The sequence below is a fragment of the Reyranella sp. genome, from assembly GCF_965229815.1.
In the GTDB taxonomy this organism is placed as follows: Bacteria; Pseudomonadota; Alphaproteobacteria; order Reyranellales; family Reyranellaceae; genus Reyranella.
The window spans coordinates 1,901,263-2,012,239 of sequence record NZ_CBDDJN010000002.1; the positions used below are offsets into that span (position 1 = coordinate 1,901,263).

Below are 110,977 nucleotides of genomic sequence, written 5' to 3' on the forward strand. Positions count from 1 at the left end.
TCTACGTGCAGGTCGGCATGGGCTGGCAGCAGGTGCCGTCGACGCCGCTCGGCGCCGGCGGCACGGGAGTCGTGAAGCTGGTCGACAGCCATACCTACGAGGTCCGCTTCACGCCCGACGTGACGGGCTGGGCCGAGCTGATCCCCGGCTACATGCACGTGCGCCTGCAGGCCGACATGCTGGTGAGCCGCAAGGCCGAGCCCGGCACCGCGATCGCCGAGCGCCGCACGCCCTACTATGTCTACCTGAAGCCGCACGGCGCCGACGACGCCGAGATCAAGAGACGATCGAAGATGTCCGGCACGCCGCCGGTGTTCATCCCGATGCCGCCGCATTGAGGGTGTCGACGACTCGTGCGACCCCCTCACCCAGCCTCTCCCCCTAGCGGGGGAGTGGAGGAAGACAGGGTGAGCCGCTTTCATGTTCCTCTCCCCCCCCGCTAGGGGCCCGCTAAGGGGAGAGGGTAGGTGAGGGGGCTTCTAAGGCCGCGCGTCACGCCGCCAGCGCGGCCTCGCTGGCCGGATCGCCGGCGATGCGGCTGTGCCACATGATGCGGCGCTGGGTCATGTCCCAGGGCGTCGCCTGGTGCATCAGGCAGCGATTGTCCCAGACGACGGCGTCGCCCGGCGCCCACTGGTGGTGGTAGAGCCGCGGCGGCTGGCAGGCGAAGTCGACGAGCTCCTTCAGGAGCGTGTCCGATTCCTGCTGCGACAGGCCCGGGACGTTGTGGGCGTGGCGACCGGCCAGCAGCGACTTGCGGCCGGTCTCGGGATGGGTCTTGACCAGCGGCCGCAGCGGCACCGGCCCGTTGTGGAAGCCGTAGCCGTTGTACTCGCCGTCCTGCTTCTTCGCCTCGTGGCCGAGCTTGCCCTGGCTGTAGTGCAGCGAATGGTAGGCGGAGAGGTCCTCGATGCGCGCCTTCGTCGCCGCGTCCAGCGCGTCGTAGGCCGCGCGCATGTCGGCGAAGCCGGTGCGGCCGCCGACGCTCGGCACGACCTCGGCGCAGAACACCGCGCCCTTGGCCTGGACGGGCATGTAGGTGCTGTCATGGTGCCAGCCCATGTTGCCCTTCAGCACCTTGATGACGTCGTCATTGTCCTTCTCGGGACGCACCGTGCCATCGGAGCGGACATTGCTGATCGCCGTCATCTCGAACTCGAGCGGCCCGAAGCGCTTGGCGAAGGCGATCTGCTGCGCGCGCGTCAGGTTCTGGTCGGGAAAGACCAGCAGCGCATATTCAAGCCAGGTGTCGTAGAGCGCGCGGAAGGTCGGCTCGTCGAGGGTCGCGACCTCGAGGCCGCGGACGACCGCGCCGAAGGTGGCATCGAGCGGTTCGACGTCGAAGGAGCGGGCCATGCGGAACCTCCTGTGAGGCCCCGAGTGTAACGGCCCGCCCGCCCCGTCCTCAAGTCACCCGGCCGCGCTTGGCCGGAATGGCGGCGATGAGCGCCTCGCGGATCGGGCCCGCCTCGGCGGCCGGGAGCTGGCGGATGCGCACGGTGCGCTCGGCGAAGCGGGTCTCCGGCCCCTCGACCAGCAGGTCGAGGAAGCGGGTGGTGCCCGGCGTCACGGCGCGGCGGCTGCGGCCCGTGGCGGCATCGGTCTTCTCGCTGAGCAGGGCCTGGATGGTGCGCACGGTGCGCGGCAGCACGTCCTGCGGCGGCTGGTTGTCGACCTGCACCCGGTAGACGCCGTCGGGGTCGACGCCCTCGACGCTGAGCGGCTGCTGGCGGCAGACGCTGAGCAGCAGGCGGGCCTCGCCGGTCTCGGGATCGTGGCGGGCGTCGAGCACCACCAGCCCCTTGTTGGAGGGCTGCCGCAGCAGCACCGCCTCGACCGTCTCCGGCCGGAAGTCGAGCGTGACCGAGGCGCCGGGCTCGAGCGGCGGCACGGTGACGAAGGCGCCGTCGGCCACGTGCACCAGCTCCTCCTCGCCCGCCCAGACGCTGCCGAAGGGCAGGCGCTGCTCGATCGCCATTCCCTGGATGCGCCGGTCGGTCGGATTGGTGACCGTGACGGTGCGGCCGCCGTCGCGCAGGTCGAGCTCGAGCGCCTCGTAGTCGGCCATGCGCTGGTAGAGCTCGGCCTGGGTGGCGATCCAGTAGTTGCTGCGCTCGGCGAGGTTGATGCAGTGGCGAACGTAGTCGAGCGTGCCCTTGCCGTTGTTGACCGACGGGTCGCGCGCCAGCTCGGGATGGTACTGGAAGGAATAGACGCCGTTCTCCAGCCGGTCCTCGACGCCGGTCTTGCGGGCGCTGCGGCCGGCGAAGATCGTCTCCACCAGCTCGTAGGCGGCGTCGTACTCGTGCGTGCGGTCCCAGCCGCGCAGCTTGCGCCATTCCTTCGTGGTGGTGACGACCGGGCGGAAGGGGAACCAGACGCCAGAGGTGGCGATGGTGCGGCGCACGTCGGTGACGTAGGTCAGCGGCTTCTCGCCGATCGTGCCGCCCACCATCACGCTGGGGTCGCGCACGCCGTACTCGATCATGTGATAGTAGCAGAAGGTGCAGAGGCCCAGGATCTCGCTGTCGTGGGCGTAGAGATAGTCCATCGCGTCGATCGTCTCGGGATGCATGTGGCCGCCGGCATGGCGGCCGCAGGTGCAGACGCGGATGCCGAGGTTGCGCGCCGCGCTCGACACGTGCTCGTACAGGCCCTTGCCGAAGATCGCGGTCGGCGGATCGCCGATCGAACTGTCGTTGTGCAGCGCCGGCTCGATGAAGCTGTGCTGCGTGGTGCGCGCCACCCAGTCGCGCGCCATCGGCTCGTCGATGTTGGTCGAGAAGGTCGGATCCTCGATGTCGTAGCTGGCCGGGATCAGGTTCTGGATCTGGTAGTCGAGGAACGTGTAGTCGCGCCAGCCGTGCACGTCGTGGCGGAACGACAGCACGCCGTCGTAGGTGCCGAACGAGCGCAGGCGGGTCTGCCACAGCGGCTCCAGCCCGATCTCCAGCATCATCCGCCGCAGGAAGAGCAGCAGCGTGTCGCCCCAGTGCGTGGGATTGGCCCAGTGGCGCACCGCCTCGACGTTGAGATGGGCCTGCAGCATGCCGCCGATCAGCTCCAGCACCTGGTTGGCGACGTAGACCGTCTTCCCGGTGAGGACGATGGCGGGGCCGAGGTCGGTCACGGTCGCGGTCGTGGCGTCGGTGAGGTCGCCCGAGAGCCCGACGAGGTCGGCCAGCACGCGGCTGCCGGTGGCGGGCACGATCCGGCAGGCGGGGTGGCCCTTGTAGCCGCTGACATAGAGCGGCTCCCAGGCCTCGCCGGCAAACGGCGCATCGGCGCGCCAGCGCCAGCCGGTATAGCTCTCGACCGGGAGCGGCTCGATCGATTCCAGGCCCAGCAGGGCCGGCGGCAGGTTCGTCTTTCCGGTGACGAACAGCCGGCTCGCGGGTGCGCGCAGCCAGCGCGCGATGCGCTCGATCGTGGCCGGCTGGAGATGGCCCGCATTGGCGACGAAGAGGGCGCGACAACGGGCGAGGCGCTCCTCGTCGAGCGCCTGCTCCTCGATCACCCTGTGCTTGACGTTGCAGCGGCCGAGCAGCACCACGGCGGCATTCGGCGCGAGGTAGGCGTACTCGCCCTTGACCCAGGTGCGCGGCAGGCCCCAGGCGTCGGTGAAGGTGTAGGTCTCGCCGCGGGCGGTCGCCTCGGCGGCGTAGGCGTCGCGGCTCGCGCCGCTGAACAGGACGATGACGTCGGTGCACTCGGAATCGGGCATGGCGGCGACTGTGCCCGCGCGGTCCGCTCGGATGCAAAGGAAAACGGCCGGGCGCTGGCCCGGCCGTTTCCTTGTCTCGGCGAGAGAGACGGATCGCTTACTGGATGACGATCTCGACGCGGCGGTTCTGCGGCTCGCGCACGCCGTCGCCGGTCTGGACCAGCAGGCCCTTCTCGCCCATGCCGACCACGCTGATCGCCTGGGCCGGGACGCCGTCGCGGACCAGGGCGTCCTTGACCGCGTTGGCGCGGCGCAGCGACAGCGCCATGTTGTAGGACTCCGGGCCCGACGTATCGGTGTGGCCGGTCGCCGTGATGCGGGCGCTGCCCTTGGTCTTGTAGGCGTTGGCGGCCTGCTGGATGGTCTGCAGCGCCTGCTGCGACAGGTTCGAGCGATCCCAGTCGAAGAACACCATGAACGACGGCGGCGTCACGGCCGGGGCCGGCGGCGGCGGCGGGGCGACCATCTCGGGCTGGCCGAACTTGTAGCTCAGGCTCAGCATGGTCATGATGTTGTTGTTGGTGAAGGCGCCGGGATTGGTGGTGCCGTAGTAGCGGCCGTCGAGGCTGACGCGGAAGGCGTCGGTGACGTTCCAGCCCACGCCGACGATGCCCTGATAGGCGAACTGCGTGCTGCACATGTTGCAGCCCTGGATCGTCGAATCGACGAAAGCGACGCCCGCACCCGCACCGATGAACGGCGTGATCGTCGCACCCGGCATGAAGTCGTACAGCAGGTTGGCCATCACCGAGACCTGCTGGATCTGGCCGTTGACCCGGGCGAAGCCGCCCGGGAAGGCGACGACGCCGCTGCCGTAGTTGGAATGGTAGAGGCCTTCCAGTTCGACGCGCGGACCGACGAAGTCATAGCCGACCTTGCCGCCGGCGGCCCAGCCGGTGTCCATCTGGTAGCTGTTGTTGTTCAGCAGCCAGTTCAGGCCGCCCTCGGCGCCGACGTAGAAGCCGGGATTGGCCGTCCCGGACTGCGCCTGGGCGGCCACCGGCAGGGCGAGGATGGCGGCGGCCAGCAGTGACTTCTTGATCATGAAAGGGTTCCCTCGTTTGGATGCGAGCACCCACCCAACGGAACCCTTTGCCCCGGAGTTGCCGCCGAACGTCCCAATGGCCGCCAGCGTTGCAAACCCGCAACAGTCCTGCGTGACTACTGCATGAACCAGCCGTGGCTGACGACCAGCGACTGGCCGGTCAGGCCCGTGCTGGGGGCGCTGGCGAAGTAGAGCACGGCGTCTGCGACTTCGTCTGTGGTCGTGAACTGGCCGTCGACCGTGTCCTTCAGCATGACCTTCTTGATGACATCGTCCTCGCTGATCTTCAGTTCCTCGGCCTGCTCGGGAATCTGCTTGTCGACCAGCGGCGTGCGCACGAAGCCCGGGCACACCACGTTGGCCGAGACGTTGTACTCGGCGCCCTCCTTGGCCAGCACCTTCGCCAGGCCGATCAGTCCGTGCTTGGCGGTGACGTAGGGCGCCTTCAGCTTCGACGCTTCCTTGGAATGGACCGAGCCCATGTAGACCACGCGGCCATACCTGGCGGCGTACATGTGCTTGAGGCAGGCCTTGGTGGTGAGGAAGGCGCCGTCGAGATGGATGGCGAGCAGCTTCTTCCAGTCGGCGAACGGGAACTCGACGATCGGCTTCACGATCTGGATGCCGGCGTTGCTCACCAGGATGTCGATCCTGCCGTACTTGGCCATGGTGTCGGCGACACCCTTCTCGACCTGCGCCTCGTCGACCACGTTCATGGCGACGGCGAAGGCCTCGCCGCCCGTGCCCTTGATCTCCTTCGCCGTGGCCTCGGCCGCGTCGAGGTTGAGGTCGGCGATCACCGGGATACCGCCCTCGGCGGCCAGCCGCAACGCGATCTGCTTGCCGATGCCGCTGGCGGCGCCGGTGACGATGGCGACTCTTCCTTTGAAACGGGACATGGAACGATCCTTTCCTGTTGAGTCTTTCTCCCCAGCGAGGCTGCGGAGGTGGCCCGGAGGGCCGGAGGGGTCATGAGCGTCGGTCATGTCGCCTATGACCCCTCCGCCCGCTGCGCGGGCACCTCCCCATCGCCTCGCGATGGGGAGGGGATTACGCGGCGAGGTAGTCGAACACGACCTCGCCCAGCCCGAGGGTCAGGTCGGTGACGAAATGGGTGGCCGAGACGACCTCGCGCACGGGCAGGCGGGCGACGTCGCACAGCGCATGGTCGAAGAGCTGGATCGCCGCCGGCCCGGTCCAGGCGCCCTTCACGGTGACGTCTTCGGTGTAGTAGCGGACCAGCTCGCAGATGCGCGGCGTGCAGTCGACGTGGGGCACGATCTTGATCATGAAGTTCGGCCGGGCGAGGCTCTTCAGCAGCGGCGCCTGGTCGATCTCGTGATGCTTGTAGCCCATCGTGGCATTGACGCAGAGCACCGAGCCGTAGTGCAGCGTGCAGACCAGCGTCTCGCTCTCGTGGGCGACGCGCGGCGTCGCGAGCTTCTTGGGGAAGCCCCAGATCTCGCGACCGCCGGCGATCGGCGAGTTGTCGTCGAGATACATGGCGTGGACGTAGCCGCCCTCCTGGACCGAGCCGTCCTTGGCCTTGAAGCGCACCGGGATCACCTGGCCGGTCTCGGTATAGTCGCCGAAGCCCGTCGAATCGGGCATGCGGATGAACTCGTAGTTCACCGTGTCGCCGATGACTTCGAGTGGCTCCGGCACCATGGCGCGAAGGGTCTCCGGGTCGCTGCGGTAGCTGATGACCACGAATTCGCGATTGTAGAACTTGTACGGTCCCCGCGGGTAGGCGGGGTTGTTGAGCGGCATCGCGAAGGCGTTCTTGCGGACGTCGGCCAGCTTCATGTCGGTGCTCCTGCTACTCGCGACCCTGCTCGCGCAGGTCGAAGGTGAAGACGCCATCCGGACTGTCCGGCCGCTGCAGGACCTCGGGGTGCCGCAGCGTGCGGGCCATGTCGTCGTAGCCCGACGCCCAGTGCTCCTCCATCGTGCGCCGCGAGAACTCGTAGTCCTTCGAGGCGCCCTCGTAGGAACGGGCGCGATAGATCAGGTGGATGATGTTGTAGACCTTGCTGTCGGCCTCCTGCGCCATCAGCTCGGCCTCTTCGGTCTGCCGCAGCGCGTCCGGCATGTCGCGCAGCAGCTTGGCGGCGGCGCGCCGCATCGACTGCATGCGCCGGAACTGGTCGGTGCTGGCGCGCGTGCGGCTCGAGTAGCGGATGTCCTTCTGGCGCACGTCGACCTCGATCATGTCGCGCGGCAGCTCGCCGCGCGCGCTCCACAGGTCGACCTGGAAGGCGAGCGTGTCGACGCGCGGCCGGCTGTCGAGCACCCATTGCAGCGGCGTGTTGGAGACGATGCCGCCGTCCCAGTAGAACTCGCCGTCGATCTCGGTCGCGGGAAAGCCCGGCGGCAGGGCGCCGCTCGCCATGATGTGCTCGGGACGCACCGTGTGGGTGAGATTGTCGAAGTAGATGAAGTTTCCGGTCTTGATGTTGACCGCGCCGACGCCGAAGCGGAGCTCCTTGGCGTTGATGCGGTCGAAGTCGACCAGCGTCTCGAGCAGGGTCCTGAGCGGGCTCGTGTCGTAGAAGCCGAGGACCGTCGGGTTGCCGGCCGGCGTGAAGATCGGCGGCGGCACGCGGGGCTGGAAGAAATTGGGCGCGCCGAACATCAGGATGCCGAGCGCGCGCCACTGGTTCACGAGCTGATGGTTGAGGTCGTTGGCGAGCTGGAGGTTCGGGAGGTGCGGGAGGCCGAGCGGCGGCCGGCTGACCGTCTCCCAGAAGGCCCTCAGCTTCTCGACGCGCTTCTCCGGCGGGTTGCCGGCGATCAGCGCGCTGTTGATCGCGCCGATCGAGATGCCCGCGACGCAGTCGGGGTGAAGGCCGGCCTCGGCCAGCGCCTGGTAGACGCCCGCCTGGTAGGAGCCGAGGGCACCGCCACCCTGCAGCAGAAGCGCGATACGCTCGAATTCCGGCCGGACGACGGCCGCAATGCCACTCATGACGGGTCTCTCCTCGCGGCGGCTCTCTAGCACGATGCGGGCCGCCGTGGACCAGCCTTCTCAAGGGCGGGTCGATGTCGGGATGCCGGCCGGTGGGGAGGGCCTATCGCGCGCGCACGGCGTTGGCGAAGGTGTCGAGCGACCAGCCGCCGACCACCTCGATCCGCGGCAACTGCAGGCAGTCATGGTCGGGTCCGGCCGGCCCGGGCTCGGTGCCGAATCCCACGCTGTAACCGCACTGTCGCACGATGCGCCGGAATCGCGCGTCGGTTTCGCCGAAGGGTGCCGCGATGGCGTCACAGGACCGGCCCAGCGCGCGTTCCAGCGCGCTGCGGGAGCGCGCCGCCTCGAGCACGATGTCCCGGCTGGAGAGGTCCGCCATGTGGGCATGGCTGGCCATGTGGCTGCCGAATCCCACTCCCTGGGCGGCGAGCTCCTGGATGTGCGGCCAGTCCATCAGCGGCGCCGGCGGTCCCAGGGCGGCATCCCAGGCGGCGTCTCTGCCGACGCGATCGGTCACGACGAACACCTCGGCAGTGAAGTCGTTGGCCCGCAGGATCGGCCACGCGTCGACATGGAAGTCGAGATAGCCGTCGTCGAAGGTGATGAGCACCGGCCGGCCCGGGAAGGGGCGGCCGTCGGCCAGGTGGCGGCGCGCCGTGTCGGAGCTCACGGCATGGTAGCCATTGCGGCGCAGCCATCGCATCTGGGCGGTGAAGTCTTCGGGAGTTTGCCGCCAGCGCGCCAGCGCCGCCGGCCCGTCCTCGGCGATCCGGTGGTAGAGCAGCACGGGAAGCTGCGGGGTCGATTCGCGTGCCTGGGCGTCGGCGCGCAGCACGACCGCGCCGTCCCACACGACGTGGCGTGCGTAGTCGGGCTCGGGCGAGGGGCCGAGCGCGATGGTCTCGAGCCGCGGCGTCGGCGCGGACTCCAACCCGTCGATGCGCCGGAAGAGATCGATGCGATAGAGTTCCGTCCGTAGCGAACGTTCGAGGGCGAGGCCCGGCGTCGCGCCCAGCACCGTGGCGATCGTCTCGGCCCCGAAGGCGCAGTCCCAGTCGTAACCCGTGGCGTGAGGATCGTCCTTCAGCACGAAGGCATGGGCGGCGAGCAGCCGGCCGCCCGGCACCAGCATGCCGGCGAGACGCGCCGCCACGCGCTGCAGCTCGTCGCGATCGGCAAGGTCGTACAGGACCTCGGAGCAGACGACGAGGTCCATGTCGGCAGGCAGGTTGTCGTCGAACAGATCGAGGCGGCGGTAGTCGATGTTGCCGTGGTCGCGGCAGCGCGTCCGGGCGCGGTCGAGCGCGGTCTGCGAGATGTCGGAGGCGACGAGATGCCCGACGCGCGGCGCCAGCATCGCCGTGAACCGCCCTTCGGAGCAGGCGAGCTCGATGGCGCGGCCGACCGGTCCCGGCGGCACGAGATCGAGCGTGCGGCGGTACTTCAGCTGCTCGTAGGCCGAGCCATAGGCCCAGGGGTCCTCGGTGCGATAGACCGCCTCCCAGTAGGCCCGGCGGTCGTCGCTCCACGCCGGCGGCGCCTCCAACGTGCGCGGCCGCGTCGTCGGCGCCGCCTGCCTCGCCATGGCCTCGCCTTCGGCGATGAGACGGTCGATCTCGGCGGCTGTCGTGTCCGGCCCGCCCGTCGCGCCGAGCGCGGCCTCGCCCAAACTGCGCTTCAGCAGGGCGCGCAGGCTGCGCACGGCGACGGCGCGGTGCCGGGCCTTGTCGAGCACGACGCCGCCCCCCAGTCGCGCGGCGGCCCAGCCGGCGCGCAGCCAGAAATCGGGACGCCACACCAGCCTGCTCGCCTTGAGGAGGTCGGCCAGCCCCACCGTGTCCAGCGCGACGCGCAGCAGGTCGCGGGGCGAGAGGTCGCCCAGGGCCGGGGTCTCGCCGGCGCCGAGCAGCCGGCCGTCCTGGCGGAACTCGACATAGGCCCGGTCGATACCGGCGGCGGCTTCGAGCGGCGCCAGCCGGGTGAGGTCCCGGCGTGCGAGCAGTGTATCGCCCGCGACCATGCGCTGGGACGGCGCCTCGGGCTTCAGGATCTCCGGCTCGAGCGCGAAGGCAAGCCGGCCGGCGAGGCCCGGCCGCCGGGCGGCCGCCTCGACCTCGGCCAGCAGCCGGTGAAGGCGGTCGGCGACAGTGGCCCCGCAGTCCCGCAGCTCGTCAGTCAGCCGCTGGGCGCCGAACGCCAGCCCTTCGACGATGGCGTGGCGGCAGGACTCGGCCAGGGCAGGGCCACGATCGGGCAGCGGCCGCACGAAGCCCCGGCCCTCGCCGCCACGACCGATGTCGAGGGCCGCGCACCAGAGCGCGTTGAGGCCGATTGCCATCTCGAGGCTGCCGGCACCGGGATCGGCTCCATCGGCATGGCGCGCGGCGGGCCGGGCGACGCGGGGATCGCGACCGAAGGCGCGGGCGATCACCCGCGCCGTGTCGTCGAGCATGGCGCGCGGGTCGGTCGACAGAGATCCGGCGCGCATGCGGTAGAGCGCCATCGCCTCGGGCACCAGCAGGAAGGGCGTGCCGGTCCGCGCGACGCGCTGGAAGAAGTCCATGTCCTCGGCGGTGCGCAGGGCGGTGTCGAACCCGCCCAGCTCCACCGCCAGGCTGCGCTCGAGGACCACCCCGTGCATCACCAGCGGGAAGTCGCGCGCCAGGGTCTCGAAAGGCTCGCGCGCGACGGCGGTGGAGATCCACGCCGGGCCGCGGCGGCCGGCCGCCGTGATGCGACGCGAGCCGCAATAGGCGACGCGCGCGCCCTCGGTGCCTTCCAGCCGCTCCAGCATGCGCTCGACGAAGGACGGCTCGATCGTGTCGTCGGCGTCGAGGAAGAGCAGCCATCGGCCGCCCGCGGCGACGATGCCGCGGTTGCGGGCCGCCGAGACGCCCTGCGCCGGCCCGTCGCTGGCGACCAGACAGAAGCGGCGGTCGCGGCTGCGGTAGTCCTCGACGATCCGGGGCGTTGCGTCGACGGATCCGTCGTCGACGACGATAGCCTGCCAGTCGCGCCTCGTCTGGGCGAGCAGGCTGTCGAGCGTCGCGGCCAGCGTGGCGGCCGCGTCGCGGGCCGGCACCACGACTGAAAGGGTCATCGCGGCCGCCGCGTCACGCCCGCTCCGCGATCATCGAGCGGACCCGCCGTACGGCGGCGCGCAGCCCGCGGCCGAGGAGCCGCGTGCGCACGTCGTCGATCAGCGGCTGCGCGTCCTCCGCCAGCCACGCCGCGCAGCCTGTCCTGTCGAGCTGGCGATGCCGGACCGCGGCGCCCGAGGAGCCGAGGCAATAGTCGCAGGCGGCCAGCGGCGCGGGATCGTCGAGATAGGCTTCGAGATCGTGGCGCAGGCCGGGATTGCCGTGCAGCGCCACGCCGTCGCCGGGCGGGCTTTCGTAGGGAATGCCGTGTAGGGCCAGCCACGGCCTCATGAGGGCCGCCATCGGGCACTTGTAGAAGCGGCCATCGTGGATCGTGTGGCAGATGCGGGCGGTATTGCAGGCGCGATAGATCGCCTTCACCAGCGGCCGATCGTCGATGCGGCGGCCGAGCAGGGTTTGCTCGAAGGTCGGGAAGGGCTTGATCGTGAGCTCGACGCCGTTGTCGCGGCAGAGCCGGGCGCAGGCCTCGTCGTCGAGCCGCCGTCGGATGCCGGGATAGGCGCTGATGCGCAGCCCGTCGATCGACTGCCAGAAGGCGGCCGGCATCTGATGCAGCAGGACGCCGTTGGTGTAGACGATGACGCGGTCGGCGATGCCGACGCGGCGGCCTTCGGCGATGAAGGCCGGCAGGTCGGGATGCAGCAGCGGCTCGCCGCCGACCAGCCTCAGCTCGCTGGCATGGAACGCCGCCGACAGGGCCTCGATGTCGCGCACGAACCCGTCCAGGCCAGTGAACTTCTCGGGCAGCAGCGGCGAGGCGTGGGCGCAGGCGTGGCACTTGATGTTGCAGTGCTCCGTCAGGCCGACCTCGACGCTGAGGCGGGTGAGCTTGGGAATCGGGGCGCTGGTCACGCTGCTTCTTGTGCGGTGCGTCAATGTTCAGTCGCGGTGCAGGATTGTCGACTGACTAGCACCGCGAGAACGGTCCTGTCGACTCATGGGGGCCGGGCCTGGGGGCAGGTCTCACGGCTTGGGCGACACCCAGCCGAGAGCGGCCAGCCGGGCAGCGATGGCGTCGGCGATGACTGCGTTGCCGCGCGCATTGTAGTGCCCCTCCGGACCGAACAGGGCGGCCGTGCCCTGCGGACCCGCGGCCCGGGTCACGACGTCGAACGTGTCGAGGGTCGCGAGGCCCGCGCGCGCCGCGCATTCCAGGACGACCGCCGTCATACGGCGCTGGGCCTGCTCGCCCTCGGCGCTCTCCCACGCCGACGGGTCGTACTGGGCGATGACAAGGACCGGCCGGGAGAGTTCGGCCAGGCGCGCCATGAGTGGGCAGGCCATGCGCTCGCCGGTGCCCGGCGGAAGGACGCGCACCGAATCGTACGGCCAGTCCTCGGCGGCATCGAGCCGGCGCGCGACCGTGTCGAACAGGACCGACCATCCCAGCAGGCGTTCCCAGAAGGACAGCGAATCACGGGCGGACGGGGCGCTTGGGACCGGGACATTGGCGGCCGCCAGTCGGTCGCCCGACGGGACCAGGTAAGGCTTCTCGAAGCCGAGGAAGCGGCTGAGCTCGGCACGCCGCAGATCGTCGGCGATGAAGCTGAGCAGGATCGCCTCGGGCTGGAGCGCTTGTGTCAGCGCCTCGGCGCGCAGCACGGCCTGGTCGAGCCCGTAGGCAGCGACGCCGCCATTGGCGACGCGCGTGCGGACGGCATCCTGCAGGCGGCTGGGCCAGGTCCCGGCATCGCCGACTTCGGCGCCGTAGGCGAAGGAGTCTCCCACGGCCAGCAGCAGCGGGCGTGGACCGATGCCGGCTTCGGCGGGTGTTCGCCGCAGCCCGTCACTGTCGTGCGAGAAGGTGGGACCCTCATGGCCCGGTCTCGGCACGAAGCCCAGCCGGGCGTCGGGGCTCATCACGGTCCGGTAGTAGCGTTCCGCCGCTTCACGCTGGTCGAGCACCAGGTTGGGCCAGTGCAGCACGTAGTAGCGGCCGCGGACCAGCCGACAGCCGGCCTCGAGCACGGCGAGCGTCGCCACGACGGAGGCCGCCAGCAGAGCCAGCCGCCCGGCAGCCGCCTTCACCAGATCGCCTCGGTGTAGAGCGGGAGGGGCGGGGTCGCGCCGAAGCGGCGCTGCATGCGCCCGCGGGCGATGCCCAGGGCCAGGCCGCCGAGGTGCCGGGTGGAGGCCAGAGGATGGGTGCGCAGCGCCTCGCCCAGCAGGACACGCGCATCGCCGTAGCGGCCGCTGGCGAGCGCGCGATAGATGAACCAGTGGCGCGCGTCCCGCTGGTGGTGGGCGAGGGCGGCGGCGTGGGCCGGGTACTTGGTCCGGAACTCGGCGAGCACGATCTCGGTCGACCGGAACATCTTGAGCGAATTGCTCGACATGTTGCCGGGTGTGGTGCGGTAGCCCACGAGGTATCGCGGCACCACGGCGAAGCCGGCATGCTCGGCGACGCGCAGGCACAGCAGCAGGTCTTCCGCGCCCTGGGCCTCGCGCTCGCGCAGGCCGAGCTCGTAGCCGCCGGCCTTCTCGAAGGCGTCGCGACGGACCAGCACCGAGGACCCGTTGCCGATCCAGTTGCCGCTGCACAGGCTCGGGATGGCATCGCCCTCGATGAGGGGCTGCGGACCGAAGGAGACGACCCGGTCGGCGGCGTCGATGGTGGCGAACCAGCAATAGGCGAGGCCGGCGCCGCTGCCGCCGCGCGCCAGGGCGGCGAGCTGGCTCGCGATCTTGGTCGGCGCCCACAGGTCGTCGGCGTCGATGAAGGCGAGGAAGGGGGCGTCCGTCGCCGCCGCACCGAGGTTGCGCGCCGCGGCGACGCCGGCATTCTGCTGGCCGATCAGCCTGATGCGCGGGTCGCTCCTCGCCTTGTCGCGGACGATCGCCGGCGATCCGTCGCGCGAACCGTCGTCGACCACGACGATGTCGAGCGTGGCGTGGGTCTGCCGGCAGATGCTGTCCAGGGTGGCCGCGATCGTGCCCTCGGCATTGAACATGGGCACGACGACGCCGACCTTCTCTTCTTCTTGTGGGCGGCTCACGACCGCGCAGCCTAAAGCATGACAAGGGCGGCTGGAAGCAGCCGGCCCTCTAGGCGGCAGCGGCCGGGAAGCGCAGGTCGGGCAGGGGCTGCGACCGGTCGATCGCGGCGCCGGCGTCGAATCGCTTCAGCGCCGGCATCACGCTGTCCGCGAACAGGCGCATGTTGCGGGCCGCTTCCTCGTGCGGCATGCCGGCATAGGAGAAGACGCCGACGAAGCCGGCGTTCCGTGTCTGGCGATGGATCGCCATGATCTTCTCGTGGACCTGCTCGGGCGTGCCGTAGACCTGCAGCTCGGCGAAGAACTCGATGGCCTTCTGGTCGCCGTAGACCGCGAGCTTCTCGTTCATCTTGGCGTAGTACTCGTAGCCGCGCTGGTTCTTCATGTGCGCGCCGGCGAACTGGTAGTGGTCCAGCACGGTCCGGTAGTAGCCGCCGATGTAGCGGACCGCCATCTCGCGGGCACGCTCGGCGCTGGGATCGACGAACACCCAGCCGGCCGAGATGGGCTGCGGCGCGGCGGTGCCGTTGATCTCGCGATAGAGCGCATTGTACTCGGCCAGTTCCTTCTCGACCTCGCGCCACGGTTTCTGCGGGATGATGAGCAGGCCGACACCCAGCCGCGCCATGATGCGCGCGCTCTCGGGGCTGACCGCGGCGGCGTAGGTGCGGCCGCGGAAGCTCTTGAACGGGGCCGGACGGATCGCGGTCGGCGGCTGGCGGTAGTGCTTGCCCTGGTAGGCCATCACGCCGGTCTCCAGCCCGTTCAGCAGCGCCTCGCCATATTCGACGAAGAGTTCCCGGCTGTCGCCCATGTCGAGCCGGAAGCCGTCGAACTCGACCTTCCCGGCGCCGCGTCCGAGGCCGAGGATCATGCGGCCGCCGGACAGGTGGTCGAGCATCGAGATCTGCTCGGCGACCCGCATGGGATCGTGCCAGGGCAGCACGACCACCATGGAGCCCAGCCGCGCATGGCGCGTGCGGCCGGCCATGTAGGACAGGAACTGCACCACGTCGGGGCACATCGTGTAGTCGGTGAAGTGGTGCTCGACCGACCAGATCGAATCGAAGCCCAGCGGCTCGGCCATGTCGGCCAGTGCCAGCTCGTTGAGGTAGATCTGGCGATCGCTGAGCGCGCGGCCGGTGTTCTGGAAGACGGCGGCCATTCCGACGTGCATGCACGTTCCTCCCTCGATTTCGGCCATGGTAAACGGCCGTTCACCGGGTTGGGAAGCTTGATTCCGCCGTATTCGAGGGTCATATCGCGCCGATGCGACGTTTGCTTGCCTTCTTCCCCGCCGCCGTCCTGGTCCTTCTCGCCGCGTTGCCGGCGAGCGCCCAGCAGGTCGGAATCCCCGAGATCGAGCAGTACTTCAACTCGATCCGAACGATGAAGGCGCGCTTCGTGCAGAACAATCCCAACGGCTCGGTCGTCCAGGGCACGCTCTACGTGCGCCGGCCCGGACGCATGCGGTTCGAGTACGATGCCCCCTCGCAGCTGAAGATCGTCGCCGACGGCAGCCAGGTCACGATGTGGGACCCGGCGACCCGCGACTTCGGCCAGTGGCCGATCGGCTGGACGGCGGCCTCGTTCCTGGTGCGAGATCCTATGTCGCTGTCGGGCGACCTGCAGGTCGAGAAGATCGATCGCAACAACGGCATGCTCGACGTCACCCTCAGCCAGTCGAAGAAGCCGCAGGAGGGCAAGGTCATCGTGCGGCTTTCGGAGCGGCCGCTGGCCCTGCGCGGCTGGACCATCGTCGACAGCCGCGGCAATGCCGTGGCCGTCGCCCTGTCCGACCTGCAGACCGGCATCCAGCTCGCTGATTCGCTGTTCAAGAACGACAGCCCCGACCCGGCGTCGATGCGGCGCCAGCCCTGACACGCTATAAGTCCCTCGAGAGCGTGGGGGACGAGACAGCGTGAGTGAGTTGATCGTACGGGCCTCGACCGAGGCCGACGTGGCGCGTTGCGCCGAGATTTACGGACATCATGTTCTGCACGGGACGGCCTCCTTCGAGGTCGATCCGCCGGACATCGCCGAGATGACCCGCCGCCGGGCTGCCGTGCTGGAGATCGGCCTGCCGCACCTCGTGGCCGAACGCGACGGCCGCGTCATGGGCTACGCCTATGCCTCCAACTGGCGGCCGCGTCCGGCCTACCGCTTCTCGGTCGAGGATTCGATCTACATCGACAAGGACGCGGTCGGGCAGGGCGTCGGCCGCGCGCTCCTGCCCGTGCTGATCGACCAGTGCACCGCGCTCGGCAAGCGCCAGATGGTGGCGGTGATCGGCGATTCGGCGCAGACGCCGTCGATCCGCCTCCATGCCGCCTGCGGCTTCGAGATGGTGGGCACCTTGAAGAACATCGGCTTCAAGTTCGGCCGCTGGCTCGACAGCGTGCTGATGCAGCGCGAGCTCGGCGTGGGAGCGACGACACTGCCGCCGTGAGAGAGCTTGGAAACCCAATCGTATGGGTTTAAGGTCGAGCGATGCCGACTGTCATGCGTGTCGCCGGCTGGAGGATCGTCGTCTATTCCGCCGATCACCGGCCGGCGCATGTTCATGTCGTCGCCGGGGGAGGCGAGGCGGTTTTCGATCTGAACTGCCCGAAAGGACCGCCGGCGTTGCGTGAGGTCTACGGCTTGTCTCGCGCCGAGGTCGGGCGGATCCGCCGGATCATCGCGGGAAAGCTGGCCGGTCTTTGTGCCGCGTGGGAGGCTGTTCATGGCAAAGCGTGACGAATTCGATCGCGCCCGGGTGCGCGGCCAGCGCCGACGGGCCCACGAGCCCTACGCCATCAGCGCGCGCTTCGACCGGCGTCAGCAGCGCATCGTGGTCGAGCTGAGCAGCGGCCTGCAGGTCGTGTTCGGTCCGCAGATGATCGAGGACCTCCAGGATGCAAAGCCGCGCGACCTGCAGGAGATAGAGATCACGCCCTCGGGGTTCGGCATCCATTTCCCGAGGCTCGATGCCGACGTCTACCTGCCGGGCTTGCTGACGGGTCAGTTCGGCTCGCGGCAGTGGATGGCGGCGCAGCTGGGCCAGCGTGGCGGCAGCGCCCGCACGGCGGCCAAGGCCGCTGCGGCGCGTGCCAACGGCAAGCTCGGGGGCAGGCCCCGCAAGCATGAGGCGGCCTGATGAGACTGATCGACTTTTTCGACCGCGGCGCCGATCTCTTTCCCGACCGGCACTGCCTGCACGACGGCACGCGCGGCTGGACCTACCGCGAGGTGCGGGCGCAGACCCATCGCGTGGCCAACGGGATACTCGCGGCCGGCCTCGGGCCCGGCGCCAAGGCCGCGGTCTACAGCCCCAACCATGCCGCGGCCTATGCCTGCCTGCTCGGCATCGTGCGCGCCGGCGTCACCTGGGCGCCGGTCAATGCCCGTAACGCGCTCGAGGAGAACCTCTACATCCTCGCCAACACCGACGTCGAGCTGCTATTCTACCATTCGAGCTTCGCCATGGCGTTGCCGCGCATCCGCGAGGCCTGCCCGAAGATCCGCGAGGTCATCTGCCTCGACGCGCCGTCGTTCGACGACTGGCTGGCGCGGCAGGCCGCCGAGGCGCCCGACTTGCCGGACGATCCGGACGCCGTGGCCTTCCTCGCCAGCTCGGGCGGCACGACCGGGCGGCCCAAGGGCGTGCAGATCACCAACCGGAACATCGAGACCATGAACTCGATCTTCTGGGCCTGCATGCCGGTCACCGCGCCTCCGGTCCATCTCATGGTGGCACCGATGACCCATGCGGCGGGCGTCTGCTCGTTCCCGCTGCTGCCCTACGGCGGCACCAACATCTTCATGGGCACCGCCGATCCGGGCGCCATCCTGGCGGCGATCGAGACGCACAAGGTCACGCACATCTACATGCCGCCGACCCTGATCTACATGCTCCTCGCCCATCCCGACATCGGCAAGTACGACTACGGCTCGCTGCAGCACCTGGTCTATGCCTCGGCGCCCATGTCGGTCGACAAGCTGGTCGAGGCGATCGAGGTGTTCGGCCCCGTCCTGACCCAGACCTACGGCCAGGCCGAGGCCTGCATGATCTGCACCTTCTTCTCTCCCGAGGAGCACCTGACGGCGCTGCAGGGCAACAACCGGCACCGGCTGGCGAGCTGCGGCCGCACCACGCCGCTGATGCGCCTGGAGGTGATGGACGACGAGGGCCGGCTGCTGCCGCGCGGCGAGCGCGGCGAGATCGTGGTGCGCGGCGGCCTCGTGATGGCCGGCTACTACAACAATCCGGAAGCGACGCGCGAGGCCTCGGCCTTCGGCTGGCACCATACCGGCGACATCGGCGTGGTCGACGAGGACGGCTTCGTCTACATCGTGGATCGCAAGAAGGACATGATCATCTCCGGCGGCTTCAACGTCTTCCCCAGCGAGGTCGAGCAGGTCCTGTGGGGTCATCCTTCGGTGCAGGACTGCGCCGTGATCGGCGTGCCCGACGACAAGTGGGGCGAGGCGGTGAAGGCCGTGGTCGAGCTCAAGCCCGGCGCGGCCGCCACCGCCGAGGAGCTGATCGGTCTCGCCAAGGACAAGCTGGGCGGCGTGAAGGCGCCGAAGTCGGTGGATTTCGTCGCGACCCTGCCGCGCAGCCCCGTCGGGAAGGTCCTGAAGAAGTCCCTGCGCGAGCCCTACTGGGCGGGCCGCGAGCGCAAGATCTAGGGAAGGCCGGCGGGTGCAAGACTGGCTGCGTCGCCTCGGGCCCAACGTCCAGGGCGCCCTCTGGCTGGTGGCCGGCGGCTTCATCTTCACCTCGACCAGCGCGATGATCCGCCTGCTGTCGACGCAGATCGAGAGCGTGCAGACGGCGTTCTTCCGCGCCGTCATCTCGCTGATACTGCTGCTTCCCGTGATCGCCGCCGGACGGGTCAAGCCGTGGGAGTCCAAGCGCATCGCGGGCCATTTCTGGCGCACGACGATGGGTACCGTCTCGATGGTGCTGGGCTTCTACGCCGTGTCGCTGCTGCCGCTGGCCGACGCCACGGCAATCGCCTTCTCGCAGCCGCTGTTCTCGGTCGTGGTCGCCGCGCTGATCGCCGGCGAGAAGGTGCGCTGGCGGCGTTGGAGCGCCACCATCGTCGGCTTCGCCGGCGTGCTGGTGATGGTCCAGCCGGGCCAGGGCAGCCTGCAGCTCGGCGCGCTGGTCGCCGTGGCCAACGCCGCCACGGTCGCCGTGTCGATCCTGCTGGTGAAGCGCCTGTCGGGGACCGAGACCCCGCTCATGATCCTGACGCAGTTCGCGATCTTCTCGACGCTGCTGCTGGCGCTGCCCGCGATCTGGGTGTGGCGCTGGCCCGACCTGTTCGGCTGGATGCTGGCGGTCGGCGTGGCGCTCACGGCCACGGTCGGCCAGTACTTCTGGGTCCAGGCCTTCAAGGCCGGGGAGATGTCGGCGGTGGCGCCCTTCGAGTATCTGCGCCTGCCCTTCGCCGTGTTCGTCGGCTGGCTGATCTGGAGCGAGGTGCCGGGAATCTGGACCTATGTCGGTGCGGCGATCGTGATCGCCTCGGCGCTCTACATCGCCCAGCGCGAGGCCCAGCTGGCCCGCGAGCGGCGGCGGGCCGCCGTGGCGGCGGGCGAAGGCGTCAAGCCGCCGGAGTCCCCCGCTCCTTGAGCAGCCAGGCGCGGGCCCGGGCACGATGGGCATCCGTGATGTGCGCGCGGGCGGTGGCGAAGGCGGCGACCATCAGGGCGGCATCGTCGGTGTAGCCCAGCCCGAGCAGGATGTCGGGAATGGCGTCGAACGGCATGATGAAATAGGCAAGCGTCCCGAACAGCGTGGCGCGGACGGCGAACGGCGTCGCCGAATCGGTGGCGCAGTAGAAGGCGGCCACGGCATCCTCGGTGAACGGCACCTTGCCCAGCGTGCGGCGCGCCTTCTGCCAGAAGTCGCGGCGCACGCGCGACTCGTCGTCGAAGACTGGACCGGTCGTGCTCATGCCATGAAAATTGGCAGCAATGGGCGTCTTGGCAAGGGGGGTGGACCTGCTAAATAACGCCCCGAGCCAAGGGCAGGAGGACAGGAATGGACGTCAAGGGGCAGGCCGCGATCGTCACGGGCGGGGCATCGGGACTGGGCGGCGCCACCGCGTCGGCCCTGGCGGCCGCCGGCGCCAAGGTCGCGCTGTTCGACCTGCAGGACGAGCTCGGCCAGAAGAAGGCCCAGGAGATCGGCGGCCTTTACGTCAAGACCAACGTCGCCGATGCCGCCAACACCGAGGCGTCGGTCAAGACGGTGGTCGAGAAGCTCGGCGCGCCGCGCGTCGTGGTGAACTGCGCCGGCATCGGCCGGGCCGCCCGCACCATCTCGAAGTCGGGACCGCACGACCTCGCCATGTTCGCCCAGGTCATCCAGGTCAACCTGATCGGCACCTTCAACGTCATCCGGCTGGCCTCGTGGGCGATGAGCCAGGCGGAGCCGATGGCCGACGGCGAGCGCGGCGTCATCATCAACACCGCGTCGGTGGCGGCGTTCGACGGCCAGATCGGCCAGGCCGCCTACTCGGCGTCGAAGGGCGGAGTCGTCGGCATGACCCTCCCCATCGCGCGCGACCTGTCCGGCGTCGGCATCCGGGTCTGCACCATCGCACCCGGCCTGTTCCTGACGCCGATGATGATGGGCCTGTCGGAAGAGGCGCAGAAGAGCCTGGGCGCGCAGGTGCCGTTCCCGCCGCGGCTGGGCGATCCCAGGGAATACGCCCAGCTCGCCATGCAGATCGTCGAGAATCACATGCTGAACGGCGAGACCATCCGCCTGGATGGCGCCATCCGCATGGCGCCGAGGTAGACATGGTGCGGCTGCCCGGCGCCCTGGTCGTCACCGCCGCGCTGATGGCGCTGGCGGGACCGGCGCTGGCCGAGCCGCGCTGGCTCGCCTGCAAGTTCACGGATTCCGTCGGCGGCACGCAGGCCTTCCACATGGTGTTCGACGACATCCGCAACACCGCGGCCCTGTTCGATGCCGGCCAGCTGATCGAAGGCACCAACACCGGCATCACCTTCCAGGCGCTGCGCAGCCGCTTCCCGCAATTCATGCTGACCTACAACCGCAACAACGGCGCGCTGTCGATCACGCCGCTCCAGGGCGCCGGCGGCCTGCGCCAGGGCGAATGCCGGCGCAGCCTCCCGCCGCCGGGGGCGCCGTCGCCCTGACCGGCGACCCCCTGCCGTCTAGTAGCCGAGATCGGCCAGGCGCTCGCAGCGCAGGTCCGCGACGCTGTTCTCCAGCGCCTGCTGGCCGGGCGTCGTCTGGCCGTTGCAGGTGAAGCGCACGCGCAGCATCTTGGCGTTGCGGTCGGGCATGCCGAAGATGTAGGCCATCGCCGGCACCTGGCAGCGCGTCGAATCGGCGCCGCAGATGTCGCGCACCTGCTGCGTGACGTCGATCGTGGAGCTGGCGCTGCCCGAACCCCAGGTCGCATCGATGATCTCGATGGTGCGGGGCACGACCGGCGGTCCGCCGATGCAGTCCATCCGCACCTTGAGCCCGCTCACCACGACCTCGGACAACACGAAGCGCTGCGGCTGGCAGGTCCAGATGACGGTCAGGCGCTTGTTCAGGTCGGGCTTGTTGTCGCCGTAGTTCGCGGGATTGGCGAAGGCATCGCAGGGATAGCCGTGCGGGCAGGTGACCCGTCCCGTGACGTCGGCGCCGAGACCGTCCGCCGGCAGCCCCCAGTAGGCGCGCTTCAGCGTCGCCTCGGACTTCACCTGCTTGGGACCGTTCCACCAGTCGCACGCGGCGACCGTGGTGATGCAGAAAAACGCAAGGCAGAGAAATCGGGCCAGGTTCATGGCTTCCCCAAGTTGAGCCGCGAGCCCAGGACAGGTTGTCGCGCCGATGATGCAATTGCTAGGTCAAAACCGACCGGCGAGCAACCGAGCGGTCGGCCAACGATGGCGATTTGTGCCGTTCCTGCAGCGACGGGTCTGTCTCAGGCGACAACCGTGTAGAGCGCCGCGCGATGGGTCCGGGGCAGGAAGGATATGACGCTGTCCCCGCTCCGCGGGAGGGCGGTCGTGTGCGCGCCCTTCTCGGTCGTGACCGTGCCGAGGGTCATCATTGTCCTGGTATCGAAGACATCGATCACCCCCGGATCGCCGACCGCGACGTAGAGCTGGCGGCGTGCGGGGTTGAACCAGACGACGTCCGGCACGCCCGAGAGCTTGCATTGGTTCAGCATCTTGCCGGTTCCGGCGTCCAGCGTGACCAATACGCCCGCGTCGCAGGCGCAGAACAGGCGCCGCGTCGCCGGGTCGAAGTCGAGGCCGTGGGCGCCGTCGGCCGGCATCGCGATGGTGCGCGCGACGCGGTCCGGGTGGCGGGCATCGACGACGACGATCTGCGACGGCGCCATGATGTTGACGTAGAAGACCTCGGCCTCGGCATCGAACACCGTCCAGCGCGTGCGGCCCGGCACCACGATCGACGCGCGCATCGTCTGCCCGTCGATATCGACCATGGACAGCGTGCAGGAACGCGGCACCGCCGGGTCGCCGACATTGGCTGCCAGCACCAGGCGTCTCCTGGCGTCGTAGGCGAGGCCGTTGGGCCGAACGCCGACGGCGATCCTGGTGACCTCGGGAGCGGAGCCCGGCGAGAAGACGCCGATCGTGTTCTCGCCGCGGTTCGAGGTGAAGACGAGCTGACTCTCGTCGCTCACCAGCGCGCCCGCCACCGCGGTGAGGCCGGGAATCGAATGCAGGTACCGGCGCGCTGCCGGGTCGAACACGTCGATCGTGCTGTTGGCCGTGTGGGCGACATAGACGTGGCCGGTGGCGGCGTGGACGGCGGCGTGGTCGAAGCCGCCGGCACCCGCGTGCGCCGGCAGGGGGACATGGCCTGTGAGTGCGAGCGGCTGGGTCATGTGGCCTCCGCCGGTCCGAGCCTGGCGTAGGGGGAGGCGAGGTGTCGGGCGAGGGAGGTGGCGGCCATGGCGTCATCCCATCTTGGGCGGCCAGTTGTGCGTCTCGCCGACCAGATCGCGGCACCAGGCGTAGAGCGCGTCGTACATCACCATGCCGTGGCGCAGCATCTCGTGATCGTCCGGATAGACGTGGCTCAGGCCCAGCGAGATCGCGAACAGGCCGGGGCTCTGCGGCGTCAGGTCGAGCCGCGACGTGTCGGCACCGCGTACGATGTCGGCCAGCTTGTCGAGGCCGGGCTCGGTCAGCCCGTATTCGGCGATGAAGGCGTCGAAGCTGCATTTGTCTCCGACATGGCTGAACTTCACGCCCGGGATGTCGTAGGGGGTGGCGCCGGTCCTCTCGGCCGTCGCGAGCACCTGGTCCGCCGGTACGTAGAGGAACTCCGGCTGCTTCTCGATGAAGCGCCGGATCAGCCACGGGCAGGCGATGCGGTCGATCTTCGGCCGCTCTCGAGTGACCCATTTCATGGACGATCTCCTTCCTTGAGAGATTCGGTGGGATGCCCGTCGGCGCGCCAGCTGCCGAGTCCGCCGGCGACCGCCACCGCGTCGATGCCGCGCTCGCGCAACCTTGCCGCGCAGTCGCCGCCGATCTCGAAGCCCCAGGCGCAGTAGACGATGGCCTTGGCACCCTTCGGCAGCGCAGCCGCGACGGCGTCGACCTGGTCGGGCGGCGCCCGCCGCGCGCCCGGCAGGCCGACCGGGATCAGCGCGGCGTCGTCGGCGAGGCGGGCGTCGATCACCAGGAGGTCGGGTTCGCTCTCGAGGCGCTGCCGGGCCGCTTCGGGCGAGATCATCGCGTCCGCGCGCCACGGGCTCTGCGACCCGGCAAATCGCTCGGCGATCCTCGGCCAATGCAGGTTGTTCATGAAGGCGTCGACATAGGCCGCGACGTCGGCGCCGAAGTCGAGGTGATAGGCGTGCTCGTACAGGTCGAGCGCCAGGATCGGCATTCCGCCGGCCAGGCCGTGCGTATGGTCTGCCTGCCAGACGTTGCTGAGCGCGCAGGCCCCGTTCTCGGGGCGCGGCGAGCGGGTCAGCACCACCCAGCCCGAGCCGCCGCCCAGCGCCCGGCCCATCGCCATGAACTCCGCGCGCCAACGCTCGATGGAGCCGAAGTCGCGCGCGATCGCTTCGGCCAGCGCGCCATCCGGCGCACCGCCGCTGCCGCCAAGCGCGTCGAAGTAGAGCTCGTGCAGCAGCATGGAGTTGGTGGCGACCAGCTCCTCCCGCTTCAGCCCGTTCAGGAGGAAGCCGGGCGCCGATCCGGCAGGGACCCTGGCGAGCTCGGCCCTGATGGCATTCAGCCGGCGCACCGCGCCGCCGTAGTTGTTCTCGTAGTGGCTGGCGATCAGGCGGACGCTGAGCCCGTCGAGGCGCCCCGGCTTGAAGGCGATCGGTTTGGCACGGAAAGGCATGACGATCATTCCTTGATACAGATGTGTCACGGACTATTCGCCGATAAGCGGGCATTATCAAGAGAAAAGATACATATGTAGCAAGATGATGGGTGATTGTGGTACAGGTGAACCATGAACGGTGGCGAGATATTCACCAAAGCGCCGTGGCTCCTGCTGATCCACCAGCTTCCGGCCAAGCCGGCCTATGCGCGGGTCAAGGTCTGGCGGCGCCTGCAGGCGCTGGGCGCGGTGATCGTCAAGAACGCGGTCTATGCGCTGCCCTCCCGCGAGGAGACGCAGGAGGATTTCGCCTGGCTGGCGCGGGAGATCGTCGAGCTGGGCGGGGAGGCCTTCGTTTGCGAGGCCCATCTGGTCGAAGGGCTCGGCGACGAAGACTTGCGCGCCATGTTCGTGGCGGCCCGCAACGCCGACTATGCGCGCCTGGCCGACGAGGGCGGCGCGCTGGTGGCGCGGCTGGACGCGGCCGGCGGCGACGGCGAGCCGGCCGAGATCGCGAGCCAGGCCGGCCGACTGCGCAGGCAGCTGGGCGACATCGCCGCCATCGACTTCTTCGGCGCCGACGGGCGCGCCGCCGCCGAGCGGCCGATCGTCCGCCTCGAGCAACGTCTCAGTCAGGGGAGCGAAGCCATGACGCCATCACAGGGCACGCCGGGCACGCCCTCGGCCGACAGCAGGGTCTGGGTGACCCGCGAGCACGTCCAGGTCGATCGCATCGCCTCGGCCTGGCTGGTGCGCCGCTTCATCGATCCGGCGGCGCGCTTCAAGTTCGTCGCCGGCCGCAGCTACGCGCCGCGGGCCAACGAGGTGCGCTTCGACATGTTCGAGGGCGAGTACACGCACGAGGGCGACCGCTGCACCTTCGAGGTGCTTGTGCAGCGCGCCGGCCTCGACGATCCGGCCCTCGCCGCCATCGCCGAGATCATCCACGACATCGACCTGAAGGACGGGAAGTTCGGGCGCGAGGAGACTGCCGGCATCCGCATCCTGATGTCGGGTATCGCCACTGCCCATCGCGACGACGAAGACCGGCTCGGCCGTGGCGCCGCCGTGCTCGACGATCTCTACGAGCACTTCCGGGCGGCCGGCACGGGGAGGGCGCGATGAGCGACGTCGCTGCCGCGCGGAGCCCCGGCGTTCCCGCTCACGGCGTGCCGTTCGGCGAGGCCATGAAGGTGTGGGCGCGCGTGGCCGCGCTCTCCTTCGGCGGCCCGGCCGGACAGATCGCGGTGATGCACCGCATCGTCGTCGAGGAGAAGCGGTGGATCGGCGAGAACCGGTTCCTGCAGGCGCTGAACTACTGCACCCTCCTGCCGGGCCCCGAGGCGCAGCAGCTCGCCACGTACATCGGCTGGCTGATGCATGGCACCCGCGGCGGGCTGCTGGCCGGCACGCTGTTCGTGCTGCCCGGCCTGCTCGCCATCATGGCGCTGAGCTGGATCTACGTGCTGCTGGGCAAGGTGCCGGCGATCGAGGGCCTGTTCTTCGGGCTCAAGGCCGCGGTCCTGGTCATCGTCATCGAGGCCGTGCTGCGGGTCGGCCGGCGGGCGTTGCGCAACAACGTCATGGTCGCGCTGGCGGCGGCGTCCTTCATCGCGATCTTCCTCTACGACGTGCCGTTCCCGGTGATCGTCTTCGGCGCCGGCGCCATCGGCTTCGTCGCCGGCCGGGCCGGCCTGCAGCCCTTCCTGAGCGCGGGCGGCCACGGCAAGGTCGGTGCGCGGCAGGTGGCCGACCGCGAGTCGCTGCTCGGCGAAGAGACACCGGCGCACGCACGGCCGAACCTGCGCTGGTCGCTATCGCTCGCGGCGGTGTTCCTGCTGCTGTGGCTGGTTCCGACCGCCGTCCTCTATGCCGCGCTGGGCGGCGGCAACGTCTTCACCCAGATCGCGGTCTTCTTCAGCAAGATGGCCGTCGTCACCTTCGGCGGCGCCTACGCCGTGCTGGCCTATGTCGCCCAGCAGGCGGTCGACCACTATCAGTGGGTGAAGCCGGGCGAGATGCTGGACGGGCTCGGCCTCGCCGAGACGACGCCCGGCCCGCTCATCATGGTCACGCAGTTCGTCGGCTTCCTCGCCGCGTGGCGCGCGCCCGGCGCGCTGTCGCCCCTGATGGCGGCGACGCTGGGTGGCCTGCTCACCACCTGGGTGACCTTCGTGCCCTGCTTCCTCTGGATCTTCGTCGGCGCTCCCTTCGTCGAGAGCCTGCGCTCGAACCGCGCGCTCGCCGCGGCGCTGGGCGCCATCACCGCCGCCGTTGTCGGCGTCATCCTGAACCTCGCCGTCTGGTTCGCGCTGAACGTGCTGTTCGCGACGCTGGTCCCGATGAGGGTGATGGGCGCGACGCTCGGCGTGCCCGACCTCGCCTCGGCCAACCTTCCGGCCATGGTCCTGGCGCTCGCCGCCGCGATTGCGGTCTTCTGGTTCAGGCTCGGCATGATCCCGGTGCTGCTGGGCTGCGCAGTCGCCGGCATGATCTTCACCCTGGCCCTGGGCGCCGCCTGAGTCACAGGAGCTGGAAGGCGTCGGCCAGGATCCAGGCGCCGATCGCCAGGAACAGAAGCGCGGCGATCCGGCGGATCGTGTCGAGGGGAATCACGCGCGTGAGCGCCTCGCCGAGCAGCACGGCCGGCACGTTGGCCAGCATCATGCCGGCGGTCGTGCCGAGGGTGACGAATCCGACATCGGCGAACTGGGCGGCCAGCAGGGACGTGGCGATCTGCGTCTTGTCGCCGATCTCGACAAGGAAGAACGCGACGAGCGTCGTCAGGAAGACGCCGTGCGCCGGCCGGCGCGCGGCCGCATCGTCTTCCTTGTCGGGAATCAGCGCCCAGCCCGCCATCGCCACGAAGGCGACGCCGACAACGGTCTGGAAGGTCGGGCCGGCCAGCCAGCGGGACAGGGCATAGCCGATGCCCGCCGCGGCGGCGTGGTTGAGCAGGGTCGCGGCGAGGATGCCCAGGATGATCGGGACGGGCTTGCGGAACCGGGCGGCCAGGATGATGGCCAGGAGCTGGGTCTTGTCACCGATCTCGGCGATGGCGACGACGGCCGTCGAGGTCAGGAGGGCTTCCACGGGACGATCCCAGGCCGGCGCTGCACGACGGCACGCGCACCCTGCCGGCCGCAGGGACGGTGCCGTCGGTCTCGCCAGTACAGGCTGTCGAGCCTGCCGCCCGCACCATGGCCGAAGCCAAGTTTGTTGATGCGGGCTCCGCGGACTGCGGACGGTTACTCCCCGAAGGACGCGCTCTTCTAGCAGCGTCGCGCGGCCCGTGTCTGCGCCGTGCTGTCGCGGTCCCGAAATGAGAAGCAGGCGCAAAATATGCCGTGCGGGGCGGTGCAACGCTCCTGTGATCGCTATACTGATCCCATGACCGAAACATCCTCCGCTCCGGGCCTGCCCGACCGCCTTTCCACCAATCCCAAGAGCCCGTTCTACGACGAGGCCCTGCTGTCGCGCGGCGTCGGCATCAAGTTCGACGGCCAGGAGAAGACCAACGTCGAGGAGTATTGCATCAGCGAGGGCTGGATCCGCGTCGCGGTCGGCAAGACCGTCGATCGCAAGGGCAACCCGCTGACCATCAAGCTGACGGGCAAGGTCGAGCCCTACCTCGAGAAGTAGGAAGGCAGGCCGCGCGATGCACAGCCATACGCTCGACGATTGGCGCCACGAGCATGTCTTCCTCGGCGCCGCCCACGACCGCAACGAGCGCCGGACCTGGCTGGTCGTCGGCCTGACGGCGACGATGATGGTCGTGGAGATTGTCGGCGGCACGGTGTTCGGTTCGATGGCGCTGCTGGCCGATGGCTGGCACATGTCGACCCACGCCGGCGCGCTCGCGATCGCGGCCTTCGCCTATCGCTTCGCGCGCCGCCACGCGCGCAACCCGCGCTTCGCGTTCGGGACCGGCAAGCTCGGCGACCTCGCGGGCTTCGCCAGCGCCGTCCTGCTGGCGCTGGTTGCGCTGATGATCGGCGCCGAATCGGCCCTGCGCCTGATGCAACCGGTGCCCATCCACTACCCCGAGGCCACGGTCATCGCCGTCGTCGGTCTGGTCGTGAACCTGGCGAGCGCCTGGTTGCTGGGCGGAAGCCACGATCATGGCCATCACGATCCTGGCCACCACGCGCATCACGATCATGGCGGGCATGACCATCGCGAGCATGGGCATCATCACGGTCACCACGCGCACGACCACGATCACAATCTGCGCGCCGCGTTCTGGCACGTGATGGCCGATGCGCTGACCTCGGTAATGGCAATCGCCGGCCTGCTGGCCGCCTGGGCCTATGGCTGGACCTGGGCCGATCCCGCGATCGGCATCGTCGGCGCCCTGGTGATCGCCCACTGGTCGTGGCGGCTGATGCGCGACGCCGGTTCCGTCCTGCTCGACGCCACGCCCGACGCCGCACTGGCGGCGGCGATCCGCGGCCGGCTGGAGCGCGACGACGACCGCATCGCCGATCTGCACGTCTGGCGCGTCGGCCCGGGTCACCATGCCGCCATCGTGTCGCTGGTGTCCGACGCGCCGCAGCCGGTCGACGTCTACAAGGGACGGCTCGCCGGCCTGTCCCGCCTCAGCCATCTCACGGTCGAGGTCCATCGCTGCCCGGACGCTCATTGACGGGACTTCCGGTCTCTTGCTGGACAATGCGGGCGCTCCCGCATGTAACCTTCGACCGCCGGGCACGTTGCTGGTGCAGAAATCAGCAACCCAAGGAGCGTGCCATGGACGACAAGACGAGCCGGGTCGAGGGCGAGGGCAGCTACAGCGGCACCAAGGCCTACAACGATTCCACCGCCGAATTCCTGAAGAAGGGCAAGGTTGAGAAGGCCGCCAAGGAAGCCGAGAAGGCCCTGGACTCGAAGGAGGGCGCGGAGCTCAAGGCTGCCGAGGCCAAGGGCAAGGAAGGCGATCCGCGGCACATGGGCAAGGCCGTCCCGGACGCCAAGAAGTAGGACCAACCGCTTCCCCAGAATCTTCGGGACCCCGCGCTGGCGGGGCGGGTCTGCTTTCCCTATAGGAGCGGGCCACACCCTGGGGGAGAATCGATGTCCTTCGACAACCGTTTTTGGAGCGCCGCCGCCCTGGCGACGGCGCTCCTTTTTCATGCGCACGACGCCGCGGCGGCCGATCCGGCCGCGGTCGCGCGTGGCAAGTACCTGGTCAACCTGGGCGGGTGCCACGACTGCCATACGCCGGGATATTTCCTCGGCAAGCCCGACATGGCCCGCTTCCTTGGCGGCTCCGAGGTCGGCTTCGAGCTGCCCGGCCTCGGCGTGTTCCATGGGCCAAACCTGACGTCCGACAGGGCGACGGGCCTGGGCGGATGGACCGACGCCCAGGTCATCGCGGCCATCCAGAAGGGCGAGCGGCCCGACGGCCGAATGCTGGCGCCCATCATGCCCTGGCATGCCTTCGCCGCCCTGACACCCCAGGACGTCCAGGCCATCGTCGCCTTCCTGAGGAGCCTGCCGCCGGTCAGCAACAAGGTGCCGGGACCGTTCGGGTCCAGCGAGACGCCGACCTCCTTCGTCATGAAGGTGGTGCCGCCGGCCGCGAAATAGGCGGCATCGCGGCGCCGCGGGGAGCCTTTCAGGGCAGCCTGCGTTGGCAGCACATGCGCCCGCTGCCGACGACCGCCGATCCGATGGGGGACAATGACCGGATCCGCTGGATCCAGCGGATCGGGAAGTACCGCTTCGTGCAGGTCCTGCGACTGACCGGCGAGGGGTTCGCCGCCGACGAGGCCTGGAGCCGCGGCGCGTCCATTGCCTATTTCACGATGTTCTCGATGGCCCCGACGCTGCTGGTGGTGATCGGCGTCGCGGGCCTGATGTTCGGCCGCGAAGCCGCGCAGGGCGCCATCGTCGAGCAGCTGAGCGGCATGATGGGTCGCGACACGGCGCAGTCGCTGCAGGTCATGATCCGCAGCGCCTCGGACCGCATGGACGGCGTCATGGCGACGCTGATCGGCATCGCCACGATTCTTGTCGCCACCAGCGGCGTGTTCGGCGAGGTGCAGTCGGCGCTCAATGCCGTCTGGAAGGCCGCGCCCAAGACCTCGGTCGTGTCGCGGCTGGTGCGGGCGCGGCTGGCGAGCCTCGGCCTGGTCGTGGCGTTCGGCTTCGTCCTGATGGTGTCGCTGGCGGTCAGTGCGGCCCTGACCGTGGTCACGACCTACCTGCACGGCATTTTCCCGGCGACCGAGATGGCGCTGGTGGCCGTCGACTTCACGATCTCGCTCGGCCTGACATGGGCTCTGTTCGCGGCCATGTACAAGGTGCTGCCCGACACGCCGATCGCCTGGCACGACGTCGCCATCGGCTCCCTGGTCGCGACCTGCCTGTTCGCCGGCGGCAAGTACCTGATCGCCCTCTATATCGGCCAGAGCAACATCGCTTCGACCTTCGGGGCCGCCGGAGGGCTGATCGTCCTGCTGCTGTGGATTTTCTATTCCGCCCAGATCTTCATCCTCGGCGCCGAGTTCACCCGGGCCTGGGCCCGCGTCTACGGCAGCCATGGTCCCGGCCGGGTCCCCGGTGCTCCGCGCCAGGCGCAGTCCCGGCACCCTGTCGCAGGAACGGCCGCGGGAACGAAGGATGGCCTGTCTCGTTAGGGAGAAAATGGGATGTGGGAAGGGCGGCATCATGAAGCGCAATCTGGTTCTGACGGCGATGGCAGTGGCGGTGGCCGGCGCAGGCAGCGTGGCAGCGTTCAGCATGGTCTCCCCCGGGGTCGCCTCCCAGCAGACGGTTCCGGCGCCCCAGGCGGCAGTCGCCGTGCCGGCTCCGGTGGCCCAGCCCGTGGTCGTCGTGACGCCGGGCCCGGCGCCCGCCACGGTGCCCGCCCCGACGGCTTCCGTGCAGAAGGCCTCGCTCGAGGTTCACCAGGCTCCTGTTCCCCTGCTGATGAAGGCCCGCCCGGCGGTCGACCTCGCCGCCGTGCAGGATGCGACCGAGGCCGCAGACGAGAAGACCGACGGCTTCGACCAGAAGGCGGCGCAGGCCTTCATCGAGGCCGATGGCTATCGTGGCGTGCAGGTGCTCGACAAGAGCCCGAGCGGATCGTGGCGTGCCAAGGCGCTGCGCGGCAAGACGGTCGTCATGCTGACCGTCGATGCCAGCGGCTCGGTGTCGGCCGACTGAGGGAGGGCTTCGGCCTCCGCCTCACGCTAGGGAATCGATGACCTTGGCCAGGGCAATATCCTTGTCGCTCAGGCCGCCGGCGTCGTGGGTCGACAGGACGACCTCCACCTTGTTGTAGACGTTCGACCATTCGGGATGGTGGTCGGCCTTCTCGGCCGCCAGCGCGACGCGGGCCATGAAGCCCCAGGCGGCGCTGAAGTCGGCAAACTCCAGCTTGCGCGTGATCGCATCGCGTCCCGAAACCTCCTTCCACTGCGGAAGGCCGTGGAGCGCCTGGGTGCGGGCGGTGCCTGTCAGTTTGGCCGTCATGCGATTCCTCCGCAAAATCTCCGATGATGGCGCGAAGCTTGCCTCATGCGACGGCTCCGGCCTAGGGTCTGTCATCGACAGGAGAATTTAGTGAAACTATTCCGCCGAACCGCTCTCGCCGCAGCCGCCGTCCTTGCCGTCTCCCCGCCTGCCTTCGCGCAGAAAAGCGCCGACACGTTGCGCATCCTGTTCACCGACGCCGTGCCGAACGTCGACATGTACTTCAACAGCCAGCGCACGGGCCTCATCCTGGCGCATCAGGCCTGGGACATGCTGGTCCATCGCGATCCGGCGACGTTCGAGATCAAGCCGGCGCTCGCGACCGACTGGAAGTTCACCGACGACCTGACGCTCGATCTCACGATTCGGCAGGGCGTGAAGTTCCAGGACGGCAGCACGCTGTCGCCCGACGACGTTGTCTACACGCTGAACATGGCGGCCAATCCCGAGTCCAAGGTCGCGACGCCCTCGAACTACGCCTGGATCGACAAGGCCGAGAAGACCGGCGACTGGACCGTCCGCGTCAAGATGAAGAAGCCGACGCCGGCGGCGCTCGAATATCTCGCCATGGTGACGCCGATCCATCCCAAGGCCTATCGCGAGAAGGTGGGCCCCGAGGGCTTCGCCAAGGCGCCGATCGGAGCCGGGCCGTACAAGATCGTCAAGAACGAGCAGGGCAAGGAAGTCGTCTTCGAGCGCTTCGACGACTACTGGGCCGGATCGCCCAAGGGCAAGCCGGGGATCAAGACCCTGCACGTCCGCTTCGTGCCCGACATCACCACGGCGATGACCGAGCTGCTGGCCAAGCGCGCCGACTGGATCTGGAACATCAATCCCGACCAGGCGAAGGACGTGAACCGCATGCCGCATCTCGAGGCGGTCCGCCAGGAATCGATGCGCGTCGGCTACCTGTCGATCGACGCCGCCGGTCGCACCGGTGCCGACAATCCGCTGACCAAGCTCAAGGTACGCCAGGCGATCTGGCACGCCGTCAACCGCCAGGAGATCGCCGACAAGCTGGTGCAGGGCGGCAGCCGCGTGCCGATCGCGCCCTGCTTCCCGACCCAGTTCGGGTGCGACGCCGATGCCGCGGTGAAGTACGCGTACGACCCGGCCAAGGCCAAGGCGCTGCTGGCCGAGGCGGGCTATCCCAACGGATTCGACGTCGACCTCGTGACCTACGTGCAGCCGACCTCGTGGACGGCCGCGATCCAGAACTACCTGCAGGCGGTCGGGATCAAGCCGAAGATCCAGCAGCTTCAGGTCGCCGCCGCCATCCAGAAGGCCTGGAAGAGCGAGGCGCCGCTCTACCACGGCAGCTGGGGCAGCTACTCGATCAACGACGTCTCGGCGATCTTCCCCGTGATGTACGGCAAGGACGCCAAGGACAACTACTCGCAGGATCCCGAGCTCGAGAAGCTGGTGGCCGAGGGTGGGTCCACCGCCGATCCGGCCAAGCGCAAAGCCGCCTACTCGGCGGCCATCAAGCGCATGACGGAGAACGCCTACTGGCTGCCGCTGTTCACCTACGTGAACACCTACGCCTTCTCCAAGGAGCTCGCGTTCAAGACCTATCCGGACGAGCTGCCGCGCTTCTACCTCGCGAAGTGGAAGTAGGCGGGGGTGCGTCCGACCGCGCGCGGCCGGACGCAGCCTCCAGGCGTCGTCAGTCGGCGAGCGGCGCCGTCCAGGCGTCGTATCCGTAGACCCAGTCGGTGTCGGTGACGCCCTTGCCCCAGGCGTTGGCCCGCGAGGTGAGCTGCATGCGGGCCGTCCGCGGCTGGCGGCTCCTCTCGTAGCGGGCCAGCGCGGCGGTCACGCCGTCTCGTTCGACGCCGTCCAGGCAGCGCGACAGGATCGCGGCATCCTCGATCGCCATGGCGGCACCCTGCGCCATGTACGGCGTCATGGGATGGCAGGCGTCGCCCAGCAGGGCGATCGGCCCCTCGGCCCAGCGCGGCAGGGGATCGCGGTCGACCAGCGGCCGCTTGTGGACGTCGGGGCATGCGGCCAGCACGCGCTGCACGTCGGGATGGAAGCCGGCGAAGGCGTCGCGCAGCGTGGCGACATCGCCGCGGGCCGACCAGGATTCGAGGTCGAAGCCCGGCTCCGGCTGGCTGGTGACGAAGTAGACCTCGCTGCGGTCGGGCTTCACCGGATACATCACGATGTGGCGGTCCTCGCCCCACCACTTGGTGCAGTCTCCCATGTCGAAGCCGTCGAGCCGCGCCGCCGGATAGACGGTGCGGTAGGCGATGCGGCCGGTGAAGCGCGGCGCGTCGGCGCCGAACAGCGCGGCGCGCACCACCGAGTTGACGCCGTCGGCGCCGACCACGAGGTCGGCCTCGACCGTGCGGCCGTTGGCGAAGTGCAGCCGGGTCCCGTCCCGCCGCGGCTCGAGCCCCTCGAGCCGGTGGTCGAGATGCACGATGTCGGGCGGAACGGTGCTCGCCAGGGCGGCGTGCAGGTCGCCACGATGGGCGAGGAGATAGGGCGCGCCGTACTTCGCCTCGGCCTGCGGCCCGAAGACCATGTCGAACAGGACCTCGCCGGTGCGGGCGTCGCGGTTGTTCCAGGAGCGCGGATAGAAGGTCTCGGCGCGCAGCAGCGCCTCGAGGCCGAGCCCGCGCAGCACGTGCATGGCGTTGCAGCCGATCTGGATGCCGGCGCCCAGCCGGGTGAACTGCCGCGCCTGCTCGTAGACCGCGACCTCGAGGCCGATCCGGCGCAGGGAAGCGGCGGCGGCGAGGCCGCCCATGCCGGCGCCGACGATGGCGATGGTTGGCGGCTTCAATTTGTCTTCAGGGGCCATCTTCGCGCCGGTGCGGATTTGGAGCGATCGGTTCCGCTAGTGAAGAGGGCTAGAAGGTGTCCGGGCGACGTTTGCCGACGAGGACGAGAGCGTCGCAGTAGTCTTCCTGTATTTCAGGGTTGGCATTTGCAATTCTAACTCGTTTTATCGGTTCGACATCATATGTCGCGGCGACTTCCCCCATCTCATTGGGAACGATCCGCAATACTGACCTTCCGAATGGTACCCGTGGCTTGCTGGAGCCATTGGCTACATTGAACAAGCTCGGATCGCCAAGGTAGTTCTCGCGCCAAAGCGGAACCGCAAAGTTGCTCGGCCGAACTGGGAGGTCAAAGAGGCGATATAGAACAAGGATTCGAAGGGCATCCGGGAGGCTAGCCGACGTGGAAACTCCGCCGGATACTCGATCTATCGTAGCTGCCAAGTGTGCTGCCGCGACGTGCCAGGTAACAAGGAATTGCGACCCGCGGCGAGTTAGGGTTGGACTACCACCTGCGAGAGGCGAGCTGCGACTCCGCGGAGCTTCCTGGTTCATTCGAAAGAAGGCCTCGACGGTCTCGTTAAATTCGATTCCCGCACCGGCGTCCTTTGTATGCTCGCTCGTGTAGTTTCTGCGAGACGCTTCGCCAAAGCGGCCTTTAGCTTCAGGTGTCGGGGCATAGTCGAGAATGCCGAACGAAGCGACCGTCGCCGCCGGGTTATCGAGCGCAATAACGACGACAACTGAGGAATCACCACTCTTCGCTCCCCCGATCTCCTGGAAGAAGGGGTAAAGTTGCCAGTAGCGTCGAAGAAGCGCGAACGATTCTTCCCGTTCGACGCCGTGTAGTTGCTTGAAGCGTTCCTCATCTTGATCCGGCAATTTCTCGAGCTTTTCCTCCGTGGCTTCGAATGACTTCTGGAGGCTGTCGCTGACATCGCTGAACTGCCATTCAATCGCGAAGCTCGTAATGGTCTGGCCGGCGACGATGAGGCGTTTGAGGCGCTGAGCATCTCTCTGCTGCGCAACCCTTGCATCCTCGATTCGTCGGCGACTTTCCAAGTCAAACGAGAGCACGCTCGTAAGAGCGCCGACGATCACGAATGTCAGCGCGACCCAACCGGCTCTAGTTAGCCGCTTTCGACCTGAGGCATCGTCTTCGGATAGTTTTTGAGTGAGAGCCCAAAGGGTTGACGCTGCGGTAACAACAAAACCCGCAACCTTGAGAATGGCCAAGATATCGAGATAGTCCATTCCACTTTCCCACCCGTGCATTTCAATGGTAGCAAAGAGGAGTCGATGTTCAATCAGATTCGCTGCGGAACCAGCAGGCACTCCACGCCGCCGCCCGGCCGCGGCTTGAACGGCGGCGTCTCGACGGAGCAGCGCGGCTCGGCGACCGGGCAGCGCGGATGGAAGCGACAGCCGGGCGGGATGTTGGCCGGATCGGGCAGGGTGTCGCCCAGCCCGACATCCGGCACGCCGAGGCCCGGCTCGGGCGTCAGGACCGATGCCAGGAGGGCTCGCGTATAGGGATGCTCGGGCCGGCGGAACAGCGACTCTGTCGGGGCACGCTCGACCAGGCGGCCGAGATACATCACCGCCACCTCGCTCGCGACATGCTCCACGACGGCGAGGTTGTGGCTGATGAAGAGGTAGGTGAGGCCGAGGTCCCGGCGCAGCTCGCTCAGCAGGTTCAGGATCTGCGCCTGCACCGAGACGTCGAGCGCGCTGGTCGGCTCGTCGCACACCACGATGCGCGGCCGCAGCACCAGGGCGCGGGCGATCGCCACGCGCTGGCGCTGGCCGCCCGAGAGCTCGGCCGGCAGGCGGCGGCCCATCTCGGTCGTGAGGCCGACGCGGGCCAGCATCTCGTCGACCCGGCGGGCCGTCTCGCCGCGGTCGATGTCGCCCTGCGCCCTGAGCGGCATGGCGACGATGTCGCGCACGCGCGTCAGCGGGTTCAGCGAGGCGAAGGGATCCTGGAACACCGGCTGGATCAGGCGGGCGCGGGCGCGGCGATCCATCTTGGTCACCTGCTGGCCCTCGACGGCGATGTCGCCGGCCGTCGGTTCGAGCAGCCCCAGGATCAGGCGGGCGAGCGTGGACTTGCCGCAGCCCGATTCGCCCACGACGCCCAGCACGCCGCCGGTCGGCACGGAGAAGGAGATGTCGTCGACGGCCACGACGTGGCGGTCGCTGCCCAGCAGGCCGCCCTTGACCCTGAAGGTCTTGCGGACGCCCCTGACCTCGATGGCGGGAGGAAGCGCGCTCATGCCGGCAGCCGGCAGAGGAAGTCGTGGCCCGCGCCGGCGGCATGGCGCGGCACCGCGTGGGTGCAGGTCGCGTCGGCGAAGTCGCAGCGGTCGCGGAAGGCGCAGCCCTCGAAGCCCGGCCCGATGCGCGGGACCGTGCCCGGGATCGAGCCCAGCGGCTCGTCGGGGCGGATTCGGCCCGGCACCGGCACGCAGCGCAGCAGGCCCTGCGTGTAGGGATGCCGCGGATTGGCGAACAGCTCGGCCGTCGGCGCGCTCTCGACGACCTCGCCCGCGTACATCACCGACACGCGGTGGGCGACGCGCGCCACGATGCCGAGATCGTGGGTGATCAACAGCATGCCGAGCCCGAGGTCGCGCTGCAGGCCGGCCAGCAGGCGCAGGATCTGCGCCTGCACGGTGACGTCGAGCGCCGTGGTCGGCTCGTCGGCGATCAGCAGCCGGGGGTCGCACATCAGCGCCATGGCGATCATCACGCGCTGGCGCAGGCCGCCGGAGAGCTGGTGCGGGAACTGGCCGAGCCGCAGCCCCGGCGCGGTGATGCCGACGCGGGCCAGCAGGTCGGCGGCGCGGTCGGTGGCGGCGCGCTGCGTCGTCTTGCGGTGGCGCCGCAGCACCTCGGTCATCTGCGAGCCCACCGTGTAGGCGGGGTTGAGGCTGGTCATCGGCTCCTGGAAGATCATGGCCATGGCGTCGCCGCGCAGGGCGGCCATGCCCCCCTCGTTCAGACCCTGCAGGTCGCGGCCCTCGAAGGCCAGCCGCCGGGCCGACCGCCGCGCACCGCGCGCCAGCAGGTTCATCACCGACAGCGCGGTCACCGACTTGCCGCAGCCCGATTCGCCGACCAGGCAATGGGTCTCGCCGCGCTCGACCGTGAAGGAGACGCCGCGGACCGCCGACACGCGCCCGCCGAAGCTGACCTCGAGGCCCTCGACCTCCAGCAGGGCGCTCACGGGTCGGTCCTCGCGCCGAACGTGTCGCGCAGCCCGTCGCCCAGCAGGTTGATGCCCAGCACCAGCACGAACAGCGCCACGCCCGGGATCACGATCACCCAGGGACTGAAGAACATGTAGTCCTTGGCCTCGGCGATCATCAGGCCCCAGGACGGCAGGGGCGGCGGCACGCCGAGCCCAAGGAAGGACAGCGCCGCCTCGAGCAGGATGGCGAGCGCGATCTCGAGCGTCGCCACCACCACGAGGTGGCTCGCGATGTTCGGCAGGACCTCGCCCGCCAGGATGCGGAACCGCGAGCAGCCGGCGCACCAGGCCGCGGCGACGAAGTCGAGGTTGCGCACCTGCATGGTGGTCGAGCGGGCGACGACCGCGAAACGGTCCCACAGCAGCAGCCCGAGCGTGAGCACCAGCAGGGTCATCGAGCTGCCCAGCAGGCCGACCACCGCCAGCGCCACCAGGACCACCGGGATGCTGAGGCGCGTCGTGATGGCGAACAGCACCGCGTCGTCGGTCCGGCCGCCCAGGAAGCCGCCCAGCACGCCGAGCGCGATGCCGATCACGCCCGACACGATGGTCACGGTGACGCCGATCAGCATGGAGATGCGGCAGCCCCAGATCAGGCGGGAGAGGTAGTCGCGGCCGAGCTGGTCGGTGCCGAAAATGTGCTCGGTGCTGCCGCCTTCCATCCAGAAGGGTGGGACCAGGCGCTTGGAAAGGTCCTGCAGGAAGGGGTCGTAGGGCACCAGCAGCGGCGCGAACACCGCGCAGACGGTCGCGATGCCGACGATTGCGGCGCCGATCCAGGTGCTGACGCTGCGCCAGCCGCGACGCGGCCCGGCGACGACGGTGGCGACGCTCATTGGCCGCGCAGCCGCGGGTCGAGCACGGCGTTCATCAGGTCGGCGAACATCGTCAGCCCGACATAGATCACGGCCAGCACCAGAACAACGGCCTGCACGACCGGGAAGTCGTTCTTGCCGATGCTCTCCCAGGCGAGGAAGCCGACGCCATGCAGGGCGAAGACCTGCTCGATCACGATCGAGCCGCCGAGCATGAAGCCGAGCTGCACGGCGGCGATGGCGACGACCGGGATGGCGGCATTGCGCAGGGCATGCTTCAGCAGGATCGAGGCGCGCGACAGGCCCTTGGCCCGCGCCGTGCGGATATAGTCGGAACCCAGCGCCTGGATCATGCCGGCCCGGGTCAGGCGCGTCAGCGCCGGGATGGCGGAGAAGGCGAGCACGATGCCCGGCATGACGTAGTGCTGCCACGAGCCGGTCCCCGAGATCGGCAGCCAGCCGAGCTGCAGGCCCAGCACGATCATCAGGATCAGGCCGAGCCAGAAGGAGGGCATGGCCTGGCCGAACAGGGCGACGACCTGCACGACGCGGTCGAGGCCGGTGTTCTCGCGCACGGCCGCCAGGATGCCGAGCGGAAGCGAGACGACCAGCGCGATCAGCAGCCCGGTGATGCCGAGCGTCAGGGTCACCGGCATGCGCTCGGCGATCAGGGACGACACGCGCGTCTTGAAGAAGTAGCTCTCGCCGAGGTCGCCGGTGACGGCGCGGCCGACCCAGTCGAAGAACTGGGTGGTGACCGGGCGATCGAGGCCGTAGGCCTTGCGGATGGCCTCGACGTCGGCCTGGGTGGCGTTGGGCCCGGCGATGGAGATCGCGAGGTCGCCCGAGAGGCGGGTCAGGAGGAAGGCCAGCGTCATCACCGTGGCGGCAACGAGGAGGCCCACGATCAGACGGCGGACAATGAACTGAAGCATGCGCGTGTCGAGCTTAGAGCGGTTTGACGAAAAACGCGACCATGCGAATCCTGCGCCAAACCCGCGGCGCGTCGTCGATGATTCGTCCACCCCGGCCCCCTTGGCGGGCGCGCCGCGGTCCTATATGGGGGAGGCATGCCGGTCTTCAACAATCCGCGGCGCACGCCCTGCTTCGGCATGGCGCCCAGCCTGGAGGACTTCGAGGCCATCGCCGCCGAAGCGTTGGCGACGATTCCCGAGGAGTTCCGCCGGCATGTCGGAAACGTGCGCATCCAGGTCGACGACTTTCCGTCCGACGAGATCGAGAAGGCCATGGACCTCGAGACGCCGTTCGACCTTCTCGGCCTCTATCAGGGCGTGTCGATGATGGAGCGCGGCGCAGGCCACGTCGCCAACGACATCGACCGTATCTTCCTCTACCGGCGCCCCATCCTCGACTACTGGTGCGAATCGGGCGAGGACCTTCCGCATATCGTCCGCCACGTGCTGATCCACGAGATCGGCCACCATTTCGGCCTGAGCGACGACGACATGGAAGCGATCGAGGCCAAGGCCGAGGAAGAATCCCAGCGCGCCCAGCCGGGCTGAACTCACGCCGGCGCGACGCGCTGCAGCGCGGGCAACCGGTAGCTTCCGTCGATCATCGTCTGCCTGGGTTCGTAGGCGCGCAGCACCAGGCGCATCGCGCCGGCCGGGGCGGGCAGCCAGTTGGCGGCGCGGGCGCCGTCCGGCGGCTCGTGCTGGATGTAGAGGGTGAGCGAACCGTCCTCGCCGCGCACGAGGCCGCGCGTGCGGTCGCCGATCGAATGACGCCCGATCGGATTGTCGACCAGGAACGCGCGACCGTCCGCCATCACCTCGTAGGCCGCAAGCGACCAGAAGGCGCGCGCCGGCGGCAGGGCACCGGCCGGAAAGGCGAGCCGATAGGCCCAGGCGCCCGAGAGCGGCTGCCCGGCCGAATCGGCGTGGCCGGTCACATAGACGGCTTCCGCCGGCTCGAGGGCGCCCAGGCCCGAGAGCGCGACCCGGGCGCGATAGAGATGGTCGTCGCCGAAGCGGCCGAGATGGCGCTCGCTGTAGCTCCAGCCGTCGATCGTGCGGCCGCCGCGGGCGGCGGCGGCGCGGATCTCGGCGCGGCCCTGGGCGATGCCGGCCGCGATGGTCTCGCGCTCGACCCCGGAGAAGGCACGCTGGTCGAAGCGCCGGCCGGGGCGCAGCTTCAGCGCCGAGAAGGTTTCGAACGTGGCGCGGTCGCGCTCGCCGAGCGGGCTCTCGCTCAACGCCCGCAGCGCGGCGTCGAACAGGTCGAACGGGTCCTCCGGATGCGGGGCCGGCCAGTCGGCGACCGGCTCGACCGGCGCGACCGTGCGGTAGCGCATCAGCTCGCGCGTCTCAAGGATTCGCCGCTCGTTGCGCATGTCGGGCGTCTCGAGGAGCGTGCGCGTCTGCAGGACGTGCACGCGCTCGACCTCTTCGGGCCCGTCGACCAGCAGCCGCCCGATCAGCCACACCGAGTTGGTCGGCGACCGCAGCAGCGTGACCTCGGACGGGGCATCGCCGGTCCAGCGCGGTCCGACGATCATGTGGGTCGACGGACTGCCGCCGAGCCGCCGGTGGCTGACGGTGGCGATGGTGTCGGTGAACAGGTCGAGGAAGGCGTAGCTGTAGTAGAGGTCGCCGACCGGCGGCACGGTGAGGAACATCGGCTCGATCGACAGGTCGAGCCAGGCCCAGGAATAGAGCGTGTCGTTGTTGGGCGTCGTCACGGCGCGCGACCGGTGGTCGGCGAGCGTGCCGACGTGGCGGAAGCGGTTCAGGCGCTGGCGCAGCGGATTGGCCTCGTCGACCGTGGCCTGCCAGCGCGTGCGGTACATCTCGTAGACGGGGAAGAGGTAGATCGTGGCGCGCCGCGCGAGGTCCTGCAGCGTCGCGCTCGGCGCGATCTGTGCTCGCGCGAGCGCCGGCGCGGCGAGCGCCAGCCCGCCGGCCAGCAGATGGCGGCGCCTCATGCCGCGCGCTCCCGTTGCCGGCGCCGCGCCGCCACGAAGGCGGCCGCCTCGCGCCAGGGGGCCAGGGTCCAGAACGAGCGGGCGCGACCCGAGGGCGAGGCCAGCACGAAGGCGACCGCGCCCTCGAGCGGCTCGGCCTGCCGGCCGTAGGCGGGCGATTTCACGCCGAGCGCCAGCGAGGCGGCATGCTTGCTGGTGAAGGCGATCGCGGCGGGCCGGAAGCGCCGCAGCTTGGCGTGCAGGGCGGCAGCGTCCATGGCGTGGGCGCTGAGCTCGTGGTCGGAGCCGTACTCCGTCTTGTTGAGATCGGTCAGGCCCAGCCCGACCGTCAGCAGCTCGGGATAGCGCTGCGGCGCCAGCCGCTCCGGCGTCAGGCCGACCGCGTGCAGGGTCGGCCAGAAGGCGTTGCCGGGATTGGCGTAATATGCGCGGGCCTTGAAGGAGGCGGGGCTGGGCGCGGTGCCGCAGAACACCAGGTCGAGGCCCGGCGCCAGCAGGTCGGGGACGAGATGTCTATTGCGGCTTGATTCCCGCGGCACGAATGACCTCACCCCAGCGCTTGTGTTCCGCCTGGACGAAGGCGTCGATCTCGGGCAGCGACAGGTTGCCCGGCTCGAAGCCGCCCTGGCGCATGCTGGCGATCACCTCGGCATCCTGCAACGCCCGTTCGGTGGCGACGCGCAGCTTCTCCTTGGCCCTGGCCGGCGTGCCGGCGGGGACCGCCCACATCGACCACGAGGTCACGACGAGGTCGGGATAGCCCGCCTCGACCAGCGTCGGCACGTCCGGCGCGGCCGGCGACCGCCCGGCGCCGGTCGAGGCGAGGGGCTTCAGCTTGCCCGCGCTCACCTGGCCCATCAGGGAGTCGATGTTGGCGATGCAGAGCGGCACGTGCCCGGCCAGCACGTCGGCCGCCGCCGCGGCCGCGCCCCGGTAGCTGATGAAGGTGAGGTCCACGCCCGTCTTCTGCTTGAAGAGCTCCATGGTGAGCGAGGGCGAGGTACCGACGCCGGACGAGCCGTACTGGTACTTGCCGGGCTCGGCCCGGGCGGCGGCAATCAGCTTGGGCACCGTGTCGTGCGGGAACGACGGATGGCAGCAGAGAAGGTTGGGCTGCGTGCCGATCCACGCCGCCGTCTCGAGGTCGGTGAACGGGTTGTACGGCAGCCTGGCGTACATGTTGGGCGCGACGGCGTGGCTGGCGATGCCGCCCAGCAGCACCGAATAGCCGTCGGGCGGCGACTTGGCGACGTTGTCGGCGGCGATCGATCCGCCGGCCCCGGTGCGGTTGTCGATGACGAACGACTGGCCGAGATAGTCGGTGAGCTTGGCGCCCAGCCGGCGTGCGATGTTGTCCTGCGAGCCGCCCGCCGTGAACGGGCAGACGATGCGCACCGTGCGCGTCGGCCAGTCGTCGGCCTGCGCCAGCGCACGGCGGGCCTTCGCCGCCGCGACAAGGGGAACCGCGGCCAGCGCGGCGACGACGTCTCGGCGTTTCATGTCCTGTGCCTTCGTGCTTTGGAGGACTTTCCCCGCGGCGATCATGCATGGGGGCCCCGGTGCGGGCCAGCGGGCGCCGCCCGCAGGTTTCGCCGGACGGCGTTTCGACCTCCGGCCTCACGGCCTTGTCACCGGACGGGACGGGGAAGGATGATGCGCGCGGGAGGACGGCATGAACACGATGGACAAGGCCGACGAGGCGCAGCTTCTGGCGACGATCGACCGCTGGATCGAGCGCGAGGTGGCGCCACGGGTCAAGGAATTCGACCATGCCGACCGCTGGCCGGCCGAGATCGTCGAGCAGATGAAGGAGCTCGGCCTGTTCGGCGCCACGGTGAGCCCGGACTATGGCGGGCTCGGCCTGCCGGCCCGCACCTATGCCGAGATCGTCATGAAGGTATCCGCGGTCTGGATGGCGATCACCGGAATCTTCAACTCCCACCTGATGCTGGCGCTCGCCATCGAGAAGTTCGGCACCGAGCCGCAGAAGCGCCACTGGCTGCCCAAGCTGGCCTCGGGCGAGATACGCGGCGGGCTGGCGCTGACCGAGCCCGACGCCGGCACCGACCTGCAGGCGATCCGGCTGACAGCACGGCGCGAGGGCGACCACTACGTGCTGAACGGCACGAAGACCTGGATCTCCAACGGCATCGAGGGCTCGTGCTTCGCGCTCCTGGTCAAGACCAACCCCGAGGCGCAGCCGCGCCATTCGGGCATGAGCCTTTTCATCGCGCCCAAGGGGCCGGGCTTCCGGGTCGGCCGCAAGCTCGAGAAGCTCGGCTACCATTCGATCGATTCCGGCGAACTGATCTTCGAGGATTACCGCGTGCCGGCCGATCACCTGATCGGCGAGGTCGAGGGCCGCGGCTTCACCCAGGTGGCGGGCGGGCTGGAGCTCGGACGCATCAACGTGGCGGCCCGCGGCGTCGGCATCGCCGAGGGCGCGCTGAAGCTCGCGACCAGCTACTCGCAGATCCGCAAGACCTTCGGCAAGCCGATCTGCGAGCACCAGGCGATCCAGCTCAAGCTCGGCGAGATGGCGACCCGCGCCCGCGCCGCCCGCCTGCTGACGCTCGACGCCGCCGATGCCTTCGATCGCGGCGAGCGCTGCGACCTGCAGGCCGGCATGGCCAAGTACTTCTCCTCGGAGGCGGCGCTGGAGAACAGCATCGAATCGATGCGCATCCACGGCGCCTACGGCTATTCCAAGGAATACGACATCGAGCGGCTCTACCGCGACGCGCCGCTCACCTGCATCGGCGAGGGCACCAACGAGATGCAGCGCATCATCATCGCCCGCCAGTGGATCAAGCGGCACGCCGAACTATGAGCGCCCGCAGCCCCTCGAAGCCTCTCGAGGGCATCCGCGTGCTCACGCTGGAGCAGTTCGGCGCCGGGCCCTACGGCACCATGTTCCTGGCCGAGCTCGGCGCCGAAGTGATCAAGGTCGAGGCGCCCGAGGGCGATCCCTCGCGCCAGGTCGGCCCGCACAGGCTCGGGTCAGACGACAGCCAGTACTTCCAGGCCTGGAACCTCGGCAAGAAGAGCGTGACGCTGGACATCAAGTCGGCCGAGGGCCGGCGGCAGTTCGAGGTGCTGGTGAAGAGCGCCGACTGTGTCGTCAACAACCTGCGCGGCACGCAGCCCGCCCGCCTCGGCATCGACTATGCGAGCCTGAAGTCGATCAAGCCCTCGATCGTCTGCCTGCATATCTCGGCCTACGGGCGCGCCGGCGAGCGCGCCGACTGGCCGGGCTACGATTTCCTGATGCAGGCCGAGGCCGGGCTGATGGAGCTGACCGGCGACCCCGAGGGCGCGCCGACGCGGGTCGGCGTGTCGCTGATCGACAGCATGAGCGGCCTCACCGGCGCCGTGGGCCTGCTGGCCTGCCTGCTGCGGGCGAAGACCACGGGGCAGGGCTGCGACGTCGAGACCTGCCTGTACGACGTCGCCATGCACCAGCTCACCTATCCCGGCGTCTGGTACCTCAACGAGGGCGACGTCTCGCCGCGCGTGCCAAGAAGCGCTCACCTGTCGCTGGCGCCCGTCCAGACCTTCCCGACCCGGGACGGCTGGATCTTCATCATGTGCATGACCCAGAAGTTCTGGCTGTCGCTCGTGAAGGCGATGGACCGCGAGGATCTCCTGGCCGATCCGCGCTTCCCCGATCCCAACACGCGGGCCGTCAACCGGGCGGAACTCACGGACGCGCTCGACCCGACCTTCCGCCGGCTCACCACGGCCGAGTGGCTGCAGCGGTTCAACGGCGTGCTGCCGGCGGCGCCCGTCCATCGCCTCGACCAGGCGCTCGATAGCGGCTTCGCGCGCGGGACCGGCATGGTCTCGGCCGTGCCGCATCCGGTGAAGGGCAGCCTGCGGGTCATCGCCAATCCGCTGCGCATCGACGGCGAGCGGCCGGCCCAGGCCGCCTGCTCGGCACTCGGGGCCGACAACGACGCTCTGCTGGAAAAGGACACATGAAGCTCGAAGGTCTGAAGGTCGTCGACCTCTCCTGGTTCCTGCCGGGGCCGTACCTCACGACGGCGCTGGCCGATCATGGCGCCGAGGTGATCAAGGTCGAGCCGCCCGACGGCGATCCGGGCCGTCACATCCTGCCGCCGGACGAGCGCACCTCGGTGTTCTTCCGCAACATGGGTCGCGGCAAGAAGAGCGTCGTGCTCGACCTCAAGAGCGAGCAGGGGCGGGCCGACCTGTTCCGGCTGGCCTGCGAGGCCGACGTCCTGGTCGAGTCGTTCCGTCCCGGCGTCGCGGCGCGCTTCGGCGTCGGCTACGAGGCGGTCCGGGAGAAGAACCCCGGCATCGTCTACTGCTCGATCAGCGCCTTCGGCCAGGACGGCGCCTATCCCGGCCGCGCCGCGCACGACCTTGCGCTCGAGGCGATGACCGGCGTGCTGTCGCTGACCCTGGGCGACGACGGCAGGCCGGCGATCCCCGGCATTCCCGTGGCCGACCTGGTGAGCGGCCTGCACGGCCTCTCCGGCGTGCTGATGGCGCTGTTGCGGCGCACGACCACGGGCAAGGGCGACTACATCGACGTCTCGATGCACGAGGCGCTGATGGCCTCCTGCGCCAACGTGGTCGGCACCGCCTTCAAGGAGAACCGCCATCCCGACGTGAAGAACCAGCGCACGACCGGCGGCTCGGCCTTCTATCGCGTCTACGACACGGCGGACGGCCGCCAGCTCGTGGTGGCCGGGCAGGAGATGAAGTTCATCCGCGCGCTGCTCGGGGCGCTCGGACGGCCGGAGCTCGTGGAGCTCTGCGAATGGCCGGGCGCGCACCAGAAGCCGGTGATGGACTTCCTCGCCGCGACCTTCCGCGGGAAGCCGCTGGCGCACTGGATGCAGTGGCTCGACACGCTCGACATCTGCTGGGGGCCGGTCAACACGCTGCCCGAGGCGATCGCCGATCCCAACCTGGCAAAGCGCGGCGCCATCGTCGTGGCCGAGGACGGCCGCAAGCACTTTGCGCCGGTCGTGCGATTTCACGACGAGCCGTCGCGACCGCTCTATCGCGAGCCGCTGCTGGGCGAGCATACGGCGGAGGTTCTCGCCAAGCGGTAGCAACCCGCGTCAGATGGGGCGCGTTGCGGCCGCATGGTGCGATTCCTCACCGGCCCGGCGCTCGTGCTTGCCGCCCTCGTCCCGGCGATTGGAGTGGCGGCGGACGTCAAGATCGTGGGCCAGAGCCATGCGACGCCGCAGCTCAAGCGCGACGTGCTCACCGTCATCCTCGGCTATGCCAGGGGCCGGCACTCCTGCGGCACGCTGACGTCGGCCGAGACGGCGCCGCTGGCCAAGGACTACGAGCCCAAAAGCGCGATGTTCAGGACCTCGGCGCCGGGCCATGTCTACGAACGCTGGGTTGTCGACCTGTGCGGCACCAAGCGGGCCTTCCTGGTCGCCCTGTGGCCGTCGCCCAAGGGCGGCGCCGACTACAAGGTTGTCGAGGTCCCGCCCGGCGGCGAGTCCTGATTCCACCCTTTTCAAAGCAAGGAGTTTCCGATGAAGCGCAGCGTCATGGTGTGCCTCGCCGTCGCCCTCGGCGCGACCGGCACCGCCTTTGCCGCCGGCCCGTGGGACGGCACCTACGTCTACGAGCAGGGGCTGGGCAGGAATCCCGGCGGAATCGCGCTGTTCGTGACGCACACGCTCACCGTCGACGGAGCGACCTGCCGCGTCGACGCCGAAGGCGTGCAGACCAACGAGCATATCGTCTGCAAGGCGACGCCCAGCGGCGACAAGCTCGAGGTGACGTTCGTCAGCTTCAAGAACGGCTCGATGCTCGACCAGTTCGGCAACAAGAAGTATGCGCCCGGCCAGAAGCTGTTCTCCCTGGCGCGCCAGGGCAACGGCATCGCCACGACCTGGCAGGGCTACAGCAAGGAAGCCGTCGATACCGCCGGCCCGCCGACCTTCCAGAAGAAGAAGTGAAGCGAAGTTAGTCCAGGGCGGCCGTGATCTGGCCGGCCGTCATGCCTTCCTTCTCCTCGCGCAGCAGCACGTAGAAGATCGCCGGCAGCGGCTGCACGACGATCGCCGCGACGGCGCCATAGACGGCGAGGAGGAGGCGGGCGAGCGCGCCGTGGCCGAACAGGGCCAGGATCAGCCAGCCGCCGACGAGGAAGAAGACGAACCACAGCAGGAAGGCGCCGAGGATCGGCAGGCGCCGGCCGCGGGTGAGATCGGCGCTGCGGCTGAAGGCGCCGCCGATGTCGAGCCGCTCGACCATCATGGCGGGAACCGTCACCGCCCAGAGCGGCAGCAGGAAGAACGGCGGGATGACGAGGATCGTCGACAGCGCGATGACGAGGTACTGGATGACGCCCAGGAGGAGCAGGCGGCCGAACAGCGGTCCCTGCAGCTGCCGCAGGATGGGTTCCCAGTCCGGCCTGTTTCCGGCCAGCGCCTGCAACGTGGCCCAGGTCAGGCAGATCGCCGTGGCGACGCCGGCCAGGAGATGGACCAGACCGCCGAGCAGGCCGAGGCTCAGCACGTCGACCACGGCTGTGACGGCAGCGAAGATCAACGTCACCGTGACGAAGGCCGGGAAGTTGTCGCGCGCCATCTGGTAGGAGCGCTGGAGCACCGACGTCGCGGTCCAGGGCGGCGGGGAGAGCGGGGCTGTCATGGCCCTATCCTACCAGAGACGCGGCCCGCGCGAGAGGCACCGGCGCGTCCTGCAACAGCAGATCCATCGCCTCCTGTTCCCAGGTCGAATCCGACAGCGCCAGCGGGTCCTGCGGCGCCAGCCGGTGCTCGATCACAAGGCGCGACAGGAGCAGCCGGCGGGCATCGCCGCCGCGGGCGCCGAGCGTCGCTCCCTCCCAGGCCAGCAGTGCCGCCGTCGTCGCGTGGTAGAGCGCGCCGGCGGCCAGACGGCAGCGCTTTTCCTGCGCGGGATCGGCGGCGATGGCCTCGACGAAGCGCTCGACCCGGTCGAGCGTCGCGCCCAGCAGTCCCTTGTACTGGCCGGGCAGGGCATCGGAGCGCTCGAACCGGTCCTTCAGGGAAGCGGTCAGGGCCTTGTGGCCGCCGCTCTTGCCGACGGCACGCTGGACCACGTCGAGGGCGTTGATGTTGGAGGTGCCCTCCCACAGCGTGCCGATCTGGGCATCGCGCACCAGGCGGGCCGTCACCCACTCCTCGATGTAGCCCAGGCCGCCGCGCACCTCGAGCGCCTGGCTGGCGACCGGGATATTGTCGCGGCAGGCGCGGAACTTGTAGACCGGCGTCAGGATGCGCAGCAGGTTGGCCGCGTCGCGGTCGCCCTCGTTGGCCCGCCCCATCGCGTCGGCGGAGAAGGCGTACATCGACAGCGCCTGCTCGGTCGGCAGCATGATCTTCATGAGCTGGCGGCGCAGCAGCGGGTACTCGCCGATCGGCTTGCCGAAGGCGCGGCGGCTGCGGGCGACCACCATCGCCTCGTTGAGGCAGCGCCGCATCATCGCGGCGGCGCGCACGCCGTGGCTCAGCCGCGACAGGTTCACCTGCTCCATCATCTGCTTGAAGCCCTTGTCGACGTCGCCCACCAGGTAGGCGACCGCGCCGTCGAGGATGATCTCGCCCGACGCCATGGAGCGCGTGCCGAGCTTGTCCTTCAGGCGCACGATCCGGTAGCTGTTGCGCCGCCCGTCCTCGAGCCGCCGCGGCAGGGCGAACATGCCGAGCCCGCGCGTGCCGGGCGCCGCGCCGCGCGGCCGCGCCAGCAGGACGGCGACGTCGGCGTCGGCATGGCTGCAGAACCATTTCTGGCCATGGAGCTTCCAGCGCTCGACGCCGTCGGGCCTGAACTCGGGATCGTTGGTCCCGATCCGCTCGGCCTCGGTCTCCAGCGCGCCGACGTCGGAGCCGCCTGCCTTCTCGGTCATGAACTGCGTGCCCTTGAGCATCGTCGCCGGGTCCTGGCTCAGCAGCCGGTCGAGCAGCAACGCCTTCAGCGCCGGCGAACCGAAGCGCTTGATGATGAAGTTCGACGTGTCGGACACCGAGACCGGGCACATCAGGCCGAACTCGGCCTGCACGAAGAGATAGGTGATCGCGTATTTCACCAGCGGATGCGCCGTCTCCGCGAGGCCCAGCACGCCGGCGCGATGGCTCATCGCGTGCATGCCGAATTCCTCGAACGCGATCTTCTCCATCTCGCGGTAGGACGGGTGGTAGTCGATCCAGTCCTCGTCGCGACCGAACCGGTCGCGCGGCTGCAGCACGGGCGGATGCTTGTCGGCCGTCATCGCGAGGTCGTCGAGGCGGCCGCCGGCCAGCTCGCCCAGCCGCTCGAAATGCGGCGTCATGTGCCGCAGCAGGGCGGGGTCCATGTAGAGCGACAACAGGTCCTGGAACTGCCGGTCGACGGCATAGAAGTTCCTTCCGTGCGCGTCGGGCGCGATGTGCTCCGCGCCGTGCGGCCGGACGATGGCGGTCGAGGCGGCGGTCGAGGCGGCGGTCGTGGTGTCGGGCATGGCGTCCTCCCTCGGTTACAGCCAGCCTTTGGCCAGGATGCGCTCGACATAGGCCGGCACGGTCTGGGTGGCGGGGCCGTAGATGTGCTCGTGGAACAGTGGCTGGTTGCCGGTCGGCTCGAGGTTGAGCTCGACGGTGCGGGCGCGGCGCTGGGTCCGGCGCACGTGCAGGACGAAGCCGGCGGCGGGATAGACCTCCCCGGACGTGCCGACCGAGAGGAAGAGGCCGCAGCGTTCCAGCGCCGCGTGGATCTCGTCCATCTGGTGCGGCATCTCGCCGAACCAGACGATGTTGGGCCGGAGCTCGCCGACCGTCCGGCAGTGGGGGCAGACGGATTGCGGGTCGAGGTCGATTTCCGAGTCGAAGACGTGGCCGCAGGCCATGCAGCGGATCTCGCCGTCGCGGCCGTGCATGTGGATCACGTTCTTCGAGCCCGCCATCTCGTGCAGCGGGTCGATGTTCTGCGTGACGATGGTGACCTCGCCGTCATAGGCGCTTTCGAGATGGGCCAGGGCGCGATGGGCGGCGTTGGGCGCGACATGGGCGGCGCGGAACATGCGGCGCGTGTCGTTGTAGAAGTCGAGCACCTTCCTCCTGTCGCGGTGCCAGGCCTCCAGGGTCGCGACCTCCTCGAGGTCGACGCGGCTCCACAGCCCGTCCTTGTCGCGGAACGTTTCGATGCCGCTTTCCTTGGAGATGCCGGCGCCGGTCAGGACCACGATCCTCGGAGACATGAAATCCTGGTGCATGGCGTCACTCTAACCTTGTGCTAGGGTCGCGGACCATGACCATCGGGGTCCTCTTCGTCTGCACCGCCAATATCTGCCGCTCGCCCATGGCCGAGGGCGTGTTCCGCGCGCTGGCCGACAAGGCCGGGCTGGGCGCAGCCTTCTCGATTGCCTCGGCCGGAACCACCGGCATCCATGCCGGCGAGCCGCCGACGTCGGCCGCGATCGAGGCGGCGGCCCGGCGCGGCTACGACATTGCGGCCCAGCGTTCCCATCCCGTCAGCAAGGAAGACATTGGGGCCGCCGACCATGTCCTGGCGATGGACCGCGGCCATGTCGCGGACCTGCGCTGGATGGCGCCGCGCGACAAGATCGACCGCATCCAGCTCCTGACGCGCTTCGGGCCGATGCCGTCGATCACCGACATCCAGGATCCGTACGGCGGCACGCCGCAGGACTACGAGCGTGCGCTCGATCTCATCGAGGCCAGCTGCAAGGGGCTGCTGGCGGCCCTCGCCGACGAGGCGACGGCCAAGGCGCGATCGCTCAGAACGGCCACTTGAGGCCGAGCTCGCCGAACCGGTTGACCACGTTGAAGGTGAGCCGCGACACGTCGTTGTCGTACTTGTTGTGCGGCAGGCTGCCGCAATAGGTGATCGAGCCGGTCGAGAACACCGCGCCGCCCTGCGGCTTCTCGATGTAGGTCATGTCGGCGCGGATCAGCTCCTCGAGGGTCTGCCCCGGCACGGTCGTGTTGAAGCCGAGCCGCTCCTCGTGGACCACCACGAACTCCTTGCGGTCGTGGCCTTCCGAGGAGGCCAGCACCACCGCGTTGAGCGGGCTGCCGAGGCGATGGTCCAGCCGGTCGAGCTCGAAGCCCGCCGCGCCGCCGCCCGAGAAGCCGTAGCCGCCGAACAGCTCGTCCTTCACGCCCTCGAAGACCCAGGCATGATGGTTGTCGCGCGCCGCCGCGGTCTGGCGGAAGGCGTCGCCCACGAACAGGCCCTGGCTGGAGAATCCGATGCCGCACAGGAGGTTGGGCGGCCGGTCCGAACGGCGCCACAGGCCGCCATAGGCACCGTCGAAGGAATGGTAGTACTCGCCGGGCTCGGCCGGCCAGGTGCGGATGCCGCCCTCGGTCCGGCGCACCTCGATCGCGCCCGGCACCGCGTCCGACAGCGCCACCCGCCAGTAGAAGCCGTTGCCGCCGAGATACATCAGCCGTCCGCCGGTCTCGGTGTAGGCCTGCAGCGCATCGAGCGTCTGCTGCGTGTGATACTCCGGATGCGTGCCGGTCATCACGACCTTGTAGGACTTCAGGATGTCGACGCCCTTGTCGTGCAGGTCGTGGTCGGTGACGACGTCGAAGGCGATGCCCATGCGGTCGAGCCAGCCCGTGAGATGCGTGTCGGCCGGCAGGTGGCGCAGGCCCGACCCCGCCTCGTCGAAGAAGGTCATGAAGTCGGGCCGCCAGGTCAGCAGCGGCCGCAGGTGCGAGGAATAGGCGACGCCCGAGCCGTCGCGGTGGAAGTTGTAGGTCGACAGGCCGTAATCCTTGTTGTCGTCGGGATTGTTGGCCGCCGCCTTCCACGCCGCGACGCGCTCGCGGAACGGCTCGTTGAACAGGCCGCGCGAGAAGTTGCCGTAGACCTGGTAGGTGAAGGTCGAGGCGATGTAGCAGACCTTGGCCTGCGGCTTGCCGACCTGCGGGCGCACGAAGAAGGGGATGACGTCGCGATGCGGGCCGCAGCGCAGCTGCATGCCGTAGACGCCGCTCTTCATCTCGCGCGGCACGGTGAAGACGAAATCGTCGGCCCAGCCGCAATCGTGCAGATCGTCGTCATGGAAGTGGATGGCGGCGTACTGGTCGGGCGCCTGCTTCCAGTCGCGCTCGGGTCCGGCCCAGGCGGCGCCCTTCATCGCCCGCGTCGGCAGGTTCACCAGCCGGCCGTGCAGGCCGTTGGGGCCCGTGTCCTCGACCTCCAGCGTGCCGATTCGGCGGGCGAAGTCCCAGGCGGCATAGCCTGCGACTCGGGGCGCCTCGATCTTGCCGTTGAAGCAGCGCCCGGCCGGCCGGTCGGTGGCGGCCTCCGCGCCGATCAGCAGCGGCTGGGCGGCCTCGATCGCGAGCCCGTCGGCCCGGGTCGACGCCTCTCCCTCGTCGTCGACCGCATAGGCCCGCTTCAGCGGCTGCTGGCCGACCCGCATCACGCCGCTCTCGGGATCGGCCGAGGCCCAGACCCGATACCAGGCGCGGTTGCGCAGCTTGCGGCCGGTGACGATCCGGGCCCCGCCGCATTCCAGCGCCATGCCGTCGGGCGTCAGCACCAGGGCGAAGCCCGCGCCCGACGCCGGGTCGCGGCGCGAGATCACGGTCTGCGGCCCGTCCTCGGGCAGGGTCGGCCAGATCAGCGCCTCGACGGAGAGCGCTGCCGGCAGGCGGGCCTCGGCGGCGCCCTCGATGCGGGCATAGGAGCCGGGCCAGGCGTGCTGCTGGCGCGAGGCGAAGCGGCCGTCGAACAGGTCCGACATGTCCTCGAGCTTCTGGGCCGGTCCGCCGGGGTTGGGGTCGCCGCGCACGATGCGCACCAGCATGGCGCTGTAGGGGCCGGGGCCGACGCTCGAAACCTTGAAGCCGATCTTGTCTCCGGTCCGGACCGAGACCCGGTCGGCGTAGCCGGTAAGCGGTGATGTCACTGAACTCTCCCCCGGAAATCGCCCGCATAGTCGCCCGAAGCCGGCGGCCTTTCCACGCCCTTGTGATCGCCGCGCGAACCTATTCGAGGCGGGCCGCCTCGCGGGTGCGCTTGCGGATCAGGGAGAGCAGCAGGCGCGCCGCCGGCGGCAATGTCCGGTCGCGCTTGTAGGCGATGCCCATCTTGACCACCGGCCTCGGCGCCAGGCCCGACGTGTCGAGCACCGCCAGGCGACCGGCGGCCACGTCGGCGGCGATCTGGCTCATGTGGCCGACGCTGATCGCGTCGGTCTCGGCGACGAAGTCGCGCGCACTGTGGAAGGGGGAGACGGCGATCGAGGCCAGGATCGAGCCGGCTCCCCGGTCGACCGTCAGGCCGGCATCGAAGCCGCCGATCATGCCGAGATGCTGCTGCGCCACGGCGGGCATCGCGAAAGGGTAGCGGCGCAGGTCGTCGGCCTGCAGCCGCGCCTTCCGCAGCAGGGGATGGCCGGTCCGGCAGAAATGGACGCCGTGCAGCACCGCCAGCGGATCGGTGCGCAGGCTCGGCATGCGGCCGAGCGAGCCGACGTCGAACACGGCGAAGTCGATCTGGTCGGTCATGAGCAGGGCGAGCACCGCCGTCCATTCCCGCTCGAGCAGCTCGAGGCGGATGTCGGGATGGCTGCGGATCAGCTCGATCGCCGCCGGCTGCACGGCGATGTCGTGGATGAAGGCGCCGGCCGCCACGCGCAGCCGGCCGGCCCGGCCGTCGCGCACCTGCTGGAGCTGGCTCGACAGGACGGCGGCGCGCGCCACGAGCTCGTCCGCCATCCTGAGGAAGTCGTCACCCGCGGGCGTCGCCACGACGTCGCGGCGCGAGCGCTCGAACACGCGCAGCCCCAGCCGCTTCTCCAGCGCGGCGATGTTGCGGCTGAGCGTCGGCTGGCTGATGCGCAGGGCGGCGGCGGCGCGTCCGAAATGCCGGTGCTTCGCGAGCACCACCGCGTGCTCGAGAAGCTTGAGATCCATGTCCATGCGCGGACTGTATCGTTCGGTCGATCGTCTTGCCTACCGTCGGCGCACGGCATCGTGCGGTCGGCCACCCTGTCCGGCCCCGGCGCCGAACGGGCCGGGGCGGCTGAGCAGCCGGCATCCGATTTTCCAGTCGCTCGCCGGCATTCGACGGCCTCGCCTGCCGGAATGCGCGCCGCGTTGTGTCGTGGGCAAGGAACGATATAGTCCGGCAAACCTTGGAAGGAGCCCCATGACATCGACGATTACCCGCCGCGTTGCGTTGGCGGGAGCCTTGGCCACGCCGTTCCTCGCCCGCGCCGGGCACGCCCAGGACGCCTATCCCAGCAAGCAGATCCGCCTGGTCGTGCCGTTCGCGCCAGGTGGCACCACCGATCTCCTGGGCCGCATCGTCGCCCAGTACCTGACGGAGGTCTGGGGCCAGCAGGTGATCGTCGACAACAAGGCCGGCGCCGGCGGCAATCTCGGCGCCGAGCTGGTCGCCAAGGCGCCGCCCGACGGCTACACGCTGCTGCTGGGCACGATCGGCACCGCCGTCACGAACCAGTTCCTCTACAAGGCCATGCCCTACGACAGCCTGAAGAATTTCGCGCCGGTCGCCCTGGTCGGCGAGGTGGCGAACGTGCTCGTCGTCCACCCGAGCTTCCCGGCCAAGACGCTCAAGGAGTTCGTCGACTACTGCAAGCAGCAGGGACCCAACAAGGTCAGCTACGGCTCGCCGGCGATCGGCGGCAGCGGCAACCTCGCGATGGAGTATCTGGCGGAGCGGGCCGGCATCAAGCTGGAGCATGTCGTCTATCGCGGCAGCTCGCTGGTCCTGAAGGACCTGCTGGCCGGCCACATCCCGACGGCGATGGACAACCTGCCGCCCTACCTGCAGCACATCCAGTCGGGCGCGCTGCGGGCGCTGGGCGTCAGCACGGCCAAGCGCTGGTTCGCGGCGCCCGACGTGCCGACCATCGCCGAGCAGGGCTATCCCGGCTTCGACGCCGCGCCGTGGTGGTACGTGTCGGCGCCGGCCGGCACGCCGCCCGACATCGTGACCAAGCTGTCGACGGAGATCACCAAGGGCATCCGTTCCGAGGCGGTCATCAAGAAGATCCGCGATGCCGGCGCCGCCGAGCTGGCGGGCGACGCGGCCGCTCTGCTGAAGTTCATGGAGAGCGAGACCGTGAAGTGGAAGAAGGTGGTCACCGCGGCGAAGCTCGAGCCGCAATGAGCGGCAGCGCGCTCAGCGGCAGGATCCAGACGGTGCTCGGGCCGATCGCGCCCGAGCAGCTCGGCCGCACGCTGATGCACGAGCACGTCCTTTGCGACATCCGCCCGCCCGACCTCCGCACCGCCAACGACCTCGGTCCGGAGATCACTCTCGAGAACGTCTGGGAGATGAACTACGGCCGCGGCATGAAGCGGACCGGCCGCAAGTACATGCTCGACCTCGAGGACATCGCCACCCGCGAGGTGGCGATGATGAAGAACGACGGCGGCGACGCCATCGTCGAGCTGACCTGCGGCGGCCTCTCGCCCGATCCCGAGGGCCTGCGCCGCATCGCCGCCGGCACCGGCGTGAACGTGATCATGGGCTGCGGCCACTACGTCGACGACTTCCAGGACCCGCGCAACCACGCGCGGTCGGTCGACGACCTGGCCGACGAGATGATCGGCCAGGTGCTGCACGGCGCCTGGGGCACCGACGTGCGGGCCGGCATGATCGGCGAGATCGGCTGCCAGTCGCCGTGGACCGCGACCGAGAAGAAGGTGATGCAGGCTGCCCTCGTCGCCGCCGAGGAGACCGGGGCGGCGATCAACGTCCATCCCGGCCGCCATCCCGACCAGCCGCAGGAGGTCGCCGACTTCATCCGGGCGGCGGGCAAGCCGACCGAGCGGGTGGTGATCAGCCACATCGACCGCACCATCTTCGACGAGGACCGGCTGGTGCGCCTGGCCGATTCCGGCGTCACCGTCGAGTTCGACCTGTTCGGCCAGGAGCAGAGCTTCTACCGGCTGTCCGACATCGACATGCCGAACGACGCGACGCGGCTGCGCCTGATCCGCACCCTTATCGACCACGGTCATCTCGACCGCGTCGTGATCAGCCACGACATCTGCTACCGCACGCGGCTCAGCGTCTTCGGAGGCCACGGCTACGGCCACATCTTCCGCAACGTCGTCCCGCTGATGCGCGACCGCGGCTACAGCGAGGACGAGATCGACGCCATCCTGGTGCGTAACCCGCGCCGCCTGCTGACGTTTCCTTGAAACTGGCGCCCGCCGCGCTCGACGCGGCGGATCCGGGCGAGGGAGGACGGGCATGATCCGCAAGTTGTCGTCGGGCCAGTATCGGCTCTATTCGCGCAAGATCGACCCGAAGACGCGGCCGCGGTCGAGGAGGCCTGAGCCTCCACGACGCTCGGCCGGTTATGCCGCCTTTTTCTTCCGCTCCTGGAGAGCGGGAGCCAGCTTGTGCTCGAAGAAGTCGAAGAAGAAATCCTGGTCCGGACCGATCTGGTTCAGGATGATGTGATCGCAGCCGGCGTCGACGAACTTGGTGACTGCCTCGAGATGCGCGTCGATCGAGGGACCGCAGCTGATGCTCTCGCCGACCGCCTCGACGGAGACGTGCTGCGTCGCCGCGGCGAACGCCTCGTCGTGCGGCAGCTCGGCGAGCACCGGCCAGCCGGCCAGGGACCAGCGGAAATAGCGATGCGCGGTCTCGCGTGCCTTGCCCTCGTCGGCGCCGCAGCACAACGCGACCTCGGCGAAGCGCGGGCCCTTGCCGCCGCCCTTGCGATAGGCCGAGATCAGCTCCTTCCTGGGTTCGGTCACGATCAGCCCGTCGGCCTTGTCCGCGGCGAGCTGCGCGGCGTCTGGCCCGCCCGCCGCCACGATCACGTCGGGCTTGCGCGTCGGCCGGTCGAACAGGCGGGCATGGTCGAGGCGAAAATGCTCGCCCCGCCAGGTGGTGAGCTTGCCGGCCAGAAGGCCCTGGATGATCTCGAGCGCCTCCGCCAGCCTCTCGTGCCGCTCGGCGACGCCCGGCCAGCCTTCGCCCACGACATGCTCGTTGAGACGTTCCCCGGCGCCGAGGCCGAGCGTGAAGCGACCATCGGCGAGCACGCCCATGGTTGCCGCGGCCTGGGCGATGACGGCCGGATGGTAGCGCATGATGGGGCAGGTCACCGCCGTCATCAGGCCGAGCTGCTCGGTCGCCTGGGCGATCGCACCCAGCACCGACCAGGCGAATGGCGCATGGCCCTGCTCCTCCAGCCAGGGAAAGAAGTGGTCGGAAATGGCGGCGAACGCGAAGCCGGCCCGCTCGGCGCGCCGCGCATTGCGCACCAGGTCTGCGGGCCCGTGTTCTTCCGACATCAGCTTGTAGCCGAGCTTCACCATCTCTGCCTCCGGTCCTGGCGGGAGCCCGGAGAACAGAGGCGAGGGCGAAAGGTTGCCGGACGGCGCGAGCGCCGCGGAATCCTTCCGGCTCAGGAGAAGGTCGCGAAGACCTCCTCGATCGCCTTCATCTGGTTGCCGGCGGCCGACGAGGGCACGACGATCGGGGTGTGCACGCCCGCCGCGCGCCATGCCTCGATCCCCTCGCGCACCTTCGACGCCGGCCCGAACAGCGTGTTGTCCGACAGCCACCGCGTGGTGAGGTATTTCGGCACGTCGTCGCGCCGTCCCTCGGCGATCGCCTTCTCGATCGCCTCCATCTCCTCGACGTAGCCGGCTTCCTTCCAGTAGTTCCGGTAGTTGGGCAGGAAGGCGTAGTTGGTGAGGGTGCGCCGGTTGACCGCCTCGGCGGCGGCGGCATCGTCGCTGATGCAGGTCGGGATCATGTTGCCGATGAAGAAGTCGGCCGACCGCCGCTTGGCCTCCGGCAGCGCCTGCAGCGACTGGCCCATGTGCGACAGGGAGGCGTTGGCGAAGACCACGCCCTCGGCCAGCTCGCCGGCCAGCGCCACCATGCGCTTGCGCAGCGCCGCGACGATAATCGGCGGCAGGGCCCCGAAAGTCTTCTCGGCGCGGAACTTCTCGATGAAGGCGCGGGTGTCGGCCAGCGGCTTGCCGGGCGTCACCCCCATGCGCACGTGCGACGGGCCGTGGGCGATGCCGATGCCCAGCCGGAAGCGGCCCTCCGACACCTCGTGCATCATGGCGGCGCTCTGGGCGAAGTCGACGAGGGTACGCTGGTAGATCGGCGCGATCGCCGTGCCGAAGGTCACCGAGCGCGTGTTCCAGGCCAGCGCCTCGCACATCGACATGTTGCCGAAGGGGCTCGGCACGTAGATGCCGGCATAGCCGCGCCTTTCGGCCTCCTGGCAGAGCTCGATCGTGCGGCGCCGGCGGCCGGGCATGGCGATCAGGCAGAGAGCGGGCAGGGGGTCGACCATCGGGGCTTCCTTTGCGGGGCGGCGATCCTCTCCACTGGCGGCTTTGGCGCGCCAGCACAAGCGCCCTGTGCTTCCGTCCGCGGCGTGGACCGCCGCCGGTGTGCAGCGCACCACGCAGACCAGCCGTGCAGCCGTCCCGCTGTCAATCGCGGCCGGTTTGTCGAATGATCGGCGCCGGAACCAGAAGAAGACAAGACACGGGATGACGACCGTTGTCGCCGACACGGACAAGGGCGGCCTGTTCACGATCAGCGGGCGGCAATGGCTCATCCTGTTGATGGTCCAGGTCGCCAACATGCTGTTCGGCATGACCATCACCATCGCCAACCTCGTGCTGCCGCAGATGCGCGGCAACCTGTCGGCGTCGCCCGAGGAAATCTCCTGGGTGATCACGCTCAACCTGGTCGCCACCGCCGTCGCCACGCCGATGACGGGTTGGCTGGCCAGCCGGCTGGGCTGGCGCAACCTCATGTTCTTCACCGTGCTGGGCTTCACCGTGGCGTCGCTCCTGTGCGGGCTCTCGCGCAGCCTGGAGGCGCTGATCCTGGCCCGCGTCGCCCAGGGGGCATTCGGCGCGCCGATCATGCCGATGGGACAGGCCATTCTGCTCGCCACCTTCCCCAAGCACCTGCAGCCCACGGCGATCGTGATCTGGGGAATCGGCGCGGTGTTCGGCCCGGTGATGGGCCCGATCGTCGGCAGCATCGCCACCGAGGCCTACAACTGGCGCGCCGCCTTCTTCCTGATCGTGCCGCTCGGCATCGCCTCGCTCGTCTGCATTCGCTTCGCGCTGCGCGACCATACCGGGCAGACGCCGGTGAAGTTCGACTGGATCGGCTTCATCGCGCTCTCGGTGGCGATGACCTGCGCGCAGCTCGTCTTCGACCGGGGCCATCGCCTCGACTGGTTCGAATCGCGCGAGATCGTCCTGTTCGTCTTCACCGGCGCGCTCGCGCTCTGGGTCTTCGTCGTGCACTGCCTGACGGTGAAGGAGCCCTTCCTCAACCCGCGCCTGCTGCTCGACCGCAACTTCTCGATCGGCCTCCTGCTGGCGCTGGTGATGGGCATGCTGAACTTCATCACCATCGTCCTTTACCCGACCCTGCTGCACGATCTCAGGGGCTATCCCGACAATGCCGTCGCCTACCTGATCTCGGCACGCGGGCTCGGCAACTGGGCGGCCTTCCTGGTGGTCGTGCAGTTCACCCGCCTGGCGCCCCGGGCGGCCATCGTCACCGGCATGGCCATCCAGGCGGCTGCCGGCTTCTGGATGGCCGGCTTCGACATCAACCTCAGCGACCACGAGGTGTTCTGGAGCAACCTCCTGATGGGCTTCGGCCAGTCGATCGCCTTCACGCCGATGACCGTGCTGGCCTTCTCGACCCTGCCGCCGCGTCAGGTCACCGAGGGCACGTCGGTCTTCACCCTGTTCCGCAACTTCGGATCGAGCCTCTTCATCTCGATCTGCGTCCTGATCATCAGCCGGTCGACCGCGGCCAACTACTCGCGGATGACCGAGAACATCACGCCCTACAACAAGACGCTCGCGGCGCCCGGCCTGCCGGCCCAGTGGAGCCTCGACGGCGTCGGCAGCCTGATGAGCCTGTCGAACGAGATCCTGCGCCAGGCGGCTATGATCGGGTACGTCAACGCCTTCTGGCTGATCGCCCTGGTCGCCGCCGTCGCCGTGCCGCTCGCCGGCCTGATGCACCGCCTGCCGCGCGACGAGTGACGGCCCTCGCGCGCGGGGCGCGAGCCGCCGCCGTCAGCCGGCGACCTCCTTGAAGCGGCGCAGGGTCTCGATCTGATCGCCAAGGTCGGACATGCGGTACATGGGATAGAGCATTACCATCTCCGCGCCGAGCTTCTTCCAGCCTTCGGCCGCCTTGCCCCATTTCTGGGTGTCGGGCTCGTCCATGCGGAGCCAGCCTTCCAGGCCGAACCTGGCGGGATCGCGGCCGAAGGCCTTGAGATGATCGCGCAGCGTGGCGAGCTTCGGCTCGGCCACCTCGGGCGTCATGATCGGCATCCAGCCGTCGCCGATGCGGGCGGCGCGCTTGACGACGGCGTCCGACGAACCGCCGAACCAGATCGGGATCGGCCGCTGGACCGGCACGGGCAGCTGGTTGACGTCGACCAGCGTATGGAATTTGCCCGAGAAGGTGACGAAGTCCTGGGTCCAAAGCCGTCGCATCACCTCGATCTGCTCGGCCTGGCGGGCGCCGCGAGTCTTCCACTCCATGCCGAGCGCTTCGTACTCGACATGGTTCCAACCGACACCGACACCCAGCCTGAGGCGCCCGCCGCTCAGGATGTCGACCTGGGCCGCCTGCTTGGCGACCAGGCCGGTCTGGCGCTGCGGCAGGATCAGGACGCCGCTGCACAGCTGGATGGATTTCGTGACCGCGGCGATGAAGGCCATCGTCGTGAAGGTCTCGTGGAAGGGATCGTGCTCGCTGTAGGTCGGTTTCCAGTCGCCGCGCGGCGCCGCGCCGAAGACATGGTCGGCGACCTCGATGCAGTGATAGCCGAGATCCTCGGCCGCCTGCGCCCAGTCACGAATCTTCGCCGGGTCGGTACCGATGTCGCGGGTCGGGAAGAGGGCGTTCAGCTTCATCGCGGACCTCGTGTTCGTGGTGCGAGCCTATCACAGGGGCGCGCGGGTTGCGCGGGACGGCGCGGCTGGTCCACTCTCCCGGCCCGTTCGACCGACAGGAGGAAACCATGGCGCTCACGCTCGGCAGCAGCAGCTTCAAGGAGGGCGAGACCCTCAAGATGGATCACATCCTGTCGGCGGATTACGGGTTCGGCTGCGGCGGCGGTAACAAGTCGCCGCAGCTCTGCTGGTCGGGCGTGCCCGCTGGCACGAAGAGTTTCGCCGTTACCTGCTTCGATCCCGACGCGCCGACCGGCAGCGGCTTCTGGCACTGGGTGGTCGTCAACATCCCGGCCGGTACGACCGAGCTCAAGCTCGACGCCGGCAATCCCAAGGCCGGGCTGATGCCCAAGGGCGCGCTGCAGACCCGCACCGATTTCGGCGCACCGGGCTACGGCGGTCCCTGCCCGCCGGAGGGCCATGGGCCCCATCGCTACGTCTTCACGGTCTTCGCGGTGAAGGAGGAGACCCTGCCGGTGAATGCCGACACGTCGGCGGCGATCGTGGGCTTCCAGCTCCATTTCAACACGCTCGAGAAGGCGACGCTGACCGGCACCTTCCAGCGCTGAGCCGGCCGGCGCTTCAGGCGCCGAGGGCGGCGGCCAGCGCCACCAGGTCCTCGGCGTAGACGTCGAACCAGTCCTCGGGCCGCGTGTCCGGTTGGCCGCCGGGGCCGAACTCGAGCGGCCTGGCGACGAACGCCGTGCGCATGCCGAAGGCGCGTGCCGCCGCGAGATCGTACTTGTGGCAGGCGACCATCATGATCTCGTCGGGCCGGCAGCCGAGATAGTCGACGGCGAGCTGGTAGACGGCGGGCGCCGGCTTGTAGAGGTGCGCGAGCTCGGCGGTCAGGATGGCGTCGAACGGCAGGCCGGCATGCTTGCAGATCGCCACCATGGTCGACATGGCGGCGTTGGAGAGCGTCGAGGTCGTGAACTTCCGGCGCAGTCGCGCGAGGCCTTCCACGCTGTCGGGCCAGGCCTCGAGGCGGCTCCACACGCCGTTCATCTCGTCGCGTTCGGCGGCCGAGAAGACCGAAGACAGTCCGTGGCGGTCCAGCAGCGCGTCGAGGGTCTCGCGGTAGATCCGGTCGACCCTGATCCAGGGCCGCCCGCCGGCAATGATCGCGTCGAGCACGTCGCGATAGAGGCCGCGCCATTCCGACGACAGCGCGCCCCAGTCGAGATCGAGTCCCTTGGCCCTGCTGACCGCCTCGCCCATGCGCTCGACGGGCCGACAGAAATCCGCACAGGTTCCCTGGACGTCGAAGGTCAGGGCCCGGATCGTCGCCGGGTCCAGCCGCTTCATCTCTGCCATCATCGCTCCCGATCACCCGTCGCGCCGGAGAGGGCCGGGGCTGCCGAACATTGCCGCGAACGCGGGAACGGTCAATCCGTGCGCCCGGGTGGGAAGTCCCTGTTGCAAGATGGCCGCGATCTGGCAGTCTCGATCGGCGAGTCGATCGAGGCCCGGCAGGTGCGCGTCTTTCAGCACGAAGCGATATGCCGGTGATCGGCCAAGGAAAGCCCGACGCAGCCGGGGAGCCGGCGAGCCCGCTCTCCTTCGCCTCGGTGCGCGCCGCGGCGCTCGAGGGCCGCGAGCCGCCGCCCTTGCCGGCCATCGCCCGGCTGCCGTCCTATCGCTGGTTCGTCGTCGGCACGGTCTGCATCGGCTCGTGCATGGGCCAGATCGACGCCAGCATGACCCAGCTCCTGCTGCCCCGGCTCGAACTGGACTTCGCCGCGCCCCTCAGCGCCGTGAGCTGGGTGGCGGTGTCCTACCTTCTCGCCATGGCCTCGTTCACGCCGATCTTCGGCAGGCTTGCCGACATGGTGGGCCACAAGCTCCTCTATGCGGCCGGCTTCCTGATCTTCATCACCGGTTCGGCGCTGTGCGGCCTCGCCTCGAGCCTCGACATGCTGATCGCGTTCCGGGTCCTGCAAGGTATCGGCGCGGCCCTTGTCACCTCCAACAGCACCGCCATCATCGTCACCGCCGTGGGAACCGAAGCACGCGGGCGGGCGCTCGGGCTGCAGTCGGCGGCGCAGGCGGTCGGCCTGTGCGCCGGGCCCGCGCTCGGCGGTCTTATCCTGGATACGCTGGGCTGGCACTGGGCCTTCTGGCTCAACGTGCCGCTCGGCCTGGCGGCCATCGTCCTTGCCTGGCTCGTGGTGCCGCACAGCCACGCGCCATCGGCGACCAGCCGCTTCGACTGGCTGGGCGCCATCCTGATCGCGCCGGCCTTGACGGCGGCGATGGCGGTCCTCAACGAGGGCCGCGCCTGGGGATTCACCTCGCCCGCGCTGCTGGCTTGCGTGGCGCTGGCTTCCATCCTGCTGGCGCTGTTCGTGTGGGCCGAGCGACGCGCGCCCGTGCCGATGCTGGATCTCGGCCTGCTCGGCGGGCGCGCGTTCCTGATCGGCAATGCGGCCAACTTCCTGTCCTACGCCGCCCTGTTCGGCCTCTTCCTCCTCGTGCCCTTCGTCCTCGTGAGGGTCTACCAGGACTCGGCGCTGCAGGCGGGCCTGCGCCTGTCGATCCTGCCGGTCATGCTCGGCCTGCTGGCGCCGGTCGGCGGCGCCCTCTACGACCGCCTCGGGGCGCGGGTGCCAGCCTGCTGCGGCGCCGCGATCGCCGTCGCCGGCCTCGTCCTGCTGCGTCAGGTGCTGGACGGCTCGGCGCAGAGCCTGCCGCTGGCGATGGCGGCGCTGGCCTTGTTCGGAGCGGGCCTCGGCCTGTTCATCTCGCCCAACAGCAGCGCCATCATGGCGACGGCGCCGGCCGACCAGACCGGCCAGGCGGCCGGCGTGCTGAACGTCGTGCGCCTGCTCGGCACCAGCGCGGGCATCGCCGGCGCGGCCACCGTGCTCGCCTTCAGCCTGGGGCCCAGCACGCTCGGCGTGCCGGCGTCGCGGCTGATCGCGGGCGCCCGCGACGTCACGTTGCTGCTCGCCGGCCTCATGACGCTGGCCGGCCTGCTGTCGCTGGTGCGACCGGCGCCGGCGGTGCCGACGCCGGGCGACGCGGCGGCCTGACCGGGCGTCCTTGCCTTCGCCATCACGGCCCGTCACGGTGCGCGCCTCGTTCGCAATCGCGTGGCCAGCGCCATCGGGAGACAGGCATGAAGATCGATTTCACGGGCAAGAAGGCCATCGTCTGTGGCGGCAGCCGCGGCATCGGCCGGGCGATCGCGCTCGGCTTCGCGCAGGCGGGCGGCGACGTGTCGATCTGCGCCCGCGATCCCAAGGCGCTGGGCGAGACCCGGGCGGAGATCGAGACGCTCGGCCGCAAGGCCCATGCCGCCAGCGCCGACCTCGCCAAGGGTGACGCGGTGCGCGGCTATGTGCGCGACGCCGTCGCCGCGCTCGGCGGCTGCGACCTGCTGGTGAACAACGCCTCGGCCTTCGGCTCGTCGGACGACGACAAGGGCTGGGGCGCCAATCTCGCCGTCGACATGATGGCGATCGTGCATGCCACGCAGGAGGCGCTGCCGACGCTGAAGCAGGGGCCGGGCAGCGTGGTCAACATCTCCTCGATCGCCGCGCTGCATCCCGCGGCGCGCCAGCCGCCCTACGGCGCCATCAAGGCGGCGGTGATCCACTACACCGTCACGCAGGCGGCGATGTATGCCAAGGACCGCGTGCGGGTGAACTGCATTGCGCCCGGGTCGATCGAGTTTCCCGGCGGCGTGTGGGACCGGCGCAAGACCAACGATCCCAAGCTCTACAATGCGACGCTCGCGTCCATCCCGTTCGGCCGCATGGGCCACGCCGAGGAAGTGGCCAGCGTGGCCCTGTTCCTCGCTTCGCCGCTCGCCTCCTGGGTGACGGGACAGGCCATCGCCGTCGCCGGCGGGCAGGGCCTCTGATCGCGAAGTCCTGAATCCGCCCGGTCGGATCCGACCGGGCTCACGGCGAATCGTCTCTTGAACTATGAGGATGGCGGCTGTCCGTGGCCGCAGACCATGCTGCGCGTGCGAATCACACGGTCTGTAAAGTCGTTGACCTGACGCCGCGCTGGCCTCTAGCATTGCCTGTGAAGTCCGCAACGACGGACATTCATCATGCCAGCAAAAACAAATCGCTGCTTACAGGGAGTGAAATGCCATGATCCGTGACAAGCGGAAGTCGGCGACCGTCGGCATCGTCGCCGGCATCGCCATGATGTTCGCAGGCGCCGCATCGGCCGAAGACGTCAAGCTGCCCAAGGACATTTCCTGGACCGCCTACGAGAGCGGTTCGTCCGGCTATGCCCAGTCGGTCGGCATCGGCAACATGCTGAAGAAGCGCTACGAGGTCGACCTGCGAATCATCCCGGGCAAGAACGACGTCTCGCGCATGACGCCGCTCCGGATCGGGCAGTCGAAGGTCTGTGCCTGTGGCATCGCCGCCTACTTCGCGCAGGAAGGCGTGCTGATGTTCGCGGAGAAGACGTGGGGTCCGCAGAAGCTCTACAACCTGTTCAACAACAACGGCCGCAATGGCCAGCAGGCGGCGGTGTCGGTCGAATCCGGCATCAAGAAGCCGGCCGACCTGAAGGGCAAGCGCGTGACCTTCGTGAAGGGCGCGCCGGCGCTCAACCAGAACATGGAGGCGTTCCTCGCCTTCGGCGGCCTCACCTGGAACGACGTCGTCAAGGTCGAGGTGCCGGGCTGGGGCCAGTCGGTCGATGCCGTGATCAACGGCCAGGCCGATGCCGTCTGGGGCAGCACCGTGTCGAGCAAGTACGCCCAGCTCGTCGCCTCGCCGCAGGGACTTTTCCTGCCGCCGCTGCCGCACGACGACAAGGCGGGCTGGGAGCGGGCCCACCAGATCGCGCCGTGGTGGGTGCCGTCCTCCGTGCAGTCGGTCGTGCCCGGCTACAAGGGCACGGTCCCCTACCAGGGCAGCAACTATCCCTATCCGATCTTCGTCTCGACGAACGACGCGCCGGACGCGCTGGCCTACGGCCTGACCCGGGCGGTGATGGACAACTACGCCGACATAAAGGAGGCGGGTCCGAGCATGGACGGCTACCAGCTCAGCTCGCAGAACTTCCAGTTCGTGTTCCCGTACCATCCCGCCGCGATCAAGTACTACAAGGAGAAGGGCGTCTGGACGGCGGAGCACGAGGCGCACAACGCCAAGCTCCTGAAGCGGCAGGACGTGCTCGCGGCCGCCTGGAAGGAGATGAAGGGCAAGTCCGTTCCCGACGACAAGTTCGCCGAGGAGTGGCTGAAGGTCCGCGCCGCCGCCCTCACCAAGGCGGGCCTGCCGGTGGTCTTCAAGTAGGCCGCCGCGATGTGCACCGGTCGTCCGACGGACGACCGGGCGTCGCCTGATCGACGCGCCGGCCGCCGGTCCGCCCGGGAGACCGGCGGCCCGGCCGTGTCCGGACGCGCCATGCCGTCTGCGCAGGAAATCCCATGACCATGATCGACACTTCGGAGGGCGAGAAGGCCGCCACGGCAGCCGAGCTCTCCTCGCAGCGCCCGCTCACCGGGCTGGCCCGGCTGCTCACCGCGATCGCCGCCGTGGCGTCGATCGTGATGGCGGTCTACCTGATCTTCGGCGTCGGACCGCTGCTGCAATGGTTCGTGCCGCTGGAGACGCAGTACTTCTACGTCCTGCTCGGCCTGCTGCTGCCGATCGTGTTCCTGATGTACCCGATGAATGCCGGCGCCCGCGACCGCACGCCCTGGTACGACTGGACGCTGGCGCTGGCCGCCTGCGCGATCCCTTTCTACTTCGCCTTTCGCGGCAACGACATGCTGAACGAGGGCTGGGAGTACGACTCGCCGATGCACGCCAAGGTCCTGTCCTTCGCGATGTGGGCGATCGTGCTCGAGGCGCTGCGCCGCGCCGGCGGCACGGCGATCTTCGCCATCTGCCTCGTCGTCTCGCTCTACCCGATCTTTGCCGGCTACGTGCCGGGCGTGCTGGGCGGCCAGTCGGTGGCGCCCGAGGTCACCGCGGGCTTCCACATCTTCGGCACGGAAAGCATCCTCGGCATCCCGATGAACGCCTTCGCCAACCTGGTGATCGGCTTCCTCGTGTTCGGCATCGCGCTGCAGATGACCGGCGGCGGCGCCTTCTTCCTCAACCTCGCCTTCTCGCTGCTCGGCGGCCGCCGCGGCGGGCCGGCCAAGGTGGCGATCTTCTCGTCCGGCCTGATGGGCTCGATGTCGGGCAGCGTCATCACCAACGTGCTCACCACCGGCGTGCTGACCATTCCCGCCATGAAGCGGGTCGGCTTCCGGCCGGCCTATGCCGGCGGCGTCGAGGCCTGCGCCTCGACCGGCGGCGTGCTGATGCCGCCGGTGATGGGCGCGACCGCCTTCGTCATGGCGTCGTTCATCGAGATTCCCTATGCGCAGATCGTCGTCGCCGCGATCTTCCCGTCGCTGCTCTACTATCTCGGCCTGTTCCTGCAGATCGACGCCTACTCGGCGCGCGAGAAGATGAAGGGCCTGCCGGCGAGCGAACTGCCCAGGATCGGCCGCGTGCTGCTCGACGGCTGGTTCTACATCACCATCTTCGTCGTGCTGATGGTCATGCTGCTTTACCTGCAGCGCGAGGCCCAGGCGCCGTTCTACGCCACCGCGGCGCTGCTCCTGATCAACCAGTTCTCGGGCGCGCACCGCTGGGCCTGGAAGGACCTCGAGGCCTTCGTCGTCGCCGTGGGCCGGCTGTTCGCCGAGCTGGCGGCGATCCTGGCGGGCGTCGGCCTGATCATCGGCGCCCTGTCGCTCAGCGGCAAGATCGGGTCGATCACCTACACGCTGGTCCAGCTCGCGGGCGACAACATCCTGCTGCTGCTGCTGATGGGTGCGGTGACCAGCTTCATCCTGGGCATCGGCATGACCGTGACGGCGGCCTACCTGTTCCTCGCCGTGACGCTGGCGCCGGCGCTGACGGGGCAGGGGCTCGACAAGCTCGCCGTGCACCTGTTCCTGCTCTACTGGGGCATGATCTCGTTCATCACCCCGCCGGTGGCGCTGGGCGCCTATGCGGCGGCCTCGATCGCCAAGTCGAGTCCCATGAAGACCGGTCTCGAGGCGATGCGGCTCGGCAGCATCATCTACTTCGTCCCGTTCTTCTTCGTCCTCAATCCGGCGCTGATCGGCAACGGCCAGTTCGGCGAGATCGTCGTCGTGCTGGTGTCCGCCATCGCCGGCATCGCGCTGCTGTGCGCGGGGCTGCAGGGCTATCTCTGGGGCGTCGGCGCGCTGGACGGCAACGGCCTGTTCGCCTGGCCAGGCCGGGTCCTGCTGTGCCTGTCGGGCATCGTGCTCGCCCTTCCGGGCAGCGAGTATATCGGCTTCACGCACTGGGAGCTGCTCGAGATTGCGGCAGCGCTCGGCGTGGCGGGCGTCGGGTTGGCCTGGATGGGGCGGCGACGGGGGCATGCGGCGGCGGCGGCGTGAGGTCCGATCGCGGCGAGCCCCCGCGCCGACGCGATCTGCGCAATCTGGATAGAGACCGCTGAGCACTTGCTGTTGTTTCGGCGGGTCCTTTCGATCCGGCGGAGTCCGGCCGGATCGAAGGGATCCCAGGGCACGCATCCGAGCGGATCAGCCAACGTGCAAGCGACTGCGCATATCCCGGTGACCATCCTTGCCGGCTACCTCGGAGCCGGCAAGACGACGCTGCTGAACCACATCCTGCGGCACGCCGCCGGGCGACGGATCGCCGTCCTCGTGAACGACTTCGGCAGCATCAACATCGATGCCGGCCTCGTGGACTCGCGCGGCGACGGCGTGGTCGAGTTCGCCAACGGCTGCATCTGCTGCAGCATCAGCGGAGGGTTCGCCGAGGCGCTGGCGGCGCTCGCGGCGCGCCGGCCCGCCCCCGAGCAGGTGGTGATCGAGGCGTCCGGCGTCTCCGATCCGGTGAAGGTCGGATACTTCGCCGCGATGCCGCCCTTTCGCCTCGACGGAGCTGTCGTGCTGGTCGATGCGGAGACGGTTCGCGACAGGGCCGTCGACCGCTACGTGGGCGGGACCGTGCTGCGGCAGCTCCGCGGCGCCGACCTCGTCGTCGTCAACAAGACCGACCTGGTGAGCGAAGGCGTGCTGGCGGCGCTCTGCCGGTGGCTGGGCGAACAGGCGCCGCAGGCCCGCCTCGTCACCAGCCGCTTCGGCCAGGTGCCGGTCGGGATCCTGGTCGGACTGCACGATCCGGCAGGCGACGAGGCGAGCGGCGAGGTCGTGGCGGCCGATCGCGGCCACGCCCCTCATGAGCATGCCGACCCTGTCCACGATCGCGAGTATGCGAGCAGCAGCCTGACCCTGGACGAGCCAGTCGACGAGGCCGCCTTTCGCGCGGCCGTGGCGGCATGGCCGCCCTCTGTCCTGCGCGCCAAGGGATTCGTCCATCTGCGACAGGCTCCCGGGCAGCGCCACCTCTTCCAGCTCGTCGGCCGGCGCTGGACCCTGGAGCCGGACCGGCCCTGGGGCGGCGAGCGGCCGCGAACCCGCCTGGTCGCCATCGGTCCTGCCGCCACCTTCGACGGCGCCGCCTTGTGGCGCCCGCTGGCCGGCCAGCCACCGTCCCCTCCCACCGAAGGCGACAAGACATGACCTCCGCAGACATCATCTTCGTCGGAAAGAACATCGTCACCATGACCGAGGCCGCGCCGTCGGCCCGGGCGCTGGCCGTTCTCGACGGGCGGATCCTGGCGGTCGGCGAGGAAGCGGCCGTGATGGCGGCCCGCGGTCCCGACACCCGGGTCGTCGACCTGGGGAGCAGGGCCCTGTTGCCGGGCTTCATGGACGGGCACAGCCACTTCATCAACGCCGTGCGCTTCTCGACCTGGGCCAACGTGTCGTCTCCTCCCGTGGGCAAGGCGGAAGACATCGCCGGCGTCGTCCGGCTCCTCGAGGAGCACCGGCAGAAGCGGGGGCTTCGGCCCGGCGAGTGGCTGATGGCCTATGGCTACGACGGCACGACCCTGACGGACGGGCGCGAGCTCACGCGCGCCGACCTCGACCCGCACTTTCCTGACAATCCCGTGCTGATCCTGCATGTGTCGCTGCACGGGGCCGTGCTCAACACGGCGGGCTTCAAGGCGGTGGGCTTCGATCTCCTCGCGCCGACGCCGCCCGGCGGCATGACCGCGCGCCTGCCCGACGGCAAGGAGGCGGCGGGGCTGGTCATGGAGCATTCGTTCATCCCGATCTACCTCAAGATGCCGACCGCGACCGAGGACGAGCAGCTCGAGGGCTTCGCGGCGGCGCAGGCGCACTATGCCGCCAACGGCTACACGACCACGCAGGACGCACCGATGGAGCCGGCCACGCGCCCGCTCTATCATCGCGCGGCCCGCGAGGGCCGGCTCGTGATCGACATCGTCGGCTACGTGAACTGGCTGGAGTTTCCGCAGATCCTCGAGAAGCACGCGGAGCCGTTCGGGCAGGGCTACGACCGGCGGTTTCGCATCGGTGGCGTGAAGATCGTGGCCGACGGCTCGCCGCAGGGGAAGACGGCGTTCTGGTCCCGGCCGCTGCTCACGCCCGGCCCGGGCGGCGAGACCGACTGGCACGGCGAGCCCAACGTCACGCCGGAAGACCTCGATCGGCTGGTCAAGCTCGCCTATGACAACGGCATCCAGGTGCTGACGCACTGCAATGGCGATGCCGCCATCGAGATGATGCTCGAGGCCCACGAGAAGGCGGGGGCGCCGCAGGGACGCCGCACGGTGATCGTCCATTCCCAGTTCGTGCGTCCCGACCAGCTCGAGCGCTACGTGCGCTACGGCATGCTTCCGTCCTTCTTCACCAACCACACGTTCTTCTGGGGCGACGTCCACGTCGAGAATCTCGGCCGGGAGCGCGCCTTCTTCCTCAGCCCGGCGCGCACCGCCCGGGCGATGGGCATCCGCTTCACCAACCACAGCGACTTCGCCGTCACGCCGCTCGATCCGATGTTCATCCTGTGGACCTCGGTCAACCGCGTCTCACGCTCGGGGACGATCATCGGCCCCGACGAGCGGCTCACGGTGTGGGACGGGCTGCGGGCGCTGACCATCGACGCGGCGTTCCAGTACGGCGAGGAGCGCGAGAAGGGATCGCTGGAGGCGGGCAAGCTGGCCGACCTCGTCGTGCTCGACGCCAATCCCCTGGAGGTCCCGGCCGCCAACCTGAAGGACATCAGGATCCTCGAGACCTTCAAGGAAGGCCGCTCGATCCATCGCGCGGCCGATTCATAGCTGGGGCCGTGCCACTCCGTGGCGCGTCTTTGGAGCGCGGACCTGGAGGTCCGCGCTCCGATGGATTCACAATCGCTCTCCCCCGTCGCGCTTCGGTCACGCTCTACGGCGACCGGCCGAGGAAGAACGCGCGATCCTGGTCGTAGGTCGGGCTGTAGAGGCCCTGCCCGTGATAGAGGTTGCGGCGCCGGGCGACCTGCGGCGACACCGGCAGGTCCTGCCGGAAGACCCGGACATGGTCCGGCGGGATGCGCAGCGCGGCATAGGCCCGGGCGATCAGCCGGGCGGTGTCTTCCTTCTCGTGATAGCCGGCATACCAGCGCTGCGGCGGCGTCCGGCTGGGTGCCGACAGCCAGGGCGCCAGCACATCGCCGTGCCCCTTCTTCACCATGAAGTCCCACGGGCTCGAGAACAGGATGACCCGGGCGACCTCGTGGCCCTGGGCGATGAAGGCGGCCATGCCGGCGCCCTGCGACTGGCCGGCCAGGGCGATACGGCTCCACCTTGGCGCCCCACCCTCGAGATAGCGGCGCCAGCCGCGCTGCGGCTGAAGCCGGTCGAGATACTGCAGCAGCTTCGCGAGGCGATTGACGATCGACTCCGCCGGCGTGTTGTCGATGGCGGGATCGAGTGCCGTGCCGTCGCCATAGATGCGCATGCGACGGAAGTTGCCCGAGCAGTCGGGATCCGGCCGGTGCGGACAGAACTGGGCGACGGCGGGAACGTCGTTGGTGGCCAGCGAGATGACGCGATAGCCGGCATCCGCGGCGGCCTTGAGAAAGCGCAGCGGGCCCGGCGGCCGTCCGTCGGTGCCCGGCAGGAACACGAGCAGCTCGGCATCCGGCCCGCTCCTGTCGTCGAACAGGACATAGCTCGGACTGTCGAAGCGGCGAATCGCGGGATCGGTCGCCGACGGCCGGACGCACGCGATCACCCGTCCCGGCTCGGGCGCGCAGGCGGGGCTCTGCGGCCGCAGGCGGCTCGCGGCGTCGAAATCGGCGATCGCCCGGCCGAACTCGCCGCGCGCGCTCCAGGCCGCGCTGCGATTGTCGTAGGCATGCGCATATCGTGGATCGAGCCGGATCGCCTGGTCGTAATCTTCGATCGCGCGCCCACGGTCGCCCTTGTCGGCGTACGCCATGCCGCGATGGTTGTAGGCGTGCGCGTAGCGCGGGCTGAGCCGGATCGCCTGGTCGTAGTCTTCGATCGCGCGATCGAGCTCGCCCTTGTGCGCCCAGGCGTCGCCGCGATCGGCGTGGAGCCGCGCCAGCTGGTTGCCCGTGTAGTTCCCGGACGCGATGGCGCGGGAGCAGGCCGCGAGCGCGCCTTCGCCCGACGGCCTCTCGCAGGTCTCGGCATCGTTCGCAGTCGCGACGGACGGTGCCATCGTGAGCGCAAGGACGGCCGCGAGCATGGCCCGCCGGAGCGGTGACGTTCTCATCATCGGCGGGCCTCCGACGGCAGGAGCCCATGCTGCGCCAGCGCCTCGCGCACGTGGTCGGCGACCATGCGATTGCCGGCCGCCGAATGGTGTTCGCTGCGGTAGACCGAGGCGAGACCGGCGGCCTCCACCATGGCGCCCATCGGCCCCGCCATGTCGAGCGTCGCGAGTCCGGCGCGGCTGGCGCAGTCGAGCACCGCGGCGACGGCCGCGGATTCCCGCTGACGCGTGTCCTGCGGCTGCGTCCAGTAGGCACGGCCATACTGTGCCAGCACCACCACCGGACGGCCGAGCGCGGCCAGCCGCGGCATCAGCCGGCAGGCGATCGTCTTGCCGGTGCCGGGCGGCAGGGCGGGAACTTCCTTGAAGTACCAGCCCTTCCGGATGCCGAGCCGCTTCACGATCTCGTCGGCCAGGATCGAGCGGCCGAACAGCCGTGCCGGCCACGGCAGAGCCACCGGCTCGCCGGGACGGCCGGGGACGGGGACATTCTTCAGCACGAGGCCCTCGCCGGACGGCGCGAAGTAGGGCTTGGGCCGGCTCCAGGTGACGACCATCTCCGATCGTCTTATGTCGCCGGGCGTGAAGCCGACGACGATGGCGAGCGGAGACAGCCGGGCGGCCAGCCGCTCGGTGTTCAGCACCGTCTGATCGAGCGAGTATCCGCTCACTCCGGCGTTCAGGACCGTGCGGCCGATCTGGTCCTGCAGGTAGGCGGGCCAGGTCTCGGCATCATCGACCTCGTCGCCCTTGGCGAAGGACGAGCCCGTGACCAGGATCGGCGGTGTCGCGAGCGCGGCGGGTGCCGGCGCGAGGCGGAAACCGGCCTCGTCGACATTGTAGCCGCGTGAGCGGCAGCCGGCAGGCGAGGTCCAGCCGAGTTCGGCGTCGTAGGCATAGGCGCAGGGCACGCCGCCTTCCTCGTTGTTGCTCATGCGCTCGCGCGCAAGGTTGGGCCAGTGGACGAGGCCGGCCGGCCCGGAGCGGACCATCCTGCAGCCCAGCTCGAGCAGGACCAGCGAGAACAGCACGGCGCCCAGAACCAGCGCGGTCCGGGCGACGATGCCCGTGCGCCCCGCGCGGGCCGCCGCTTCACGATCGACGCTTGTCACGATCTCCGCGCTTCCCCTTCCTGCATGTCGCTGCCGCACCAGTTTAAGGCGATCTCGTCGTCGTGCGACAGGCGATCGGCGATCCCGCGGCCGCGCGATGGCCAGCTTGCCGTCACTGCCGGCAGTCTTCGCGCAGGCCTCCCCGGTGCGAAAAAACTCGCCTCGGAAGCGGAGCCCCGTGCGCCGCCTCCGGCGTGAATCGAGATCCGTCGACGCACGCCGGAACTGGCGGAAGAACGAAAGTTATAGTTAGTTGACTGGAGTAATTAGTGCCGTCATGATGCGTCAAGCGTCACAAGGCGAGGGCTTCATGGCGGATGATCCGTTCCTCGCGGGTCTCGAAGAGGGTGCGGATTGGGCCTCAGCGAGGCCGCGCGCCATCCCGAGTGGGTCGAGCAAGCGGCAAGGCAGGCCTGGCCCCGCGACAATTCGCAGTCTTGGCCATACCTGGCAGGTCGTGCCGCGATGGGCTTGGCCACGGGACTCGGATCCTCGTGTCGCTCTGGTCCGACGTGGCCGCGATCCTCTGGTTCTGTCTCTACCCGTTCTGGCCGGTGACGAGGCAAGCTGCCGAAGCGGCTGCGCTGTCAGAAGCGGAGCGGGTAGCCCGCTTCTTCCGAGTAGATCGACCCGTTGCGGCCCATCCGGCTGGAATAGAGCGCGAAATGGTCGGCGATCCACGGTCCGGCGCGGAAGGTACCGTGGCTGGCCATGAACTGCGCGAGATGGTGACCGGCCTCGGCGCCGCTGGCGAAGCGCGCCAGGGTGACATGCGGCCGGTACTTGCGGCGCTCCAGCACGATGCCGCAGTTGCGCGCGACGGTGGACACCTTCTGCTGCAGCCAGTCGAGGCGCTCGCTGCGCTCGACCGAGGCGACCAGCGCGCGCGGCTGGCGGCCGTTGACGAACTGCTCGACGCCGGCGAGGGCGACCGCGAAGGGCGGCCCGTCGATGTCGCTGAGCTCCTCCTCGAAGTCGCGCATCGTGCCGCCCTGGACCTCGCCCGCGAAGCACAGGGTGACGTGGAAGTTCTCCGGCGGCTGCCAGCGCGCGTCGGGCACGCCCGACTGCAGCGACAGGAGCTGGTCGGCAATCTCGTCAGGGACGGGCAGGGCTACGAACAGACGCGGCATTCTTGTCGAGGTTGCTGGTCACGAAGGGCAGCAGATGCTCGACGATGACGTCGACCCCCTTCGGATTGGGATGGATCCCGTCGGCCTGGTTGAGGGCCGGATCCTGCGCCACGCCCTCGAGGAAGAACGGGTAGAGCGGGACGCCGTGCTTGTCGGCCAGCTTCTTGTAGAGCCCGTCGAACTGCCGGGCATACTCCGGGCCGTAGTTGCGCGGGGCGAGCATGCCGGCGAGCCACACCCGCACACCCGCCGCCTTGAGCCGCGTCAGGATGGTGTCGAGGTTGCGCTCGGTCGTCGCCGGATCGGTGGCGCGCAACGCGTCGTTGGCGCCGAGCTCGACCAGGACGATGTCCGGCTTGTCGCCGAGCATCCAGTCGAGTCGCTCCAGGCCGCCGGCCGTCGTGTCGCCCGACACGCCGTGATTGATGACGGTGACGTTGCGGCCCTGTGCCCGCAGCGCCGCCTGCAGCCGCGCCGGAATCGCCTGGTCCGGCTTGACGCCGTAGCCGGCCGTCAGGCTGTCGCCCAGGATCGCGAGCTTGATGGCGTCGACCGGGGCAGGCGCGCTTTGTGCATGGGCGCCCGACCAGGCCGACAGGCTCAACAGGCCCGACAGGCCCGACAGGCTCAACAGGATCGTGACCAGCAGCGAATTGACCGCTGCCGCAAAACGACCATATCCCTTGGCGAATACCATGGCCTCTTTCCCGGAGCTCGCTTGACCGGCCCGTTTCCTGCCAGCCGACCGATTGCCGACGGACCCATCGTCCGTCTCGCCGACGTCCATCTCGACATGGCAAGCGATGCCGGTACGGTCAATATCCTGCGTGGCGTCAGCCTCGATATTGCCGCCGGCGAGATCGCCGCCGTGGTCGGCCCTTCCGGTGCGGGCAAGTCGAGCCTGATGATGGTGGCGGGCGGCCTCGAGCGGGCCACGTCCGGCCGCGTCGAGGTCGTGGGCCGCGATCTCGGGCCGCTGGACGATGACCAGCGGGCGCGCCTGCGCCGCGACCATATCGGCATCGTCTTCCAGGGCTTCCACCTCATTCCCACCATGACCGCGCACGAGAATGTCGCGCTGCCGCTCGAGTTCGCCGGCCGCAGCGATGCCTTCGCGCTTGCCGAGGCGGCGCTGCAGCGCGTCGGCCTCGGCCATCGGGTCAGCCACTATCCCGCACAGCTCTCCGGCGGCGAGCAGCAGCGCGTGGCCGTCGCGCGCGCGTTCGTCAGCCGCCCGCGGCTGCTGCTGGCCGACGAGCCGACCGGCAATCTCGACGGCGCCACCGGCCGGCAGGTCATGGACCTCCTGTTCGAGCTGGCGCGGGCCGACGGCACGACACTGATCCTGATCACGCACGACATGGCGCTGGCCGCGCGCTGTGACCGCATCCTTCGCATCGCCGACGGGCTGGTGGTCGGCGACGACCGCACCGCGGCGCTCGCCGCGCAATGAGCGGCGCCAACCGGACGGGACGGTGACGCCGTGATGCTGGCGCTCCGGCTGGCGCGGCGCGAGATGCGCAGCGGCCTCGGCGGTTTCCGCGTGTTCATCGCCTGTCTCGCGGTCGGCGTGGCGGCGATCGCGGCGATCCTGTCGTTCAGCCGCGCCGTCGAGGAGGGGCTGCGCGCCGATGCGCGCGAGATCCTGGGCGGCGACGTCGCCGTGTCGCTGCTCTATCGCGAGGCGACTCCCGAGCAGCTCGCCTTCATGAGGGAACAGGGCCAGTTCGCGCGCTGGATCGACAGCCGAGCCATGGCCCGGCCCGAGAAGAAGGACGGGCGGCCGACCCTGGTGCAGCTCAAGGCGGTCGAGCCGGCTTACCCGCTGTACGGCACGGTCGCGCTGAAGGGCGGCGGCAGCCTCGCCGACGCGCTGGCCCTGCGGGACGGCGTCTGGGGCGCCGTGGTCGAGGACACCGCGCTCCGGCGCATGAACATGGCGCTGGGCGACCGCCTCAAGGTCGGCGAGGTGACGGTCGAGGTGCGCGACATCATCGTCCGCGAGCCCGATCGCGGGCTGAGCGCCTTCGCGAGCCTCGGGCCGCGCCTGATGATCCCGTTCGAGGCCGTGACGGCCTCCGGGCTGGTGCAGCCGGGCAGCCTGCTGACCTGGGAATACCGCATGCGCCTGCCGGCCGGCGTTTCCGACGCCGCCGTGGTCGAGAAGCTGGGCGCGCGTTTCCCCGATGCGGGCTGGCGGGTGCGCGGGCTTGCCCAGGCCGGCGGCGGCATCCGCTTCTGGCTCGACCGGCTGACCCAGTTCATCGGGCTGATCGGGCTGGCCTCCCTCCTGGTCGGCGGCGTCGGTGTCGGCAACGCCATCGCGAGCTTCCTGGCCGGGCGCCTGCGCACCATCGCCACCCTGAAATGCCTGGGAGCGCCGGAGCGGCTGATCTTCTCGGCCTATCTCGTCCAGCTCTCGGCCCTCTCTCTCGTCGGCGTGGCGATCGGGCTGGTCGTGGGCGCCAGCCTGCCGTTCGTCGCCCAGTCGATCGTGGCCGACGTCCTGCCGGTACGCGCGCGGGTGGCCGTCTATGCCGCGCCGCTGGCGATCGCGGCGGGGTTCGGCCTGCTGGTGTCGCTGCTGTTCGCGCTCCTGCCGCTGCTGCGCGCCCGGCGCGTGCCGGCCGCCACCCTGATGCGCGGCGCCGTCGTCCATGGCGGGCGGCTGGTGTGGCGCGACGCGCTGCTGGTCGGCGCCGTGGCGCTGGCGCTGGCGGCGTTCACCGTGTTCACCGCCGACAGCCGGCGCATCGCGGGCTGGTTCGTGCTGGGCGCGGTCGGCGCCTTCGTCGCCTTCCCGCTGCTGGCGCGCCTGCTGATGCTGGCCGCGCAGCGGGCCGGCAAGCCTCGGCTGGCGGGGCTTCGGCTGGCGCTGGCCAACCTGCACCGGCCGGGCGCGCCGACCCCGATCGTCATGCTGTCGCTGGGGCTTGGCCTCACCGTGCTCGTCGCCACGGCCCTGATCGAAGGCAACCTGCGGGAGCAGCTCACCAGCCGGATTCCCAGCGATGCGCCGGCCTTCTTCTTCGTCGACATCCAGTCGAGCCAGATCGAGGCGTTCGAGAAGACCATCGCCGCCATCCCGGGGGCCGGACCGCTGGAAAAGGTGCCGTCGCTGCGCGGCCGGATCGTCCAGCTCAACGGCAAGCCGGTGAGCGAGGTCGCCGTCCCGTCGGATGCCCGCTGGGCCGTCGACGGCGACCGCGGCGTCACCTATTCGGCGACGCCGCCCGAGGGGTCGCGCATCGTGGCCGGGCAGTGGTGGGCGGCCGACTATCGCGGGCCCCAGCTCGTGTCGTTCGACGCGGGCCTCGCGCAGGCGTTCGGGCTCGGCCTGGGCGACAGCATCACCGTCAACGTGCTGGGCCGCGACATCGAGGCCAAGATCGCCTCGCTGCGCCACATCGAATGGACCACGCTCGCCATCAACTTCGTCTTCGTCTTCTCGCCCGGCGTGCTCGACAAGGCGCCGCACACCTATCTCGCCACGGTGAAGGCGACGCCGGCGGCCGAGGCCGCGATCTTCACCGCCGTCACCGACCAGTTCCCCAACGTCACCGTCGTGAGCATCCGCGAGGCCATCGAGACGGCGGCCGGCGTGCTGGGCAATATCGGCCTCGCCAGCCGGGCGATCGGCTCGCTCAGCATCCTGGCCGGCCTGCTGGTGCTGGCCGGTGCGATGCTCGCGACCCAGCAGCGGCGGGTGCACGAGGCCGTGGTGATGAAGGTGCTGGGCGCGACGCGGGCGCGCATCGCCGGCATCTTCGCCTGGGAGTTCGCCGCCCTTGGTCTGGCGACGGCCGCCGCCGCCCTCGGCGTCGGAACGCTCGGCGCCTGGCTGGTGGTCAGCCGGCTGATGGGCCTCGACTGGACGTTCCTGCCGGTCGTGGCCGTGGTCGTGGCCGTGGGCGCGATGGCGCTCACGCTGGCGTTCGGACTGGCCGGAACTATGGCGGCATTGCGGCAAAGACCGCTCGCCCTGCTCCGTAACGAATGAGTGATTGGATTCCGGCCGCCGGGACCGGAAATCGCCGGATTTCAACGCGCTAACCCTATTGATTCACCCCGTCTGTGCCCCCAGATTACGCGACGAAGGGGCAGTCCAACGAAGCCCCCTGTGGAGGCTACTGCACTATGGCTAATCCGAACTTCGGCACCTTCAATCGCGCCGGCAGCGTTGCCGACCAGGCATCGTTCGATGTCGGTCTGCGCAACCACATGGTGCGCGTCTACAACTACATGGCGTCGGGGCTCGCCCTGTCGGGCATCGTCGCCTTCGCGCTGTTCCAGTACCAGGAACTTGCCGCGTTGTTCTTCCAGCTGCAGGGCGGCCGGGTCGTCGGCCTGAACGCGCTCGGCTGGATCGCGATCTTCGCGCCGCTCGGCCTGCTGCTGCTCGTGGGCTTCCGCGCCGCGCAGATGAGCGCGGCCGGAGTCCAGGCCGTCTACTGGGCGGTGACCGCCCTGATGGGCGTCAGCCTGTCGCTGGTGCTGTTCCGCTACACCGGCGCCTCGGTGGCGCGCACCTTCTTCGTGACCGCCGCTGCCTTCGGCGCGCTCAGCCTCTACGGCTACACGACCAAGCGCGACCTGTCGGCCTTCGGCAAGTTCCTGTTCATGGGCCTGGTCGGCATCATCCTGGCCAGCCTGGTGAACCTGTTCTTCCCGTCGGGCACGATGACCTTCATCATCTCGGTCGCCGGGGTGCTGATCTTCTCGGGCCTGATCGCCTACGACACCCAGCGGATCAAGGAACAGTATGCCGAGGCCTGGGGCACCGAGGCGGCCCAGAAGGTCGCCGTGTTCGGCGCGCTGAGCCTCTACCTCGACTTCGTGAACCTCTTCCAGTTCCTGATGATGTTCATGGGTCAGGAACGCGAATAGCCAGAAGCATCCCGCTTCGATCGGCACGCCCGGGCCGCAAGGCCCGGGCGTTTTGCTGTGGAGACAGTCCCTGACGGGCTGTCGCGCCAAGGGGACACGCTCATGAGCGCCAAGAGCGACCGACCGGAACCGGACTTTCCCCAGGAGCCGATCTCCGCCCTCGGATCGCCCCTGCAGAAGTTCCTGCACACCGAGACGTCGGGCGGGCTCGTGCTCCTCGTGGCCACGGTGATCGCGCTGGCGCTGGCCAACTCGCCTCTTGCTTCGGCGTTCGAATCGATCTGGCAGACCAAGATCGGCCTGAGACTCGGGGACATCGTCTGGGACCACACGCTGCGTCACTGGATCAACGACGGCCTGGTCACCATCTTCTTTTTCGTGGTCGGTCTCGAGCTCAAGCGCGAGATCGTCATGGGCGAGCTGCGCGATCCCCGGGCGGCGGTCTTCTCCATCGCCGCGGCGATCGGCGGCATGCTGGTCCCCGCGGCCCTCTATCTCGTCCTGGTGCAGGGCGTGCTTCCGCCGCAGCCGCAGGCCGCCGCCGGCTGGGGCACCGTCATGGCCACCGACATCGCCTTCGCGGTGGGCTGCATGGCGCTGCTGGGCCGGCGCGTCCCGGTCGGTCTGCGGGTCTTCGTCCTGGCGCTCGCGATCGTCGACGATATCGGCGCCATCCTGGTCATTGCCTTCGGCTACAGTCACGGCTTCGAGGTCGTGCCGTTCGGATTGGCGGTCGGTGGCCTCCTGGTCATGCTGGCGATGCGAGCGCTCGGGATTCGCCCGATGGTGGCCTACTGGGCTGTCGGCGTGCTGATCTGGCTGGCGCTTGAACAGTCGGGCGTCCATCCCACGCTGGCGGGCGTCGCGATCGGCGTGCTCACGCCGGTGAAGCCCTGGGTCGGCGAGGCGAGGCTCGCCCACTTCCTGGAGTGGGCGCGGAGCATCGGGCGCGAGCCGGTCGAGGAGGAAGCCACGCCCATGCCGGTGCGGCAGAAGCTGGCCCGCGCCGCGGTGGAAAGCCTGTCGCCGCAGCAGAGGCTGGAATCGGCCCTCCATCCCTGGTCGGCCTTCCTCGTGTTGCCGCTCTTTGCCTTGGCGAACGCCGGCGTCGGCGTGACGGTCGGCGCCATCACCGAACCGATCGCGCTCGCCATCGTCGCCGGGCTCGCCGTCGGCAAGCCGCTCGGCGTGTTCATCGCGTCGTGGCTGGCGGTCAGGTTGAAGCTCGCCCACAAGCAGGCCGACATTTCCTGGCCGATGGTGCTGGGAGCGGGGGCGCTGGCCGGCATCGGCTTCACCATGTCGCTGTTCATCGCCACCCTGGCGTTCGACGAGGCGGCGCTGCGGTCGGCGAAGGTGGGAATCCTGGCCGCGTCGCTGATCTCCGGCGTCGTCGGAATGGCCCTCCTCCTGGCTTTCTCGCGGCGGCGAGGCTGACGGGAAGCGGGCCTCCTACGGGCCGCGCATACCTCGGCGCGGCCGGCGGCGCGCGCATTGCGCGGTCCCCGGCCGGGCCTATACTTCCCCGCCATGCGCCGAACGTCCTACGAGAGGATGAACTGCTCGATCGCCTCCGCGCTCGATATCGTGGGCGAGCCCTGGACGCTGCTGATCGTGCGCGACGCGTTCTACGGCGTGCGCCGGTTCGATGATTTCCAGGAGAATCTCGGCATCGCCCGCAACGTCCTGACGGCGCGGCTCAAGAAGCTCGTGGAGGCCGGCATCTTCCGCAAGACCGCCTACCGCGAGCGGCCGCTGCGCCACGAGTACCGGCTGACCGACAAGGGCGCCGCGCTCTTCCCGGTCATCGTCGGCCTGAAGCAGTGGGGCGACCGTTTCGGCGCGGCGGCGCGCAGCGGCAAGCCGATGGACCTGGTCGACCATCGCGACGGGCGGGCGCTCGAGCCGGTGCTGATCGACGCCGAGAGCGGCCGCCGGCTGGAGCTGACCAACGTGCGGGCCGTGGCGGGCCCCGGCGCCGATCAGGAGACGCGGGCCTTCTTCGAGCGGCTGGCCCTCGGGCGCAAGCCCGCCTGAGCTACTCGCGATCGATCCGCTTGCCGTCGACGTCGCGCTGGACGCGTTCTCTTTCGGCCTCGTCCTCGGCCTTCTGCGCCTTGGTGCGGCCGAAGCGCCGCCGGTTGGCGTCGGCCTCGACGGCGCGCTCGCGCCGTGCCTTGTCCTTGCGTGCCCGCCTCAGGTTGACGATGTCGCCCATGATGTCGGCGCCCGCCTCGTTCCGCTGATTTCAGTCGCGCCGATAATGCTCTAGTGTCGGGACGTCGGGCAACGGGAGCGTTCCATGACGTCGAAACTCCTCAGGCGCGTGCTGATCGGCGGGGGCGCCGTCGTCGGGCTGCTCGTCGTCGTCGTGCTCCTGCTGCCGTCGCTGATCGACCTCAACGGGCGCAAGCCCGAAATCGCCGCCGCCGTGAAGAAGGCCACCGGGCGCGATCTGGTGCTCGACGGCCCGATCTCGCTGTCGCTCCTGCCGACGCCGGTGGTCACCCTGACCAACGTCAAGTTCTTCAACGCGCCGGGCTCCAGCAACGCCAGCATGGTGGAGGTGAAGTCGGTCTCGGTGAAGCCGTCGCTCGTCAGCCTTCTGAGCGGGGAGCTGGCGCCGAGCGAAGTCACGCTGGTCGAGCCGAAGATCGTCCTCGAGATCGATGCCCAGGGCCGGCCGAACTGGGAGTTCGCGCCGTCGGTTGCCGCCGCCCGGCCGGCGACGTCCGCTCCCTCATCGGGTCCGTCGCTGTCGCTCGGCCGCCTGACCATCGAGAACGGCACGCTGATCTTCAGCGATGCCAAGGCCGGGCTCTCGGTCGTCGCCGAGAAGGCCGACGTCACGGCCTCGGTGCCGTCGTCCGAAGGCCCCTATTCGGTGAAGGTGAGCGCTACCGTCGCCGGCGCGCCGCTGCGCCTCGACGTGACGATCGGCACCCGCAATCCCGACGGCTATCCGACCGAGCTCCAGCTCGAGGCGGCCGGCGGCCGACTGTCTTTCAAGGGTTACCTGACGGAGATCGCAGCGTCGGGGCACCTGGTCGGCATGGCCTCGGTGTCGGCCGATGACCTGATCGCCTTCGTCGGCGCCCTGGCGACGATGACGGGCCAGCCGCGGCCCGACCTGCCGCCGCTGCTGGCCGGGAAATTCGCCTTCGACGGCGCGATCGATGCCGCGCAGACTTCGGTGGCCGCCAAGAACTTCCGGCTCGCCTTCGGGCAGGACAGCGCCAAGGGCTCGGCGACGGTCACGCTCTCCCCGAAGCTCGCGATCGATGCCGACCTCGTTGCCGACCGCATCGACCTCGATCGCTGGCTGGCCAGCCTCACCCCGGCGCCGCCGCCGGCTGCGACCGCGCCGCCGCCCGCCGGAGCCACCGCCCAGCCGGCGCCGCCACCCGGGCCGAGCGCGCTCGCCTCGATCGCCGCCGATCTCTCCTTCGAGGTCGGCGAGGTCGTCTACAAGAAGCAGGCGATCCGCAGCGTCGCCCTGCAGCTCGAGGCGCAGGGCGGTGCCGTCGCGGTGCCGAAGCTCGCCGCGACCCTGCCCGGCGATCTCGTCCTGCAGGCGCGGTCGACGATGTCCGGCGATCCCAGCCGCCCGACGGTGGCGGGCGAGTTCAGCTTGGTCGGCCCCAAGCTGCGCCAGACGCTGGACTGGCTGGCCGTCGACGTCTCGTCCGTCCCCGCCGACAAGCTCCAGCGGCTCAGCCTCAAGGGCCGCATGGCGTCGACCGGCGGTAACGTCCAGGTGAGCGACGCGGCCTTCGAGCTCGACGACCTCAAGGGCACCGGCGGCATCACCGTCACCTTCGGCGTGCCGCTCGCGATCGTGGCCCAGGTCAACCTCGATACGCTGGACCTGGATTCCTATCTCGCCGCGCCGGCCGGCGGGTCGCCGGCGGGCGGCGCGCCCGCCGCCGCATCGTCCGCCGCCAGCCGGGTGCTGGGGCCGACCATCGGGCTCAAGGCCAGGATCGCCCGGCTCATCTGGCACAAGGAGACGATCGGCGGCGTCGATGTCGACGTGGCGCTGCGGGGCAGCACGTTGCGGCTCAACGACGTCAAGGTCTCGAACCTGGGCGGCGCGCGCCTGGCGGTGCGCGGTACGGTGGCAAACTACGATGCGGCCCAGCCGCGGCCCGACATCGCCTTCAACTTCGACGCGCCCGATCTCGACCGCGTTCTCAAGGTGGTGGGCACCGCACCGACGGGTATCGGCGCCGTGACGGCGTCGGGCGGCGTAGCGGGCAGCCTTGAGCAGGTCGCCCTGCGCGAATTCACGCTCAACGCCGCCGGGCAGAGCGTGCGGGCGACCGGCACCCTGTCGCTGCCGGGGGCCGCCCAGGGAACGCCGAAGTCGGCCGCCTACAAGGGCAACCTGGTCCTGAACGGGCAGGCGCTCGACGGGTCGGTCGACGCGACGCTCAGCGGCCGGCCGCAGGTCAATGCCGACCTGCGCGCGAACGTGCTCGACCTCGGCAAGATCGGCGGAAGCGGTGCCGCGGCCAAGGCGCCGGCGCGCGGCCGGCCTGCGGCAGCCGCGCCGATCGACACCGGCCCGCTGCGCAGCGTCGACGGCTCCTTCAAGCTCGCGGCCACCAGCCTCGTCGACGGCTCGCTGCGCATCGGCAATGCCGACCTCGCCGCGACCCTGAAGGGCGGCGTGCTGACGATCGCCCACTTCAAGGGGGCGATCTATGGCGGGACCCTGGCGCTGTCGGGCGTGGTGAACGCCAGCCAGCCGGCGCTCGCGATCGACCTCAAGGGCGACGTCACGGGGCTCTACATCAGCGAGATGCTGCGCGGCCTCGCCGGCACCAACGAGTTCGGCAGCACGATCAAGGTCACGGTCGACGGCCGGCTGAACGCTTCCGGGCTGACAGTGCGGGCGGCCGGTGCGACCGCCGACCAGATCAGGAAGTCGATGGCGGGCGGCGCGCAGCTCGGCGGCCACATCTTCGTCGGCGCCGACAAGGCGCTGCAGTTCATCGGCACGGCGCTGGCCGGCGTGGCCGGCGGCGTGATCGACCAGACGCTGGGCAACCTCCTGGGGGCGGCCGGACAGCAGGGCGGCATCGGCGCCAGCAACATGCTGAACGCGATCTCGCTGGTGCTGAACCGCTTCGTCAATCGCGACAATCCCATCAGCGGGCGGGTCGACATCGCGGGCGGCCTGCTGACCGACAAGGGCCTGGCGGTGCAGGGCAACCGGGCGACCGCCCACATCGCGACCCGCACCAACATCGCCGCCTCGACGACCGACACGACCATCAACGTCGTGATCGCCGAGGACACGTCGGCGCCCTATCTGGTCACGACGGCGCGCGGACCGCTGTCCTCGCCGGCGCTGCGCGTCGCGCGCGGCACCGCCAAGGACCCGCCGGGGATGAAGAGCACGCTTCCCGGAGCGGCCAGCAACATTCCCGGCATCGGCAACATCGTGGGCGGGCAGGGTGGCCAGCAGCAGCAGCAACAACAGCAGCAGCAGCAGCCGTCGCAGCGCTCGCCGATCCAGTTGCCGATCCAGATACCCAACATCTTTGGCCGTTGAGGACCTTGCCTTGCTTGACCGTCTCCTGACCATCCTGAAGTCGCGCTTCGGCTCGGCACCCGCTCTCCAGGAGGCGCCGAAGGGCGTCGAGGTCCTGGCCGACATGGCCAACCGCCGCGTCATGCGCCGCTATCTCGACAAGCCGGTCGATCCGGCGCTGGTCGAGACGCTGTGCGCGGTGGCGCTGTCGGCGCCGTCCAAGTCGGACCTGCAGCAGGCCGACATCGTGATCGTCTCGGACAAGGGCCAGCGGGCGAAGCTCGAGGCCCTGCTGCCCGACAATCCCTGGGTTCAGGCGGCGCCCGTGTTCCTCGTCTTCTGCGCCAACAACCGCCGCCACCGCCTGATGTTCGAGTGGCGCCAGCGGCCGTTCGTGAACGACCATCTCGATCCCTTCTTCAACGCCTCGGTCGATGCCGGGATCGTGCTGGCGACCTTCATCGCCGCGGCCGACCGGGCGGGGCTGGGGACCTGCCCGATCAGCGCCATCCGCAACCACGCCGAGGCGGTCTCGGAGATCCTCGGCCTGCCCGGGCACGTTTTTCCCGTCGCCGCCCTGGGCGTCGGCTGGCCCTCGTTCGAGGGGGTGATGAGCCCGCGGCTCGGCCTCGACGTCACCATCCACCACGACCGCTACGACGAGGCGGGCTTGCGGGAGAAGATGGCGGCCTACGACCGCCGCCGCGAGGCGGTGCAGCCCTACAAGAGCCAGCGCTTCGTCGACCGGTTCGGGCAGAGCCCCGACTACGGCTGGTCCGAGGACAAGGCGCGGCAATATTCGGTGCCTGAGCGCGCCGAATTCGGAGCATTCGTGCGCCGCAAGGGCTTCAATCTCGAATGATCGTGCGTTCCCGCATATCGTCGAGCACGTGCAGCCGCAGCGCGCTCGACAGGTTGCGGCGCTCGCCGCGGCCGTGATCGATCTCGGCGACCAGCGCATTCAGGGAGACGCCCCGCCGGCCGGCGATCGCCGTCAGCTCGTCCCAGAAGGCGTCCTCCAGCGACACCGAGGTGCGATGGCCGCCGATTGTGACGGAACGTTTGCGCATGGCGGGACTGTGGCAGCGGGGGCCTGCGGCCTCAACCCGCCTTGCCGCCGTCACAGAGCGTGCGTATAAGCGCGCCGACTCATTTCCTCGGACATTCCTCACATTCCCATGGACATCCGCAACGTCGCGATCATCGCGCACGTCGACCACGGCAAGACCACGCTCGTCGATTGCCTGCTCCGCCAGAGCGGCACCTTCCGCGACAACCAGCAGGTCGCGGAGCGGGCGATGGACTCCAACGACCTCGAGCGCGAGCGCGGCATCACCATCCTGGCCAAGGCGACGTCGGTCGTCTGGCAGGGTACGCGCGTCAACATCGTGGACACGCCCGGCCACGCCGACTTCGGCGGCGAGGTCGAGCGCATCCTGTCGATGGTCGACGGGGTGGTCCTGCTGGTCGACGCCGCCGAGGGGCCGCTGCCGCAGACCAAGTTCGTCCTGGGCAAGGCGCTGCGCCTTGGCCTGCGGCCGATCGTGCTGATCAACAAGGTCGACCGTCCCGACGCGCGGGCCCATCAGGTCCACGACGAGGTGTTCGACCTGTTCGCCGCCCTCGAGGCGTCGGACGAGCAGCTCGACTTCCCGACGCTCTTCGCCTCGGCCAAGCAAGGCTGGGCCGCGACCTCGCTCGACGAGGAGCACAAGGACATGTCGCCCCTGTTCGACCTCATGCTGCGCCACGTGCCGCCGCCCAAGGTCGACAGCGATCCGGCCTTCCGCATGCTGGTGACGACCCTGGAATCGGATCCGTTCCTGGGACGCATCCTGACCGGCCGCATCCAGTCGGGGTCGATCAAGCCGAACACGACGCTGAAGGCGCTAGGCGCGGCCGGCGACGAGATCGAGCAGACCCGCGTCACCAAGCTGCTGGCCTTCCGCGGCCTCGAGCGCCAGCCGATCGACTTCGCCGAGGCCGGCGACATCGTGGCGATCGCTGGCTTCAAGAACGCGACCGTCGCCGACACGCTGGGCGACCTCACGGTCGAGGCGGCGCTGCCGGCCCAGCCCGTCGATCCGCCGACGCTCGCCATGACCTTCGCGGTGAACGATTCGCCGCTGGCCGGTCGCGAGGGCGACAAGGTCACGACGCGCATGATCCGCGCCCGCCTGATGCGCGAGGCCGAGGGCAACGTCGCCATCCGCGTGCGCGATACCGACAATACCGACGCCTACGAGGTCGCCGGCCGAGGCGAGCTCCAGCTCGGCGTGCTGATCGAGACGATGCGCCGCGAGGGCTTCGAGCTCGCAGTCGGCCGGCCGCGCGTGCTGTTCCAGAACGACCCGGCGACGGGCCAGCGGCTGGAGCCCATCGAGGAGGTCGTGATCGACGTCGACGACGCCCATACCGGCGTGGTGGTCGAGCAGATCTCGACCCGCAAGGGCGAGCTGCAGGACATGCGCCCGTCCGGCGCCGGCAAGACTCGCCTGGTGTTCCACGCGCCGTCGCGCGGGTTGATCGGCTATCACGGTGAGTTCCTGACGGACACGCGCGGCACCGGCGTCATGAACCGGCTGTTCCATTCCTACGGGCCCTATCGCGGCCCGATCCCCGGACGCCGCAACGGCGCCCTCATCGCCAATGCGGAGGGCACGGCCGTGGCCTACGCCCTGTGGAACCTCGAGGAGCGCGGGCCGATGTTCATCGATCCCGGCACCGCGGTGTACCAGGGCATGCTGATCGGCGAGCACAGCCGCGGCAACGATCTCGACGTCAACGTGCTGAAGGGCAAGCAGCTCACCAACATCCGCGCCGCCGGCAAGGACGAGGCGGTGAGGCTGACGCCGCCCCGGCGGATGTCGCTCGAGCAGGCGATCGCCTATATCGACGACGACGAGCTCGTCGAGGTGACGCCGAAGTCGATCCGCTTGCGCAAGCGTTTCCTCGAACCGGAGGATCGCAAGCGGGCCAGGAAACAGGCGGCGGCAGCCGCTGCTGAATAGGGAAGACACTTTGAAGACACAGGATACGCTGGAAGATCGCCTCGACTCCGCTGCCAAGGCCAAGCAGGCCCTGCTCGAGCGGGTGAAGGCCAAGGACCCGAGCAAGGATCCGGAATTCGCCGCCCGCCAGGAGGCGCGCATCGCGGCGGCCCGGGCGCGCGAGGAGCGCGATGCCGAGCGTCGCCGCGCCCGCCGTGCCGCCCAGGAGCAGGAGGCGGCCGATCGCAAGGCCCGCAAGGAGGCCCAGATCGCGGCCGAAGCCGAGCGGATCCGTCGCGAGGAGCAAGAGCGCATTGACGCCCAGAAGCGCGCGCAGGACGACGTCCTCGCCGCCCAGAAGGCCGCGCTGATGGCCCGCTTCGGCACCCGCAAGAAGCGCTAGGACTTCGTCCGCTACAGCGTGCCGCCCGTGAGGGAGGCGCGCTGGCTGATCTCGATGTGGTTGCCGTCGGGATCGCAGACGAAGGCATAGCGCACGGTGTCGCCCAGCACGCGCGGCTCGCCGCCCGAGGCGCCGCCGCGCGCCACTATGCCGGCATGCTCGGCCAGGCAGTCCCACACCTGCACCGTCAGGTAGCGATAGCCGGGGCCGCGCCACTGGCTGGCGCGGGCGCGCTCGACCCGGCCACGCTCCGCCACCACCACCAGGGAATCGCCGCAGCGGTAGCGGCCCTCGCCGGCGCGCTCGAACTGCATGGCCTCGGTCCAGAACCGGTCGTGCTCGGCCGGATCGTTGACGCGCAGCAGGATCGCGATGCCCTCGACGCCCTCCGCGCCCCGCGGGACCAGGGTCACCGCATTGCCGTCGGGATCGTGCAGCGGCCGGGCCGCCGCCAGGCCCTCGCGGGCGATCTGCAGGCCGACGATGCCCGAGGGCGGCAGGTCGGGCAGGGGGGCGCGCGAATGGTTCATCTTCAGGATCGAGCCGTTCATGTGGTGGCGATGCTGCTGCATGCCGCCGCCCAGCTTGCCCATATGGTCGTAGGGAAGACCGACCGTCTCCTGCCAGAACGCCAGCTGCTCGTCGCGCCGGGTCGAGAACAGGCCGATGTCGAGATGGTGCTTCGCGAGGTTCATGGCGGCAGAGCTTACCGGAAACCCGCCCGGCGCGTGACGCCCGCCCGCCTCGCCGCGAAACAACTCATACAAAGCCGCCCGGACTCCGGCCCGATGGGGTTGCTAGAAGCGGACCGGGGAATGGGAGCGGCCGCTGGGGAGCGGCAGCCGTCATCGGGAAGGGGCGCGATGCTTCGGGCCATCATCGGCACGGTTGCCGTGCTTGCCGGGTTCAGTGTCGTCCAGCACGCGGTCGAGGCCGGCGGCGACGCGGACTTCTGCGGCCTGTCTGCATCCTTGGCGCTGCTACCGGGGGAGGGGGTGGTCGTACGCGACCGGCCGGCACCCGAGGCCGCGGCGCTCGGATCGATCGCGGCCGGGCCAGCCGAGGCGGCACGCCCGGTGGTGACGGTCACCGGCCGCCATGGCGGCTGGGCGAGGCTCGACCTCGGAACTGCGTCCGGCTTCACCGCCGCGCCGGGATCGCGACCCGATTCCGGATGGATCCCGGCCGAGCGCCTGAGGCCCGGAGGGCGGACCGCCGAACCGCTCGTGCTGCGCGCCTTTCCCGGGCGCTGCCGCACCCTCGCCTGGCCGGGCGGCGTGACCTGAGGAACCTACGGCTCAGATCTTCAGTTCGCTGAAGAAGTCGTTGCCCTTGTCGTCGGTGACGATGAAGGCCGGGAAGTTCTCGACCTGGATGCGCCAGATCGCCTCCATCCCGAGCTCGGGATATTCGAGAACCTCGACCTTGCGGATGCAGTTCTTGGCCAGGATGGCGGCCGGACCGCCGATCGAGCCCAGGTAGAAGCCCTTGTGCTTCTTGCACGCGTCGACGACCTGCTTGCTGCGGTTGCCCTTGGCCAGCATGACCATCGAGCCGCCGTTGGCCTGGAACAGGTCGACGTAGGAATCCATGCGGCCGGCGGTGGTCGGGCCGAACGAGCCCGACGGCATGCCCTCCGGCGTCTTCGCGGGGCCGGCATAGTAGACGGGGAACTGCTTGAAGTAGTCGGGCAGGCCCTCGCCGCGGTCGAGCCGCTCTTTGAGCTTCGCGTGCGCCGAATCGCGCGCCACGATCAGCGTGCCGGTCAGGTTCACGCGCGTCTTCACCGGGTACTTCGTCAGCACCGACAGCGTGTGCGCCATGCCCTTGTTCAGGTCGACCGAGACGACCTCGCCCGAGAGCTGCTGCGGTTCGACCTCCGGCAGGAAGTGCGCCGGGTTGGTCTCGAGCTGCTCGAGGAAGATGCCGTCCCTGGTGATCTTGCCGACGGCCTGGCGGTCGGCCGAGCAGGAGACGCCCATGCCGATCGGCACCGAGGCGCCGTGGCGCGGCAGGCGGATGACCCGCACGTCGTGGCAGAAGTACTTGCCGCCGAACTGGGCGCCGATGCCCATCTGGCGGGTCAGCTCCAGCACCTTCTTCTCCATCTCGCGGTCGCGGACGGCCACGCCCCTGTTGTTGCCCTCGCCCGGCAGGTCGTCGAGGTAGCGCGTCGAGGCGAGCTTCACCGTCTTGAGGTTCATCTCGGCGGAGGTGCCGCCGACCACGATGGCGAGGTGGTAGGGCGGGCAGGCCGCGGTGCCCAGCGTGCGGATCTGGGTATCGAGGAACTTGAGCAGGGCGGCCTCGTTCAGCACCGCCGGAGTCTGCTGGTAGAGATAGCTCTTGTTGGCCGAGCCGCCGCCCTTGGCGACGAACAGGAATTTGTAGGCATCGCCGTCGGTGGCGTAGATGTCGATCTGCGCCGGCAGGTTGGTGCCGGTCTGCACTTCCTTGAACATCGAGAGCGGCGAGACCTGGCTGTAGCGCAGGTTGGTCTCGGTATAGGTCTTGAAGACGCCGCGCGAGATCGCCTCCTCGTCGCCGCCGCCGGTCCACACCGACTGGCCCTTCTTGCCCATGACGATCGCCGTGCCGGTGTCCTGGCACATCGGCAGCACGCCACCGGCCGCGATGTTGGCGTTCTTCAGCAGCTCGAGCGCCACGTACTTGTCGTTGGCCGAAGCCTCGCCGTCGTCGAGGATCGAGCGCAGCTGGGCGAGGTGGCCGGGGCGCAGCAGGTGCGAGATGTCGTGGAAGGCGGCCGCCGTCAGGAGCGTGAGCGCCTCGGGCTCCACGGTCAGCACGTCGCGGCCGTTGAACTTCGCCGTGCCGACATGGTCGGAGGAGAGCTTGCGGTAAGGGGTCGTATCCTCACCGTGCGGAAACATCTCCTGGAACTGGAAATCGGGCATGGCTGTCTCCTGGCGCGCCGCGCGTTCGCGGGCTTTCCCTGCCGCAACGGCAGCGGGACGTCCAGAGCATATTGGTTGGGCCCCGCTCCGCCGGCGGGGGCGTCGCCGGGCTACTTCTTGCGGAAGCTGTCGAGCTTGACGACCTTCGAGGCGGCGTCTTCCGGCTTGGCCTCCGGTTCGGGTCCGGCTTCGCCTTCCGGCTGCTCCTCGGAAGCGACGGGCGCCGCGAGCGGCGGGCGCTTGTCGGCCGGCGGCAGGGCGGCCGGCGGGGCCGCGGCCGTCTCGCCGTTGCCCGCGGCCTTGTCCTTGCGATCGAATTGCAGTCCGAAGCGGACCGACGGGTCGACGAAGGCCGACAGGGCGGCGAACGGTACCCGGATCCGCTCCTGCTGCTTGTTGAAGCTGACCGTGACCTCGAAGTAGTTCGCGCCGAGGATCAGGTCCCAGTACTGATGCTGGAGGACGATCGTCATCTCCTCCGGGTACTTGGCGCGCAGATAGTCGGGCAGCACGACGCCGGGATCGTTGCTGCGGAACGAGATGTAGAAATGGTGCGAGCCCGGCAGGCCTTTCTCGGCCACCTGCGTCAGCACGCGGCGAACGACGCTGCGCAGCGCGTCGTCGACCAGAGCGTCGTAGTGGAAGCGGTCGTTCATGGCCGGTTGGACAATTGAAGATTCATCGTCGGCCCGCGTACCACCAGAGTCAATCGCAGGGAACCCCGAATATTCAGGATGAAGTGGGAGGGCTTCTGTTGCCCGGTGCCCCCCCGAACCGCGCTTACGTCCGCTGTTTAGGCGGCAGCAGCGAGTGTAACGGTGTTATCGTTAGCACTTGTGAATGGCCCGTCACGGCGGAACCATACCGGGCAAAAACCGCGCCTTTACCACGCTCGTCGATCCTGGTTCGCCCCCACAGTCTCCGCCCCGTTCGGGTTGGAGGAATTGGTGGAGGCGCCGGGTACTGCCCCCGGGTCCGAAACGCTTATTTCACGCGGCGTTTATCGCCATAGTCGGTTTCCCGACACCCCTAATATAGGTTCTCCCGACGGCTTTTAGAAGGCGGTGCTTGCTACAGTGTCCGCCGCGATTTCCCCATGGAAGGGGGCCGCCGCCGCCCATAGAGTCCGCGGCCAACGAAGGACAACGATAATGCCCCTCTCCAGCGACCAGCAGGCCGAGATCGACCAGGCGCGTGGCGCGGCGCAGCCGTCCCGGCGGCCGAGCGTCCCCGCGCTGGAGGAGATCCTTTTCCAGGCGCTCCCCGTCCTCGACCACGGGTTCGTCCGGGTCGTCGACTACATGGGCGACGACGCCGCCGTGGTGCAGGCTGCCCGGGTGAGCTACGGCCGCGGCACCAAAAAGGTCAGCGAGGATCGCGGGCTGATCAACTACCTCATGCGGCACCGCCACACGACGCCGTTCGAGATGTGCGAGATCAAGTACCACGTGAAGCTGCCGATCTTCGTGGCACGCCAGTGGATCCGCCACCGCACCGCCAACGTGAACGAGTACTCGGCGCGCTACTCGATCCTCGACAACGAATACTACCTGCCGCAGCCCGAGCATCTGGCGGCCCAGAGCAAGGCCAACCGGCAGGGCCGCGACCAGGTCCTGACCGGCCGCGAGGCCGAGCGCGTCTTCGACCTCCTGAAGAAGGACGCCGAACTGGTCTACGAGCACTACATGGAGATGCTGAACGAGGGCGAGAGCGGCGAGCCGCTCGATCCCGAGCGCTCCGGCCTGGCCCGCGAACTGGCGCGCATGAACCTGTCGCTGGCCTTCTATACGCAGTGGTACTGGAAGACGAACCTGCACAACCTCATGCATTTCCTGTCGCTGCGCGCCGACGCGCACGCGCAGTACGAGATCCGCGTCTATGCCGAGGTCATGCTGGATACGCTCAGGCGCTGGTGCCCGATCAGCCACGATGCCTTCATCGAGTACCGGCTGGGCGGCGCCCATCTCTCCAGGACCGGCCTCGCCGCCATCCGGCGCATGATCGCCGGCGAGACGGTCGACCAGAAGTCGAGCGGGCTAAATCCGCGCGAATGGCGGGAACTCGCCGCGGTGCTCGGCCTTGGCTAGGGACACGCCCGGCCGGCTGCGGCTGCTGCGCGAGCGGCCGCGCGACAGCGCCGCGGTCGAGGAGATGAACGAGGCCGCCTTCGGGCCCGACCGTCATCACAAGACGGTCTTCCGCCTGCGTGAGGGCGTGAAGCCGATGCGCGAGCTCTGCTTCGTCGCCCTCGACCAGAAGGATCGGATGGTGGCGTCGATCCGCAACTGGCCGATCCTGGTCAACGAGCGATGGCCGGCGATCCTGCTCGGACCCCTGGCGATCGCGCCGGAGCTGCGCGGCCTGGGCTACGGCAAGGCGCTGATGTGGCACTCGATGGCCCAGTCGCGCATGCTCGGCCACAGCCGCATCATCCTGGTCGGCGATCCCGAGTACTACAACCAGTTCGGCTTCCGGCGCGACCTCGCGCTCAACATGCAGCTCCCCGGCTGGGTCGAGGACCGGCGCTTCCTCGCGCTCGAGCTGGTCGCCGGCTCGATGATCGGCGTCCACGGCATGATCGGCAAATGGGAGCCGCGCAAGGCGGCGGCGGCGAAGCGCAAGAGGCGGGGCTAGTCTCGCCGGAGCGCGGGCCGCCTCATGTCATCCTGAGCGTAGCGAAGGATCTCATGCCCGTTGAAGCGGCGATGAGGTCCTTCGCTACGCTCAGGACGACAGATGTGGGCAAGATCAGCGCACCACGATGCGCGGCGCGGCGCGCGGGCCGCGCTGGCTGGCCGAAAGCTGCTTCCAGACGCGACCGGCGATGTTCCTGTAGATCTGGGCGTGCGGCCCGTCGGGCTGCGCCACCACGATCGGATGGCCCGAGTCCGACGTCGTGCGGATGTCGAGATGCAGCGGCACCTCGCCCAGGAACGGCACGCCGAGCTTCTCCGCCTCCTCGCGGGCCCCGCCGTGGCCGAAGATCTCCGAGCGCTCGCCGCAGTGCGGGCACACGAAGAAGCTCATGTTCTCGACGATGCCCAGCACCGGGACCGCGACCTTGCGGAACATGTTGAGGCCCTTGCGGGCGTCGACCAAGGCGATGTCCTGCGGCGTCGAGACGATGACCGCGCCGCTCAGCGCCACCCGCTGGGCCAGCGTCAGCTGCGCGTCGCCGGTGCCGGGCGGCATGTCGACCACCAGCACGTCGAGCTCGCCCCACTGCACGTCGCGCAGCATCTGCTCGAGCGCGCTCGACACCATGGGGCCGCGCCAGATCATCGGCGTGTCCTCGTTGACGATATAGCCGATCGACATGGTCCTGAGGCCGTAGCGCTCGATCGGCTTCAGGGCCTTGCCGTCGAGCGACTCGGGCTTCTCCTTGACGTCGAGCATGCGCGGCATCGAGGGACCGTAGATGTCGGCGTCGAGCAGTCCGGTGGCGACGCCGTTGGCCGCCAGGCCGAGCGCGAGATTGACCGCCGTCGTGGACTTGCCGACGCCGCCCTTGCCCGAGGCCACGGCGATGATGTGCTTGACGCCCGGCACCTCGATCCGTCCGCCGCCGCCGGTGGTCTTGCCCGCGGCGGCGCCCTGACCGGGCGCGGGGCCGTGGCCATGGCCGTGATCGTGCGGCCGGGGCGCCGCGGCGGGCGCGGGCCTCTCCGATGTCATCACCGCCGTCGCCGACAGGACGCCGGGCATCGCCCGGACTGCCTGTTCGCAGGCCTGGCGCAGCGGCTCGAGCGAGGGGCCGCGCGCCGGATCGACGTCCAGCGTGACGGCGACGTGACCGCCGCGCACCGCGATGCCGCCGACCATGCCCAGGGCGACGACGTTCTTCGCCGTCACCGGGTCGATCACGGTTTCGAGAACGCTGCGAACGCCCGCTTCCGATATTTGCGCCATGTTTGCTTGCTTCCGCTGCCCGGCAATAATGTGTCGCGGCTTGATTGCAGGTGTTCCTGCGGTCACATATATGCAGCGCGACGCGAAAGCAAAAGTGAGTTTGCGCCCGGACGGAACGCCGACGGTGCTGAGGTGAAGGATGGCCTGGAATAACAACAGCGGCGGCCCTTGGGGCGGCGGTGGTGGCAGCGGCGGCGGCGGTGGCCCGTGGGGCGGCGGTGGCCGGGGCGGCGGCGGCGGCGGTGGCGGCGGGCCCTTCGGCTCGCGGCGGCCGCCCGACATGGAAGATGTCATCCGCAAGGGTCAGGAGCGGCTGCGCAACCTCATGCCCGGCGGCTTCGGGTCCTTCAAGGGCATCATCCTCGTTGCCCTGATCGCCGTCGTGGTCTGGCTCGCCTTCGGCTTCTTCCGCGTCCAGCCCAACCAGCAGGCGATCCAGCTGGTGTTCGGCAAGCCTTACGGCAAGCCGGTCGAGCCCGGCCTGCACTACAATCTGCCCAGCCCGATCGGCAACGTCGTGGTCGTGAACGTCCAGGATCAGCGCCGCATCGTGATCGGCTCGCGCGGCAGCGCGCAGGACCGGTCGACGACCTACAATCGCGGCCCGCGGCCGACCTCGAGCGAGAACCTCATGCTGACGGGCGACGAGAACATCGTCGACATCGAGTTCGCGGTCCTGTGGCAGATCAAGGACGTCTTCAAGTACGCCTTCGACGTGCGCAATCCCGAGGAGAATGTCCGCGCCGGCGCCGAGGCCATCATGCGCGAGGTGATCGGCCGGACGAACCTCCAGTATGCGCAGACCGAAGGCCGCAGCCGCATCGAGCAGGAGGCCAAGGACCTCCTGCAGCGCATGCTCGACGAGTACGGGCTGGGCGTGCGCATCTCCAACGTCCAGCTCCTGCGCGTCGACCCGCCGCAGGAGGTCATCGCCGCCTTCCGCGACGTGCAGGCCGCACGCGCCGACAAGGAGAAGAGCATCAACGAGGCCAACACCTACCGCAACCAGGTGCTGCCGCGCGCCAAGGGCGAGGCGGAGTCGATCATCCAGCGCGCCGAGGCCTACAAGGCCGAGATCATCGCGCGGGCGAGCGGCGATGCCCAGCGCTTCGACCAGGTCTATGCCCAGTGGGCCAAGGCCAAGGACATCACCACGGAGCGTCTCTATCTCGACACGATCGAGGAGGTGCTGCGCAACGTGAACAAGGTCCTGGTCGACAAGAATGCCTCGCCGACCGGCGGCGTGCTGCCTTACCTGCCGCTGCCCGAACTCAAGCCCGGGCAGTCGGGCAATCCGCAACCGTCACAGCCGCCCGCGCGCGTCGGGCCGCAGGCGCAGGGAGCGACGCGATGAGCAACCGTTCGATCATCGCGCTGGTCGCGCTGGCCGTCGTCGTCTTCCTGGCGACCCAGACCTTCTACACCGTCAATCCGACGATCCAGGTGCTGGTCCGGCAGTTCGGCGCCATCGTCGGCGATCCCAAGACCCAACCGGGCCTCTACGCCAAGATCCCGCTGGTGCAGGACATCCAGCGCATCGACCGGCGCCTGCTCGACTATGAGGCCGAGGAGTTCGAGATCATCGCGGGCGACCAGAAGCGCCTCGTGGTCGACGCCTACGCCCGCTACCGGATCAACAACGCCAAGACCTTCGCCCAGACGGTCCCGGGCGGTGAACCGGCCCTGCGCGGCCTGCTCGATTCGCTGATCAACTCCGAGATCCGCGGCGTGCTGAGCTCGGTGCCCCTCCATATGGTGCTGACCGACCGTCGCGAGGCCCTGATGGAGGAGATCACGCGCCGGGTGGACGGCAAGACCAAGGACCTTGGCGTCCAGACGGTCGACGTGCGCATCAAGCGTGCAGATTTGCCGCAGGCCAACTCCCAGTCGGTCTACAATCGCATGAAGACCGACCGCGAGCGCGAGGCCGGCCAGCTGCGCGCCGAGGGCGACGAGGAGAAGGCGCGCATCACCGCGACGGCCGATCGCGAGGTCGCCGTGATCAAGGCGGATGCCGGGCTGAAGGCCCAGGTCCTGAAGGGCGAGGCGGACGCCGAGGCGACGACGGTCTATGCCAAGGCATTCAGCAAGGACAAGGATTTCTATGCCTTCTATCGGCGGATGGAGGCCTACAAGCAGGCCTTCGGCGCCGGCGGGGCGACGATGATCCTGACGCCCGACACGGACTTCTTCCGCTTCTTCAACGCGCCGCCGCCGGAGATCGCCAAGTAGCCCGGGCGGCGGCCGGCGGCGCTGTGGCAGAGCTGCAACGCCGCCGGTCGAATTTCGGCAAACGCGGGAAAAGGCCTCAACTGTCGGCAAAGTGATGGCCACTTCATTTGCGCCACAATCGGCCACCATGTAGACAGGACTCGAACGCGCGGCGCCGGCCGACCCGACCGTACAGGCCTGAGCGCCGTTGGAGGTCGGCTTTGATTCTCACTGATTTTCCGAGTGTCGTTAAAGGGGCCGCCGTCGCGGCCATTGTCTCTCTCGGGCTGGCCCTCGCGCCGGCGGTGAGCGCCCGCGAGGCGCCGGCCAGCTTCGCCGGGCTGGTCGACGAGCTCATGCCCACCGTGGTCAACATCACGACCACCCAGAACGTACCCCAGCAGGGGCCGCGGCTGCGCGACATGCCGCAGCTGCCGCCGGGCTCGCCGTTCGAGGAACTGTTCAAGGAGTTCTTCGACAAGCGGGGCGGCGAGGAGCAGAAGCGCCGCGGGACGTCCCTGGGGTCGGGATTCGTGATCGACGGCGACGGCTACATCGTCACCAACAACCACGTGATCCAGGGCGCGGAAGACATCACCGTCATCTTCCGCGACGACACCCAGCTCAAGGCCAAGCTGATCGGATCGGACAGCCGGATCGACGTGGCGCTGCTCAAGGTCGAGCCGCCGCTCAAGAAGCCGATGCCGGCCATCAAGTGGGGCAATTCGGACAAGATGCGGGTCGGCGACTGGGTGATCGCGATCGGCAATCCCTTCGGCCTCGGCCATTCGGTGACCGCCGGCATCATCTCGGCCCGCGGCCGCTCGCTGAACGACGCGCTGGACGACTATCTGCAGACCGATGCCGCCATCAACAAGGGCAATTCCGGCGGCCCGCTGTTCAATGCCGACGGCGAGGTCATCGGCGTCAACACGGCGATCTATTCGCCCTCCGGGACGAATGCCGGCCTCGCCTTCTCGATCCCGTCCAACCTCGTCCGGCAGGTCGTCGACCAGCTCCGCGAGTATGGCCGGGTGAAGCGCGGCTGGATCGGCGTCAGCTACCAGAGCGTCACCGACGACATCGCCGACAGCTTCGGTCTCGACCGGGCGCGCGGCGTGCTGGTCGCCAATGTCGTGGCCGACGGGCCCTCGGCCAAGGCCGGCCTGAAGCGGAACGACATCATCCTGAGCTTCGCCGGCCAGGACGTGCTCGACATGCGCCGCTTCCCGCGGCTGGTCGCCAATTCCCGTGTCGGCACCACGGTGGACGTCACCGTCTGGCGTGGCGGCAAGGAAGTGCCGCTGAAGCTCAGGGTCGGCGAGCAGGAAGAGGCGGAGAAGCAGAACGCCTCGGCCCAGGGCAGCAGCAAGCGGGCGCCCGAGTCGGACCAGCCGGTGGTCTCGACCGTCGAGCAGCTCGGCCTGACCCTTCAGAAGGTCACCGACCAGCTGCGCGAGAAGTACGGCCTGTCCGATCAGGTGAAGGGCGTTGTCGTGACCAAGGTCGCGGCCAACAGCCCGGCGGCGGAGAAGCAGCTCCAGCCGGGCGACGTCATCCTCGAGGTCGACCAGAAGCCGGTCAGCACCCCGCAGGAGGTCGGCGACATCGTGACCAAGCTGCAGCAGGCCAAGAAGCGCTCGGTGCTGCTGTTCGTCGAGCGCCAGGGCGATCCGCGCTTCGCGGCGCTCAGGCTGACGAAGTAGCGGCCGGGACCTGCCTCCTCCCCGTCGGGGAGAGGAACAGCACAATCCTCACCTTCGGCATCGAGCGTTCGGCCGATGCTCTACAGCGGGACGAGATGAGGTGGAATCGCTTGCGATTCCACCTCATCTCATCCGCGCGCACGAATGTCGCCGGTTGCGGGAGGGCATGATGAGATTGGCTGTTTCCAGCCAATCTCATCATGCTTCAGGCCACCTTCACCACCAGCTTGCCGAAGTTCTCGCCGCGCAGCAGGCCCATGAACGCCGAAGGCGCCTTGCCGAGCCCGTCGACCACCGTCTCGCGGGCCTTGAGCTGCCCCGACTTCACCAGGGCGCCGACCTCGTTCACGAAGTCGCCCATAAGGGCCACGTGGTCGGAGACGATGAAGCCCTGGATCGTCAGCCGGCGCTGCACGATGGTGAACATCTTGGTCGGGCCGGCCATCGGCGTCTGGTCCTGGTACTCCGAGATCGCGCCGCAGAAGGCGATGCGTCCGAAATTGTTCATCCGCTCGAACACGGCGTGGAAGATCCGGCCGCCGACATTCTCGAAATCGGCGTCGATGCCCTGCGGGCAGAGCGTGTCGAGGACCGCGCCGGCGTCGCGCTCGGCCTTGTGGTCGAAGCAGGCATCGTAGCCGGCCTCGCGGACCGCCCAGGCGCACTTCTCCTCGCCACCGGCGCAGCCGACCGTGCGGGCGCCCGCGAGCTTGGCCAGCTGGCCCGCCACCTGGCCGACCGCACCGGTGGCGGCCGACACGAACACGGTCTCGCCGGCATTGGGCTTGCAGATGTGCTTCATGCCGTACCAGGCCGTGAAGGACGGCATGCCGAGCACGCCGAGATGGGCCGACAGCGGCGCCACCGACGGGTCGATCCTGCGCAGGCCGCGTCCGTCGTGGAGCGTGTGGGTCGCCCAGTTCAGCATCCCCATCACGACGTCGCCCTTGGCGAACTTCGGGTTCCGCGATTCGACGACCTCGCCGACCGAGCCGCCGGTCAGCGGCTTGTCGAGCTCGAACGGCGGCGTATACGAGCGCAGCTCCGTCATGCGCGGCCGCATGTAGGGATCGAGCGAGAGATAGCGCGAGCGGATCAGGATCTGGCCCTCGGCGGGCGCCCCGAGATCGACCGTCTCCTCGCGGAAGCAGTCGGCGGTGACGTCGCCGGCCGGGCGCCGGGCGAGCACGATCTGGACGGTATCGGTCACGGGTCACTCCTCTGGACGAATTCGGCCTGGCGGTAGCCCTGGAGATAGAGCAGGGCGGTGAGGTCGCCATGGTCGATCCGGGCGCTCACCTGGGCGGCGACGGCGGGCTTGGCGCGGAACGCCACGCCAAGCCCGGCGGCGTGCAGCATGGGCAGGTCGTTGGCGCCGTCGCCCACGGTCGCGGCGTCGTGCGCGGCGAGGCCGCTGTCGGCGGCGAGCCGCTCGAGCGCGGCGAGCTTGGCTTCCTTGCCGAGGATCGGCGGTGCCACGGTGCCCAGCAGCGTGGCGCCGTCGTCCTGCAGCGTATTCGCCGCCTGAGAATCGAAGCCGAGCGCCACCTGCACGAGGGCAGTGAAGCGGGTGAAGCCGCCCGACACCAGGGCGCAGTGCGCGCCGTGGGACTTCATGGTGGCGACCAGCGTGGCGCCGCCCGGCGTGTAGCGGATGCGCCGGGCCGCTTCGTCCAGCCGCTGCAGCGGCAGGCCTTTCAGAAGCGCGACGCGCTCGGTGAGCGCGCCGGCGAAGTCGATCTCGCCGTTCATGGCGCGGGCCGTGATGGCGGCGATCCGCTCGCGCAGGCCGAGGAACTCCGCCAGCTCGTCGAGCATCTCGTTGGCGATCATGGTGGACTCCATGTCGGCCACGAGCAGCTTCTTGCGACGGCCCTCGGCCGGCACCACGACGGCGTCGATGCCGGTCATGGCGACCGATCCGGCATCGCCGTCGAAGGGAATGTCGCAGGCGATCTCCGGCGCCAGCCAGTCGGGCGTGCCGACCGTGGCGCCCTTGGCGCGCAGGACGTCGACGGCGGCCCGGATCGCGCCGTCGTTCAGCGCCGGATGGGCGGCGCCCGAAATGAGGACGAGGACGTTTTTCACGCCTCCGGCTCTAGCGGCGGCATGCCGGATTTGCAAACAATTCGCCCGCCATGGCACAGCAGCAGGTCATCGTCATCACCGGTCCGACGGCCAGCGGCAAGTCGTCCCTCGCCCTGTCGCTCGCGGCGCGGCGCGGCGGCACGGTGATCAACGCCGACGCCATGCAGACCTACGACGCGTTCCCGCTGCTGACCGCTCAGCCGACCGCCGCCGAGCGCGAGCGCGCGCCGCATCTTCTCTACGGCGTGCTGCCGCTCAGCGAGGCGCTGAGCGCCGCGCGCTGGCGGTCGATGGCCGAGGCCGCGATCGCACGCTGCCTTGAGGAGGGGCGGCTTCCCATCCTGTGCGGCGGTTCGGGCCTCTACCTGCGGACGCTGATGCAGGGCATCGCGGCCATCCCGGACGTTGCGTCGGCGCTGCGCGACGAGGCGAACGCCGACTGGCGGACGCTCGGTCCCGATGCCTTCCGCGCCCGGCTCGCCCGGCACGACCCGGCCCTGGTCGCGCGCCTGAAGCCGGGCGACCGCCAGCGCCATGTGCGCGGCTGGGAAGTCTGGCGGGCCACCGGACGGGCGCTCAGCGACTGGCAGGCCGCGCCCGGGCATCCGCCACCCTGGTCGTTCGCGGTGGCGCTTCTGGCGCCCGACCGCGCCTGGCTGCGGGCGCGCATCGAGACCCGCTTCGACGCCATGCTGGCGGCCGGCGTCCTGGACGAGGTGCGGACGGTGTTCGATCGCGGCCCCGACCCGCGCTGGCCGGGCCTCAAGGCCCACGGCGCGCCCGAGCTCTTCGCCCATTTCCGCGGGACGCTGTCCCTCGACGCCGCTCGATCCATCGCCATCGACCACACGCGCCAGTATGCCAAACGCCAGATGACGTGGTTCCGGCACCAACTGACCCCAGATGTGGTGATCGATCCGACCTCAGACTTGGCCTCGGAGGCGATTGAGAAATATTTGACCAAAACGGAGGGCTGAAACTTTACTTTTCGTTCGATTCGGGTTGATTCGGGCCAATCCGGCCATTACTTTCCGCCGCGCCGCAAACCCCCTGTTTGCGGCACATTTGTCAGAGAGGAGACCCGTGTCATGAAGCCCGAGGAGTCCGCCACGACTGGCGCCGATCTGCTGGTGAAAGCCCTGATCGACGAGGAAGTCGAGGTCGTCTTCGGCTATCCCGGCGGCGCGGTCCTTCCGATCTACGATTCCCTCTTCAAGCAGAACCGGCTGCGCCACGTCCTGGTGCGCCACGAGCAGGCGGCCGTGCACGCCGCCGAGGGCTATGCCCGCTCGACCGGCAAGGTGGGCGTGGTTCTGGTGACCTCCGGCCCCGGCGCGACCAACGCGGTGACCGGCCTCACCGACGCGCTGATGGATTCGATCCCGATCGTCTGCCTGACCGGGCAGGTGCCGACCCACCTGATCGGCAACGACGCCTTCCAGGAAGCCGACACGACCGGCATCACGCGCCCCTGCACCAAGCACAACTACCTGGTGAAGAGCGTCGACAGGCTGGCGCGTACCGTCCACGAGGCGTTCTACGTGGCGCGCTCGGGCCGCCCCGGGCCGGTCGTCATCGACCTGCCCAAGGACGTGCTGATGAACAAGCACGAGTACGAGGCGCCCAAGAAGCCGGTGCAGCACAAGAGCTACCGGCCGCAGGTCAAGCCCGACCCCAAGAAGGTCGAGGAGGCGATCGAGCTGATCGCCGGCGCCAAGCGACCGATCTTCTATGCCGGCGGCGGCATCGTGAACGCGGGGCCGAAGGCGTCGAAGCTGCTGACCCAGTTCGTCCACATGACCGGCTATCCCATCACCAACACGTTGATGGGGCTCGGCACCTTCCCGGCATCGGACAAGCAGTTCCTCGGCATGCTGGGCATGCACGGCACCTACGAAGCCAACCTGGCGATGTATCACTGCGACGTGATGATCAACATCGGCGCGCGCTTCGACGACCGCATCACCGGCAAGCTGGCCGAGTTCTCGCCCAAGTCGAAGAAGATCCACGTCGACATCGACCCCAGCTCGATCAACAAGAACGTGCGCGTCGACCTGCCGATCGTCGGCGATGCGGGCCACGTGCTGGAAGAGATGATCCGCGTGTGGAAGGCCCGGCAGCCGCGGGTCGACCACAAGGCGCTGCAGGCCTGGTGGGCGGAGATCGACAAGTGGCGAGGGCGAAATTGCCTCGCCTACAAGCCCGACAAGGAGACGATCAAGCCGCAGTTCGCGCTGGAGCGGCTCTACCATCACATCAAGGACCGCGACCACTACATCACGACTGAGGTCGGCCAGCACCAGATGTGGGCGGCGCAGTTCCTGAAGTTCGAGCAGCCCAACCGGTGGATGACGTCGGGCGGGCTCGGCACGATGGGCTACGGCTTCCCGGCGGCGATGGGCGTGCAGATCGCCCATCCCGAGGCGCTCGTGATCGACGTGGCCGGCGAGGCCTCGATCATGATGAACATCCAGGAGCTCTCGACGGTGGCCCAGTACCGGCTGCCGGTGAAGATCTTCATCCTGAACAACCAGTACATGGGCATGGTGCGGCAGTGGCAGGAGCTGCTGCACGGCGGCCGCTATTCCGAGAGCTACATGGAGGCGTTGCCCGACTTCGTGAAGCTCGCCGAGGCCTTCGGCGCCGTCGGCCTGCGCTGCCACGAGCCCGACAAGCTCGACGACACGATCCGTCAGATGATCACGATCAACCAGCCGGTCATCGCCGACATCCTGGTCGACAAGGCCGAGAACTGCTTCCCGATGATCCCGTCGGGCGCCGCCCACTACGACATGCTGCTGGGACCCGAGGACCGCGCTGCCCGGCCGGTGTCGGAGGAAGGCATGGTGCTGGTGTGAGCGCGACCGATACGACGTCGAGCCACACCATTTCCGTGCTGGTCGACAACGAGCCGGGCATCCTCGCGCGCGTCGTGGGACTGTTCTCGGGTCGCGGCTACAACATCGAGAGCCTGACCGTCGCGCAGACCGATCCGCGGCAGAACCTGTCGCGCATCACCATCGTGACCAACGGCACGCCGATGATCATCGAGCAGATCAAGGCGCAGCTCGACCGCCTGGTGCCCGTCCACACGGTGCGCGACCTCACCGTCGAGGGGCCGCACATCGAGCGCGAGCTGGCGCTGGTGAAGGTGAAGGGCATCGGCGAGAAGCGCGTCGAGGCCCTGCGCCTCGCCGACGTCTTCCGCGCCAAGGTGATCGACGCCAAGACCGAGTCCTTCGTGTTCGAGGTCACCGGCAATTCCGACAAGGTCGACACGTTCGTCGGCCTGATGGAGGGGCTGGGCCTGGTCGATGTCGGCCGGACCGGCATCGTCGCCATGTCGCGCGGCGGCGAGGCGTTGTGACGTCTTCGGGGGCGCGCCACGCCAGTGGCGCGTCTTGTGCCTCGATCAACGAAGATCGCGCCGCTGGCGTGGCGCGCCCCCAGCATTGATGGATTACGCCTTCGTCCTGCTCGGCCTCGCCATCGTCCACCTGCTGGCGGTGGCGAGCCCGGGTCCGTCGACCCTGCTGGTCGTCCAGACCGCGGCCGTCGCCGGCCGGCGTGGCGGCCTGCTGGCCGCCTTCGCCATGATGGTGGGGGCGCTCGCCTGGGCGGCGGCGGCGCTGTACGGGCTGCAGGCCCTGTTCGAGCGGTTCGAATGGCTGTACGTCGCCTTCCGCATCGGCGGCGGCCTCTATCTCCTGTATCTCGCGGTGATGCTGTGGCGCCACGCGCGCGATCCGCTGCCGGCCGTCGCGGCCGGCCAGCCGCATCGCCTGTCGGGCTGGCAGGGCTTCCTGCGGGCGCTGCTGCTGCAGCTCGGCAACCCCAAGATCATGGTGTTCTTCGGCAGCATCTTCCTGTCGCTGCTGCCCCAGGACCCGCCGGGCTGGATGGACGCCGCCGTGCTGGCGATCGTGGGCGTCAACGAGTTCGCCTGGTTCGCCCTCCTGGCGCTGGTCTTCTCCGGCGGCCGCGCCCGGGCGCTCTACGGCAGCGCCAAGGCCTGGATCGACCGGGTCATGGGCGGTCTGCTGGGCGTGCTTGGCCTGCGCCTGATCCTGGCCAGCCGATAGCAACAGGCGCCCTAGAGCCCGATGCGTTCAGGTGGACCCACCTGAACGCATCAGGCCCGTCGAAACAACCATTACCCGTGCGCGCGAATGATATGAGGTGCATTTCGCACCTCATATCATTCCGCTCTAGTTCGCGACCCTCGCCTCCACCTCGGCCAGGTTGGCCGGCGTCTTGTCGAGCACGAACAGGGCCTGGGTGCGGCCGTTGATGCGCAGCGGGTCGCCGGCCTCGCGCTCGGTCATCTCGTAGAACATCGTGCCGCCCTCGCGGCAGCTCCATTGCGGGCTCAGCCCCGGCACGGTGGAGCCGGGATGGCGCAGGCAGATCTGGGTGATCGGCTGGCCGCTGGCCCCGGTCCCGGTGGTGACCTGCCACTGGCCGGCGAAGATGCGGCGCTGGCCCACGACCCAGGCGAAGTCGCGGCCGTCGGCCGTCGAATAGTGGATCTGGGCCGGCCCGGTCGCGGGGCTCCAGAGCCAGGTCTTGTTGCTCATCCCGCGCTGGGCGGCGGCGGGCGTCGAGGCGTCGATGGCCGACTGGATCTGCGGCATCGGCACCGCCGGGCCGGTCGGCGCGGCGGGATCGGGATTGGAGCAGCCGGCCAGGGCGGCGAGCGCGAGCAGAGCGACGGGAAGGGAACGTATGGTGGACATCCGGTCAGGCGGGTTGGGGTTGGACGGTCGGGGGCGATGCAGGACGGACATGCGTCGAATGGGCATTCCAGGCTGGTTTTTGCGGTCCGGGTTGTCTAGTAAGCCCCGTCTTCAAGAGAAGTGCAGCCAGGAGGAATGGCCCCAATGCGTGTCTACTACGATCGCGACGCCGATGTGAACCTGATCAAGGGCAAGAAGGTCCTGGTCGTGGGTTACGGCAGCCAGGGCCACGCGCATGCGATGAACCTCCGCGATTCGGGCGTCAAGGACGTGCGCATCGCGCTCAAGCCGTCCTCCGCGACCGTGAAGAAGGCCGAGGGCGCGGGCTTCACGGTGATGAGCCCGGCCGATGGCGCCAAGTGGGCGGACATCGTCATGGTGCTGACGCCCGACGAGCTGCAGTCCGACATCTACAATGCCGACCTCGCGCCCAACATGCGGGCGGGCTCGGCGCTCGCCTTCGCGCACGGGCTCAACGTGCACTTCAACCTGATCACGCCGCGTTCCGACATCGACGTTTTCATGATCGCGCCCAAGGGCCCCGGCCACACGGTGCGCTCGGAGTACCTGCGGGGCGGCGGCGTGCCCTGCCTGGTGGCGGTGGCGCAGAACGCCTCGGGCAACGCGCTCGAGATCGGCCTCAGCTACTCGTCGGCGATCGGCGGCGGCCGCGCCGGCACCATCGAGACGACCTTCAAGGAAGAGTGCGAGACCGACCTGTTCGGCGAGCAGGTCGTGCTGTGCGGCGGCCTGGTCGAGCTGATCAAGGCGGGCTACGAGACCCTGGTCGAGGCGGGCTACGCGCCGGAGATGGCCTACTTCGAGTGCCTGCACGAGGTGAAGCTGATCGTCGACCTCATCTTCGAGGGCGGCATCGCCAACATGAACTACTCCATCTCCAACACCGCCGAGTACGGCGAGTACGTGACGGGCCCGCGCATCATCACCGACGAGACCAAGGCCGAGATGAAGCGCGTGCTGGCCGACATCCAGTCGGGCCGCTTCGCGCGCGACTGGATGCTGGAGAACAAGGTCAACCAGGCTTCGTTCAAGGCCACGCGCAAGCGCATGTCGGAGCACCCGATCGAGGAGATCGGCGTCAAGCTGCGTGCCATGATGCCGTGGATCAAGGAAAAGGCCCTGGTCGACAAGACGAAGAACTGACGGCGCGGTTTTCGCCGTCATCCTGAGCGGCAGCGAAGGATAACCTCATCCTCCTCTCCCCCCTGCGGGGGAGAGGAACATGATCAGCGCTTTCCGAACACGAATCCGCCGACGGACGCGTCGATCGTGACGCCGGAGATGAGGCTCGCCTCGCCGGACAGCAGCCAGACGATGGCGTTGGCGACTTCGTCGGCGCGGCCGACGCGCCTCATGGCGATGGTCGCCTCGATGGCGGCGCCGCCAATTTTCCCGCTGTCATCCTGAGCGTCAGCGAAGGATCTCATGCCGGTTGCAAGCGGCGATGAGGTCCTTCGCTTCGCTCAGGACGACAAGATCAGCGCTTCCCGAACACGAAGCCGCCGCCGGATGCATCGAGCGTGACGCCGGAGATGAGGCTCGCCTCGTCGGACAGCAGCCAGACGATGGCGTTGGCGACCCTGTCGGCGCGGCCGACGCGGCCCATGGCGATGGTCGCCTCGATGGCGGCGCCGCCAATCTTTCCGCTGTCATCCTGAGCATCAGCGAAGGATCCCATGCCGGTTGCAAGCGGCAATGAGGTCCTTCGCTTCGCTCAGGACGACAAGATCAGCGCTTCCCGAACACGAATCCGCCGCCGGATGCGTCGAGCGTCACGCCGGAGATGAAGCTTGCCTCGTCGGACAGCAGCCAGACGATGGCGTTGGCGATCTCGTCGGCGCGGCCGACGCGGCCCATGGCGATGGTCGCCTCGATGGCGGCGCCGCCAATATTTCCGCTGTCATCCTGAGCGTCAGCGAAGGATCCCATGCCGGTTGCTAGCGGCGATGAGGTCCTTCGCTTCGCTCAGGACGACAAGGTCACCGTTTCCCGAACACGAATCCGCCGCCGGATGCGTCGAGCGTCACGCCGGAGATGAAGCTTGCCTCGTCGGACAGCAGCCAGACGATGGCGTTGGCGATCTCGTCGGCGCGGCCGACGCGGCCCATGGCGATGGTCGCCTCGATGGCGGCGCGGGTCTCGCGGTCGGCCAGCGTCCGCTCGGTCATCTCGGTCTCGATCATGCCCGGCCGCAGCGACACGGCGCGGATGCCTTCCTGGGCGACCTCCTTGGCGAAGCCCATGGTGAAGGAATCGATGGCGGCCTTGCTCGCGGCATAGGCCGAGGCGCCGGGCCGGCCGCCGATCGTGCCGGCCATCGACGAGACGTTGACCACGACGCCGCCGGCGTGGCCGCCCGGGCCGCTGCGCTTCGTCGACAGCCGGCGCGCGGCCTCGCGGCAGCACAGCATCACGCCCACCGTGTTGACGGTGAACAGCCGTGCGAGCGTGGCCCCGTCGAAATCCTCGACGCGGGCATGCAGGCCGATGCCGGCGCTGTTGACCACGCGGGTGATCGGTCCCAGCGCCTTCTCCGTCTCGTCGAAAAGCTTCACGATGTCGTCCTCGCGCGCCACGTCGGCGGGCAGGGCGACCGCCTGGCCGCCGGCAGCCTCGATGTCGGCCACGACCTTGCGGGCCTGGGCGTCGCGCGAGCGGTAGTTGATGGCGATGCGGCGATGGCCGCGCGTCGCGGCGAGGCGGGCGGTGGCGGCGCCGATGCCGCTCGCACCGCCGGTGATCAGCAGGGTCATCCCTTCAACGCGCCTCCCGTCAGACCGGACACCAGGTACCGTCGCACCACGAAGGAGAAGACCAGGACCGGCAGCATGATCATCGTGCCGCCGGCGGCGATGCGGCCCCATTCCCAGCCTTCGTAGTTCATGAAGTTCACCACCGCCACCGGCGCCGTCATGGCCTCGGTGCGGGTCAGGATCAGGGCGAAGAAGAAGTCGTTCCAGGCGAACAGGAAGCAGAGGATCGCCGTGGCGGCGAGGCCGGGCCCCGAGAGCGGCAGGATGATGCGGTAGAAACCCTGCCACATCGTGGCGCCGTCGATCCAGGCCGCCTCCTCGAGCGAGCGCGGCAGCTGGTCGTAGAACGGCCGCATCATCCAGATCACCAGCGACAGGTTGAAGGTGAGGTAGATGATGACCAGCCCGGTCCGCGTGTCGAGCAGCTCGAGATGCCGGTAGACGAGGAAGTAGGGGATGGTGAAGGCGATCGGCGGCGCCATGCGGCTGGCGAGGATCCACAGCGTGATCGTGCCGCCGCTGCGCGTCGTCCAGCGCGACAGCGCATAGGCCGCCGGCACGCCGATGATCAGCGACAGCACGGTCGAGGCCACGCTGACCACCAGGCTGTTGACGAAGGAGGTACGGAATTCGGAGGTCCAGAGCGCGGCGTAGTTGTCGCCGGTCGCCTCGAACAGCAGCCGCGGCGGGAAGCGGAAGATCTCGGCGTTGGTCTTGAACGACATCAGGACCAGCCACAGGAACGGCGCCAGCGCCAGGACCGCCAGCACGACGGCCAGCGTCTGGACCACGAGCCGGTCCCGCCGGCGGCCCCGAGCCCGCTCCCGCTCAGTCGACACGGGCCCCCCATCCCACCAGCCGTACGATCAGCCAGCTCAGCCCGAGGGTGGCGGCCAGCAGGACCACGGTGATGGCGCTCGAGAATCCCAGGTAGGAGAAGTTGAAGGCCTGCATGTACGAATAGTAGTTCGTGACCTCGGTCAGGCTGCCCGGGCCGCCGTCGGTCAGGATGAAGATCAGCGGGAAGGCCTTGATCGAATCGATCAGCCGGAACAGGCCCGCCACCAGCAGCACGCCGCGGATGAAGGGCAGGGTGATGTAGCGCGTGAGCTGCCAGGGGCTGGCGCCGTCGACCTTGGCGGCGTCGAGCAGCTCCTGCGGCATCATCTGGAGCGCCGCCAGCACCATCAGCATGGTGAAGGGGAACCATTCCCAGGTGTCGGCGATGATGATCGAGGTCAGCGCCCAGTGCGGATCGGTGATCAGCGCCGGCACGTTCCAGCCGAGCGCGCGGAAGATGCCGTGCATGGGGCTGATGTCGGGCGTGTAGATCACCTTCCAGATGATCGCCACGACGATCGGCGGCAGCACCATCGGGATCAGGAACACCGTGCGAAGCGCCTCGAGCAGTCGGCTCCGGACGTTCAGCAGCAGCGCGAGGCCGAGCCCGATCGCGAGC

At 69.2% G+C, this 110,977-nt stretch carries 110 protein-coding genes, 1 other RNA gene and 1 riboswitch (2 of these 112 running past the window's edge); of the genes, 55 read left to right on the forward strand and 56 right to left on the reverse strand.

Annotated features, from left to right (window positions below; genetic code table 11):
* Positions 1-338, forward strand: partial view of a hypothetical protein gene (locus tag ACO073_RS09560; protein ID WP_421996992.1) — the end only. It extends 532 nt beyond the left edge of the window; 338 of the gene's 870 nt are visible here — the last part of the coding sequence; its start codon lies beyond the left edge, outside the window; the stop codon is at positions 336-338.
* A 154-nt stretch (positions 339-492) separates the two neighbouring features.
* On the opposite strand, the gene ACO073_RS09565 is transcribed toward ACO073_RS09560, so the two are convergent.
* The 11 genes from ACO073_RS09565 to ACO073_RS09615 all read right to left on the reverse strand — a co-directional run bounded on the left by ACO073_RS09565 (position 493) and on the right by ACO073_RS09615 (position 15,074).
* On the reverse strand, positions 493-1,356 hold the full coding sequence (locus tag ACO073_RS09565; RefSeq protein ID WP_421996994.1) for a TauD/TfdA dioxygenase family protein: 864 nt from the start codon (positions 1,354-1,356) through the stop codon (positions 493-495).
* Between the two features lie 49 nt (positions 1,357-1,405).
* On the reverse strand, positions 1,406-3,724 hold the full coding sequence (locus ACO073_RS09570; protein ID WP_421996995.1) for a hypothetical protein: 2,319 nt from the start codon (positions 3,722-3,724) through the stop codon (positions 1,406-1,408).
* Between the two features lie 97 nt (positions 3,725-3,821).
* Positions 3,822-4,769, reverse strand: coding sequence for an OmpA family protein (locus ACO073_RS09575; RefSeq protein WP_421996996.1), 948 nt, complete (start codon positions 4,767-4,769; stop codon positions 3,822-3,824).
* A gap of 116 nt (positions 4,770-4,885) precedes the next feature.
* On the reverse strand, positions 4,886-5,668 hold the full coding sequence (locus ACO073_RS09580) for a 3-hydroxybutyrate dehydrogenase (RefSeq protein WP_421996997.1): 783 nt from the start codon (positions 5,666-5,668) through the stop codon (positions 4,886-4,888).
* A gap of 151 nt (positions 5,669-5,819) precedes the next feature.
* On the reverse strand, positions 5,820-6,575 hold the full coding sequence (locus ACO073_RS09585) for an acetoacetate decarboxylase (protein ID WP_421996998.1): 756 nt from the start codon (positions 6,573-6,575) through the stop codon (positions 5,820-5,822).
* 13 nt (positions 6,576-6,588) lie between these two features.
* Positions 6,589-7,737, reverse strand: coding sequence for a patatin-like phospholipase family protein (locus tag ACO073_RS09590; RefSeq protein WP_421996999.1), 1,149 nt, complete (start codon positions 7,735-7,737; stop codon positions 6,589-6,591).
* 103 nt (positions 7,738-7,840) lie between these two features.
* Positions 7,841-10,840, reverse strand: coding sequence for a glycosyltransferase (locus tag ACO073_RS09595; protein ID WP_421997000.1), 3,000 nt, complete (start codon positions 10,838-10,840; stop codon positions 7,841-7,843).
* Positions 10,841-10,853: 13 nt separating this feature from the next.
* Positions 10,854-11,753 (reverse strand): radical SAM protein, encoded by a 900-nt coding sequence (locus tag ACO073_RS09600; RefSeq protein ID WP_421997001.1) that lies wholly within the window; start codon positions 11,751-11,753, stop codon positions 10,854-10,856.
* Between the two features lie 111 nt (positions 11,754-11,864).
* The gene (locus ACO073_RS09605) at positions 11,865-12,929 is read right to left on the reverse strand and encodes a hypothetical protein (RefSeq protein WP_421997002.1); all 1,065 of its coding nucleotides are present in this window, start codon (positions 12,927-12,929) and stop codon (positions 11,865-11,867) included.
* The gene (locus tag ACO073_RS09610) at positions 12,926-13,897 is read right to left on the reverse strand and encodes a glycosyltransferase family 2 protein (RefSeq protein WP_421997004.1); all 972 of its coding nucleotides are present in this window, start codon (positions 13,895-13,897) and stop codon (positions 12,926-12,928) included. The genes ACO073_RS09605 and ACO073_RS09610 overlap by 4 nt, the downstream gene beginning before the upstream one ends.
* A gap of 49 nt (positions 13,898-13,946) precedes the next feature.
* Entirely contained in the window at positions 13,947-15,074 is a 1,128-nt protein-coding gene (locus tag ACO073_RS09615; RefSeq protein ID WP_421997005.1) for an LLM class flavin-dependent oxidoreductase, read from the reverse strand.
* A 92-nt stretch (positions 15,075-15,166) separates the two neighbouring features.
* Here ACO073_RS09615 and ACO073_RS09620 point away from each other — a divergent pair, with 92 nt between their 5' ends.
* The 6 genes from ACO073_RS09620 to ACO073_RS09645 are packed head-to-tail and all read left to right on the forward strand — an operon-like array spanning position 15,167 to position 19,523.
* Positions 15,167-15,778: a LolA family protein gene (locus ACO073_RS09620; RefSeq protein WP_421997007.1), complete on the forward strand. Its 612-nt coding sequence runs from the start codon at positions 15,167-15,169 to the stop codon at positions 15,776-15,778.
* 40 nt (positions 15,779-15,818) lie between these two features.
* The gene (locus ACO073_RS09625; RefSeq protein WP_421997008.1) at positions 15,819-16,346 is read left to right on the forward strand and encodes a GNAT family N-acetyltransferase; all 528 of its coding nucleotides are present in this window, start codon (positions 15,819-15,821) and stop codon (positions 16,344-16,346) included.
* A 41-nt stretch (positions 16,347-16,387) separates the two neighbouring features.
* Positions 16,388-16,636: a DUF4160 domain-containing protein gene (locus ACO073_RS09630; RefSeq protein WP_421997009.1), complete on the forward strand. Its 249-nt coding sequence runs from the start codon at positions 16,388-16,390 to the stop codon at positions 16,634-16,636.
* Positions 16,623-17,036, forward strand: a complete 414-nt coding sequence (locus tag ACO073_RS09635) for a DUF2442 domain-containing protein (RefSeq protein WP_421997010.1) — start codon at positions 16,623-16,625, stop codon at positions 17,034-17,036. The genes ACO073_RS09630 and ACO073_RS09635 overlap by 14 nt, the downstream gene beginning before the upstream one ends.
* Positions 17,036-18,571, forward strand: a complete 1,536-nt coding sequence (locus ACO073_RS09640; protein WP_421997012.1) for a class I adenylate-forming enzyme family protein — start codon at positions 17,036-17,038, stop codon at positions 18,569-18,571. Before ACO073_RS09635 ends, ACO073_RS09640 begins: the two co-directional genes overlap by 1 nt.
* Before the next feature lie 13 nt (positions 18,572-18,584).
* The gene (locus ACO073_RS09645) at positions 18,585-19,523 is read left to right on the forward strand and encodes a DMT family transporter (RefSeq protein ID WP_421997013.1); all 939 of its coding nucleotides are present in this window, start codon (positions 18,585-18,587) and stop codon (positions 19,521-19,523) included.
* Here ACO073_RS09645 and ACO073_RS09650 read toward each other — a convergent pair.
* Entirely contained in the window at positions 19,495-19,848 is a 354-nt protein-coding gene (locus tag ACO073_RS09650) for a YkvA family protein (RefSeq protein ID WP_421997014.1), read from the reverse strand. The two genes, ACO073_RS09645 and ACO073_RS09650, sit on opposite strands and share 29 nt — an antisense overlap.
* Positions 19,849-19,934: 86 nt before the next feature.
* On the opposite strand from ACO073_RS09650, the gene ACO073_RS09655 reads away from it, so the two are divergent.
* A complete protein-coding gene (locus ACO073_RS09655) occupies positions 19,935-20,696 on the forward strand; it encodes an SDR family NAD(P)-dependent oxidoreductase (protein ID WP_421997015.1) in 762 nt (253 codons plus the stop codon).
* A gap of 2 nt (positions 20,697-20,698) precedes the next feature.
* A complete protein-coding gene (locus ACO073_RS09660; protein ID WP_421997017.1) occupies positions 20,699-21,061 on the forward strand; it encodes a hypothetical protein in 363 nt (120 codons plus the stop codon).
* A gap of 18 nt (positions 21,062-21,079) precedes the next feature.
* On the opposite strand, the gene ACO073_RS09665 is transcribed toward ACO073_RS09660, so the two are convergent.
* The 4 genes from ACO073_RS09665 to ACO073_RS09680 form a co-directional block, all read right to left on the reverse strand.
* Positions 21,080-21,703: a hypothetical protein gene (locus ACO073_RS09665; protein WP_421997018.1), complete on the reverse strand. Its 624-nt coding sequence runs from the start codon at positions 21,701-21,703 to the stop codon at positions 21,080-21,082.
* 140 nt (positions 21,704-21,843) lie between these two features.
* The gene (locus tag ACO073_RS09670; RefSeq protein WP_421997019.1) at positions 21,844-22,776 is read right to left on the reverse strand and encodes a YncE family protein; all 933 of its coding nucleotides are present in this window, start codon (positions 22,774-22,776) and stop codon (positions 21,844-21,846) included.
* 72 nt (positions 22,777-22,848) lie between these two features.
* A complete protein-coding gene (locus ACO073_RS09675) occupies positions 22,849-23,304 on the reverse strand; it encodes a chromate resistance protein ChrB domain-containing protein (protein ID WP_421997020.1) in 456 nt (151 codons plus the stop codon).
* A complete protein-coding gene (locus ACO073_RS09680; protein ID WP_421997021.1) occupies positions 23,301-24,254 on the reverse strand; it encodes a Fe-Mn family superoxide dismutase in 954 nt (317 codons plus the stop codon). Before ACO073_RS09680 ends, ACO073_RS09675 begins: the two co-directional genes overlap by 4 nt.
* A gap of 114 nt (positions 24,255-24,368) precedes the next feature.
* On the opposite strand from ACO073_RS09680, the gene ACO073_RS09685 reads away from it, so the two are divergent.
* Positions 24,369-25,361 carry a chromate resistance protein ChrB domain-containing protein gene (locus ACO073_RS09685; protein ID WP_421997022.1) on the forward strand — a complete coding sequence of 331 codons (993 nt, stop codon included), beginning with the start codon at positions 24,369-24,371 and terminating at the stop codon, positions 25,359-25,361.
* Positions 25,358-26,758, forward strand: coding sequence for a chromate efflux transporter (gene chrA / locus ACO073_RS09690; RefSeq protein ID WP_421997023.1), 1,401 nt, complete (start codon positions 25,358-25,360; stop codon positions 26,756-26,758). The genes ACO073_RS09685 and chrA overlap by 4 nt, the downstream gene beginning before the upstream one ends.
* A 1-nt stretch (position 26,759) precedes the next feature.
* On the opposite strand, the gene ACO073_RS09695 is transcribed toward chrA, so the two are convergent.
* Entirely contained in the window at positions 26,760-27,329 is a 570-nt protein-coding gene (locus ACO073_RS09695; protein ID WP_421997024.1) for a TMEM165/GDT1 family protein, read from the reverse strand.
* Positions 27,330-27,408: 79 nt separating this feature from the next.
* Positions 27,409-27,498: riboswitch (yybP-ykoY riboswitch) on the reverse strand.
* A gap of 128 nt (positions 27,499-27,626) precedes the next feature.
* On the opposite strand from ACO073_RS09695, the gene ACO073_RS09700 reads away from it, so the two are divergent.
* From ACO073_RS09700 to ACO073_RS09725, 6 genes are all read left to right on the forward strand, one after another.
* Entirely contained in the window at positions 27,627-27,878 is a 252-nt protein-coding gene (locus ACO073_RS09700; RefSeq protein ID WP_421997025.1) for a DUF3297 family protein, read from the forward strand.
* A gap of 16 nt (positions 27,879-27,894) precedes the next feature.
* The gene (dmeF, locus tag ACO073_RS09705; RefSeq protein WP_421997027.1) at positions 27,895-28,881 is read left to right on the forward strand and encodes a CDF family Co(II)/Ni(II) efflux transporter DmeF; all 987 of its coding nucleotides are present in this window, start codon (positions 27,895-27,897) and stop codon (positions 28,879-28,881) included.
* A gap of 104 nt (positions 28,882-28,985) precedes the next feature.
* Positions 28,986-29,216, forward strand: coding sequence for a hypothetical protein (locus ACO073_RS09710; protein WP_421997029.1), 231 nt, complete (start codon positions 28,986-28,988; stop codon positions 29,214-29,216).
* Positions 29,217-29,309: 93 nt separating this feature from the next.
* Positions 29,310-29,825, forward strand: coding sequence for a c-type cytochrome (locus ACO073_RS09715; RefSeq protein ID WP_421997030.1), 516 nt, complete (start codon positions 29,310-29,312; stop codon positions 29,823-29,825).
* A gap of 53 nt (positions 29,826-29,878) precedes the next feature.
* The gene (locus ACO073_RS09720) at positions 29,879-30,877 is read left to right on the forward strand and encodes a YihY/virulence factor BrkB family protein (RefSeq protein WP_421997031.1); all 999 of its coding nucleotides are present in this window, start codon (positions 29,879-29,881) and stop codon (positions 30,875-30,877) included.
* 31 nt (positions 30,878-30,908) lie between these two features.
* Entirely contained in the window at positions 30,909-31,406 is a 498-nt protein-coding gene (locus ACO073_RS09725) for a hypothetical protein (protein WP_421997032.1), read from the forward strand.
* A 21-nt stretch (positions 31,407-31,427) separates the two neighbouring features.
* On the opposite strand, the gene ACO073_RS09730 is transcribed toward ACO073_RS09725, so the two are convergent.
* Entirely contained in the window at positions 31,428-31,715 is a 288-nt protein-coding gene (locus tag ACO073_RS09730; protein WP_421997034.1) for a 4a-hydroxytetrahydrobiopterin dehydratase, read from the reverse strand.
* 90 nt (positions 31,716-31,805) lie between these two features.
* On the opposite strand from ACO073_RS09730, the gene ACO073_RS09735 reads away from it, so the two are divergent.
* Complete coding sequence (locus ACO073_RS09735) at positions 31,806-33,332, forward strand: ABC transporter substrate-binding protein (protein WP_421997035.1); 1,527 nt, start codon at positions 31,806-31,808, stop codon at positions 33,330-33,332.
* Positions 33,333-33,381: 49 nt separating this feature from the next.
* Here ACO073_RS09735 and ACO073_RS09740 read toward each other — a convergent pair whose 3' ends face one another.
* The 6 genes from ACO073_RS09740 to ACO073_RS09765 all read right to left on the reverse strand — a co-directional run bounded on the left by ACO073_RS09740 (position 33,382) and on the right by ACO073_RS09765 (position 39,510).
* On the reverse strand, positions 33,382-34,509 hold the full coding sequence (locus ACO073_RS09740; protein ID WP_421997036.1) for an FAD-dependent monooxygenase: 1,128 nt from the start codon (positions 34,507-34,509) through the stop codon (positions 33,382-33,384).
* Between the two features lie 67 nt (positions 34,510-34,576).
* Complete coding sequence (locus tag ACO073_RS09745) at positions 34,577-35,761, reverse strand: hypothetical protein (RefSeq protein WP_421997037.1); 1,185 nt, start codon at positions 35,759-35,761, stop codon at positions 34,577-34,579.
* A gap of 53 nt (positions 35,762-35,814) precedes the next feature.
* Positions 35,815-36,783, reverse strand: a complete 969-nt coding sequence (locus ACO073_RS09750; RefSeq protein WP_421997038.1) for an ABC transporter ATP-binding protein — start codon at positions 36,781-36,783, stop codon at positions 35,815-35,817.
* Positions 36,780-37,736: an ABC transporter ATP-binding protein gene (locus tag ACO073_RS09755; protein WP_421997039.1), complete on the reverse strand. Its 957-nt coding sequence runs from the start codon at positions 37,734-37,736 to the stop codon at positions 36,780-36,782. Before ACO073_RS09755 ends, ACO073_RS09750 begins: the two co-directional genes overlap by 4 nt.
* Positions 37,733-38,596: an ABC transporter permease gene (locus ACO073_RS09760; RefSeq protein WP_421997040.1), complete on the reverse strand. Its 864-nt coding sequence runs from the start codon at positions 38,594-38,596 to the stop codon at positions 37,733-37,735. Before ACO073_RS09760 ends, ACO073_RS09755 begins: the two co-directional genes overlap by 4 nt.
* Positions 38,593-39,510, reverse strand: coding sequence for an ABC transporter permease (locus tag ACO073_RS09765; protein WP_421997041.1), 918 nt, complete (start codon positions 39,508-39,510; stop codon positions 38,593-38,595). Before ACO073_RS09765 ends, ACO073_RS09760 begins: the two co-directional genes overlap by 4 nt.
* Positions 39,511-39,645: 135 nt before the next feature.
* Between ACO073_RS09765 and ACO073_RS09770 the strand changes: the two genes are divergently transcribed.
* Positions 39,646-40,098, forward strand: a complete 453-nt coding sequence (locus ACO073_RS09770) for a metallopeptidase family protein (protein WP_421997042.1) — start codon at positions 39,646-39,648, stop codon at positions 40,096-40,098.
* A gap of 2 nt (positions 40,099-40,100) precedes the next feature.
* Here the strand turns inward: ACO073_RS09770 and ACO073_RS09775 are convergent, their stop codons facing one another.
* Genes ACO073_RS09775 through ACO073_RS09785 form a run of 3 tightly spaced genes read right to left on the reverse strand, consistent with a single transcriptional unit; the run spans position 40,101 to position 43,019 of the window.
* Positions 40,101-41,519 (reverse strand): DUF1254 domain-containing protein, encoded by a 1,419-nt coding sequence (locus ACO073_RS09775; RefSeq protein WP_421997044.1) that lies wholly within the window; start codon positions 41,517-41,519, stop codon positions 40,101-40,103.
* Positions 41,516-42,058, reverse strand: a complete 543-nt coding sequence (locus tag ACO073_RS09780; RefSeq protein ID WP_421997045.1) for a mismatch-specific DNA-glycosylase — start codon at positions 42,056-42,058, stop codon at positions 41,516-41,518. The genes ACO073_RS09775 and ACO073_RS09780 overlap by 4 nt, the downstream gene beginning before the upstream one ends.
* On the reverse strand, positions 42,033-43,019 hold the full coding sequence (locus ACO073_RS09785; RefSeq protein WP_421997047.1) for a Bug family tripartite tricarboxylate transporter substrate binding protein: 987 nt from the start codon (positions 43,017-43,019) through the stop codon (positions 42,033-42,035). Before ACO073_RS09785 ends, ACO073_RS09780 begins: the two co-directional genes overlap by 26 nt.
* A 172-nt stretch (positions 43,020-43,191) precedes the next feature.
* Here ACO073_RS09785 and ACO073_RS09790 point away from each other — a divergent pair, with 172 nt between their 5' ends.
* From ACO073_RS09790 to ACO073_RS09810, 5 genes are read left to right on the forward strand one after another with little or no spacing between them, the layout of a single operon-like run.
* The gene (locus ACO073_RS09790) at positions 43,192-44,349 is read left to right on the forward strand and encodes an acyl-CoA dehydrogenase family protein (protein WP_421997048.1); all 1,158 of its coding nucleotides are present in this window, start codon (positions 43,192-43,194) and stop codon (positions 44,347-44,349) included.
* A complete protein-coding gene (locus ACO073_RS09795) occupies positions 44,346-45,500 on the forward strand; it encodes a CaiB/BaiF CoA transferase family protein (protein WP_421997049.1) in 1,155 nt (384 codons plus the stop codon). Before ACO073_RS09790 ends, ACO073_RS09795 begins: the two co-directional genes overlap by 4 nt.
* Positions 45,497-46,603, forward strand: a complete 1,107-nt coding sequence (locus ACO073_RS09800) for a CaiB/BaiF CoA transferase family protein (RefSeq protein WP_421997050.1) — start codon at positions 45,497-45,499, stop codon at positions 46,601-46,603. The genes ACO073_RS09795 and ACO073_RS09800 overlap by 4 nt, the downstream gene beginning before the upstream one ends.
* A 33-nt stretch (positions 46,604-46,636) precedes the next feature.
* A complete protein-coding gene (locus ACO073_RS09805) occupies positions 46,637-47,014 on the forward strand; it encodes a hypothetical protein (protein WP_421997051.1) in 378 nt (125 codons plus the stop codon).
* Between the two features lie 30 nt (positions 47,015-47,044).
* Entirely contained in the window at positions 47,045-47,473 is a 429-nt protein-coding gene (locus tag ACO073_RS09810; RefSeq protein WP_421997052.1) for a DUF5991 domain-containing protein, read from the forward strand.
* 7 nt (positions 47,474-47,480) lie between these two features.
* On the opposite strand, the gene ACO073_RS09815 is transcribed toward ACO073_RS09810, so the two are convergent.
* Genes ACO073_RS09815 through ACO073_RS09825 form a run of 3 tightly spaced genes read right to left on the reverse strand, consistent with a single transcriptional unit; the run spans position 47,481 to position 50,736 of the window.
* Positions 47,481-48,170 carry a hypothetical protein gene (locus ACO073_RS09815; protein ID WP_421997053.1) on the reverse strand — a complete coding sequence of 230 codons (690 nt, stop codon included), beginning with the start codon at positions 48,168-48,170 and terminating at the stop codon, positions 47,481-47,483.
* A gap of 4 nt (positions 48,171-48,174) precedes the next feature.
* Complete coding sequence (locus tag ACO073_RS09820) at positions 48,175-50,001, reverse strand: acyl-CoA dehydrogenase family protein (RefSeq protein WP_421997054.1); 1,827 nt, start codon at positions 49,999-50,001, stop codon at positions 48,175-48,177.
* A gap of 15 nt (positions 50,002-50,016) precedes the next feature.
* The gene (locus tag ACO073_RS09825; RefSeq protein WP_421997055.1) at positions 50,017-50,736 is read right to left on the reverse strand and encodes an NAD-dependent deacylase; all 720 of its coding nucleotides are present in this window, start codon (positions 50,734-50,736) and stop codon (positions 50,017-50,019) included.
* Between the two features lie 50 nt (positions 50,737-50,786).
* On the opposite strand from ACO073_RS09825, the gene ACO073_RS09830 reads away from it, so the two are divergent.
* The gene (locus tag ACO073_RS09830) at positions 50,787-51,293 is read left to right on the forward strand and encodes a low molecular weight protein-tyrosine-phosphatase (RefSeq protein ID WP_421997056.1); all 507 of its coding nucleotides are present in this window, start codon (positions 50,787-50,789) and stop codon (positions 51,291-51,293) included.
* Here ACO073_RS09830 and ACO073_RS09835 read toward each other — a convergent pair.
* Positions 51,277-53,427 carry a N,N-dimethylformamidase beta subunit family domain-containing protein gene (locus tag ACO073_RS09835; RefSeq protein ID WP_421997058.1) on the reverse strand — a complete coding sequence of 717 codons (2,151 nt, stop codon included), beginning with the start codon at positions 53,425-53,427 and terminating at the stop codon, positions 51,277-51,279. The genes ACO073_RS09830 and ACO073_RS09835 overlap by 17 nt on opposite strands.
* A 79-nt stretch (positions 53,428-53,506) precedes the next feature.
* A complete protein-coding gene (locus ACO073_RS09840) occupies positions 53,507-54,442 on the reverse strand; it encodes a LysR family transcriptional regulator (protein WP_421997059.1) in 936 nt (311 codons plus the stop codon).
* Positions 54,443-54,671: 229 nt separating this feature from the next.
* Here ACO073_RS09840 and ACO073_RS09845 point away from each other — a divergent pair, with 229 nt between their 5' ends.
* Both ACO073_RS09845 and ACO073_RS09850 read left to right on the forward strand, forming a co-directional pair.
* The gene (locus tag ACO073_RS09845) at positions 54,672-55,658 is read left to right on the forward strand and encodes a Bug family tripartite tricarboxylate transporter substrate binding protein (RefSeq protein ID WP_421997061.1); all 987 of its coding nucleotides are present in this window, start codon (positions 54,672-54,674) and stop codon (positions 55,656-55,658) included.
* On the forward strand, positions 55,655-56,698 hold the full coding sequence (locus tag ACO073_RS09850) for a phosphotriesterase family protein (RefSeq protein ID WP_421997063.1): 1,044 nt from the start codon (positions 55,655-55,657) through the stop codon (positions 56,696-56,698). Before ACO073_RS09845 ends, ACO073_RS09850 begins: the two co-directional genes overlap by 4 nt.
* Positions 56,699-56,857: 159 nt before the next feature.
* On the opposite strand, the gene ACO073_RS09855 is transcribed toward ACO073_RS09850, so the two are convergent.
* Complete coding sequence (locus ACO073_RS09855; RefSeq protein WP_421997065.1) at positions 56,858-57,832, reverse strand: TIGR03557 family F420-dependent LLM class oxidoreductase; 975 nt, start codon at positions 57,830-57,832, stop codon at positions 56,858-56,860.
* An 89-nt stretch (positions 57,833-57,921) separates the two neighbouring features.
* Entirely contained in the window at positions 57,922-58,830 is a 909-nt protein-coding gene (locus ACO073_RS09860) for an LLM class flavin-dependent oxidoreductase (protein WP_421997067.1), read from the reverse strand.
* Positions 58,831-59,032: 202 nt separating this feature from the next.
* Here ACO073_RS09860 and ACO073_RS09865 point away from each other — a divergent pair, with 202 nt between their 5' ends.
* Complete coding sequence (locus tag ACO073_RS09865) at positions 59,033-60,562, forward strand: DHA2 family efflux MFS transporter permease subunit (protein ID WP_421997069.1); 1,530 nt, start codon at positions 59,033-59,035, stop codon at positions 60,560-60,562.
* Between the two features lie 33 nt (positions 60,563-60,595).
* On the opposite strand, the gene ACO073_RS09870 is transcribed toward ACO073_RS09865, so the two are convergent.
* Entirely contained in the window at positions 60,596-61,447 is an 852-nt protein-coding gene (locus ACO073_RS09870) for an LLM class F420-dependent oxidoreductase (RefSeq protein ID WP_421997071.1), read from the reverse strand.
* Between the two features lie 107 nt (positions 61,448-61,554).
* On the opposite strand from ACO073_RS09870, the gene ACO073_RS09875 reads away from it, so the two are divergent.
* A complete protein-coding gene (locus ACO073_RS09875) occupies positions 61,555-62,055 on the forward strand; it encodes a YbhB/YbcL family Raf kinase inhibitor-like protein (protein WP_421997073.1) in 501 nt (166 codons plus the stop codon).
* Positions 62,056-62,068: 13 nt separating this feature from the next.
* Here ACO073_RS09875 and ACO073_RS09880 read toward each other — a convergent pair whose 3' ends face one another.
* Positions 62,069-62,794: a haloacid dehalogenase type II gene (locus ACO073_RS09880; RefSeq protein WP_421997075.1), complete on the reverse strand. Its 726-nt coding sequence runs from the start codon at positions 62,792-62,794 to the stop codon at positions 62,069-62,071.
* A gap of 194 nt (positions 62,795-62,988) precedes the next feature.
* Here ACO073_RS09880 and ACO073_RS09885 point away from each other — a divergent pair, with 194 nt between their 5' ends.
* The 6 genes from ACO073_RS09885 (at position 62,989) to ACO073_RS09910 (ending at position 71,674) form a co-directional block, all read left to right on the forward strand.
* A complete protein-coding gene (locus tag ACO073_RS09885; RefSeq protein WP_421997077.1) occupies positions 62,989-64,521 on the forward strand; it encodes a DHA2 family efflux MFS transporter permease subunit in 1,533 nt (510 codons plus the stop codon).
* Positions 64,522-64,607: 86 nt separating this feature from the next.
* Positions 64,608-65,354 carry an SDR family NAD(P)-dependent oxidoreductase gene (locus ACO073_RS09890; protein WP_421997079.1) on the forward strand — a complete coding sequence of 249 codons (747 nt, stop codon included), beginning with the start codon at positions 64,608-64,610 and terminating at the stop codon, positions 65,352-65,354.
* 238 nt (positions 65,355-65,592) lie between these two features.
* Positions 65,593-66,756 carry a TAXI family TRAP transporter solute-binding subunit gene (locus ACO073_RS09895; protein WP_421997081.1) on the forward strand — a complete coding sequence of 388 codons (1,164 nt, stop codon included), beginning with the start codon at positions 65,593-65,595 and terminating at the stop codon, positions 66,754-66,756.
* Positions 66,757-66,890: 134 nt separating this feature from the next.
* Positions 66,891-68,891 carry a TRAP transporter permease gene (locus ACO073_RS09900; RefSeq protein WP_421997083.1) on the forward strand — a complete coding sequence of 667 codons (2,001 nt, stop codon included), beginning with the start codon at positions 66,891-66,893 and terminating at the stop codon, positions 68,889-68,891.
* A 156-nt stretch (positions 68,892-69,047) separates the two neighbouring features.
* Positions 69,048-70,046 (forward strand): CobW family GTP-binding protein, encoded by a 999-nt coding sequence (locus tag ACO073_RS09905; RefSeq protein ID WP_421997085.1) that lies wholly within the window; start codon positions 69,048-69,050, stop codon positions 70,044-70,046.
* The gene (locus ACO073_RS09910) at positions 70,043-71,674 is read left to right on the forward strand and encodes an amidohydrolase (protein ID WP_421997086.1); all 1,632 of its coding nucleotides are present in this window, start codon (positions 70,043-70,045) and stop codon (positions 71,672-71,674) included. Before ACO073_RS09905 ends, ACO073_RS09910 begins: the two co-directional genes overlap by 4 nt.
* 103 nt (positions 71,675-71,777) lie before the next feature.
* Here ACO073_RS09910 and ACO073_RS09915 read toward each other — a convergent pair whose 3' ends face one another.
* The 4 genes from ACO073_RS09915 to ACO073_RS09930 all read right to left on the reverse strand — a co-directional run bounded on the left by ACO073_RS09915 (position 71,778) and on the right by ACO073_RS09930 (position 76,057).
* Positions 71,778-73,118, reverse strand: a complete 1,341-nt coding sequence (locus ACO073_RS09915) for a BPSS1187 family protein (protein WP_421997087.1) — start codon at positions 73,116-73,118, stop codon at positions 71,778-71,780.
* A complete protein-coding gene (locus tag ACO073_RS09920; protein WP_421997088.1) occupies positions 73,115-74,227 on the reverse strand; it encodes a hypothetical protein in 1,113 nt (370 codons plus the stop codon). Before ACO073_RS09920 ends, ACO073_RS09915 begins: the two co-directional genes overlap by 4 nt.
* Before the next feature lie 587 nt (positions 74,228-74,814).
* On the reverse strand, positions 74,815-75,360 hold the full coding sequence (thpR, locus tag ACO073_RS09925; protein WP_421997089.1) for an RNA 2',3'-cyclic phosphodiesterase: 546 nt from the start codon (positions 75,358-75,360) through the stop codon (positions 74,815-74,817).
* Positions 75,326-76,057: an arylesterase gene (locus tag ACO073_RS09930; RefSeq protein WP_421997091.1), complete on the reverse strand. Its 732-nt coding sequence runs from the start codon at positions 76,055-76,057 to the stop codon at positions 75,326-75,328. The genes thpR and ACO073_RS09930 overlap by 35 nt, the downstream gene beginning before the upstream one ends.
* A 96-nt stretch (positions 76,058-76,153) precedes the next feature.
* On the opposite strand from ACO073_RS09930, the gene ACO073_RS09935 reads away from it, so the two are divergent.
* The 5 genes from ACO073_RS09935 to ACO073_RS09955 all read left to right on the forward strand — a co-directional run bounded on the left by ACO073_RS09935 (position 76,154) and on the right by ACO073_RS09955 (position 82,284).
* Positions 76,154-76,813: an ABC transporter ATP-binding protein gene (locus ACO073_RS09935; RefSeq protein ID WP_421997417.1), complete on the forward strand. Its 660-nt coding sequence runs from the start codon at positions 76,154-76,156 to the stop codon at positions 76,811-76,813.
* A gap of 33 nt (positions 76,814-76,846) precedes the next feature.
* The gene (locus ACO073_RS09940) at positions 76,847-79,360 is read left to right on the forward strand and encodes an ABC transporter permease (RefSeq protein ID WP_421997418.1); all 2,514 of its coding nucleotides are present in this window, start codon (positions 76,847-76,849) and stop codon (positions 79,358-79,360) included.
* Between the two features lie 137 nt (positions 79,361-79,497).
* Complete coding sequence (locus ACO073_RS09945) at positions 79,498-80,247, forward strand: Bax inhibitor-1/YccA family protein (protein WP_421997092.1); 750 nt, start codon at positions 79,498-79,500, stop codon at positions 80,245-80,247.
* A gap of 102 nt (positions 80,248-80,349) precedes the next feature.
* Complete coding sequence (gene nhaA / locus ACO073_RS09950) at positions 80,350-81,684, forward strand: Na+/H+ antiporter NhaA (RefSeq protein ID WP_421997094.1); 1,335 nt, start codon at positions 80,350-80,352, stop codon at positions 81,682-81,684.
* A gap of 93 nt (positions 81,685-81,777) precedes the next feature.
* Entirely contained in the window at positions 81,778-82,284 is a 507-nt protein-coding gene (locus ACO073_RS09955; protein ID WP_421997096.1) for a winged helix-turn-helix transcriptional regulator, read from the forward strand.
* 1 nt (position 82,285) lies between these two features.
* On the opposite strand, the gene ACO073_RS09960 is transcribed toward ACO073_RS09955, so the two are convergent.
* Positions 82,286-82,465, reverse strand: coding sequence for a DUF4169 family protein (locus ACO073_RS09960; RefSeq protein ID WP_421997097.1), 180 nt, complete (start codon positions 82,463-82,465; stop codon positions 82,286-82,288).
* A gap of 84 nt (positions 82,466-82,549) precedes the next feature.
* On the opposite strand from ACO073_RS09960, the gene ACO073_RS09965 reads away from it, so the two are divergent.
* Together ACO073_RS09965 and ACO073_RS09970 are read left to right on the forward strand one after the other, a co-directional pair.
* Positions 82,550-85,807, forward strand: coding sequence for an AsmA family protein (locus ACO073_RS09965; RefSeq protein ID WP_421997098.1), 3,258 nt, complete (start codon positions 82,550-82,552; stop codon positions 85,805-85,807).
* 10 nt (positions 85,808-85,817) lie between these two features.
* Entirely contained in the window at positions 85,818-86,648 is an 831-nt protein-coding gene (locus tag ACO073_RS09970; RefSeq protein WP_421997100.1) for a nitroreductase family protein, read from the forward strand.
* Here the strand turns inward: ACO073_RS09970 and ACO073_RS09975 are convergent.
* On the reverse strand, positions 86,635-86,856 hold the full coding sequence (locus tag ACO073_RS09975; protein ID WP_421997101.1) for a ribbon-helix-helix domain-containing protein: 222 nt from the start codon (positions 86,854-86,856) through the stop codon (positions 86,635-86,637). The two genes, ACO073_RS09970 and ACO073_RS09975, sit on opposite strands and share 14 nt — an antisense overlap.
* 108 nt (positions 86,857-86,964) lie before the next feature.
* Here ACO073_RS09975 and typA point away from each other — a divergent pair, with 108 nt between their 5' ends.
* On the forward strand, positions 86,965-88,797 hold the full coding sequence (typA, locus tag ACO073_RS09980) for a translational GTPase TypA (RefSeq protein ID WP_421997102.1): 1,833 nt from the start codon (positions 86,965-86,967) through the stop codon (positions 88,795-88,797).
* A 10-nt stretch (positions 88,798-88,807) separates the two neighbouring features.
* Positions 88,808-89,179: a DUF6481 family protein gene (locus ACO073_RS09985; RefSeq protein ID WP_421997103.1), complete on the forward strand. Its 372-nt coding sequence runs from the start codon at positions 88,808-88,810 to the stop codon at positions 89,177-89,179.
* An 11-nt stretch (positions 89,180-89,190) separates the two neighbouring features.
* Here ACO073_RS09985 and ACO073_RS09990 read toward each other — a convergent pair whose 3' ends face one another.
* Complete coding sequence (locus tag ACO073_RS09990; RefSeq protein WP_421997104.1) at positions 89,191-89,874, reverse strand: VOC family protein; 684 nt, start codon at positions 89,872-89,874, stop codon at positions 89,191-89,193.
* A gap of 168 nt (positions 89,875-90,042) precedes the next feature.
* Between ACO073_RS09990 and ACO073_RS09995 the strand changes: the two genes are divergently transcribed.
* Positions 90,043-90,465 carry a hypothetical protein gene (locus ACO073_RS09995; RefSeq protein WP_421997106.1) on the forward strand — a complete coding sequence of 141 codons (423 nt, stop codon included), beginning with the start codon at positions 90,043-90,045 and terminating at the stop codon, positions 90,463-90,465.
* Between the two features lie 12 nt (positions 90,466-90,477).
* On the opposite strand, the gene ACO073_RS10000 is transcribed toward ACO073_RS09995, so the two are convergent.
* The 3 genes from ACO073_RS10000 to ssrA all read right to left on the reverse strand — a co-directional run bounded on the left by ACO073_RS10000 (position 90,478) and on the right by ssrA (position 93,158).
* Positions 90,478-92,094, reverse strand: a complete 1,617-nt coding sequence (locus tag ACO073_RS10000; protein ID WP_421997107.1) for a fumarate hydratase — start codon at positions 92,092-92,094, stop codon at positions 90,478-90,480.
* A 110-nt stretch (positions 92,095-92,204) separates the two neighbouring features.
* Positions 92,205-92,750 carry an SspB family protein gene (locus tag ACO073_RS10005; RefSeq protein WP_421997108.1) on the reverse strand — a complete coding sequence of 182 codons (546 nt, stop codon included), beginning with the start codon at positions 92,748-92,750 and terminating at the stop codon, positions 92,205-92,207.
* An 82-nt stretch (positions 92,751-92,832) separates the two neighbouring features.
* Positions 92,833-93,158, reverse strand: a transfer-messenger RNA (tmRNA) gene (ssrA, locus tag ACO073_RS10010).
* An 84-nt stretch (positions 93,159-93,242) separates the two neighbouring features.
* On the opposite strand from ssrA, the gene thyX reads away from it, so the two are divergent.
* Together thyX and ACO073_RS10020 are read left to right on the forward strand one after the other, a co-directional pair.
* Positions 93,243-94,181 carry an FAD-dependent thymidylate synthase gene (gene thyX, locus ACO073_RS10015; RefSeq protein WP_421997419.1) on the forward strand — a complete coding sequence of 313 codons (939 nt, stop codon included), beginning with the start codon at positions 93,243-93,245 and terminating at the stop codon, positions 94,179-94,181.
* On the forward strand, positions 94,174-94,728 hold the full coding sequence (locus tag ACO073_RS10020; RefSeq protein WP_421997110.1) for a GNAT family N-acetyltransferase: 555 nt from the start codon (positions 94,174-94,176) through the stop codon (positions 94,726-94,728). The genes thyX and ACO073_RS10020 overlap by 8 nt, the downstream gene beginning before the upstream one ends.
* 114 nt (positions 94,729-94,842) lie before the next feature.
* On the opposite strand, the gene apbC is transcribed toward ACO073_RS10020, so the two are convergent.
* On the reverse strand, positions 94,843-96,003 hold the full coding sequence (apbC, locus tag ACO073_RS10025; protein ID WP_421997111.1) for an iron-sulfur cluster carrier protein ApbC: 1,161 nt from the start codon (positions 96,001-96,003) through the stop codon (positions 94,843-94,845).
* 139 nt (positions 96,004-96,142) lie between these two features.
* Here apbC and hflK point away from each other — a divergent pair, with 139 nt between their 5' ends.
* The 3 genes from hflK to ACO073_RS10040 all read left to right on the forward strand — a co-directional run bounded on the left by hflK (position 96,143) and on the right by ACO073_RS10040 (position 99,920).
* Entirely contained in the window at positions 96,143-97,357 is a 1,215-nt protein-coding gene (gene hflK / locus ACO073_RS10030) for an FtsH protease activity modulator HflK (protein ID WP_421997113.1), read from the forward strand.
* Positions 97,354-98,235, forward strand: a complete 882-nt coding sequence (gene hflC / locus ACO073_RS10035) for a protease modulator HflC (RefSeq protein ID WP_421997114.1) — start codon at positions 97,354-97,356, stop codon at positions 98,233-98,235. Before hflK ends, hflC begins: the two co-directional genes overlap by 4 nt.
* 284 nt (positions 98,236-98,519) lie before the next feature.
* Positions 98,520-99,920: a DegQ family serine endoprotease gene (locus ACO073_RS10040; protein WP_421997115.1), complete on the forward strand. Its 1,401-nt coding sequence runs from the start codon at positions 98,520-98,522 to the stop codon at positions 99,918-99,920.
* Positions 99,921-100,125: 205 nt separating this feature from the next.
* Here the strand turns inward: ACO073_RS10040 and ACO073_RS10045 are convergent, their stop codons facing one another.
* Both ACO073_RS10045 and serB read right to left on the reverse strand, forming a co-directional pair.
* Positions 100,126-101,130: an NADP-dependent oxidoreductase gene (locus ACO073_RS10045; RefSeq protein WP_421997117.1), complete on the reverse strand. Its 1,005-nt coding sequence runs from the start codon at positions 101,128-101,130 to the stop codon at positions 100,126-100,128.
* Positions 101,127-102,008, reverse strand: a complete 882-nt coding sequence (gene serB / locus ACO073_RS10050) for a phosphoserine phosphatase SerB (protein ID WP_421997118.1) — start codon at positions 102,006-102,008, stop codon at positions 101,127-101,129. The genes ACO073_RS10045 and serB overlap by 4 nt, the downstream gene beginning before the upstream one ends.
* 50 nt (positions 102,009-102,058) lie before the next feature.
* Between serB and miaA the strand changes: the two genes are divergently transcribed.
* The 4 genes from miaA (at position 102,059) to ACO073_RS10070 (ending at position 106,090) form a co-directional block, all read left to right on the forward strand.
* On the forward strand, positions 102,059-102,985 hold the full coding sequence (miaA, locus tag ACO073_RS10055; RefSeq protein WP_421997120.1) for a tRNA (adenosine(37)-N6)-dimethylallyltransferase MiaA: 927 nt from the start codon (positions 102,059-102,061) through the stop codon (positions 102,983-102,985).
* Between the two features lie 111 nt (positions 102,986-103,096).
* Entirely contained in the window at positions 103,097-104,866 is a 1,770-nt protein-coding gene (locus tag ACO073_RS10060; RefSeq protein ID WP_421997121.1) for an acetolactate synthase 3 large subunit, read from the forward strand.
* A complete protein-coding gene (gene ilvN / locus ACO073_RS10065; RefSeq protein ID WP_421997122.1) occupies positions 104,863-105,375 on the forward strand; it encodes an acetolactate synthase small subunit in 513 nt (170 codons plus the stop codon). The genes ACO073_RS10060 and ilvN overlap by 4 nt, the downstream gene beginning before the upstream one ends.
* An 88-nt stretch (positions 105,376-105,463) precedes the next feature.
* Entirely contained in the window at positions 105,464-106,090 is a 627-nt protein-coding gene (locus tag ACO073_RS10070; RefSeq protein WP_421997123.1) for a LysE family translocator, read from the forward strand.
* 126 nt (positions 106,091-106,216) lie between these two features.
* Here the strand turns inward: ACO073_RS10070 and ACO073_RS10075 are convergent, their stop codons facing one another.
* A complete protein-coding gene (locus ACO073_RS10075; RefSeq protein ID WP_421997124.1) occupies positions 106,217-106,744 on the reverse strand; it encodes a hypothetical protein in 528 nt (175 codons plus the stop codon).
* A gap of 144 nt (positions 106,745-106,888) precedes the next feature.
* Here ACO073_RS10075 and ilvC point away from each other — a divergent pair, with 144 nt between their 5' ends.
* On the forward strand, positions 106,889-107,908 hold the full coding sequence (gene ilvC, locus ACO073_RS10080; protein ID WP_421997126.1) for a ketol-acid reductoisomerase: 1,020 nt from the start codon (positions 106,889-106,891) through the stop codon (positions 107,906-107,908).
* Positions 107,909-107,991: 83 nt separating this feature from the next.
* Here the strand turns inward: ilvC and ACO073_RS10085 are convergent, their stop codons facing one another.
* The 6 genes in view from ACO073_RS10085 to ACO073_RS10110 are tightly spaced (at most 50 nt apart) and all read right to left on the reverse strand, a layout consistent with a single transcriptional unit that may run on beyond the window.
* On the reverse strand, positions 107,992-108,192 hold the full coding sequence (locus ACO073_RS10085; RefSeq protein WP_421997128.1) for an SDR family oxidoreductase: 201 nt from the start codon (positions 108,190-108,192) through the stop codon (positions 107,992-107,994).
* A 50-nt stretch (positions 108,193-108,242) separates the two neighbouring features.
* Positions 108,243-108,443 (reverse strand): SDR family oxidoreductase, encoded by a 201-nt coding sequence (locus tag ACO073_RS10090; protein ID WP_421997129.1) that lies wholly within the window; start codon positions 108,441-108,443, stop codon positions 108,243-108,245.
* A 50-nt stretch (positions 108,444-108,493) separates the two neighbouring features.
* A complete protein-coding gene (locus ACO073_RS10095) occupies positions 108,494-108,694 on the reverse strand; it encodes an SDR family oxidoreductase (protein WP_421997131.1) in 201 nt (66 codons plus the stop codon).
* A gap of 50 nt (positions 108,695-108,744) precedes the next feature.
* Positions 108,745-109,518 carry an SDR family NAD(P)-dependent oxidoreductase gene (locus ACO073_RS10100; protein ID WP_421997132.1) on the reverse strand — a complete coding sequence of 258 codons (774 nt, stop codon included), beginning with the start codon at positions 109,516-109,518 and terminating at the stop codon, positions 108,745-108,747.
* Entirely contained in the window at positions 109,515-110,309 is a 795-nt protein-coding gene (locus ACO073_RS10105; protein WP_421997133.1) for a carbohydrate ABC transporter permease, read from the reverse strand. The genes ACO073_RS10100 and ACO073_RS10105 overlap by 4 nt, the downstream gene beginning before the upstream one ends.
* Positions 110,310-110,346: 37 nt before the next feature.
* On the reverse strand, positions 110,347-110,977 hold the 3' portion of the coding sequence (locus tag ACO073_RS10110) for a carbohydrate ABC transporter permease (RefSeq protein ID WP_421997134.1). Its footprint extends 323 nt past the window's final position; only the last 631 of its 954 coding nucleotides appear in the window; the start codon falls outside the window, past its right edge; its stop codon occupies positions 110,347-110,349.

Excerpts from the sequence above, each read along its gene's own strand:
- ACO073_RS09630 (WP_421997009.1), top strand. The coding sequence starts at position 16,388 with ATGCCGACTGTCATGCGTGTCGCCGGCTGGAGGATCGTCGTCTATTCC.
- ACO073_RS09960 (WP_421997097.1), bottom strand. The coding sequence starts at position 82,465 with ATGGGCGACATCGTCAACCTGAGGCGGGCACGCAAGGACAAGGCACGG.
- ACO073_RS09675 (WP_421997020.1), bottom strand. The coding sequence starts at position 23,304 with ATGAAATGGGTCACTCGAGAGCGGCCGAAGATCGACCGCATCGCCTGC.
- ACO073_RS09620 (WP_421997007.1), top strand. The coding sequence starts at position 15,167 with ATGCGACGTTTGCTTGCCTTCTTCCCCGCCGCCGTCCTGGTCCTTCTC.
- ACO073_RS09935 (WP_421997417.1), top strand. The coding sequence starts at position 76,154 with ATGGCAAGCGATGCCGGTACGGTCAATATCCTGCGTGGCGTCAGCCTC.
- ACO073_RS09850 (WP_421997063.1), top strand. The coding sequence starts at position 55,655 with ATGAGCGGCAGCGCGCTCAGCGGCAGGATCCAGACGGTGCTCGGGCCG.
- ACO073_RS10090 (WP_421997129.1), bottom strand. The coding sequence starts at position 108,443 with ATGGGATCCTTCGCTGATGCTCAGGATGACAGCGGAAAGATTGGCGGC.
- ACO073_RS09820 (WP_421997054.1), bottom strand. The coding sequence starts at position 50,001 with ATGCCCGACACCACGACCGCCGCCTCGACCGCCGCCTCGACCGCCATC.
- ACO073_RS09570 (WP_421996995.1), bottom strand. The coding sequence starts at position 3,724 with ATGCCCGATTCCGAGTGCACCGACGTCATCGTCCTGTTCAGCGGCGCG.
- ACO073_RS09775 (WP_421997044.1), bottom strand. The coding sequence starts at position 41,519 with ATGAGGCGCCGCCATCTGCTGGCCGGCGGGCTGGCGCTCGCCGCGCCG.
- ACO073_RS09870 (WP_421997071.1), bottom strand. The coding sequence starts at position 61,447 with ATGAAGCTGAACGCCCTCTTCCCGACCCGCGACATCGGTACCGACCCG.
- ACO073_RS09965 (WP_421997098.1), top strand. The coding sequence starts at position 82,550 with ATGACGTCGAAACTCCTCAGGCGCGTGCTGATCGGCGGGGGCGCCGTC.
- hflK (WP_421997113.1), top strand. The coding sequence starts at position 96,143 with ATGGCCTGGAATAACAACAGCGGCGGCCCTTGGGGCGGCGGTGGTGGC.
- ACO073_RS09955 (WP_421997096.1), top strand. The coding sequence starts at position 81,778 with ATGCGCCGAACGTCCTACGAGAGGATGAACTGCTCGATCGCCTCCGCG.
- ACO073_RS09880 (WP_421997075.1), bottom strand. The coding sequence starts at position 62,794 with ATGAAGCGGCTGGACCCGGCGACGATCCGGGCCCTGACCTTCGACGTC.
- nhaA (WP_421997094.1), top strand. The coding sequence starts at position 80,350 with ATGAGCGCCAAGAGCGACCGACCGGAACCGGACTTTCCCCAGGAGCCG.
- ACO073_RS09830 (WP_421997056.1), top strand. The coding sequence starts at position 50,787 with ATGACCATCGGGGTCCTCTTCGTCTGCACCGCCAATATCTGCCGCTCG.
- ACO073_RS09855 (WP_421997065.1), bottom strand. The coding sequence starts at position 57,832 with ATGGTGAAGCTCGGCTACAAGCTGATGTCGGAAGAACACGGGCCCGCA.
- ACO073_RS10095 (WP_421997131.1), bottom strand. The coding sequence starts at position 108,694 with ATGGGATCCTTCGCTGACGCTCAGGATGACAGCGGAAATATTGGCGGC.
- ACO073_RS09595 (WP_421997000.1), bottom strand. The coding sequence starts at position 10,840 with ATGACCCTTTCAGTCGTGGTGCCGGCCCGCGACGCGGCCGCCACGCTG.
- ACO073_RS10085 (WP_421997128.1), bottom strand. The coding sequence starts at position 108,192 with ATGAGATCCTTCGCTGACGCTCAGGATGACAGCGGGAAAATTGGCGGC.
- ACO073_RS09725 (WP_421997032.1), top strand. The coding sequence starts at position 30,909 with ATGAAGCGCAATCTGGTTCTGACGGCGATGGCAGTGGCGGTGGCCGGC.
- ACO073_RS09715 (WP_421997030.1), top strand. The coding sequence starts at position 29,310 with ATGTCCTTCGACAACCGTTTTTGGAGCGCCGCCGCCCTGGCGACGGCG.
- ACO073_RS09660 (WP_421997017.1), top strand. The coding sequence starts at position 20,699 with ATGGTGCGGCTGCCCGGCGCCCTGGTCGTCACCGCCGCGCTGATGGCG.
- ACO073_RS09590 (WP_421996999.1), bottom strand. The coding sequence starts at position 7,737 with ATGAGTGGCATTGCGGCCGTCGTCCGGCCGGAATTCGAGCGTATCGCG.
- ACO073_RS09825 (WP_421997055.1), bottom strand. The coding sequence starts at position 50,736 with ATGTCTCCGAGGATCGTGGTCCTGACCGGCGCCGGCATCTCCAAGGAA.
- ACO073_RS10100 (WP_421997132.1), bottom strand. The coding sequence starts at position 109,518 with ATGACCCTGCTGATCACCGGCGGTGCGAGCGGCATCGGCGCCGCCACC.
- ACO073_RS09865 (WP_421997069.1), top strand. The coding sequence starts at position 59,033 with ATGACGACCGTTGTCGCCGACACGGACAAGGGCGGCCTGTTCACGATC.
- ACO073_RS09665 (WP_421997018.1), bottom strand. The coding sequence starts at position 21,703 with ATGAACCTGGCCCGATTTCTCTGCCTTGCGTTTTTCTGCATCACCACG.
- ACO073_RS09640 (WP_421997012.1), top strand. The coding sequence starts at position 17,036 with ATGAGACTGATCGACTTTTTCGACCGCGGCGCCGATCTCTTTCCCGAC.
- ACO073_RS09655 (WP_421997015.1), top strand. The coding sequence starts at position 19,935 with ATGGACGTCAAGGGGCAGGCCGCGATCGTCACGGGCGGGGCATCGGGA.
- ACO073_RS10060 (WP_421997121.1), top strand. The coding sequence starts at position 103,097 with ATGAAGCCCGAGGAGTCCGCCACGACTGGCGCCGATCTGCTGGTGAAA.
- ACO073_RS09930 (WP_421997091.1), bottom strand. The coding sequence starts at position 76,057 with ATGGTATTCGCCAAGGGATATGGTCGTTTTGCGGCAGCGGTCAATTCG.
- ACO073_RS09565 (WP_421996994.1), bottom strand. The coding sequence starts at position 1,356 with ATGGCCCGCTCCTTCGACGTCGAACCGCTCGATGCCACCTTCGGCGCG.
- apbC (WP_421997111.1), bottom strand. The coding sequence starts at position 96,003 with ATGGCGCAAATATCGGAAGCGGGCGTTCGCAGCGTTCTCGAAACCGTG.
- ACO073_RS09885 (WP_421997077.1), top strand. The coding sequence starts at position 62,989 with ATGCCGGTGATCGGCCAAGGAAAGCCCGACGCAGCCGGGGAGCCGGCG.
- ACO073_RS09975 (WP_421997101.1), bottom strand. The coding sequence starts at position 86,856 with ATGCGCAAACGTTCCGTCACAATCGGCGGCCATCGCACCTCGGTGTCG.
- typA (WP_421997102.1), top strand. The coding sequence starts at position 86,965 with ATGGACATCCGCAACGTCGCGATCATCGCGCACGTCGACCACGGCAAG.
- ACO073_RS09810 (WP_421997052.1), top strand. The coding sequence starts at position 47,045 with ATGAAGCGCAGCGTCATGGTGTGCCTCGCCGTCGCCCTCGGCGCGACC.
- ACO073_RS09710 (WP_421997029.1), top strand. The coding sequence starts at position 28,986 with ATGGACGACAAGACGAGCCGGGTCGAGGGCGAGGGCAGCTACAGCGGC.
- ACO073_RS09945 (WP_421997092.1), top strand. The coding sequence starts at position 79,498 with ATGGCTAATCCGAACTTCGGCACCTTCAATCGCGCCGGCAGCGTTGCC.
- ACO073_RS09760 (WP_421997040.1), bottom strand. The coding sequence starts at position 38,596 with ATGAGCGTCGCCACCGTCGTCGCCGGGCCGCGTCGCGGCTGGCGCAGC.
- ACO073_RS09680 (WP_421997021.1), bottom strand. The coding sequence starts at position 24,254 with ATGCCTTTCCGTGCCAAACCGATCGCCTTCAAGCCGGGGCGCCTCGAC.
- ACO073_RS09875 (WP_421997073.1), top strand. The coding sequence starts at position 61,555 with ATGGCGCTCACGCTCGGCAGCAGCAGCTTCAAGGAGGGCGAGACCCTC.
- ACO073_RS09575 (WP_421996996.1), bottom strand. The coding sequence starts at position 4,769 with ATGATCAAGAAGTCACTGCTGGCCGCCGCCATCCTCGCCCTGCCGGTG.
- ACO073_RS09910 (WP_421997086.1), top strand. The coding sequence starts at position 70,043 with ATGACCTCCGCAGACATCATCTTCGTCGGAAAGAACATCGTCACCATG.
- miaA (WP_421997120.1), top strand. The coding sequence starts at position 102,059 with ATGGCACAGCAGCAGGTCATCGTCATCACCGGTCCGACGGCCAGCGGC.
- chrA (WP_421997023.1), top strand. The coding sequence starts at position 25,358 with ATGAGCGACGTCGCTGCCGCGCGGAGCCCCGGCGTTCCCGCTCACGGC.
- ACO073_RS09615 (WP_421997005.1), bottom strand. The coding sequence starts at position 15,074 with ATGCACGTCGGAATGGCCGCCGTCTTCCAGAACACCGGCCGCGCGCTC.
- ACO073_RS09890 (WP_421997079.1), top strand. The coding sequence starts at position 64,608 with ATGAAGATCGATTTCACGGGCAAGAAGGCCATCGTCTGTGGCGGCAGC.
- ACO073_RS10075 (WP_421997124.1), bottom strand. The coding sequence starts at position 106,744 with ATGTCCACCATACGTTCCCTTCCCGTCGCTCTGCTCGCGCTCGCCGCC.
- ACO073_RS10000 (WP_421997107.1), bottom strand. The coding sequence starts at position 92,094 with ATGCCCGATTTCCAGTTCCAGGAGATGTTTCCGCACGGTGAGGATACG.
- ACO073_RS09730 (WP_421997034.1), bottom strand. The coding sequence starts at position 31,715 with ATGACGGCCAAACTGACAGGCACCGCCCGCACCCAGGCGCTCCACGGC.
- ACO073_RS09745 (WP_421997037.1), bottom strand. The coding sequence starts at position 35,761 with ATGGACTATCTCGATATCTTGGCCATTCTCAAGGTTGCGGGTTTTGTT.
- ACO073_RS09840 (WP_421997059.1), bottom strand. The coding sequence starts at position 54,442 with ATGGACATGGATCTCAAGCTTCTCGAGCACGCGGTGGTGCTCGCGAAG.
- ACO073_RS09685 (WP_421997022.1), top strand. The coding sequence starts at position 24,369 with ATGAACGGTGGCGAGATATTCACCAAAGCGCCGTGGCTCCTGCTGATC.
- ACO073_RS09670 (WP_421997019.1), bottom strand. The coding sequence starts at position 22,776 with ATGACCCAGCCGCTCGCACTCACAGGCCATGTCCCCCTGCCGGCGCAC.
- dmeF (WP_421997027.1), top strand. The coding sequence starts at position 27,895 with ATGCACAGCCATACGCTCGACGATTGGCGCCACGAGCATGTCTTCCTC.
- ACO073_RS09815 (WP_421997053.1), bottom strand. The coding sequence starts at position 48,170 with ATGACAGCCCCGCTCTCCCCGCCGCCCTGGACCGCGACGTCGGTGCTC.
- ACO073_RS09770 (WP_421997042.1), top strand. The coding sequence starts at position 39,646 with ATGCCGGTCTTCAACAATCCGCGGCGCACGCCCTGCTTCGGCATGGCG.
- ACO073_RS09580 (WP_421996997.1), bottom strand. The coding sequence starts at position 5,668 with ATGTCCCGTTTCAAAGGAAGAGTCGCCATCGTCACCGGCGCCGCCAGC.
- ACO073_RS09785 (WP_421997047.1), bottom strand. The coding sequence starts at position 43,019 with ATGAAACGCCGAGACGTCGTCGCCGCGCTGGCCGCGGTTCCCCTTGTC.
- ACO073_RS09750 (WP_421997038.1), bottom strand. The coding sequence starts at position 36,783 with ATGAGCGCGCTTCCTCCCGCCATCGAGGTCAGGGGCGTCCGCAAGACC.
- ACO073_RS09915 (WP_421997087.1), bottom strand. The coding sequence starts at position 73,118 with ATGATGAGAACGTCACCGCTCCGGCGGGCCATGCTCGCGGCCGTCCTT.
- ACO073_RS09860 (WP_421997067.1), bottom strand. The coding sequence starts at position 58,830 with ATGGTCGACCCCCTGCCCGCTCTCTGCCTGATCGCCATGCCCGGCCGC.
- ACO073_RS09995 (WP_421997106.1), top strand. The coding sequence starts at position 90,043 with ATGCTTCGGGCCATCATCGGCACGGTTGCCGTGCTTGCCGGGTTCAGT.
- ACO073_RS09940 (WP_421997418.1), top strand. The coding sequence starts at position 76,847 with ATGCTGGCGCTCCGGCTGGCGCGGCGCGAGATGCGCAGCGGCCTCGGC.
- ACO073_RS09900 (WP_421997083.1), top strand. The coding sequence starts at position 66,891 with ATGACCATGATCGACACTTCGGAGGGCGAGAAGGCCGCCACGGCAGCC.
- ACO073_RS09650 (WP_421997014.1), bottom strand. The coding sequence starts at position 19,848 with ATGAGCACGACCGGTCCAGTCTTCGACGACGAGTCGCGCGTGCGCCGC.
- ACO073_RS09635 (WP_421997010.1), top strand. The coding sequence starts at position 16,623 with ATGGCAAAGCGTGACGAATTCGATCGCGCCCGGGTGCGCGGCCAGCGC.
- ACO073_RS09790 (WP_421997048.1), top strand. The coding sequence starts at position 43,192 with ATGAACACGATGGACAAGGCCGACGAGGCGCAGCTTCTGGCGACGATC.
- ACO073_RS09845 (WP_421997061.1), top strand. The coding sequence starts at position 54,672 with ATGACATCGACGATTACCCGCCGCGTTGCGTTGGCGGGAGCCTTGGCC.
- ACO073_RS09895 (WP_421997081.1), top strand. The coding sequence starts at position 65,593 with ATGATCCGTGACAAGCGGAAGTCGGCGACCGTCGGCATCGTCGCCGGC.
- thpR (WP_421997089.1), bottom strand. The coding sequence starts at position 75,360 with ATGCCGCGTCTGTTCGTAGCCCTGCCCGTCCCTGACGAGATTGCCGAC.
- ACO073_RS10005 (WP_421997108.1), bottom strand. The coding sequence starts at position 92,750 with ATGAACGACCGCTTCCACTACGACGCTCTGGTCGACGACGCGCTGCGC.
- ACO073_RS09765 (WP_421997041.1), bottom strand. The coding sequence starts at position 39,510 with ATGCTTCAGTTCATTGTCCGCCGTCTGATCGTGGGCCTCCTCGTTGCC.
- ACO073_RS09800 (WP_421997050.1), top strand. The coding sequence starts at position 45,497 with ATGAAGCTCGAAGGTCTGAAGGTCGTCGACCTCTCCTGGTTCCTGCCG.
- ACO073_RS09990 (WP_421997104.1), bottom strand. The coding sequence starts at position 89,874 with ATGAACCTCGCGAAGCACCATCTCGACATCGGCCTGTTCTCGACCCGG.
- ACO073_RS09795 (WP_421997049.1), top strand. The coding sequence starts at position 44,346 with ATGAGCGCCCGCAGCCCCTCGAAGCCTCTCGAGGGCATCCGCGTGCTC.
- ACO073_RS09805 (WP_421997051.1), top strand. The coding sequence starts at position 46,637 with ATGGTGCGATTCCTCACCGGCCCGGCGCTCGTGCTTGCCGCCCTCGTC.
- ACO073_RS09700 (WP_421997025.1), top strand. The coding sequence starts at position 27,627 with ATGACCGAAACATCCTCCGCTCCGGGCCTGCCCGACCGCCTTTCCACC.
- ilvC (WP_421997126.1), top strand. The coding sequence starts at position 106,889 with ATGCGTGTCTACTACGATCGCGACGCCGATGTGAACCTGATCAAGGGC.
- ACO073_RS09585 (WP_421996998.1), bottom strand. The coding sequence starts at position 6,575 with ATGAAGCTGGCCGACGTCCGCAAGAACGCCTTCGCGATGCCGCTCAAC.
- hflC (WP_421997114.1), top strand. The coding sequence starts at position 97,354 with ATGAGCAACCGTTCGATCATCGCGCTGGTCGCGCTGGCCGTCGTCGTC.
- ACO073_RS10070 (WP_421997123.1), top strand. The coding sequence starts at position 105,464 with ATGGATTACGCCTTCGTCCTGCTCGGCCTCGCCATCGTCCACCTGCTG.
- ACO073_RS09720 (WP_421997031.1), top strand. The coding sequence starts at position 29,879 with ATGCGCCCGCTGCCGACGACCGCCGATCCGATGGGGGACAATGACCGG.